The 115,343-nt window shown below is 26.5% G+C and carries 104 protein-coding genes and 1 pseudogene (2 of these 105 only partly in view); 97 read left to right on the forward strand and 8 right to left on the reverse strand.

Going from position 1 to position 115,343, the window contains the following annotated elements:
* The 97 genes and pseudogenes from LW893_RS01765 to LW893_RS02245 form a co-directional block, all read left to right on the forward strand.
* Positions 1-1,360 carry the 3' portion of a phosphoribosylformylglycinamidine synthase gene (locus LW893_RS01765; protein ID WP_233055509.1) on the forward strand. Its footprint begins 2,309 nt before the window's first position, so the window shows 1,360 of its 3,669 coding nt (coding positions 2,310-3,669); its start codon lies beyond the left edge, outside the window; it ends in the stop codon at positions 1,358-1,360.
* 1 nt (position 1,361) lies between these two features.
* Positions 1,362-2,069, forward strand: coding sequence for a phosphoribosylaminoimidazolesuccinocarboxamide synthase (gene purC / locus LW893_RS01770; RefSeq protein WP_269836879.1), 708 nt, complete (start codon positions 1,362-1,364; stop codon positions 2,067-2,069).
* Complete coding sequence (purF, locus tag LW893_RS01775; protein ID WP_233055510.1) at positions 2,056-3,501, forward strand: amidophosphoribosyltransferase; 1,446 nt, start codon at positions 2,056-2,058, stop codon at positions 3,499-3,501. The genes purC and purF overlap by 14 nt, the downstream gene beginning before the upstream one ends.
* A gap of 22 nt (positions 3,502-3,523) precedes the next feature.
* Positions 3,524-4,147, forward strand: a complete 624-nt coding sequence (purN, locus tag LW893_RS01780; protein ID WP_233055511.1) for a phosphoribosylglycinamide formyltransferase — start codon at positions 3,524-3,526, stop codon at positions 4,145-4,147.
* A gap of 1 nt (position 4,148) precedes the next feature.
* Positions 4,149-5,678 (forward strand): bifunctional phosphoribosylaminoimidazolecarboxamide formyltransferase/IMP cyclohydrolase, encoded by a 1,530-nt coding sequence (purH, locus tag LW893_RS01785; RefSeq protein WP_233055512.1) that lies wholly within the window; start codon positions 4,149-4,151, stop codon positions 5,676-5,678.
* A 9-nt stretch (positions 5,679-5,687) separates the two neighbouring features.
* Positions 5,688-6,929, forward strand: coding sequence for a phosphoribosylamine--glycine ligase (purD, locus tag LW893_RS01790; RefSeq protein ID WP_233055513.1), 1,242 nt, complete (start codon positions 5,688-5,690; stop codon positions 6,927-6,929).
* A 122-nt stretch (positions 6,930-7,051) separates the two neighbouring features.
* On the forward strand, positions 7,052-7,336 hold the full coding sequence (rpsF, locus tag LW893_RS01795; RefSeq protein ID WP_233055514.1) for a 30S ribosomal protein S6: 285 nt from the start codon (positions 7,052-7,054) through the stop codon (positions 7,334-7,336).
* 12 nt (positions 7,337-7,348) lie between these two features.
* Entirely contained in the window at positions 7,349-7,801 is a 453-nt protein-coding gene (locus LW893_RS01800; RefSeq protein ID WP_233055515.1) for a single-stranded DNA-binding protein, read from the forward strand.
* Between the two features lie 20 nt (positions 7,802-7,821).
* Positions 7,822-8,046, forward strand: coding sequence for a 30S ribosomal protein S18 (rpsR, locus tag LW893_RS01805; protein WP_004833472.1), 225 nt, complete (start codon positions 7,822-7,824; stop codon positions 8,044-8,046).
* 218 nt (positions 8,047-8,264) lie between these two features.
* The gene (locus tag LW893_RS01810; RefSeq protein ID WP_233055516.1) at positions 8,265-8,492 is read left to right on the forward strand and encodes a helix-turn-helix transcriptional regulator; all 228 of its coding nucleotides are present in this window, start codon (positions 8,265-8,267) and stop codon (positions 8,490-8,492) included.
* 105 nt (positions 8,493-8,597) lie between these two features.
* A complete protein-coding gene (locus LW893_RS01815) occupies positions 8,598-8,930 on the forward strand; it encodes a DUF6442 family protein (protein WP_233055517.1) in 333 nt (110 codons plus the stop codon).
* A gap of 7 nt (positions 8,931-8,937) precedes the next feature.
* On the forward strand, positions 8,938-9,144 hold the full coding sequence (locus LW893_RS01820) for a helix-turn-helix transcriptional regulator (RefSeq protein WP_233055518.1): 207 nt from the start codon (positions 8,938-8,940) through the stop codon (positions 9,142-9,144).
* Positions 9,145-9,233: 89 nt separating this feature from the next.
* The gene (gene hflX, locus LW893_RS01825) at positions 9,234-10,508 is read left to right on the forward strand and encodes a GTPase HflX (protein ID WP_233055519.1); all 1,275 of its coding nucleotides are present in this window, start codon (positions 9,234-9,236) and stop codon (positions 10,506-10,508) included.
* Positions 10,498-11,139 (forward strand): YigZ family protein, encoded by a 642-nt coding sequence (locus LW893_RS01830; protein WP_233055520.1) that lies wholly within the window; start codon positions 10,498-10,500, stop codon positions 11,137-11,139. The genes hflX and LW893_RS01830 overlap by 11 nt, the downstream gene beginning before the upstream one ends.
* Positions 11,140-11,261: 122 nt before the next feature.
* Positions 11,262-12,800 carry an ABC transporter ATP-binding protein gene (locus LW893_RS01835; protein WP_269836880.1) on the forward strand — a complete coding sequence of 513 codons (1,539 nt, stop codon included), beginning with the start codon at positions 11,262-11,264 and terminating at the stop codon, positions 12,798-12,800.
* Positions 12,790-13,866, forward strand: coding sequence for an ABC transporter permease (locus LW893_RS01840; protein ID WP_233055521.1), 1,077 nt, complete (start codon positions 12,790-12,792; stop codon positions 13,864-13,866). Before LW893_RS01835 ends, LW893_RS01840 begins: the two co-directional genes overlap by 11 nt.
* A complete protein-coding gene (locus LW893_RS01845; protein ID WP_233055522.1) occupies positions 13,866-14,801 on the forward strand; it encodes an ABC transporter permease in 936 nt (311 codons plus the stop codon). The genes LW893_RS01840 and LW893_RS01845 overlap by 1 nt, the downstream gene beginning before the upstream one ends.
* Before the next feature lie 83 nt (positions 14,802-14,884).
* Entirely contained in the window at positions 14,885-15,643 is a 759-nt protein-coding gene (gene map, locus LW893_RS01850; protein ID WP_233055523.1) for a type I methionyl aminopeptidase, read from the forward strand.
* A 117-nt stretch (positions 15,644-15,760) separates the two neighbouring features.
* Positions 15,761-16,777, forward strand: coding sequence for a sugar-binding transcriptional regulator (locus LW893_RS01855; RefSeq protein ID WP_233055524.1), 1,017 nt, complete (start codon positions 15,761-15,763; stop codon positions 16,775-16,777).
* A 36-nt stretch (positions 16,778-16,813) separates the two neighbouring features.
* Positions 16,814-17,815 (forward strand): type I glyceraldehyde-3-phosphate dehydrogenase, encoded by a 1,002-nt coding sequence (gene gap / locus LW893_RS01860; RefSeq protein WP_269836881.1) that lies wholly within the window; start codon positions 16,814-16,816, stop codon positions 17,813-17,815.
* A gap of 122 nt (positions 17,816-17,937) precedes the next feature.
* On the forward strand, positions 17,938-19,134 hold the full coding sequence (locus LW893_RS01865; RefSeq protein WP_233055525.1) for a phosphoglycerate kinase: 1,197 nt from the start codon (positions 17,938-17,940) through the stop codon (positions 19,132-19,134).
* An 11-nt stretch (positions 19,135-19,145) separates the two neighbouring features.
* Entirely contained in the window at positions 19,146-19,895 is a 750-nt protein-coding gene (gene tpiA, locus LW893_RS01870) for a triose-phosphate isomerase (protein WP_233055526.1), read from the forward strand.
* 10 nt (positions 19,896-19,905) lie between these two features.
* Positions 19,906-21,195 (forward strand): phosphopyruvate hydratase, encoded by a 1,290-nt coding sequence (gene eno, locus LW893_RS01875; RefSeq protein ID WP_233055527.1) that lies wholly within the window; start codon positions 19,906-19,908, stop codon positions 21,193-21,195.
* A gap of 158 nt (positions 21,196-21,353) precedes the next feature.
* The gene (locus LW893_RS01880; RefSeq protein ID WP_233055528.1) at positions 21,354-22,958 is read left to right on the forward strand and encodes a Na/Pi cotransporter family protein; all 1,605 of its coding nucleotides are present in this window, start codon (positions 21,354-21,356) and stop codon (positions 22,956-22,958) included.
* 160 nt (positions 22,959-23,118) lie between these two features.
* Positions 23,119-24,048, forward strand: coding sequence for an NAD(P)/FAD-dependent oxidoreductase (locus tag LW893_RS01885; RefSeq protein ID WP_233055529.1), 930 nt, complete (start codon positions 23,119-23,121; stop codon positions 24,046-24,048).
* Between the two features lie 52 nt (positions 24,049-24,100).
* Positions 24,101-25,387, forward strand: a complete 1,287-nt coding sequence (locus LW893_RS01890; RefSeq protein WP_233055530.1) for a glycine/sarcosine/betaine reductase component B subunit — start codon at positions 24,101-24,103, stop codon at positions 25,385-25,387.
* Positions 25,388-25,459: 72 nt separating this feature from the next.
* Positions 25,460-25,924: a glycine/sarcosine/betaine reductase complex selenoprotein A gene (gene grdA / locus LW893_RS01895; RefSeq protein WP_233055531.1), complete on the forward strand. Its 465-nt coding sequence runs from the start codon at positions 25,460-25,462 to the stop codon at positions 25,922-25,924.
* Positions 25,925-25,976: 52 nt separating this feature from the next.
* On the forward strand, positions 25,977-27,284 hold the full coding sequence (gene grdB, locus LW893_RS01900) for a glycine reductase complex selenoprotein B (RefSeq protein WP_233055532.1): 1,308 nt from the start codon (positions 25,977-25,979) through the stop codon (positions 27,282-27,284).
* 129 nt (positions 27,285-27,413) lie between these two features.
* Positions 27,414-28,955: a glycine/sarcosine/betaine reductase complex component C subunit beta gene (gene grdC, locus LW893_RS01905; RefSeq protein ID WP_233055533.1), complete on the forward strand. Its 1,542-nt coding sequence runs from the start codon at positions 27,414-27,416 to the stop codon at positions 28,953-28,955.
* A gap of 10 nt (positions 28,956-28,965) precedes the next feature.
* Positions 28,966-30,126 carry a glycine/sarcosine/betaine reductase complex component C subunit alpha gene (gene grdD, locus LW893_RS01910; RefSeq protein WP_233055534.1) on the forward strand — a complete coding sequence of 387 codons (1,161 nt, stop codon included), beginning with the start codon at positions 28,966-28,968 and terminating at the stop codon, positions 30,124-30,126.
* Between the two features lie 104 nt (positions 30,127-30,230).
* Complete coding sequence (gene ahpC / locus LW893_RS01915) at positions 30,231-30,794, forward strand: alkyl hydroperoxide reductase subunit C (RefSeq protein WP_233055535.1); 564 nt, start codon at positions 30,231-30,233, stop codon at positions 30,792-30,794.
* Positions 30,795-31,169: 375 nt separating this feature from the next.
* Positions 31,170-33,797, forward strand: a complete 2,628-nt coding sequence (locus LW893_RS01920) for a valine--tRNA ligase (RefSeq protein ID WP_233055536.1) — start codon at positions 31,170-31,172, stop codon at positions 33,795-33,797.
* A gap of 11 nt (positions 33,798-33,808) precedes the next feature.
* Complete coding sequence (locus tag LW893_RS01925) at positions 33,809-34,000, forward strand: hypothetical protein (RefSeq protein ID WP_233055537.1); 192 nt, start codon at positions 33,809-33,811, stop codon at positions 33,998-34,000.
* Positions 33,978-34,499 carry a hypoxanthine phosphoribosyltransferase gene (gene hpt, locus LW893_RS01930; protein ID WP_233055538.1) on the forward strand — a complete coding sequence of 174 codons (522 nt, stop codon included), beginning with the start codon at positions 33,978-33,980 and terminating at the stop codon, positions 34,497-34,499. The genes LW893_RS01925 and hpt overlap by 23 nt, the downstream gene beginning before the upstream one ends.
* A gap of 2 nt (positions 34,500-34,501) precedes the next feature.
* Positions 34,502-35,233, forward strand: coding sequence for a class I SAM-dependent DNA methyltransferase (locus tag LW893_RS01935; protein ID WP_233055539.1), 732 nt, complete (start codon positions 34,502-34,504; stop codon positions 35,231-35,233).
* Positions 35,234-35,311: 78 nt separating this feature from the next.
* Complete coding sequence (locus tag LW893_RS01940) at positions 35,312-36,577, forward strand: DUF819 domain-containing protein (RefSeq protein ID WP_233055540.1); 1,266 nt, start codon at positions 35,312-35,314, stop codon at positions 36,575-36,577.
* A 38-nt stretch (positions 36,578-36,615) separates the two neighbouring features.
* Positions 36,616-37,005 (forward strand): OsmC family protein, encoded by a 390-nt coding sequence (locus tag LW893_RS01945; RefSeq protein ID WP_233055541.1) that lies wholly within the window; start codon positions 36,616-36,618, stop codon positions 37,003-37,005.
* 108 nt (positions 37,006-37,113) lie between these two features.
* Positions 37,114-38,487, forward strand: a complete 1,374-nt coding sequence (locus LW893_RS01950) for a hypothetical protein (protein WP_233055542.1) — start codon at positions 37,114-37,116, stop codon at positions 38,485-38,487.
* A gap of 96 nt (positions 38,488-38,583) precedes the next feature.
* Positions 38,584-39,084, forward strand: a complete 501-nt coding sequence (locus tag LW893_RS01955) for a DUF1858 domain-containing protein (RefSeq protein WP_233055543.1) — start codon at positions 38,584-38,586, stop codon at positions 39,082-39,084.
* 42 nt (positions 39,085-39,126) lie between these two features.
* Positions 39,127-39,801: pseudogene (locus tag LW893_RS01960) on the forward strand (ABC transporter substrate-binding protein); the annotation flags it as partial.
* 8 nt (positions 39,802-39,809) lie between these two features.
* Positions 39,810-40,511, forward strand: a complete 702-nt coding sequence (locus LW893_RS01965; RefSeq protein ID WP_233055544.1) for a GTP-binding protein — start codon at positions 39,810-39,812, stop codon at positions 40,509-40,511.
* A complete protein-coding gene (locus LW893_RS01970) occupies positions 40,504-41,508 on the forward strand; it encodes an ATP-binding cassette domain-containing protein (RefSeq protein WP_233055545.1) in 1,005 nt (334 codons plus the stop codon). The genes LW893_RS01965 and LW893_RS01970 overlap by 8 nt, the downstream gene beginning before the upstream one ends.
* 121 nt (positions 41,509-41,629) lie before the next feature.
* Positions 41,630-44,038, forward strand: a complete 2,409-nt coding sequence (locus LW893_RS01975; RefSeq protein WP_233055546.1) for a U32 family peptidase — start codon at positions 41,630-41,632, stop codon at positions 44,036-44,038.
* Between the two features lie 193 nt (positions 44,039-44,231).
* Positions 44,232-44,600, forward strand: a complete 369-nt coding sequence (locus LW893_RS01980; RefSeq protein ID WP_233055547.1) for a NusG domain II-containing protein — start codon at positions 44,232-44,234, stop codon at positions 44,598-44,600.
* Positions 44,600-45,100, forward strand: a complete 501-nt coding sequence (locus tag LW893_RS01985; protein ID WP_233055548.1) for a Gx transporter family protein — start codon at positions 44,600-44,602, stop codon at positions 45,098-45,100. The genes LW893_RS01980 and LW893_RS01985 overlap by 1 nt, the downstream gene beginning before the upstream one ends.
* Complete coding sequence (gene radC, locus LW893_RS01990) at positions 45,087-45,941, forward strand: RadC family protein (RefSeq protein ID WP_233055549.1); 855 nt, start codon at positions 45,087-45,089, stop codon at positions 45,939-45,941. The genes LW893_RS01985 and radC overlap by 14 nt, the downstream gene beginning before the upstream one ends.
* A 13-nt stretch (positions 45,942-45,954) precedes the next feature.
* Positions 45,955-46,977 (forward strand): rod shape-determining protein, encoded by a 1,023-nt coding sequence (locus tag LW893_RS01995; protein ID WP_233055550.1) that lies wholly within the window; start codon positions 45,955-45,957, stop codon positions 46,975-46,977.
* On the forward strand, positions 46,970-47,833 hold the full coding sequence (gene mreC / locus LW893_RS02000; protein ID WP_233055551.1) for a rod shape-determining protein MreC: 864 nt from the start codon (positions 46,970-46,972) through the stop codon (positions 47,831-47,833). Before LW893_RS01995 ends, mreC begins: the two co-directional genes overlap by 8 nt.
* Positions 47,826-48,323 carry a rod shape-determining protein MreD gene (mreD, locus tag LW893_RS02005; RefSeq protein WP_233055552.1) on the forward strand — a complete coding sequence of 166 codons (498 nt, stop codon included), beginning with the start codon at positions 47,826-47,828 and terminating at the stop codon, positions 48,321-48,323. Before mreC ends, mreD begins: the two co-directional genes overlap by 8 nt.
* A gap of 15 nt (positions 48,324-48,338) precedes the next feature.
* Entirely contained in the window at positions 48,339-51,698 is a 3,360-nt protein-coding gene (locus LW893_RS02010) for a penicillin-binding transpeptidase domain-containing protein (protein WP_233055553.1), read from the forward strand.
* 72 nt (positions 51,699-51,770) lie between these two features.
* Entirely contained in the window at positions 51,771-52,823 is a 1,053-nt protein-coding gene (locus LW893_RS02015) for a BMP family ABC transporter substrate-binding protein (RefSeq protein ID WP_233055554.1), read from the forward strand.
* A 118-nt stretch (positions 52,824-52,941) separates the two neighbouring features.
* The gene (guaA, locus tag LW893_RS02020) at positions 52,942-54,474 is read left to right on the forward strand and encodes a glutamine-hydrolyzing GMP synthase (protein ID WP_233055555.1); all 1,533 of its coding nucleotides are present in this window, start codon (positions 52,942-52,944) and stop codon (positions 54,472-54,474) included.
* Between the two features lie 27 nt (positions 54,475-54,501).
* The gene (locus LW893_RS02025; RefSeq protein WP_233055556.1) at positions 54,502-55,026 is read left to right on the forward strand and encodes a GNAT family N-acetyltransferase; all 525 of its coding nucleotides are present in this window, start codon (positions 54,502-54,504) and stop codon (positions 55,024-55,026) included.
* Positions 55,027-55,146: 120 nt separating this feature from the next.
* Entirely contained in the window at positions 55,147-55,830 is a 684-nt protein-coding gene (locus LW893_RS02030) for a response regulator transcription factor (protein WP_233055557.1), read from the forward strand.
* Positions 55,823-57,049 carry a sensor histidine kinase gene (locus LW893_RS02035; RefSeq protein WP_233055558.1) on the forward strand — a complete coding sequence of 409 codons (1,227 nt, stop codon included), beginning with the start codon at positions 55,823-55,825 and terminating at the stop codon, positions 57,047-57,049. Before LW893_RS02030 ends, LW893_RS02035 begins: the two co-directional genes overlap by 8 nt.
* A 448-nt stretch (positions 57,050-57,497) precedes the next feature.
* Positions 57,498-58,526: a hypothetical protein gene (locus LW893_RS02040; RefSeq protein ID WP_233055559.1), complete on the forward strand. Its 1,029-nt coding sequence runs from the start codon at positions 57,498-57,500 to the stop codon at positions 58,524-58,526.
* A 575-nt stretch (positions 58,527-59,101) separates the two neighbouring features.
* Entirely contained in the window at positions 59,102-61,633 is a 2,532-nt protein-coding gene (gene mgtA / locus LW893_RS02045) for a magnesium-translocating P-type ATPase (RefSeq protein WP_233055560.1), read from the forward strand.
* Positions 61,634-62,128: 495 nt separating this feature from the next.
* Positions 62,129-62,260 carry a hypothetical protein gene (locus LW893_RS02050; RefSeq protein WP_313962445.1) on the forward strand — a complete coding sequence of 44 codons (132 nt, stop codon included), beginning with the start codon at positions 62,129-62,131 and terminating at the stop codon, positions 62,258-62,260.
* 114 nt (positions 62,261-62,374) lie between these two features.
* Positions 62,375-63,610 (forward strand): aminopeptidase, encoded by a 1,236-nt coding sequence (locus LW893_RS02055; protein ID WP_233055561.1) that lies wholly within the window; start codon positions 62,375-62,377, stop codon positions 63,608-63,610.
* 99 nt (positions 63,611-63,709) lie between these two features.
* A complete protein-coding gene (locus LW893_RS02060) occupies positions 63,710-64,054 on the forward strand; it encodes a prepilin-type N-terminal cleavage/methylation domain-containing protein (RefSeq protein ID WP_233055562.1) in 345 nt (114 codons plus the stop codon).
* Positions 64,047-64,469 carry a type II secretion system protein gene (locus tag LW893_RS02065; RefSeq protein ID WP_233055563.1) on the forward strand — a complete coding sequence of 141 codons (423 nt, stop codon included), beginning with the start codon at positions 64,047-64,049 and terminating at the stop codon, positions 64,467-64,469. The genes LW893_RS02060 and LW893_RS02065 overlap by 8 nt, the downstream gene beginning before the upstream one ends.
* Positions 64,459-64,794, forward strand: a complete 336-nt coding sequence (locus tag LW893_RS02070; RefSeq protein ID WP_233055564.1) for a prepilin-type cleavage/methylation domain-containing protein — start codon at positions 64,459-64,461, stop codon at positions 64,792-64,794. The genes LW893_RS02065 and LW893_RS02070 overlap by 11 nt, the downstream gene beginning before the upstream one ends.
* Entirely contained in the window at positions 64,772-65,314 is a 543-nt protein-coding gene (locus LW893_RS02075) for a PilW family protein (protein ID WP_233055565.1), read from the forward strand. The genes LW893_RS02070 and LW893_RS02075 overlap by 23 nt, the downstream gene beginning before the upstream one ends.
* 1 nt (position 65,315) lies before the next feature.
* Entirely contained in the window at positions 65,316-66,461 is a 1,146-nt protein-coding gene (locus LW893_RS02080) for a hypothetical protein (protein ID WP_233055566.1), read from the forward strand.
* A gap of 66 nt (positions 66,462-66,527) precedes the next feature.
* A complete protein-coding gene (gene dut / locus LW893_RS02085) occupies positions 66,528-66,959 on the forward strand; it encodes a dUTP diphosphatase (protein ID WP_233055567.1) in 432 nt (143 codons plus the stop codon).
* A gap of 11 nt (positions 66,960-66,970) precedes the next feature.
* Positions 66,971-69,325: a DNA translocase FtsK gene (locus tag LW893_RS02090; RefSeq protein ID WP_233055568.1), complete on the forward strand. Its 2,355-nt coding sequence runs from the start codon at positions 66,971-66,973 to the stop codon at positions 69,323-69,325.
* Positions 69,309-69,851, forward strand: a complete 543-nt coding sequence (pgsA, locus tag LW893_RS02095; RefSeq protein ID WP_233055569.1) for a CDP-diacylglycerol--glycerol-3-phosphate 3-phosphatidyltransferase — start codon at positions 69,309-69,311, stop codon at positions 69,849-69,851. Before LW893_RS02090 ends, pgsA begins: the two co-directional genes overlap by 17 nt.
* Before the next feature lie 14 nt (positions 69,852-69,865).
* Positions 69,866-71,008, forward strand: coding sequence for a recombinase RecA (gene recA, locus LW893_RS02100; protein WP_233055570.1), 1,143 nt, complete (start codon positions 69,866-69,868; stop codon positions 71,006-71,008).
* A gap of 135 nt (positions 71,009-71,143) precedes the next feature.
* Positions 71,144-72,187, forward strand: a complete 1,044-nt coding sequence (locus LW893_RS02105) for a DUF1015 family protein (RefSeq protein WP_233055571.1) — start codon at positions 71,144-71,146, stop codon at positions 72,185-72,187.
* Between the two features lie 13 nt (positions 72,188-72,200).
* Complete coding sequence (locus LW893_RS02110) at positions 72,201-74,015, forward strand: aminotransferase class I/II-fold pyridoxal phosphate-dependent enzyme (RefSeq protein WP_233055572.1); 1,815 nt, start codon at positions 72,201-72,203, stop codon at positions 74,013-74,015.
* 160 nt (positions 74,016-74,175) lie between these two features.
* A complete protein-coding gene (gene plsX / locus LW893_RS02115; protein ID WP_233055573.1) occupies positions 74,176-75,168 on the forward strand; it encodes a phosphate acyltransferase PlsX in 993 nt (330 codons plus the stop codon).
* Between the two features lie 2 nt (positions 75,169-75,170).
* The gene (locus LW893_RS02120) at positions 75,171-75,392 is read left to right on the forward strand and encodes an acyl carrier protein (protein WP_233055574.1); all 222 of its coding nucleotides are present in this window, start codon (positions 75,171-75,173) and stop codon (positions 75,390-75,392) included.
* Positions 75,393-75,403: 11 nt separating this feature from the next.
* Positions 75,404-76,120, forward strand: a complete 717-nt coding sequence (gene rnc, locus LW893_RS02125) for a ribonuclease III (RefSeq protein WP_233055575.1) — start codon at positions 75,404-75,406, stop codon at positions 76,118-76,120.
* Positions 76,113-77,192 (forward strand): elongator complex protein 3, encoded by a 1,080-nt coding sequence (locus LW893_RS02130; RefSeq protein ID WP_233055576.1) that lies wholly within the window; start codon positions 76,113-76,115, stop codon positions 77,190-77,192. Before rnc ends, LW893_RS02130 begins: the two co-directional genes overlap by 8 nt.
* Entirely contained in the window at positions 77,182-80,718 is a 3,537-nt protein-coding gene (gene smc, locus LW893_RS02135; protein ID WP_233055577.1) for a chromosome segregation protein SMC, read from the forward strand. Before LW893_RS02130 ends, smc begins: the two co-directional genes overlap by 11 nt.
* Before the next feature lies 1 nt (position 80,719).
* Complete coding sequence (ftsY, locus tag LW893_RS02140) at positions 80,720-81,700, forward strand: signal recognition particle-docking protein FtsY (RefSeq protein ID WP_233055578.1); 981 nt, start codon at positions 80,720-80,722, stop codon at positions 81,698-81,700.
* A 127-nt stretch (positions 81,701-81,827) separates the two neighbouring features.
* Positions 81,828-82,181 (forward strand): YlxM family DNA-binding protein, encoded by a 354-nt coding sequence (gene ylxM / locus LW893_RS02145; protein WP_233055579.1) that lies wholly within the window; start codon positions 81,828-81,830, stop codon positions 82,179-82,181.
* 12 nt (positions 82,182-82,193) lie between these two features.
* Positions 82,194-83,537, forward strand: coding sequence for a signal recognition particle protein (gene ffh, locus LW893_RS02150; RefSeq protein ID WP_233055580.1), 1,344 nt, complete (start codon positions 82,194-82,196; stop codon positions 83,535-83,537).
* Positions 83,538-83,554: 17 nt separating this feature from the next.
* A complete protein-coding gene (rpsP, locus tag LW893_RS02155; RefSeq protein WP_041953914.1) occupies positions 83,555-83,809 on the forward strand; it encodes a 30S ribosomal protein S16 in 255 nt (84 codons plus the stop codon).
* A gap of 11 nt (positions 83,810-83,820) precedes the next feature.
* A complete protein-coding gene (locus tag LW893_RS02160) occupies positions 83,821-84,048 on the forward strand; it encodes a KH domain-containing protein (protein WP_233055581.1) in 228 nt (75 codons plus the stop codon).
* 4 nt (positions 84,049-84,052) lie between these two features.
* Complete coding sequence (gene rimM, locus LW893_RS02165) at positions 84,053-84,553, forward strand: ribosome maturation factor RimM (protein WP_233055582.1); 501 nt, start codon at positions 84,053-84,055, stop codon at positions 84,551-84,553.
* On the forward strand, positions 84,546-85,238 hold the full coding sequence (gene trmD / locus LW893_RS02170; RefSeq protein ID WP_233055583.1) for a tRNA (guanosine(37)-N1)-methyltransferase TrmD: 693 nt from the start codon (positions 84,546-84,548) through the stop codon (positions 85,236-85,238). The genes rimM and trmD overlap by 8 nt, the downstream gene beginning before the upstream one ends.
* 57 nt (positions 85,239-85,295) lie before the next feature.
* On the forward strand, positions 85,296-85,643 hold the full coding sequence (rplS, locus tag LW893_RS02175) for a 50S ribosomal protein L19 (protein WP_233055584.1): 348 nt from the start codon (positions 85,296-85,298) through the stop codon (positions 85,641-85,643).
* Between the two features lie 53 nt (positions 85,644-85,696).
* On the forward strand, positions 85,697-86,983 hold the full coding sequence (locus LW893_RS02180) for a replication-associated recombination protein A (protein ID WP_233055585.1): 1,287 nt from the start codon (positions 85,697-85,699) through the stop codon (positions 86,981-86,983).
* A 1-nt stretch (position 86,984) separates the two neighbouring features.
* Complete coding sequence (asnS, locus tag LW893_RS02185) at positions 86,985-88,370, forward strand: asparagine--tRNA ligase (protein ID WP_233055586.1); 1,386 nt, start codon at positions 86,985-86,987, stop codon at positions 88,368-88,370.
* A gap of 164 nt (positions 88,371-88,534) precedes the next feature.
* Positions 88,535-89,140 carry a helix-hairpin-helix domain-containing protein gene (locus LW893_RS02190; protein ID WP_233055587.1) on the forward strand — a complete coding sequence of 202 codons (606 nt, stop codon included), beginning with the start codon at positions 88,535-88,537 and terminating at the stop codon, positions 89,138-89,140.
* An 8-nt stretch (positions 89,141-89,148) separates the two neighbouring features.
* A complete protein-coding gene (gene selD, locus LW893_RS02195) occupies positions 89,149-90,204 on the forward strand; it encodes a selenide, water dikinase SelD (RefSeq protein ID WP_269836884.1) in 1,056 nt (351 codons plus the stop codon).
* 11 nt (positions 90,205-90,215) lie between these two features.
* A complete protein-coding gene (selA, locus tag LW893_RS02200; protein WP_233055588.1) occupies positions 90,216-91,604 on the forward strand; it encodes an L-seryl-tRNA(Sec) selenium transferase in 1,389 nt (462 codons plus the stop codon).
* 1 nt (position 91,605) lies between these two features.
* Positions 91,606-93,510, forward strand: a complete 1,905-nt coding sequence (selB, locus tag LW893_RS02205; protein ID WP_233055589.1) for a selenocysteine-specific translation elongation factor — start codon at positions 91,606-91,608, stop codon at positions 93,508-93,510.
* Between the two features lie 10 nt (positions 93,511-93,520).
* Complete coding sequence (locus LW893_RS02210) at positions 93,521-94,204, forward strand: response regulator transcription factor (protein WP_233055590.1); 684 nt, start codon at positions 93,521-93,523, stop codon at positions 94,202-94,204.
* A gap of 19 nt (positions 94,205-94,223) precedes the next feature.
* Positions 94,224-95,243, forward strand: a complete 1,020-nt coding sequence (gene pheS, locus LW893_RS02215) for a phenylalanine--tRNA ligase subunit alpha (protein ID WP_233055591.1) — start codon at positions 94,224-94,226, stop codon at positions 95,241-95,243.
* A gap of 10 nt (positions 95,244-95,253) precedes the next feature.
* Entirely contained in the window at positions 95,254-97,617 is a 2,364-nt protein-coding gene (gene pheT / locus LW893_RS02220; protein WP_233055592.1) for a phenylalanine--tRNA ligase subunit beta, read from the forward strand.
* 13 nt (positions 97,618-97,630) lie between these two features.
* Positions 97,631-98,161: a cell division protein ZapA gene (gene zapA / locus LW893_RS02225; protein ID WP_233055593.1), complete on the forward strand. Its 531-nt coding sequence runs from the start codon at positions 97,631-97,633 to the stop codon at positions 98,159-98,161.
* Positions 98,154-100,508, forward strand: a complete 2,355-nt coding sequence (locus LW893_RS02230; protein WP_233055594.1) for an endonuclease MutS2 — start codon at positions 98,154-98,156, stop codon at positions 100,506-100,508. The genes zapA and LW893_RS02230 overlap by 8 nt, the downstream gene beginning before the upstream one ends.
* 9 nt (positions 100,509-100,517) lie before the next feature.
* Positions 100,518-102,254, forward strand: a complete 1,737-nt coding sequence (argS, locus tag LW893_RS02235; protein WP_233055595.1) for an arginine--tRNA ligase — start codon at positions 100,518-100,520, stop codon at positions 102,252-102,254.
* A gap of 6 nt (positions 102,255-102,260) precedes the next feature.
* Positions 102,261-103,376 (forward strand): tetratricopeptide repeat protein, encoded by a 1,116-nt coding sequence (locus LW893_RS02240; protein ID WP_233055596.1) that lies wholly within the window; start codon positions 102,261-102,263, stop codon positions 103,374-103,376.
* Positions 103,377-103,532: 156 nt separating this feature from the next.
* Complete coding sequence (locus LW893_RS02245) at positions 103,533-104,507, forward strand: tyrosine recombinase XerC (RefSeq protein WP_233055597.1); 975 nt, start codon at positions 103,533-103,535, stop codon at positions 104,505-104,507.
* 44 nt (positions 104,508-104,551) lie between these two features.
* Here LW893_RS02245 and efp read toward each other — a convergent pair whose 3' ends face one another.
* From efp to miaB, 8 genes are all read right to left on the reverse strand, one after another.
* Positions 104,552-105,109, reverse strand: a complete 558-nt coding sequence (efp, locus tag LW893_RS02250; protein WP_233055598.1) for an elongation factor P — start codon at positions 105,107-105,109, stop codon at positions 104,552-104,554.
* 70 nt (positions 105,110-105,179) lie between these two features.
* On the reverse strand, positions 105,180-106,628 hold the full coding sequence (locus LW893_RS02255) for a VanW family protein (RefSeq protein WP_233055599.1): 1,449 nt from the start codon (positions 106,626-106,628) through the stop codon (positions 105,180-105,182).
* A gap of 8 nt (positions 106,629-106,636) precedes the next feature.
* The gene (gene nth, locus LW893_RS02260) at positions 106,637-107,239 is read right to left on the reverse strand and encodes an endonuclease III (protein ID WP_233055805.1); all 603 of its coding nucleotides are present in this window, start codon (positions 107,237-107,239) and stop codon (positions 106,637-106,639) included.
* A gap of 203 nt (positions 107,240-107,442) precedes the next feature.
* Positions 107,443-108,723 (reverse strand): aminotransferase class I/II-fold pyridoxal phosphate-dependent enzyme, encoded by a 1,281-nt coding sequence (locus LW893_RS02265; RefSeq protein ID WP_233055600.1) that lies wholly within the window; start codon positions 108,721-108,723, stop codon positions 107,443-107,445.
* A 1-nt stretch (position 108,724) separates the two neighbouring features.
* The gene (gene miaA, locus LW893_RS02270; protein ID WP_233055601.1) at positions 108,725-109,663 is read right to left on the reverse strand and encodes a tRNA (adenosine(37)-N6)-dimethylallyltransferase MiaA; all 939 of its coding nucleotides are present in this window, start codon (positions 109,661-109,663) and stop codon (positions 108,725-108,727) included.
* Between the two features lie 2 nt (positions 109,664-109,665).
* The gene (gene mutL / locus LW893_RS02275; protein ID WP_233055602.1) at positions 109,666-111,516 is read right to left on the reverse strand and encodes a DNA mismatch repair endonuclease MutL; all 1,851 of its coding nucleotides are present in this window, start codon (positions 111,514-111,516) and stop codon (positions 109,666-109,668) included.
* A 13-nt stretch (positions 111,517-111,529) separates the two neighbouring features.
* Positions 111,530-114,115: a DNA mismatch repair protein MutS gene (gene mutS / locus LW893_RS02280; protein ID WP_233055603.1), complete on the reverse strand. Its 2,586-nt coding sequence runs from the start codon at positions 114,113-114,115 to the stop codon at positions 111,530-111,532.
* 11 nt (positions 114,116-114,126) lie between these two features.
* Positions 114,127-115,343, reverse strand: the 3' portion of a protein-coding gene (gene miaB, locus LW893_RS02285; protein ID WP_399533171.1) for a tRNA (N6-isopentenyl adenosine(37)-C2)-methylthiotransferase MiaB. The gene runs 100 nt beyond the window's last position; only the last 1,217 of its 1,317 coding nucleotides appear in the window; its start codon lies beyond the right edge, outside the window; the stop codon is at positions 114,127-114,129.

Consider the following 115,343-nt stretch of genomic DNA (forward strand, 5'->3'; position numbering starts at 1 on the left):
AGATAGCATGTCAGGAACATTTAATGAATTAAATGTTGTTGAAACTTTAATTTCTTTTGCATGTGCACCTATTAAAATTAAGAATGTAATATCTCCAGAATTAAAATCAGTTGGAAATTATTTATATTATATTCCTGTAGAAAAAGATTTAAAAGGATATCCTAACATTAAAGATACATTAGATAATTATGAACTACTTAATAAGTATATAATTGAAGGAAAAGTTGTATCAGCATATGTTCAAGAAGAAGGAAGTATTGTAAGTTCATTAGTAAAAATGGCTGTAGGTAATGGATTAGGATTTACTGTTAATAAAGATAACATATTGAATTTTGATCCAGCTTCTATAGTAGTTGAATCTAGATTTGAGCTACCTTTTGAAAAGATTGGATATGTTAGCGAAAATATTAATATTAATAAAATAGATTTTACTTTTAATGAAATATATGATTCATATACTAAAAAATTAAATACAATTTATCCGTTATATCAAAATTTAGATGGGAAAAACTGTGAAAATATCAAAATTGAAAATTCAAAAAAATTATATTTTAAAGAATATGTAGACGATGTTAAAGTTTTGATACCTGTATTTCCTGGCACAAATTGCGAATATGATGTAGAAAAAGCATTTTTAGATGCTGGTGCTAAAACAAAAACAATTGTTTTTAGAAATAAGAAAGAAAATGATATAGAAAATTCTATAGAAGAATTGGTTGATAGTATTAAAGAATGTCATATTATTATGTTTCCTGGTGGTTTCTCAAGTGGAGATGAGCCAGATGGAAGCGCTAAGTTTATAGTAAATGTTTTAAAAAATGAAAAGGTAAAAAATGCAATTCATAAACATTTAGATGATAAAAAGTTAATACTTGGAATATGTAATGGATTTCAAGCTCTTATAAAGTCAGGATTAATTCCTTATGGAAGAATAAAAGCATTATCTAATGACGATTTGACATTATATAGAAATGATAGTTATCACCATATTTCAACAAGTGCAATAACTCGTGTTGCAAATGTAAATTCACCTTGGACTCAAGATTTTAAAATTGGAGACTTACATGAGATAATGTTTAGTCATGGTGAAGGTAAATTAGTTGGTAAAAATATTGATAAATTCAAACATTTATGTGCATTTCAATATTGTGATTTTGATGGTAATGCTACTTTAAATGGTAAATTTAATCCAAATGGATCCTTATATGCAATTGAAGGAATGATAAGTGAAGATGGTTTAGTTTTAGGAAAAATGGGTCATAGCGAAAGATATGGTTCTGAATTGTATAAAAATAGAATGATAAAAGATATACAAAACATTTTTAAAAATGGTGTAAATTATTTTAAAGGAGATAAATAGAATGAAACTTTTGTACGAAGGAAAAGCAAAGCAATTATATCAATGTGAAAATAATGATGAAGTTTATGTACACTATAAGAATAGTGCAACTGCATTCAATGGAGAAAAAAAAGAAGAATTTGATAAAAAAGGAATATTAAATAACACTATTACTTCGCTCATATTTGAATATTTAGAAAAAAACGGAATAGAAACTCATTTTATAAGAAAAGTGAATGAAACTGATCAAATTTGTAAACATGTAAAAATTATTCCCTTAGAAGTAATAACTAGAAATATTGTAGCTGGTTCTATGGCAAAAAAATATGGTTTGGAGGAAGGATTAAAATTAAAAAGACCGGTTTTTGAATTAAGTTATAAAAATGATGAACTAAACGATCCATTAATAAATGATGACCATACTTTGGCATTAGGCATTGTTACTGAAGAAGAACTATCTTATATAAAGAACGAAACTGCCAAAATTAATAAATTATTAAAAGAATTCTTTTTGAAAGCAGGGTTAATATTAGTTGATTTTAAAATAGAATTTGGAAAAACAAGTGATGGTAAAATTATTTTATCTGATGAAATTTCTCCTGATACATGTAGATTATGGGATATTAATACAATGGATAAACTTGATAAAGACCGTTTCCGTAGAGATATGGGTTCAGTTATGGATGCTTATGAAGAAGTTTTAAGGAGAATAACAAGTGCGTGGAATTAATGAAGAATGTGGAGTTTTTGGTGTATGGAATCACAAAGATGCTTCTAAATTAACTTATTTTGGACTTCATAGTTTACAACATAGAGGACAAGAAGGTGCAGGAATTATAAGCTCTGATGGAGAAAAATTATATAGCTATAGAAATCTAGGATTAGTATCTGAAGTTTTTAAGGATAAAGAGTTACTATATAATTTAGAGGGAACTTCTGCAATAGGTCATGTTAGATACGCAACTGCAGGAGATAATAGTGTTAGAAATGTACAACCTTTTTTGTTTGATTTTTATGATATGAGTATAGCTATATGCCATAATGGGAATTTAGTAAATGCTAAAAGTTTAAGAGTTGAATTGGAAAAACAAGGTGCAATATTTCATTCATCTTCTGATACAGAGGTTTTAATTCACTTAATTAGAAGAAGTGAAAAAAATAGTTTTGAAGATAAATTAAAGGAAAGCTTGAGTAGAATTAAGGGTGGTTTTACTTATTTAGTTCTACTTAAAGATACAATATATGGTGCAGTAGATCCAAATTCTTTAAGACCGTTAGTTATTGGAAAAACGCAAAATGGTACTTATGTTATGGCAAGTGAAACCTGTGCAATAGATAGTATAGGTGCTGAATTTGTGTGTAATGTTAAAGCTGGTCAATTAGCAATAATTGATAAAAATGGATTAAGAATTGAAAGTTATGTAACGCCTGATAGAATATCTATTGCAGCTATGGAATATGTTTATTTTGCAAGACCTGACTCTAATATAGCAGGAGTAAATGTTCATACAGCAAGAAAAAATACAGGTAGAACTTTAGCAAGAGAGTGTCCTGCAAATGCCGATATTGTTGTTGGAGTTCCTAATTCGTCACTATCTGCTGCTAGTGGATTTGCTGAAGAAAGTGGTTTGCCTTATGAAATGGGGTTAATAAAGAATCAGTATATAGCCAGAACTTTTATTCAACCAACTCAAGAATTAAGAGAACAAGGTGTAAGAATGAAATTATCAGCAGTTAAAGGTGTGGTTAATGGAAAAAGAGTTGTTATGGTTGATGATTCAATTGTTAGAGGAACAACTTGTAAAAGAATTGTCAAATTATTAAAAGATGCAGGTGCTACAGAAGTACATGTTAGAATCGCATCACCACCTTTTGCATTTCCTAGTTTTTATGGAATTGATATTTCTACTTCTAGTGAACTTATTGCTGCTAATAAAACTTTAGCAGAAATAAAAGAGATAATTGGAGCAGATTCTTTAGGATATTTAAGTGAACAAGGACTTGTTGATTCGATAGGATTAAAATTTGATGCTCCTTATAATGGTTTATGCATGGACTGCTTTAATGGTGATTATCCTGCTGGATTATTTGATTATGAAGAAGATTTTATGAATTCTTTAACAGATATACAAAAAAATATTTTAGAAAGAAAAAGTAAATAATATTAATGAGAGAAGGTAAAGTATGGTAAATATAGCTGTATTTATTTCTGGTAGTGGAACTAATTTACAAGCCATAATTGATGGTATTAAAGAAAAAAAAATTAACGGAAATATAAAGTTAGTTTTTTCGAATAGAAAAAATGCTTATGGCCTTGTAAGAGCTTTAAATGAAGGAATTGATACATTTTATTTGAATAGAAAGAATTTTAATAATGATGAAGACTATGATGAAAAAATAATAGAAGAGCTTGAAAAAAAGAATATAGATTTAATTGTTCTTGCAGGATATTTAAATATTTTATCTAAAAAAATAGTTTCAAAATACTCAAAACAAATAATTAACATTCATCCTTCATTAATACCTTCTTTTTGTGGAGATGGTTTTTATGGTGAAAATGTTCATAAAGCAGTGATAAATTCAGGGGTTAAATTTACCGGAGCTACAACACATTTTGTTGATGAAAATGTAGACACTGGATCAATAATAATGCAAGATGTTGTTTCAGTAAATATTAATGATGACTATGAAACTATAGCAAAAAAAGTATTAAAAATTGAACATATAATACTTGTAAATACCATAAAAGCATTTTGTGAAAATAGAATTATTTTTAATGAAAATAGAGCATTCATTGTGGAGGAATAAGATGTCAAAAAGAGCATTAATAAGTGTTTTTGAAAAAGATAACATTATAGAGTTTGCAGAGGAACTTGTTAAATTAGGTTGGGAAATAATTTCAACTGGAGGAACATATAAAATATTAAAAGAAAGTGGTTTGAGTGTTTTAGAAGTCGATGAAGTAACTAATTTCAAAGAAATTTTAAATGGTCGTGTAAAAACTCTACATCCTTATATTCATGGAGGTATTTTATATAGACGTAATGACAACGATCATGTTGAAACTGTAAAAAATCTTGGGATTTCTTCAATAGATATGGTTGTAAATAACCTATATCCTTTTGAAAAAGTTTTAAATAGTGAAAATAACACGCATGAAAATTTAATTGAAAATATTGATATTGGTGGACCTTCAATGATTAGAGCTGCTGCTAAAAATTATAATGATGTTTCAATTGTAGTTGATCCTAAAGATTATCCTGAAATTATAGAAAGACTTAAGAAAAACAAATTAGATAAGGACTTTAGATTGTATTTATCATGTAAGGCTTTTAATTATACTGCTTATTATGACGCATTAATTTCTTCATATTTTAATGATTTGTTAAATATTGATTTTCCAGAAAAACTTACAACAACTTATAAAAAAGTTGAAGATTTAAGATATGGAGAAAATCCACATCAAAAAGCATCTTTTTATGAAAAAGTTTATATTAAAGACGAAGAGAAAACAGATTTTAAACAATTACATGGAAAGGAACTATCTTATAACAACTTAACTGATATGTATTCAGCAATAAAAATTGTTAAAGAATTTGATGAACCATGTGTAGTCGCTGTTAAACATAATAATCCTTGTGGCCTAGCAATTGGAGAAAATATTGATGAAGCTTATGATAAGGCTTATGCATGTGATTCCGTTTCTATTTTTGGAGGAATTATTGCATTAAATAGAGAAGTAACAAAATGTATAGCTGAAAAAATAAATAACTTTTTTGTTGAAATTGTAATTGCAAATAAATTTTCTAAAGATGCTATTGAAATATTAACTCAGAAGAAAAATATTAGATTAATTGAAGTTTCTAATATATCTGAATTTAAAATTCCAAATATAATATCAAAAGAAGTTTTAAATGGCATTGTAGTTCAAGACTATGATAATACTTTATTTACTGAAGAATTAAAATTCGTTACTAAGAGAAAACCATTCGAAGAGGAATTAAAGAACTTAATTTTTGGCTTTAAAGCTTGTAAAACAGTTGCTTCAAATGGAATTGTTATTGTAAAAAATAATGCTACAATCGGAATAGGTCAAGGAGAAGTTAGACGTTCTTGGGCTGTAGAAGAAGGACTAGAAAGAGCAAAAGATAATCTAAAAGATGCAGTATTGGCATCAGATGCATTTTTCTTTGAGGATACAGTTGAATTATTAAGAGAGAATGGAATTAAAGCAGTAATTCAACCGGGGGGTTCTATAAAAGATGAGAACGTAATAAAATTATGTGATGAATACGGTATAGCAATGGTATTTACATCTACAAGGCATTTTAGACATTAGGAGGAAGTCATGAAAGTTTTAGTTATTGGTAATGGTGGAAGAGAAGATGCTATTTGTAAAAAAATATCTGAAAGTAATAAATGTACTGAACTCTTTTGTTCAAAAGGTAATGCAGGAACTCTTAGATATGCTAAAAATGTCGAATTAAATGCAAATGAAGAAATTTTTGAATTTTCAAAGAATAATGATATTGATTTAGTAGTTGTAGGACCGGAAGCTCCACTTTGTGAAGGTATTGTTGATTTGTTTAAAGGTAGTAATATAAGAGTTTTTGGAGCGGATAAAAAAAGTGCAAGACTTGAAGGTAGTAAAGATTTCGCAAAAGAATTTATGAAAAAATATGAAGTTCCAACTGCTAAATATGAAACTATTAGAACAATGGATGAAGGTTTAAAGGCCATAGAAAGATTTTCATATCCTATTGTAGTTAAGGCTGATGGTCTGTGTGCCGGTAAAGGAGTTAGAATTTGTAATACAAAAAATGAAGTATTAAATTACTTTAAAGAACTTTTTGAAGAAAAAGTTTTTGGCGATGAAGGTACGACTGTTGTAATTGAAGAATTTTTAAAAGGTAAAGAAGCTTCATTACTTTGCTTTGTATCTAAAGGAAATTTAATACCTATGGAGAGTGCAAGGGACTACAAAAGAATTTTTGATAATGATGAAGGTGAGAACACTGGAGGTGTAGGTTGCTATTCCCCAAGTGAGTTATTTACTGATGAATTGAAATTAAAAGTTGATAAAACTCTTAAAAAAATATCTTATGGTTTAAAAAATGAAAAATTAGAATATTCTGGTATTTTATTTATAGGATTCATGATTGATGATGAAGCAAAAGTTTTAGAATTCAATGTAAGATTTGGAGATCCAGAAACTGAAGTAGTACTACCTAGAATGGAAACTGATTTATTATTAGCAATAGAAAAATCTATTGATGGCACTCTTAACAGAGAAGACTTAAAATGGAAAAAAGAAAAATGTTTAACTGTAATTTTAACTTCAAAAGGCTATCCTAAAGCTTATGAAAAAGGAAAAATAATTACAGGTATAGATTTAGTTGATAAGGATATATATGTTTATCATAATAATACAAGATTAGAAGGAGATAATATTTTAACTGATGGTGGGAGGGTACTATCAGTAACATCTCTTGGAAGTAGTTATGATGATATAAGGAATAAAGTATATAAGAATATCGAATTAATATCTTTTGAAACTAAACAATATAGAAAAGATATTGGAAAAATTTAAAATAATAAAAATATATGTAGATTTTTATTTAAAAACTTTACATATATTTTTTTTTATGATATAATATATCGGTAAATCCTTGCTCGATAACAAGAGCCAGAGACCATAAGGAGGTGAATGTAATGAGAAAATACGAAGGAGTTTTTATTTTCAAACCAAATTTAGAGGAAGAAGTAAGAAATCAAGCATTTGATAGAATCAAAGCAGCTATTGAAGCAAATGGTACTATTACTGAAATTAATGAATGGGGAAATAGAAAACTTGCTTATGAAATTAATTATATTAAAGAAGGATACTATATTATAGTTAATTTTGAAGCTGCTGTTGAAGTAGTTGCAGAAGTAGAAAGAAGATCAAGAATATCTGATGCTATCATTAGATATATGGTTGTTAAGCAAGAAGCTTAGTGGAGGAACTTTATGAATAGTGTAATTTTAATAGGTAGATTAATTAAAGATCCAGAATTAAGATATACTCAAACATCTAGTAGCAGTTATGCTAGATTTACCATTGCAGTAGACAAAGGAATGTCTAAAGATAAGAAACAAGAATTAGAAGCAAAAGGACAACAAACAGCAGATTTTATTAATATTGTTGTTTGGGGTAAACAAGCTGAAAATTGCCAAAGATACTTACAAAAAGGTAGAAATGTTGCAATTCAAGGAAGACTTCAATCAGGAAGTTTCACTGCACAAGATGGAACTAGAAGATTTGTTACAGAAGTATGGGCTGAAAGAGTTCAGTTTATAGACTGGGGAGATAAAGCTCAAAAATCTGCTACGCCACAAGGATTTGGTTCATTTGATACAGGAATGGATGATGGATTCGATTTACCTTTTCAAGATGCATCAGATGAAGAAATTCCATTTTAATTATTAAAGGAGATAAAAATATGCAAAGAAAATTTAGACCTAGAAAAAAAGTTGTTGCATATTTCTCAGATAACAGTAAACCACTTGATTATAAAGATGTAAACACTCTAAAAAAATTTATTAGTGAAAGAGGTAAAATCTTACCTAGAAGAGTGACAGGTGCTACTGCTAAACAACAAAGAGAAATTACAGCAGCAATTAAAAAAGCAAGACAAGTTGCATTATTACCATATAGTGCAGAATAATTTGTTTATTATGGGGAGATGAAAATCTCCCTTTTTTAGTGAAATTATAAGTATTTTTAAGATTTATTTTTTACTATCTTTAATAGGTATTTCATTATTATACTTAACTTAAAAAAACAAAAGATTTAATATAATTGACTTTTAAAATTATTAATGATAAAATTAATATATTAAATAATTTATATATAGATGTTGTTTTTTATTGAAGAGGTGAGCTTATGAATAACAAATTATCTGTTAAAAATAATGTTGAAAAATTTAGAGTTGAAAAAGAATTTTCTCAAAGAGAATTAGCAAATTTAATAGGTGTTTCACCAGAAATAGTAGTTTCGATTGAAAACGGAAGTTTAATTCCTGATATAAGACTTGCTCTTACAATATCGACAGCATTGAATAAAAAATTTGGAGAAGTTTTCTTTTTTAATACAGATTGTAGAATATTTTAATTATAATACACCGATTAAGGTGTATTTTTTTAAAAAATCATTGACAAGTATACTTGTCAATAGTATAATATTGTTGACAATAAAACTTGGTATAAGGAGAATTTTATGAATAGAGAGGAAATACTTGAAAAAAATAAAAAGGATAATTGTATATTTGATGAGATGAATGTATATAATACTCGCGTTGAAAATGAAAATGCATATTTATGTTTAAAAATAATATTAATTATTTTATATATTACTTTTTCAGTACTAGAAAAGTTTTATACTTATTTAAATCCAACTAAATATTTATTTTCATTCCTTCTATTTTCTGGCTTAACTGTCGAAATGCTTACTAGATATAAATTTAATAAAAAAATATTAAATCTTATAATTAGTATATTTTTTATTATAATTATAGTTATATCTGTATGGAGATATTTTATAGAAATATGAGGTTTTTATGAATGAAGAGTTGATTTTAAAAAATAATTTAAAAATAGTTAGAATTGAAAAGGGATTTTCTCAGCAAAAATTAGCTGATTTAGTTGGAGTGTCTAGAAATACAATTAGTTCTATTGAAACTGGACAATTTAATCCAACTGCAAAATTAGCCCTTGTATTATGCATTGCATTGGAGAAAAATTTTGAAGATTTATTTTATTTTTAAAAGATATGTAAAGATTACATATCTTTTTTTATTTGTTTTTATACCTAGTTTTATGATACAATTAAAACAATATAGTTTAAGGAGATTTTATGAATCAAAAAGTTGTTACGGTTACTGTAAATATAGATATGGATGAAAAAACTTTAGATGATAAAGTTTATGAGCTTGAAAAATTAGTAGAAGCTCTAGATGGTGAAGTAGTTTTAAATTTAACTCAAAATAAATCTTATATAGATAAAGCTTATTATGTTGGAAGAGGAAAAGTTGATGAAATAAAAGAATATTGTGAAAAGCTAGAGGCAGAAATTGTTGTATTTAATAATGAACTAACAGGATCACAGGTAAAAAATCTCGAAGAGATTATTGGAGTTAGAGTTATTGATAGAACTAATTTAATATTAGATATATTCAGTGAAAGAGCAAGAACAAAAGAAGCTAAACTTCAAGTAAAACTTGCTAAACTAAAATATACTTTACCTAGATTATCTGCACTTAGAAGTGGATTTTCAAGACAACAAGGTGGAATTGGTGGTAAAGGTATTGGAGAACAACAAATAGAATTAGATAGAAGAACTATTAATAGAGAAATAGCTAATATAACATTACAACTTAAAGAAATTGAAAAAAATAGAAATGAGATTAGAAAAAAAAGAATTAATTCTAAAGATCCAATTATATCATTAGTTGGATATACAAATGCTGGAAAATCAACATTAATAAATAAATTAATATCATTTGGAAAAGATGAAAGTTCAGAAATAAAAGAGGTTTTTGTTAAAGATATGCTATTTGCAACATTGGATACATATGTAAGGGAAGGCAATTTAATTAACGGGTCAAAAGTTATGTATGTTGATACTGTAGGATTTGTATCGGATATACCTCATAATTTGGTAGAAAGTTTTAAAGGAACGTTAGAAGAAATTAAATACTCGGATTTAATTTTACATGTAATAGATATTTCAAATATTAATGTTGATGATCAAATTAGTATAACTAATGACATGATAAAAAAGCTTAATTGTGAAGATAAAAATATTATTTATGTTTTTAATAAAGTTGATAAATTACTTAATGAAGATATTAAACTGCATTATTCAAATATTGAAAATAAAATATTTATAAGTGCTAAAAATGACTTTGATATAAGTTTACTTTTAAAAGAAGTTGAAAAAAATTTATTTTCTTCTTTAATTCAAACAAAACTTTTAATACCATATGATAAGCAAAGTATAATAAGTACCATAATGAATGATTATATTCCTGAATTTGTTGAATATAAAGAAAATGGTACTTTGTTAAAAATATTATTAAAGTCTGATGATTATAATAAGTATAAAGGATATGAAATAAATGAAGAGTAATGAAAGTTTCTTAAGTATTCACTGTAATAGTTCGTATAGTTTTGTTATTAATAAATCTGAATTTATCGGACATGCTTTTTATGTTGAAACTGTTGATGAAGCAGAAAAGCATATTTTAGAAATTAGAGAAAAATATCATGATGCAACACATAATTGTTTTGCCTATATCATTGGAGAGGATAAATTAATACAAAAATATTCAGATGATGGTGAACCATCTGGAACTGCTGGAATTCCAATGTTAGAAGTTTTAAGAAAAAAAGATTTGACTAATTGTTTAGTAATATCCACAAGATATTTCGGAGGAATCTTACTAGGAGCTGGAGGATTGGTAAGAGCTTATACAAAATCTGTAGTAGGTGCTTTAGAAGAAGCAAAAATTGTTAAAAAAGAAGTATTTTATGATATTAATATAGTTATAGATTATATTTATTGGGGAAAAATAGAAAATTTTTTAAAAAAATTTGATTTGGAAATTTTAAATATTGAGTATTTAGATAAGGTAATTATCAATCTATCAGTAAAAAAAGATAAATTTAAGACTTTAGAAAAGATTATAATTAATGAAACTTCAGATAATTGTATTATTAATATAAATGGTTTTTGTAGAGGATCTGTATTTTTCGACTAACAATTTAAAAACAAGAATATAATTACTTATTAATAGGTTATATTTCTTGTATTAAAACTACTTTTATTGTATAATATTGAGTAATGAGAAAAAAATAAATTCTATTTTTAGGAGGGTTTGACTTGTCTGATAACAAAACAAATAACAGTATTGTAGTTATGAAAGGCATTACTAAAATTTTTGGAAAAAATAAAGTTTTAGATGAAGTGAATTTCGAATTAAAAAAAGGAGAAATTCACGCTCTATTAGGAGAAAATGGTGCTGGTAAAACTACTCTAATGAATATTCTTTATGGTTTGTATTCACCAAATTCAGGAGAAATATATATTAATTCTAATAAATATACACACATGACGCCAAAAATAGCGGTAGAAAGTGGAATAGGAATGGTTCATCAACATTTTATGCTTATAGAACCATTTAGTGTTATTCAAAATATAGTTTTGGGAACTGAAGATACTAAGGGACTATTTATTGATCTTGAAAAATCTAGAAAGAAAGTTCTTTCAATTATTGAAAAATATGGTTTTAGTATTGATTTAGATTCTAAAATACAAGATATAACTGTAGGTTCCCAACAAAAAGTTGAGATTTTAAAAGCTTTGTATAAAGGAGCTGAAATTATAATATTTGATGAACCAACAGCTGTTCTTACTCCTCAAGAAATTGATGAATTTATTAATATATGTAATAATTTAAAAAATGAAGGCAAATCTATAATAATTATTACACACAAACTTGATGAAATTAAAAAAATGGCAGACTATTGTACAATTATTCGTCGCGGTAAGTTTATTGATAAAGTAACAGTTGCAGAGTCATCTCAAAAAGAGCTTGCTGAAAAAATGGTAGGTAGAGAAGTAAACTTTAGTGTTAATAAAAAAGAAAATGAAGTAGGAGAAGTAGTTCTAGACGTTAAAGATATTAACGTTCTTAATAATAGAGATTTACCAGTATTGAATGGATTAAGTATTAATGTTAGAAAAGGTGAAATATTAGGTATCGCTGGGGTCGATGGTAACGGACAATCAGAATTGATAGAAGCTATTACAGGTCTAAGAAAAGTAGAATCTGGAAGTATTTCTATTTTAGGTAAAGATATTACAAATAAATCAGTTTATGAAATTATTGAAAGTGGTATAAGCACAATTCCTGAAGATAGACATAAGCATGGTTTAGTTTTAGATTTTTCAGTTTCAGAAAATATGATATTAGAAAAAAGAGGTAAGGCTCCTTTTTCAAAAAAAGGAATTTTAAATTTTAAAGAAATAGAGTCATATACTCAAAAAATGATTGATAAATTTGACATAAGACCAAATGATGTACATGCAACTGCTAGAGGACTATCCGGTGGTAATCAACAAAAAGTTATTTTAGCTAGAGAAATAGATAACAACCCAGATTTACTAATAGCTGCACAACCAACAAGAGGACTTGATGTTGGAGCTATTGAGATTATTCACAAATATATAGTAGAACAAAGGGATAAAGGAAAAGCAGTATTATTGATTTCTTTTGAATTAGATGAAGTTATGGACTTATCTGATAGAATAGCTGTAATTTATAAAGGAAAAATTGTTGGTGAAAAGGCATCAAAGGATGCAAATGATAAAGAATTAGGACTTATGATGGCAGGAGGTGTTATTAATAATGAAGAGTAGAAAAAAGATATTAATGCTTTTACTTTCAGTATTAATAGGTTTTGTTGTAGGTTCTATAGTTATATCAATAGCGGGATTTAATCCTATTAATTATTATAAAATAATGATAGAGACTACTTTTTCTAGACCGAAATTTTTTGCTAGAACTCTAGTAGACGCAGTTCCATTAATCATTGGTAGTATTGGTGTATCACTAGCATTTAAAACCGGTGCGTTTAATATAGGAGCAGAAGGGCAGTTTATTATTGGATCTTTAACTGCTGCGTTCTTCGGATACTTTTTAAAATTACCACCAATTATACATCCTATAGTTTGTATTATTTTAGCTGCACTAGCTGGTATGGCATGGGGTGGATTTGCAGGGTGGATTAAATCAAAATATGGTGTTCATGAAGTAATAACTACAATAATGTTGAACTGGATAGCATTATATTTTTCAAATTTAGTAGTTACTTTTGGAAAATTTTATAATGAAACAGGTCAAACATCAAAAGATATACAATCAACTGCTAGTATTAAAATATTTCAAGGATTAAAAGAGTCTTCTATTCCTTTTGTAAAAGATTTCTTTTCTGCTGATATAAATTTTGGTATTATTTTAGCTATTATTTTAGCGTTTTTAGTTTATTATTTATTAAATAGGACTTCAAAAGGATATGAATTAAAAGCAGTTGGGTTAAATCCGAATGCTGCTGAATTTGGTGGAATTAATGTTGGAAGTAATTTAATATTATCAATGGGTCTTTCAGGAGCGTTGTGTTCTATTGCTGGTGCGGTTAAAGTTTTAGGATTTGCCGGAAATGTTGCAAGACTAACTGTAGCAGAAGGCAATGGGTTTGATGCAATGTCTGTGGCACTTTTAGCAAATAGCCATCCTATTGGTTCTATATTCTCCGGATTTTTCTTTAGTGTAATAAAAAGAGGTGGATTTAGAGTTCAACAATTATTAGGAGTTCCATATGAAATAGTTCAAATTATAATAGGTATTATTGTATTATTTATTTCAATGCCTTTAGTTATAAAAATTATTTCAAGTAAATTTAAAAGAGTTGGAGGTAAAAAATAATGAATTTTTCAACAATAGCTTTATTTATTTCTGATACATTATTATTTGCAACTCCGTTATTATTTACTGCTTTAGGTGGAATGTTTACTGAAAAAGCAGGTGTTACAAATATTGGTTTGGAAGGAATGATGACAATAGGAGCATTTGCTGGAGCCACTGTAGGATATTTTACAAAGAGTGCTTTATTAGGCTTTATAGCAGGTGGTATTGCTGCTGCTTTAGTTGCACTTATTCATGCAATTGTATGTATTACTTTTGGTGCAGATCAAGTAGTTTCAGGAATCGCTATAAATTTTATTGGACCAGGGGTATCATTGTTTATTTGTTCACTTTTATTTGAAGGAGCTAAACAAACAATACCTGTTGCTGATGGTGAAGGTAAAATGATAAAAATATTTGATAACCTTACTGGTATACAATTTATAGACAAAATCTTAGGTCAATATATAACTACTTATATAGCACTAGGATTGGTTGTTTTAATTTCAATTTATTTATATAAAACAAAATTTGGATTAAGATTAATAGCTGTAGGAGAACATCCAAAAGCAGCAGAAACATTAAATGTTAATGTTTATTTATACAGATATTTTGCTGTTGTAATTTCTGGGTTACTAGCTGGTTTTGGTGGTGCTACTATGAGTTTAGCAACTGTTTCTAACTTTTCACAATCCTTAATTTCAGGTCATGGGTTTATTGCATTAGTAGCGGTAATTTTTGGTAAATGGAAACCTTATGGTGTATTAGGAGCGTGCTTATTTTTTGGTGCAGCTCAAGAATTAGCAATTCTATTACCTGGATTAAATATTAATATTCCTGAATCAATTTTACCAATGGTTCCATATATAAGTACGTTGTTAGTACTAATATTCTTTGTAGGAAAGTCTAAAGGACCATCTTCTGCAGGAGTACCATATATAAAATTGGAAGATTAATATATAAAGGCATACTTATTAGTATGTCTTTTTGTTGTGAAAATTTTAAATGTATTTTTAAATATATAAAATGGAGGATAATTATGATTACAATAAAAAGCAAACAAGAGATTGAAGGGATGAAAAAATCTGGTGAAATTATTTCAAAAATCCATATTGGGCTAAGAGATTTTATTAAACCAGGAATTACTACTTTAGATATTGATAAATTTTGTCATGATTTTATGCTTAAAAATGGAGCAAAACCAAAACAAATTGGTTATCATGGATATCCATATGCAACTTGTACTTCAGTTAATGATGTAATTTGTCATGGACTTCCAAGTAAGCAAATATTAAAATCTGGAGATTTAGTAACTGTTGATATGGTTGTAGATTTAAATGGATACTTATCTGATAGTGCATGGAGCTATGCAGTTGGAGAAGTATCTGACGAAGTAAAAAATCTTATGGATGTTACTAAGGAATCTATGTATAAAGGAATAGAAGCTGCAGTTATTGGAAATAGAATAGTAGATATTGGAAAAGCTATACAAAGTTTTGTTGAACCAAAAGGTTATTCTATCGTTAGAGATTTTTGCGGACATGGTATAGGTGTAGAAATGCATGAAGATCCACAAGTTCCTCATTATATTACATCTACTAGAGGAGTTAGACTTGTAGAGGGTATGGTAATAACAGTAGAACCAATGATTAATACTGGAGATTGGAGATGTACTATTGACGATGATGGTTGGACAGCTAGAACTATAGATGGTGGACTTTCTTGTCAATATGAGCATACATTTGTAATTACAAAAGATGGACCATTGATATTAACAGATCAATCACTTTATGAATAATTATTTGAATATTATTTATTGATTTTTTTATAAAATAGGAGTATAATTTAATCGTAGATATTGTAAAAATTAATAAAATATTTTAAGTAGGGACAAGATTGGTGTAATGGGACAAAAATGAACGAAATTGAATATTTAAAAAAATTTGCTCCTGATTTGATTGAAAAATTACTATTTAGATTCAAAATTTTAGAATATATCTCTATAAATGCTCCAGTTGGTAGAAGAAATATTGCATCATATTTAGGAGTAGGGGAAAGAATAGTTAGAAATGAATTAGAATTTTTTATAGTTGAAAAATTTATTGAAGTTATAAAATCAGGAACTTTTATTACTGAACTTGGAGAATCTATGCTCAAAGAACTCAGAAGTTTAGTTAATTATTTAAATGAAAATAATATAATTGCTGAAGAATTACAAAATAAACTCAGAATAAAAAAAGTAATAGTGTGTGACTCGTATAAAGATGAGATTCTTGGTAAAGAACAACTTGCTAAGGTAGCTTCTGAATATTTTTTAAATAATATATCTGAAAAAGATGTTATTGCTATTTCAGGAGGTACAACTGTTAAATCTTTTGTTGATACTATGAGTGTAAAGAAATATTTTAATGAAATATCAGTCATTCCAGCAAGAGGTAGTTTGGGAAATGGATTAGAGTGCCAATCAAATGTTGTTGCAAATAATTTATCGAAAAAATTAAAGGCAAAGTTTTTTGGAACTTTTTTACCTGACTATTTAGATGAATTAACATATGACAGATTAAAGGATTTAGAAGAAGTAAAGATACTAATTGAATATTTAAAAAAGATAAATGTTTTAATTTTTGGTATTGGAAGAGCAGATGCAATGGCAAAAAGACGTTCTTTAAAATCAACTGAAATTAATTTACTTAATGAAAAGGCTGCTGTTAGTGAAGCATTTGGAAACTATTTTGATATTAATGGAAATATTGTTTACAGTTCAAATACAATAGGGTTAGATATGGAACAATATTTAAGAATTAATGAGGTTATTGCAATAGCTGGATACGGAGAAAAGTATAAGGCAATTATTTCTATCTGTAATATTAGAAAAGATATGACTCTTATAACAGATAAAGAAACAGCAAAACAAATTTTAGCTATATTATAAGCGAAAGCTTTTATAAAATTATAAGGAGGAATCGAAATGAAAGTTGCGATTAATGGATTTGGTAGAATTGGTAGATTAGCATTTAGATTAATGCATGATTTAGAAGGAGTAGATGTTGTTGCTATTAATGATTTGACAGACGCAAATATGTTAGCACATTTACTTAAATATGATTCAACTCAAGGACGTTTTGAAAAAGAAGTAATAGTAAAAGAAGGATGTTTTTCTATCGATGGAAAAGAAATCAAAGTCTTTTCTGATGCAGATCCTAAAAATTTACCTTGGAAAGAATTGGATATTGATGTTGTATTAGAATGTACAGGATTCTTTGTTGCAAAAGAAAAAGCTCAATTACACATTGATGCTGGTGCAAAAAGGGTAATAATTTCTGCTCCTGGAAAAGGTGATATGAAAACTGTAGTTTATGGAGTAAATCATGATATACTTGATGGAAGTGAACAAATTTTATCTGGAGCTTCTTGTACAACAAATTGTTTGGCTCCTATGGCAAAAGTCTTACAAGATAAATTTGGTATTGTTCAAGGTATAATGACAACTATACATGCTTATACTGGGGATCAAAACACATTAGATGCTCCACATAGAAAAGGTGATATGAGAAGAGCTAGATCAGCTGCGATAAATATTGTTCCAAATACTACAGGAGCAGCAAAAGCTATTGGCTTAGTTATACCTGAATTAAAAGGAAAATTAGATGGCTCTGCTCAAAGAGTGCCTGTTGCAACAGGTTCATTAACTGAATTAGTAACTGTTTTAGAAAAAACTGTTACTGTTGAAGAAATTAATAATGCAATGAAAGAAGCTTCAAGTGAATCATTTGGATATACTGAAGATCCAATTGTTTCAACTGACGTAATTGGAATAAAATATGGTTCTTTATTTGATGCAACACAAACTAGAATAGTTGAAGTTGATGGTAAACAACTAGTTAAAACAGTTGCTTGGTACGATAATGAAATGTCATATACTGCAAATTTAATTCGTACATTCCAATATTTAGTAAATCTTTCTAAATAATTAATAGATAAGAATTTCAAAAAATAAATTATAAGTAATTTAAGATAAGTATTGAAATCTTATTGTCATATAATAATATGAGGTGAAGATTTTCACCTCATATTGTATAGTAAGGAGAATTTATGAATAAAAATGTTATTACAGATTTAGATGTTACCTCAAAAAGAGTTATTGTAAGAGTTGACTTTAATGTTCCAATGTCAAAGTCTGAAGTTGGTAAAATTACTGATAATGCTAGAATCTTAGCTGCTTTACCAACTATAAATTATTTAATTGAAAACAAAGCTAAAGTTATTTTATTATCTCATCTTGGAAGACCAAAAGGAGAAGCTAAAAAAGAGTTTTCTTTAGAACCAGTTGCTAAGGAATTGTCTAGGCTTTTAAATAAAGAAGTAAAATTTTTACAAAGTGATTTAGTTGTTGATGATAATGTAAAAAATAAAGTATTTAATTTACAAGATGGAGAAGTTGCATTACTAGAAAATACTAGATTTAGACCAGAGGAAACTAAAAATATAGATAATTTTTCAAAAGAATTATCTTCTCTTGGAGATATTTATATAAATGACGCTTTTGGGACTAGTCATAGAGCTCATTGTTCAAATGTTGGACTATGTAAATTTTTACCATCTGCAGTTGGATTTTTGGTTGAAAAAGAGATTTCTATTATGGGAAAAGCTCTTTCTAATCCGGAAAGACCTTTTGTAGCAATTTTAGGTGGTGCAAAAGTATCTGATAAAATTACTGTAATTGAAAACTTAATTGAAAAAGTAGACAGTATTATAATCGGAGGAGGAATGGCATTTACATTCTTAAAATCCTTAGGATACTCAGTTGGTAAAAGCTTATTAGAAGAAGATAAAATTGATTTAGCAAAAGATTTATATGAAAAAGCAAAAAGTAAAAATGTTAATATGTTATTGCCAGTAGATGTAGTTGTAAGTAAAGAATTTTCAAATGATTCTGATTTCAAAACTGTTACTATAGATTCAATTGAAGATGATTATATGGGTCTTGATATAGGATATAAAACTGTTGAGCTATTCTCAGATGAAATTAAAAAAGCAAAAACAGTGGTTTGGAATGGTCCAATGGGAGTATTTGAAATGCCAAATTTTGCAAAAGGTACATTTGAGATTGCAAAGGCAATAGCTGAAACTGATTCTATAAGTATAATTGGCGGAGGAGATAGTGCATCTGCTGCTGAAAAATCAGGTTTTAAAGATAAAATAACACACATTTCAACTGGCGGAGGTGCATCATTAGAATTTCTAGAAGGAAAAATTTTACCAGGAATTGATGCAATAGATAATAAATAATTGGAGGTAGTATGAGAAAACCTGTTATTATCGGAAATTGGAAGATGAATAAAACATTGGATGAAGCGAAAATATTAATTAGTGAGATTTTATCACAAGAACTAGATAATAGTGTTGAAAAAGTTGTTTGTGTACCTTATATATATGTTACTGAAATTAAAAAATTAATAGATGGAACTGGTATAGGGTTAGGTGTACAAAATATGTTTTACGAAAATAGTGGAGCATATACTGGTGAAATTTCTCCTACTATGCTTAAAAGTTGTGGTGTATCTTATGTGATTTTAGGTCATTCAGAAAGAAGAACTATTTTTAATGAAACTGATGATTTAATTAATAAAAAAGTAAAAGCAGCATTACAAAATAATATAATTCCAATATTATGCTGTGGCGAATCTCTTGACGAAAGAAATTCTGGTGCTGAAAAAGATATTGTAAAAAGACAAATAAGTAATTCATTGTTTGGAATTAGTAAAAGTGAAATTGAAAAAGTAATAATTGCTTATGAACCTATTTGGGCAATCGGTACTGGTTTAACAGCGTCTTCTGAAGATGCAGAAGATATGATAAAATTTATAAGAGAAATATTGAAAGATATTTATGGTGAAATATCTTTTAAAGTAAGAATTCAATATGGCGGAAGTGTTAAACCAAATAATATAAAAGACCTAATGCAAAAAGAAAATATTGATGGAGCGTTAGTTGGTGGTGCTTGTTTAGAAAGCATAAGTTTTTGTGAATTAATAAATTATAAAATATAAGGAGAATATTATGAGCTTAATAGTTGAAATTTACGCAAGAGAAGTTTTAGACTCAAGAGGAAATCCTACTGTTGAGGTTGAAGTAACAACTGAAAATGGAATAGTTGGAACTGCTATAGTTCCTTCTGGTGCATCTACAGGTGTCCATGAAGCTGTTGAATTAAGAGATGGTGATAAAGCAAGATATTTAGGAAAAGGAACACTTAATGCAGTTAATAATGTAAATGAAAAAATAGCAGATGAATTGATAGGTTTCGATGTGTTTGACCAAGTTGGAATAGACAGAGCTTTAATTCAAATAGATGGAACAGATAATAAGTCAAATTTAGGTGCAAATGCAATTTTGGGTGTTTCTATGGCTGTTGCTAGAGCCGCATCGATTGAATCTGACACTCCACTTTACGAATATATTGGTGGTGTAAATGCTAAAACTTTACCAGTTCCAATGATGAATATTTTAAATGGTGGAGAACATGCAGATAATAATGTAGATATTCAAGAATTTATGGTTATGCCAGCAGGTGCTGTTTCTTTTAAAGAAGCACTTAGAATGGGTACGGAAGTTTTTCATAATTTAAAAACTGTATTAAAATCTAGAGGATATAATACTGCTGTTGGTGATGAAGGAGGATTTGCTCCAAATTTAAATTCTAATGAAGAAGCTTTACAAACTATCATGGAAGCAATTGAAAAAGCTGGATATGCTCCAGGTAAAGATATATTTTTAGCTTTAGATGTAGCATCAAGTGAAATGTATGAAAATGGAAAATATAATTTTAAGGGAGAAGGAAAAGTATATACTTCAGAAGAATTAGTAAATTATTATTCTAATTTAGTTAACAAATATCCAATAATATCAATTGAAGACGGATTATCAGAAGATGATTGGGATGGTTGGAAACTTTTAACTGAAAAACTAGGTAATAAAGTTCAACTAGTAGGAGATGATTTATTTGTTACTAATTATTCCAGACTAAATTTGGGAATTAATAAAGGAATTGCTAATTCAATCTTAATTAAATTAAATCAAATTGGAACAATTACTGAAACATTAGATGCGATAGAATTAGCTAAAACTAATGGATATACTTGTGTTATATCACATAGATCAGGAGAAACTGAAGATACAACAATTGCCGATTTAGCTGTTGCAGTAAATTCCGGACAAATTAAAACTGGTTCTGCCTCAAGAACAGATAGAATCTGCAAGTATAATCAATTATTAAGAATTGAAGATAGATTAGGAGAAAATTCTAAATTTTTAGGTTTATCAGCTTTCTATAATATTAATAAAAAATAGTATAATTATAATAGCTCATTATTTTCATATAAGAAAATTATAATATAGTGTAAAATAAATAAATTTTTTAATGTATTTTATGATATACTATTAGTTAGATATTTATATAGAATATATGAGCTAATATTTTGATTACGTATAATGATTTTGGAGGAAGTATGTCTATTTTTATTTCTGTTTTAGGTGGATTAGGATTATTTCTTTATGGAATGAACCTAATGGGAGCTGGATTACAAAAATCCTGTGGTGAAAAATTGAAAGGAATAATTGCCGCTGTAACAAAGAATAAAATTTATGCTGTATTAGTTGGTATTTTTGTTACTATGATTATTCAATCTAGTTCAGCGACTACAATAATGACAATAGGTTTTGTAAATGCTGGATTTATGACTTTAGCACAATCTGTTGGAATAATCATTGGAGCTAATGTTGGTACAACAATAACTGCTCAAATTATAGCTTTTGATATTTCAAAATATGCCCCTTTAGTTATTGCTATTGGAGTGTTTATGTGGATGAAGGCCAAAAGTGACAGAAAAAAAGATATTGCAGAGATTCTTATAGGATTTGGTATTTTATTTTTAGGAATGTCTATAATGACTAATGGATTAGCTCCGTTAGCTCAAGAAGAATGGTTTAAAAATATACTAGTCAAATTAAACAATCCATTTATTGGTGTATTAGCTGGTCTATTGTTAACAACTGTTTTACAATCTTCTTCAGCATCAATTGGTTTATTAGAAGCATTAGGAATGCAAGGAGCTATTAATATAAACCAAGCATTTGGAATATTATTTGGAGATAATATTGGTACAACAACTACTGCTATGATTTCGAGTGTTGGAGCTAGTAAAAATGCTAAAAGAGCTGCATTTATTCACTTTCTATTTAATTTGATTGGAACTATCATATTTATGACAATACTTCGAGTTCCAGTTCAATATTTGGTAGAATACATTTCACCTGGAAATGTTCAAAGGCAAATTGCGAATGCACATACACTTTTCAACATAATAAATGTTTTTATTCAATTACCATTTTCTAATTTATTAGTAAAAATATCTCAATGGGTTATTAAAGGCGATGATATAGTTGAAGAACGTTACTCAGAACATTTGGATAAAAGAATTTTTGAAACACCAAGTATAGCCATCATTCAAGCACAAAAAGAAGTAGCTAGAATGGGTGAAATAGTAATTGAATCATTAGAAAAAACTATTGAGTCTTTTAAAACAAAAAGCAGTAAAAACATAGAATTTGTACTTGAAAGGGAAAAAGTAATAAATGGTTTAGAAAAGGAAATTATTGACTATTTAGTACCATTATCTGATAAAAATTTGTCTGATGATGAACAACATAAAGTTTTTGTTATGATGTATGCAATAAATGATTATGAGAGAATTGGAGATCACTGTGAGAATATAATAGAGTTGATACAAGAAATAAAAGAAGAAAACTCAGTATTTAGTAAAACTGCCTTTGATGAATATGAAAAAATATCATCAGATGTTATGAAAATTATTGTAGATACAACAAATGCATATAAGGATAATAATCTTGAATTAGCTAAAAAGTGTATTCCTATAGAAGAAGAAGTAGATATTTTAGAAGAAACTTATAGAAGAAATCATATGGATAGAATTAACAAGGGTATATGTGATACAAATGCAGGCGTTAAATTTTTAGATATATTATCTAATTTTGAGAGAATCGCTGACCATTGTTTAAACATTGCAAATTACACATTAGGAAAAGAATTGTAAAAGATTGTTATTTTTGTATACAAATACTTAAAGTTATAAAAAAGTTTTATTATGATTTTGACAAAAAATGCTTTACAATTGGGTAAACATAATATATAATAATAAACGGATGTGATTTCATTGCAGTTTGTTATTTTTATACTGTAAATGGAGGTAAGCTATGTACGATTGTATTATAATTGGCGCTGGTCCTGCTGGAATTAGTGCAGGTATCTATGCAGCTAGAGCTAGTATGAAGACAATAATAATAGAAAGAGGAACACCAGGTGGTTTAATAGCAAAGACAGATGAGATTGCTAACTATCCAGGTGCTGAAGATGTTCCAACTGGTCCAGAATTAATTGAAAGAATGGTAAAACAGGCTAAATCATTTGGAGCTGAATTTATAACAGATACTGTAGTAAATGTAGATTTTTCTGGAACAACTAAGATTGTTTACGGTGAAAATACTACTTATGAAGCAAAATCAGTTATTATAGCCACTGGATCTAATCCGAGATTATTAGAAGTACCAGGAGAAAAAGAATTTACTGGTAAAGGAATTGCTTATTGTGCTACATGTGATGCACCATTTTTTCAAGATTTAGACATATATGTTGTTGGATCTGGGGAAGCTGCTGTTGAAGAAGCTATGTATCTAACTAAATTTGGTAGAACTGTTACTTTATTAGTTAGAAAAGATAAGTTATCTGTAGCAAAATCAATAGAAGAAAAAGCAATGAAATGTGAAAAATTAAAAATTATGTGGAATGTAGAAGTTGAAAGTTTTGAAGGAGCAGGTTTATTAAGTGCTATGAATATTGTAAATAATAAAACTGGAGAAAAAACTAAAATTGTTCCAAGAGAGGGAGATATGATATTTGGAGTATTTATCTTCGTTGGATATATTCCTGAAAGCACAATATTTAATGGTATAATTGGTACTGATAGAAACTATATAGTATCAGATGAAACAATGAAAACTAGTGTTGAAGGTGTTTTTGTTGCCGGAGATGTTAGAGTTAAAGAGCTAAGACAAGTTGTTACGGCAGTTAATGATGGTGCGATTGCTGCAATAAATGCAAGAAAATATGTTGAAAGCTTAAGTTAATTGAATTTAATTCCGAAAGGATTAAATATATAAATTTTAAGGAGGTGAGTATATGCGTCTAGAATTAGGAAAAATCTTAATTAACGATGTTAAATTTTGTTCAGAAACAAAAGTTGACAAAGGTGTTTTATACATTAATAAAGAAGAGCTAATTGCTCATTTAATGGATGATGAACACTTAAAATCAGTAGACGTAGATCTTGCAAAACCAGGTGAAAGTGTAAGAATTACTCCAATTAAGGATGTTGTAGAACCAAGAGTAAAGGTTAACGGAGCAGGCGGAGTATTCCCTGGAATGATTTCAAAAGTTGATGTAGTTGGTTCAGGAAGAACTCATGTTCTTAAGGGAGCAGCAGTAATGACAGTTGGTAAAATAGTAGGTTTCCAAGAAGGTATTGTTGATATGCAAGGACCTGGAGCTGAATATACACCATTTTCAAAAACTAATAATATAGTTTTAATAGTGGAACCAGCTGAAGGAGTTGCTACTCATGCTTATGAAAAAGCTGTTAGAATGGCAGGATTAAAAGCTGCTACTTATCTTGGATTAGCTGGTAAAGAAGTTGAACCAGATGAAGTAGAAGTATTTGAAACTAAACCATTATTTGAACAAGCTGAAGAATTAAAACATTTACCAAAAGTAGCTTATGTACAAATGTTACAATCTCAAGGATTATTACATGATACATATGTTTATGGTGTAGATGCAAAACAAATAGTTCCTACTTTATTATATCCAACTGAATTGATGGATGGAGCTATCTTAAGTGGTAACTGTGTATCTTCATGTGATAAGAATACAACATATCATCACTTAAATAACCCTGTTGTTAGAGCAATGTATGAACAACACGGAAAAGAAATTAACTTCGTTGGTGTTATTATCACTAATGAAAATGTATATTTAGCAGATAAAGAAAGATCATCAAACTGGACTGCTAAATTATGTGAATTTTTAAATCTTGATGGAGCTATCGTATCACAAGAAGGATTCGGTAACCCAGATACAGACTTAATTATGAACTGTAAGAAAATCGAAGGTAAAGGTGTTAAGACTGTTATAATCACTGACGAATATGCAGGTAGAGATGGTGCCAGCCAATCATTAGCTGACGCTGACGTAGCTGCAAACGCAGTAGTAACTGGTGGTAACGCTAACGAAACTATCGTATTACCTAAGATGGATAAAGTTATTGGAACTTTAGATTATGTTGACATTATTGCTGGTGGATTTGATGGATCATTAAGAGAAGATGGCTCAATCATGGTAGAATTACAAGCAATTACTGGAGCAACTAACGAATTAGGATTTAATAGATTATCAGCTACTGGCTATTAAAATCTATTATAAAAACGGAATATTATATAAAATTAATCGAAAATAAAAATTAAGAAAGGATGTGTAAGCGATATGGCACTTTTTACAGAAAACACAAAAGTAATCATAATCGGCGATAGAGATGGTATACCAGGACCAGCTATAGAAGAATGTGTCGCTACAACTCCTGCAGAAATAGTATTTTCAGCAACTGAATGTTTTGTCTGAACTGCAGCAGGAGCAATGGACTTAGAAAATCAAAGAAGAGTAAAAGAATTAGCAGAAAAATACGGAGTAGAAAACTGTGTAGTTCTTTTAGGAGCATCTGAAGCAGAATCAGCAGCATTAGCAGCTGAAACTGTTACAACAGGTGACCCAACTTTCGCAGGTCCATTAGCAGGAGTTCAGTTAGGACTTAAAGTATATCACGCAGTTGAACCTGAATTTAAAGCAGAAGTTGATGAATCAGTTTATGATGACCAAATTGGTATGATGGAAATGGTTCTTGACTGTGATGCTATAATTGAAGCTGTAAGTGAAATTAGAAATTCATTATAATTTGTAATTAAGATAAAATCATATATAAATATATGATAGAGAGGTGATTAGTGTGGAAAAATTAAGAGTAGTTCACTATATAAACCAATTCTTTGCTGGAATAGGTGGAGAAGAAAAGGCAGATTATAAACCAGAAGTTAGAGAAGAAAAAATCGGACCTGGTTTAGCATTAAATGCTGGTTTTAACGGTGAAGCTGAAATAGTTGCTACTATTATTTGTGGTGATAGCTATTTTGGTGAAAATATGGACCAAGCTAAAGCAGAAGTTTTAGAAATGGTTAAGAAATACAATCCAGATTTATTCATAGCTGGTCCTGCATTCAATGCTGGTCGTTATGGAGTTGCTGCTGGTACAATTACTGAAGCAGTTCAAAATGAACTAGGAATTCCAGCTTTAACTGGTATGTATATTGAAAACCCAGGTGCAGATATGTTTAAGAAGAGCATATATGTAGTTTCAACTAAAAATAGTGCTGCAGGTATGAAAGATGCTGTAAGCAAAATGGTTCCACTTGCAATGAAACTTGTTAGAGGAGAAAAAATTGGTTCTCCAGCTGAAGAAGGATACATTGAAAGAGGAATTAGAAAGAATATTTTCAGAGAAGAATTCGGTGGTAAGAGAGCTGTTAATATGATGATCAAAAAGTTAAAGGGAGAAGAATTCGAAACTGAATTCCCAATGCCAAACTTTGACAGAGTAGATCCAAATCCAGCTGTTAAAGATATTAGAAAAGCTAAAATTGCTTTAGTAACATCTGGTGGTATAGTTCCTCATGGAAATCCTGACCATATTGAATCTTCATCTGCTTCAAAATATGGAAAATATGATATTGAAGGTGTTATGGATCTTAAAGAAGGTGAATGGGAAACTGCACACGGTGGTTATGACCCTGTTTATGCTAACCAAGATTCAGATAGAGTTTTACCAGTTGACGTTTTAAGAGAACTTGAAAAGAATGGTGAAATTGGAAGTCTTCATAGATATTTCTATACAACAGTAGGAAATGGTACAGCAGTAGCTTCTTCTAAAGCATTTGCAGAAGAGTTTAGTAAAGAATTAGTTGCTGATGGAGTAGATGCAGTTATATTAACATCTACTTGAGGTACTTGTACTCGTTGCGGTGCAACGATGGTAAAAGAAGTTGAGAGAGCTGGAATTCCAGTAGTACACGTTTGTACAGTAACTCCAATTTCATTAACAGTAGGAGCTAACAGAATCGTTCCTGCTGTAGCAATTCCTCACCCATTAGGTAATCCTAAATTATCTGCTGAAGAAGAATATGCATTAAGAATGGGTATTGTTAAAAAAGCATTAAATGCTTTATCAACTGAAGTTGAAGGACAAACAATATTTGAATAATTTTTTAATAAAAAAGGTGTCAAGTATTGACACCTTTTTAATTTAATGGTATGCTATTACTAAGGGTAGTTGGCTTATATAGAATACATACTATGCTATCTGTTTTTTATATTAAAGGAGGTAATTAAGATGAATTTTCCTGTATTAAAAGGAACTTCTTACGTATTAGTTCATGCACCAGACATGATAATCCAAAATGGAACAACTCAAACTACTGAAAAGGCTTTAAATCCTGATTCAGACTATTTAAAGGAAATACCAAATCATATTAGAAAATATGAAGAAGTATTAAACTATTTACCAAACCAAGTTTATATTGGTAACAAAAGACCTGAAGATTTAAAGGCAGTACCACAACCATGGTCAGATCCTGAAAAATATTTAGTAGGTGCTCCAAGAGATGGTAAATATGGTGAAATAATGCCAGAACATGAATTTATAGGTCTTATGAAGATTTGTGATGCTTTTGATTTAGTTTTACTTAATAAAGAATTTACTGAATTAGTAAAAGCAGATTTAGAAAAACACCCATTAATTAATGAAGGTTTACTTGCTAGATTAAAGGAAGGTGTTGAACAATCAGTTCTTGAAGGACATATGGATAATCATGCTGAAGGATTATTTTTTGAAGATAAATTAGTAGGTGTTGTTACTAGAGCTCATGATGTAGATGTTAACTTATCTGCTCATGTTATGCTTGAAAACTTAGTAACAAAAGCATCTGGATTATTAGCAGCTTTACATTTAGTAGCAAAGAATAATTTAGATCCTAACGAAGTAGAATATGTAATTGAATGTTCAGAAGAAGCATGTGGTGATATGAACCAAAGAGGTGGTGGTAACTTCGCAAAATCTATAGCTGAATTAGCTGGATTTGATAATGCTTCAGGATCTGACTTAAGAGGATTTTGCGCTGCTCCTACTCATACATTAATTACAGCTTCATCACATGTACATGCTGGAACATTTAAAAATGTTGTTATAGTAGCAGGTGGATGTACTGCTAAATTAGGTATGAATGGTAAAGATCACATTAAAAAAGGTTTACCAATATTAGAAGACTGTATTGGTGGATTTGCTGCATTAATTTCTGAAAATGATGGAGTAAACCCAATTTTAAGAACAGATATAGTTGGAAGACATACTGTGGGAACAGGTTCTTCACCACAAGCTGTAATGTCATCATTAGTTACTGCTCCATTAGAAAAAGCTAATTTAACAGTTAAAGATGTTGATAAATATTCAGCTGAAATGCAAAACCCAGATATTACAAAACCAGCAGGAGCTGGAGATGTTCCAAATGCTAACTTTAAGATGATTGGAGCATTAGGAGTAATGAAAAAACAATTAGAAAAAACTGAAATAAATGATTTTATAGAAAATCATGGTATGGAAGGATGGGCTCCAACTCAAGGACATATACCTTCAGGAGTTCCTTATTTAGGATTCTGCCGTGAAGATTTAACTTCAGGTGATTTAAATAGAGCTATGATTATAGGTAAAGGATCATTATTCTTAGGAAGAATGACTAACTTATTTGATGGTGTTTCAATTGTTTTAGAAAGAAATTCAGGTGAATTAGAAGATAACTCTGGAGTTTCTAAAGAAGAAGTTAAGAAATTAGTTGCTGAAGCAATGAGAAATTTTGCATCTTCTTTAATTGAAGAATAGAGGTGATTTAATGTCTGATATAAAAAAAGTAATTGGTAATGTCTTTGAAGAAATTGCTACTGGTTTAGAAACTGGTGCTTTTACATCAAGACCAAGAATTGCTGTTACAACTTTAGGCAGTGAACACGGATTGGAAAATGTTGTTAAGGGTGCTGAATTAGCTCAATCTAGAGATAAAAGTGTTGAATATTGTATAATAGGACCAGAAGTAGAAACTTCATTAAAACAATATGTTGTTGCTAATGAAGAAGAAGGTTATAAAGTAATGGAATCACTTTTAGATAGTGGAGAAATTGATGGTTGTGTAACTATGCATTATAGTTTCCCAATCGGTGTATCTACTGTTGGTAGAGTTGTAACACCTGCTGCTGCTAAAGAAATGATTATTGCAACAACAACAGGAACATCTTCTGCACATAGAGTAGAAGGAATGGTAAAAAATGGTATCTATGGTATCATTGTTGCGAAAGCTTTAGGTATTGAAAATCCTACAGTTGGCATTTTAAATTTAGATAATGCAGTTTCTGTAGAAAGAGCATTTAAAGAATTAAAAGAAAATGGATATGATATAAACTTTGCTGAATCAAATAGAGCTGACGGTGGAGTATTAATGAGAGGAAATGACTTATTACAAGGCGTTCCAGATGTTATGGTTAACGACACATTAACTGGTAACCTATTAATGAAAGTATTCTCTTCATATACTACTGGTGGAGGCTTTGAAGCTATGGGTTATGGTTACGGTCCTGGAATTGGTGAAGGATATGATAGATTAGTATTAATTATATCTAGAGCATCTGGATTCCCTGTAATTGCTAATGCTATGAGCTATGCAGGCCAATTAGTAAAAGGAAATATCAAAGAAGTTTCTAAAAAAGAATTTGAAAAAGCAAATAAAGCTGGTCTTAAAGCTATTTTAGAAAAAATTACTTCAGCTGGAGCTAAAAAAGCAGAACCAGAAGAAGATGTTAAATGTCCAGCAGAAGAGCAAGCTACTGCTACAATTAGTGGTATTGATATTCTTGAACTTGAAGATGCTAAGGTTGCTTTATGGAAAAATAATATTTTTGCAAAAACTGGAATGGGATGTACTGGACCAGTTGTCATGGTAAATGATGCAAATCTTGAAAAATCTAAAGAAATCTTAACAAAAGAAGGATATATTTCTTAATATTAAATTTAAAGAGAGCTTTTAGCTCTCTTTTTGTTTGAAAACATAGAAAAGTGGTATAATTATATTGTCTTAGTAAAAAGGCAAAAATAGGAGGTATTAATATGAGTTTAATCGGAAAAAAAATTGAAGAATTTGATGTTCCAGCATATTATGATGGAGATCTAATAAGAGTATCAAACAAAGATTTAGAAGGAAAATGGAGTGTATTCTTCTTCTACCCAGGAGATTTTACATTTGTATGTCCAACAGAATTAGAAGACTTAGCTTTAAGTTATGATAAATTTAAAGCAATTGGTTGTGAAATTTATTCAGTATCTACTGATTCTGAATTCGTTCATAAGGCTTGGTGGGATGCTTCTGAAACAATTAGAAAAATTCAGTATCCAATGATTTCAGATAGAGCTTTAGCTCTTTCAGAACAATTTGGTGTTTTAATTGAAGGAGAAGGTCAAGCATTAAGAGGTACATTCGTTGTTAACCCTCAAGGTGAAATTGTTCTTTATGAAGTAAATGCTAATGGAATTGGAAGAAATGCTAAAGAATTATTAAGAAAAGTTCAAGCAGCTCAATTCGTAGCTAAACATGGTGACAAAGTTTGTCCTGCAAGATGGGAACCAGGTGATGAAACTTTAACACCAGGATTAGACTTAGTTGGTAAAATCTAATAAAAATTTATTTAGACCAGAATATTTTCTGGTCTTTTTTGTTGAAATTTAATTGTTTTCATGATATAATATATCTAATATTTTTTATACTAAAACAATTGAATATGAGCAGATAAAAGAGGAGTAGTTTAAAAGAAATTTTTAGAGAGAATTTGTTTGGTGAAAAAATTCAGTTTATTTTTTATGAAGGTAGCTTTTTAGCTTTGAAAGACGGGTAATTACGTTATAAATTAAGAGAGTCATTTTATGAAAATTAGGTGGTACCGCGATAACTTCGTCCTATAATTAGGATGAAGTTTTTTTATTTAGTACACTATTTTTTAAAAATGTATTCATATAAAACAAATATTAATATTATTATTTATAGGAGGTACTATGAAAAATTTAGAAAAAACTTATAATCCAAAAGATTTTGAAAAGAAAATTTATAATAGTTGGCTAGAAGATAAAGATTTTGTAGCTGAAGTTAATCCAAATAAGACGCCATATACTATTGTTATGCCGCCTCCAAATGTAACAGGTAATTTACATTTAGGTCATGCATTAAATAATACTATCCAAGATATTTTAATTCGTTGGAAGAGAATGAGTGGCTATGAAGCACTTTGGGTTCCTGGTACTGATCATGCATCCATTTCAACAGAAGCTAAAGTTGTCGAAAAAATAAAAAATGATGGAAATTCCAAAGAAAAACTAGGTAGAGATGGCTTTTTAAAAGAAGCTTGGGATTGGACTGAAAAATATGGTGGAAACATAAAAAATCAACTTAAAACATTAGGGGTTTCTTGCGATTGGTCTAGAGATGCATTTACATTAGATGAAAATTTATCAAAAGCAGTTGAAGAAGTATTTATAAAAATGTATAATGATGGTTTAATTTATAGAGGAGATAGAATTGTTAATTGGTGTTGTAATTGCGGTACTGCAATTTCAGATGCAGAAGTAGAACATATGGAGGAAGAAGGAAATTTTTATCATATAAAATACTTTTTTAAAGATAGTGATGAATATTTAACAATAGCAACAACAAGACCTGAAACAATGTTAGGAGATTTAGCTGTTGCAGTACACCCAGATGATGATAGATATAAAGATAAAGTTGGCAAGACTTTAATTTTACCAATTTTAAATAAGGAAATACCATTAATTGCAGATGACTATGTGGATATGGAATTTGGTACAGGTTGTGTTAAAATAACTCCTTCACATGACCCAAATGACTTTGAAGTTGGAAAAAGACATAATTTAGGACAAAAATTAATGATGGATTATGATGGAAAAATAGCTGAAGGATTTAGCAAATTTTCTGGTCTGGAGAGAAATGAAGCTAGAAAAGAAATTGTAAAAGAATTAGAATCTCAAGGTTATTTAATAAAAATAGAACCACATAATCATGCAGTCGGACATTGTGAAAGATGCAAAACTACTATAGAACCAATTATTTCAAAACAATGGTTTGTAAAAATGGAAGAATTAGCAAAACCAGCAAAAAAAGCATATTTAGATGGGAAATTAAATATTATTCCTGAAAGATTTGGGAAAGTTTATATTAATTGGTTAGATAATATTAAAGATTGGTGTATTTCTCGTCAATTGTGGTGGGGTCATAGACTTCCTGTATATTATTGCAAGGAAAGTGGAGATGTTGTAGTAAGTAGAACTGAACCAAAAGAAGATGGAAAAACTTTTGTTAGAGATGAAGATACACTAGATACTTGGTTTTCTTCTGCATTATGGCCATTTTCAACTCTTGGATGGCCTAATGAAACATCTGACTTAGAATACTTTTTTCCAACAGAAACATTAGTTACGGGTTATGACATTCTATTTTTCTGGGTAATTAGAATGGTGTTTTCTAGTTTATATAATCTAAAAGAAGTACCTTTTAAAAATGTATATTTTACAGGGCTAATTAGAGATGAACTTGGTAGAAAAATGAGTAAGTCATTGGGTAATGGTATTGATCCGCTAGAAATTATAGATAAATATGGTGCGGATGCTTTAAGATTTACATTAGTTGGAGGAAACACTCCAGGTAATGATATGAGATTCTATGAAAAGAGAGTAGAATCAAATAGAAATTTTGCAAATAAACTTTGGAATGCTTCAAGATTTGTCCTAATGAATTTAAATGAAGATGAAATTTATGATATAGACTTTAATAAAATTGAAGTTGAAGATAAATGGATTTTAACAAGATTAAATAGAACAATTGAAGAATTATCTTTAAATTTATCTAAATTTGAATTTGGCTTAGCTTCAGCAAAAATTTATGATTTTATCTGGAATGAATTTTGTGATTGGTATATTGAATTTTCTAAAACCAGATTATATGGTGATAATTTAGAAAATAAACTTGTTGCAAAGTCAGTATTAGTTTATGTGTTGAATAATATTCTAAAATTATTACATCCTTTCATGCCTTTTATTACTGAAGAAATATATTCTTTCTTACCAAATGTAAAAGAAAAACTAATTAATGCGGAATTTCCTATTTATGATAGAAAATGTATATTTATTGAAGAAGAATTAGAAGTCGAAAATTTAATAGAAACTATAACTGCTATAAGAAATAAAAGAAGCGAAAAAAATATTCCTCCTTCAAAAAAATCAGATTTATTTTTTATTTCAAATAATGAAGTAACAAAAAAATATACTGTAGAATTAGAACATCTATATAGATTTTTAGCTTCTTGTTCTGAAGTAATTGTGATGGATAAAGATGAAGAAATTGATAATTCAATGGTTGTAATAAGTAATAATCAGAAAATTTATATTCCATTAGATGGGTTAGTAGACTATGAAAAAGAACTAGAAAAATTGAATCAAGATTTACAAAAATATGAATCAGAAATTAAGAGGGCATCCTCAAAACTTTCTAATGAAAAATTTGTAAATAATGCTCCTGAAAAAGTTGTTAACGAGGAGAAAGAAAAATTAGAAAAATATAAAAATATTTATAATGAAATTTTATCAAGTATTGAAAAAATTAAAAATAACTAATAGGTGATACTATGAATGTTGATTTTAATGTTATATTTATGACTTTTTTAATTGTAATACTAGTTAGTATTCAATATACTTTAAATAAAATATTGATTATTTTAAAAGAAATTAAAGATTCAGAGAAAAAGAAGTTAGACTTTGAAAAAAACAAAAAAATTGCAAAGGAGGATTATTTTGATGAACAAAAGAGAGGTTATTAGATTTACAAGAGAAGAAATTTCTAATAGGATAAAAGAACTTGGTAAACAAATTTCAAAAGACTATTCTGGTAAAGAATTAGTTGCAATAGGTCTTTTAAGAGGAAGTTTCGTGTTTCTTGCTGATTTAGTTAGAGAAATTGATACTCCTATTGTAGTTGATTTTATAACAACTTCTTCTTATGAAGATGCTGAAATATCTTCTGGAAAAGTTAATATTATTTCTGATTTAAGAGAAAATGTAGAAGGAAAAGATGTTCTTATAGTTGATGATATTATGGACTCTGGAAATACTTTAAAGAATATTAAAGAATATATTCAAAGTAAAAATCCTAGAAGTATAAAGACATGTGTTATGCTAGATAAGCCTAGTAGAAGACAAGTAGATATTACTCCTGATTATTTTGGTTATGAAATTGAAGACTGGTTTATAGTTGGATATGGATTAAATTATGGAAGTAAATATAGAAATATTCCATATATATTTTCATATGAGGATTAATCATGTACAATAGATTTTCTTATATTTATGATGATCTTATGAAAAGGCAAGTAGACTACGAACTACTTGCCTCTAATCTTATAAAAATTTGTCAACAATATCAAATAGATGTAAAAAATGTATTAGAGTGTGGTATGGGAAGTGGAAACTTAACAGAAACTCTATTAAAAAGAGGATTTAATGTTGATGGTTTTGATATTTCTGATGAAATGTTATCTATAGCATATAATAAATTAATAGATTATAAGAATGTAAATATTTTAAAAGGTGATATTAGAACTTTTATGTCTAGTAAAAAATATGATTTAATATGTTGTTTTTTTGATGTTTTAAATTATATAAAAACAATAGATGAAATTGATCTTTTTTTAAAAAATGCAAAAAAACAGATGAATGAAAATTCTATTTTAATGTTTGATATTAATACAGAATATAAACTTAAAGAATACTTAGGGAATAATACTTTTGTATACGAAGAAGAAGATTTTTTTTATGTTTGGAGAAACTATATCAAAAAAAATTACATTGATTTTGAAATTGATTTTTTTATAAAAAATAAAAATAATACTTATGAAAAAATTAAAGAATTTCAGAGACAATATATACACTCAGAAAATGATATAATCCAATTATTTGAAAAAAACGAATTGAAAATTATGGATATTAAGGATTTTGAAACTTTCCAAAATAAAGAAAAAACAACATATAGAACATTATTTATATTAAAAATTTAATTTGACAAAATTATATAGTAAGTATATAATTAAAAAGGATGTGAAAAGCATTCCATATATTTTTAAGGAGGTTTATATATGTTTTTTTTAACAGAAGAAGTGGCAAAACAACAATATTGGTCACTTATTAAAATTGATAATACATTAGTGCTTTTAGCTATACTTTGTGCAATAGCCGCATTTAGTATTTATCTAGAACAAACATACAGCTGGGCTGGTAAAGTAACTGGATGTATTTTAGCATTAGCTTTTACAATGTTTTTATCAAATGTGAAAATTATTCCTGCTGAAGACACTAAAGCCTATGATATTGTCTGGGGTTGGGTAGTACCGCTTGCAATTCCTATGCTTCTATTTAAAGCAGATTTAAAGAAGGTTTGGAAAGAATCAGGTAGAATAATTGGTATCTATTTACTTAGCGGTTTAGGTACTATTTTAGGAGCTTTTGTAGCCTTTTTCTTATTAAGAAGTTTTATTCCAGAGCTTTATAAGTTAAGCGCAATGATGGTAGGAACTTATACAGGTGGTAGTATGAACTTAACTGCTATGTCAGACGCATTTCCTTTAAATGATAAAGGTTTACTTGGATCTGCAGTTGTAGCTGATAACTTATTTATGGGAATATATTTTGTTAGTTTAACAATAATACCTACAATGAAGTTCTTTAGAAAACATTATACTCATCCTTATGAAGATGAAATGGAAAAATTAGGGAATGTTGGTGAAAATAAATCTGCTCAATTTTGGGCAAAAAAAGATATTTCTTTATTAGATGTTGCAAAAGTTATTTCTATATCATTTGCAATAGTTGCAATTTCTACAGAATTAGGTGGATTTATTTCTGGATTTAAACCAGATACTACTTCAATGGGAACTGGCTTAAAATTCTTAGTCGATTTATTATTTGGATTAGTAGGTAGTAAATATCTATTAATGACTACTATTACTGTAATTTTAGCAACTTATACAAAGATTTTATCTAAAATTTCTGGTGCTGATGAAATTGGAACTTATTTGATTCACATATTCTTTGGTGCTATTGGTGCCCCAGCTTCTATAGAAATAATTCTTAAGAAAGCACCATGGTTATTAGTATTTTGTATAATTATTGTAGTTATTAATATGATTGTTTCTTTCATTTTTGGTAAAATTTTCAAATATTCAGTTGAAGAAATTTGTATAGCATCAAATGCTAATATTGGTGGACCTACAACTGCGGCAGCACTAGCTATTGCAAGAGGATGGAATCAATTAGTTGTACCAGGAATGTTAGTTGGTATCCTAGGATATGTTATCGGTAATTATTATGGTGTATTTATTGGTAATATATTAAAATTGTTTTAATTATGATTTGTGCAATTAAATTAGAAAAAAATGGAGAAATGGTATTAACTAGTAATGGTCAAAAAATTATTACTGATAGTGTAAAATGTAAAGAATTAAATTCTGGTTTTATGACTCCAGGAGCAATGTTTATGGGAGCACTAGCTGGTTGTAAGGTTTTAACTTTTATTAAAGCATCAAAGTATTATAATATTAATTTTGAAGATTTAAGTATAGAAATTGAAGCTGATGTAGTAAATACTGATTACATTGATGATACTCCATTTAGAAATCAAGAATATTCAGAAATTAGAACGAAGTACACTTTAAAAACAGATGTTAATATAAGTGAAATTGAAAAAATAATTAATCTTGCAAGTAAATTTTGTACAGTAAATTTAGCTATTGATAAAGATATTAAACAAGAACACTATATTGAAATTATATAAAAATAAAAATCACGGATTTCATATTCGTGATTTTTTTGTTTTATTTATTATCTTTACAATAACTGCTATAAATGGTATAATTACACATATTAGTAGTTGGAGGAGAATATGAAAAAAAGATTTTTAATTGCATTAATGTCCTGCTGTTTATTATTCAATAATATAAATGTAACTAAAGCTGAAGATAATAATTTAAATGATAATTATAGAATTTATGAGCTATTTAATATATCAGATACAAAAAATATAGAATTAACTGGAGAGTCAACAATTGACTTTTCAAATACTGATAAAAATGAAAACAAATTAGAAGGAATATATAAAGCAGATTATACATTAAGAAGTACTAATAACGGAAATTCTACTTTAAAAATGGGAATAACTTTTAATAGTAGTATCGAAAATTTAAGTAAATTTTCACTTAAGATGGATGGTGCTGAAATTCCATACTCATTTAAATTTCTTAATGATAAATTCAAGTCTCCTACTGGTACTGAATTTTATAAAGAAATAATAGGAAATATAGATTCTCAAATTTATGAACCTGTAAATTTCAAAAAAGAAGATGTAGGAGTTCTAAGAAAGTTTAACTTAGAATCAAGTAACACTGAAAATTTAAAATATAAAATTACTATAAAGTATTCTACTGATAAAACAAAGTTATTTTTATCAGGTGGAGAAGATTTAAAGGTAGAGGAAAATAAGAGTAATAAAACTTTAATATTAACTCATGAATTTAGTGGTAAGAGTAAAACACCTATTTTATATACAATTGGAAGTGATGTAAATATAACAACAAAAGTATACTCAGGGGATAAGGAAATTAATTCTGGATATAAAGAAAATATAGATAAAACGTCAGTAAATGTCGAAAATTTCTTAAAAAATTTATTCTTAGGGGAAATTCCTGAGAATGTTAGACAAAGATTTTCTGAAGACAATTTATATGAAATTTTTGTTGAAAATTTTGATAAAATAATAGGTGGTAGTGGCTATGATAGTTTGGGAGTTTTAAAAGCTACAGCAGACAAGCAAATTGTGGTTACTTTTGAAACTACTATAGAACCAAAAGTTGAAAAAAAACTAAGTGTCGAATATCCAATATCATCTACACTAACTACTATAAATAATATAAATGTTATGAAATTAAATATAGAAAGCTCACCATTTTCTACATTTGATAATTTTAAAAGTTTTAAGTATACTTTTAAAGGAAATGAAGATTATAAATATATTATTAATTCTAACACAAAATATACAAATACAAAAAATGGTTCTGAAATAACTTTATCTAAAGCTCCTATTGAGTTAATTACAAATTTAGTATATAAAGAAAGATATGTAAAAGGAATTAGTGAAAAGGAATCAAAATCTTATACTAAGTTAGCGATTATTATCCTTGGAATTTCTGAGGTTGCAGGGGTATTATATTTGAAGAATGTTTATTTTAAGGATAAAAAATCTAATAAAAGAAAAAGATAAAATCGAAAATCATTTTCGATTTTTTTTTTTTATTGCATTTGCAACATAAATTAATTATAAAATATAGTAATATAGATATATTATAAGGAGGTAAATATGAGTAAAATAAATTTTGATGATAAATTATATAATATTTTAAATGGTAATGAAAAACTTTTACAGTTTTTTATTAATAATGGTTTTGACCAATTAAAGAACGAAAAAATGTTACAAACAATGGGAAAAATGGTTTCTTTAAATATGGCTTTAAAAGTTAGAGGAATAAACAAAGAAGCTTTTGAAGAAAAATTAAATATGTTTTTAAATGATGAACATAGTGCTGTTGATAAATCATTAGTCGAAGAGAAAGAACTAAAAGGAGATGTAATAGTTAAAGGAGTATTACCATGTCCATTAAAAATTCCTATTCTAGAGGCATTTGATAAATTTATTGAAGATCAAAAGAATAATGGGTTAGATATTGGTTATGAATTAAAATCAGCAAACTTAGGAATTGATTGGATTGAATCAGATATAAATTCTAAAGATATTGATAAAGTAGCTGATATTATGATTTCAGCTGGTTTTGAACTATTTTTTGATAAAGAAAAATTTTAAGAGTTCTTTAAAAATGATAGTTTTTATGTTGAACCAAGAGAATTTAATAAAGATTTTGATAATGAAAAAATTTGTTTAAAAGATCCAAAGAATATATATGATATTATAGCTGTAGTTCCATGTGTATTTTTAGTAAACGAAAATAATCTTAATGGAAAAAAAATACCAACTTCATGGGAAGAATTATTATTTAGTGGAAACTATAATGATAGTGTAGCTATACCATTATCAGATTTAGATATGTTTAATGCATTAGTTGTAACTATTTTCTCAAAATGGGGAATAGAAGGAATCAAAGCATTAGCAAAAGTATATAAAAAGAGCTTACATCCTGCTGAGATGGTAAAGAAAAAAGGAGATTCGAAAAATAATCCTATAGTTAGTATTACACCGTATTTCTTTACACAAATGGTTTCTAGAAGCTCAGCATTAAAGGTTGTTTGGCCTAAAGATGGAGCTATAGTAAGTCCTGTATTTATAATGACAAAAAAAGATAATGAAAAAGCTAAAACTGTAGTAGAATTCTTTAAAAATAGTAGTGTTGGTAAAATACTTTCATCAAATGGTAAATTTCCAACTACTGTTAAAGGTGTAGATAATTTATTAGAAGATAATAATGGATTTTTATTCTGTGGATGGGATTATATTCATAACAATGATATAGTAAAAATTATGAAAGAATCTGAAAAATTATTTAATGAAGAAATTTTAAAATAGAGGTTAATATGAATTTAGTAGTAGTATCTGGTCCTCCTTCATCAGGAAAGACTAGTGTTATAGTAAAAACAATCGAAAATCTAAAAAATAGAGGAATTAAAGCGGGTGTAGTAAAATTTGACTGTTTGTATACAGATGATGATTTAATCTACGAAAAAAATAACATATTAGTTAGAAAAGGGCTTTCAGGTGCTTTATGTCCAGATCATTTTTTTGTATCCAATATAGAAGAAGTTGTACAATGGGGAATTAGTAATGATTTAGACATTTTAATTACTGAATCTGCTGGACTTTGTAATAGATGTTCCCCTTATATAAAAAATATTAAAGCTGTTTGTGTTATTGATAATCTTTCAGGAATTAATACACCTAAAAAAATTGGTCCAATGCTAAAAAGTGCAGATTATGTAGTTATAACGAAAGGTGATATAGTATCACAAGCTGAAAGAGAAGTATTTTCTTCAAGGGTAGCTTCTGTAAATCCAAGTGCAATTGTTATGAATATTAATGGGCTTACTGGTCAAGGAACATATGAATTAAGTACTTTATTATTTGATGAAGATAATTCAATTAGTACAGTAAATGGAATGGAATTAAAATTTGCAATGCCAACTGCTTTATGTTCTTACTGTTTAGGAGAAAAGAAAATAGGTGCAAAATATCAAATGGGAAATATTAAAAAAATGAAATTGGAGGATAGAAATGCATAATTTAAAAATTAAAGAATTAATAGAAAAATATCCTTTTGTTGAAGTTTTCTTTGAAGAAAATAATTTTGATATTTCAAATAGTAAACATTTGTCATTTGCAGAATATTTACATTCTTATTCAGAAGATGATAAAGAAGAGTTAGCAATTGATGAAAATTTACTTTGTGAATCACTTAATATCTATATAAATCAGATGAAAAGTTTTTTAGGATTAGAAGATAATGAAGTAAACTCCATTACTTTACTTGCTGGAACAGATAAATTTGGTAATAAGGAAAATTACGATGAATTTATAGTAAATAAATCAGAAATAATTTCAATAGTTGGTCCAACAGGAAGTGGAAAGTCAAGACTATTAGGAGATATTGAATGGGTAGCAGATAGAGATACTCCTACTAATAGAAAAATTTTAATAAATGGGAAAGATGCTGATAAAAAATGGAGATTAAGTGCTAATAATAAATTAGTTTCCCAACTTTCTCAAAATATGAATTTTGTTATGGACTTAACAGCATATGAGTTTATAGAACTTCATGCAAAAAGTAGAATGGTTGAAAATGAAGAAGAAATAATTAATAAAATAATTGCTGAAGCAAATAAACTTGCTGGAGAAAAATTCGACTTAAATACACCAATAACTTCATTGAGTGGAGGCCAGTCAAGAGCATTAATGATTGCTGATACAGCAATTTTAAGTTCATCACCGATTGTTTTAATTGATGAAATTGAAAATGCAGGAATTGATAGAAAAAAAGCGTTAGATTTATTAGTAAGTGAAAATAAAATAGTTTTAATGGCAACGCATGATCCAATATTAGCTTTAATCGCTGATAAAAGAATTGTAATAAATAATGGAGCTATAGTTGCAATACATGAAACTACTAATGAGGAAAAGAAATTACTTTTAGATCTTGAGAAAATGGATAATGTTATTCAAGATTTAAGAAAAGAATTAAGATATGGCAATTCACTTTCCAATTTTGAAATAACATTATAAAACTATTGAATTTTTTAAAAGGAGAAATTTTAATTTCTCCTTTTATATTGCAAAAAATGTGGTATAATAAACATGTCTTTACACATTTTATAAAGATATAATTTTTATTGAGAGGAATTTTATGTTTGAACTTTTATCTCCGGCAGGTTCTATGGAATCCTTGAAAGCCGGAATTCAAAATGGAGCAGATGCCATTTATTTAGGTGGTAGCAGTTTTGGAGCAAGAGCCGCTGCAACAAACTTTGACAATGATGAGCTTATAGAAGCTGTAAAATATGCAAAACTTAGGAATGTAAATATATTTGTTACGGTTAATACATCTATTAAAGAAACTGAAATTGAAGAATTGATTTCTTATACGGATTTTTTATATAAAATTGGTGTGGATGCAATTATTTTGTCAGATATTGGAATTGCAGAAGTTTTAAGAAAAAGATATCCAAATATGGAACTTCATGCATCAACTCAAATATCTGCACATTCTTTAAATGATGTTTTAGAATTAAAACAAGTTGGATTTGATAGAGTGGTTATTGCAAGGGAGCTTAGTATAGAAGAAATTAAGGAAATTTGTGATAATGTTGATATAGACATTGAGGTATTTATTCATGGAGCTATTTGTGTAAGTTATTCAGGTCAATGTCTTATGAGTTCAATGCTTGGAGACCGTTCTGGAAATAGAGGTCGTTGTGCTCAACCTTGTAGGCAAAGTTACAAATTAATAAATAAAACAACTGGGAAAATTATTAATGTAAATGGAAATTATTTGCTAAGTCCAAAAGATTTATGTAGTATAGAAAATATTGAAAAAATATTGGATACAGGTATAAAATCCTTAAAAATTGAAGGAAGAATGAAAAGACCTGAATATGTTGCAGTTGTTACATCAAGATATAGAAAAGCTATAGATAATTATATAAATAATAAAATTACAACTGATAAAAAGACATTAAAAGAAGATTTAGAAGCAATTTTTAATAGAAAATTTACTTCAGGATATCTAATGAGCAAAAATGGTTCTGATATTATCAATTTGGATAAGCCAAATAATGTTGGAGTTAAAGTAGGTGAAGTTTTAAGTTTTAATCCCAAAAAGAACAAATTGAAAATAAAATTATCCGGCAAACTTTCAAAAGGAGACGGGATTAATTTAGGTGGAGGAAATATTGGCAGAATCATTAAAGACGGAGAAATTTTCGACTGTGGAGTAGCAGGAGACATTGTTGAAATAGATTTTATCAAGAATATAAAACCTAAAACACCGGTTTACAAAACATCAGATAAACAATTGGTTGATAATGCTAATAAATCATTTAAAGAAGGGATTGAAAATATAAAGATAAATTTAAAATGTGAAATTTTTATTAAAGTAGGTTATAAAGTAAAATTTAATTTGGAAGATATTGAAATTTTTTCTGATGAAATAATAGAAAAAGCAAATAACAAGGAAGCTGAAATAGATAAAATTATTGAAAAATTATCTAAAACCGGTGGAACACCTTATAATTTTGTTTTTAATAATATTTTTGTTGATAAAAATGCATTTATACCAGTTTCGGTATTAAATAATCTTAGAAGAAAAGCAATAGAAAAATATGAAGAGTATAGATTGGATTTATCAGTAAAAAGAATTATTTATCCTTATGAGGATTATAGCTATCTAAAAGGAGAAAAAGTCTTTAATGGAAAAATTACATTAAAAGTACATAATAATTCTCAATTGGATAAAATTTTAGAAAATCCAAATATATCAGAGTTTGTAAAAGAAATTTATACCGAAGATTTTACTTTACTTGAAAAATATTATAGTAAATTTAAAACTCTTGGGATAAATATAATTTACAGTTCTTTGGGTGTTATAAGAAATGAAGAGTATTATGTGTTAGAAAAATATTTATCCAAAATAAATAGCGATATTTTTAATAAAGTTCAAATATCAACCTGGGGTTCAAAAAACTTTTTTAAATCAAAATTTGGCACAAAAAAATTCAATATAGATACATATTTTAATATCTATAATTCATATTCGTTGAAATTCTTTGAAAAATATTTTGACGCAGAAGATATAACAATTTCACAGGAAATAAATAAATTTGAAATAAAAAATCTATTGGATAAATCAAAAGAAAGAAATTCAAATGTTGATATGATAATTTATGGCCACACAAGATCAATGCTTACAGAATACTGTGCAATGGGAGTTTTAACAAAGGATTGTCACAAAGATAGACGTTGTTCAGAATGTGCAAGAAGCGATTATATATTAAAAGATAATGAAAATAGAGAATTTAGATTATTTCAAGATATATTTTGTAGAACAGAAATTAGAAATCATTTAACTCTAGATTTAAGAGAAAATATAAAAGAAATATTTGAATTAGGAATTGATAGAGTAAGACTAGATTTTACCTATGAAAATTCAGATATGGTTTATAGTATTTTGAAAGAGTGTATTAATTTTTTAAAATATCAAAAAATAATAAAAAATAGTAGTGCATTTAAAGGTCATTATGTAAATTCGGTTAATTAGTAAAAAGTAGTATTATTATATACTACTTTTTTATTAAAAATATACTTATAATTTAAAAAATTATTAAAAACATTGAAAAACAGATAGATATTTGATAAAATAAAGGTTAAGATGAAATTATACATTTTAAAATTAATTAATTTATATATGTATTAATAGCTTTAATGTTTTGTTAATAAATAGGGAAGTGTATATGAAAAAAGGAGATATTATTGTTATATTTTGTTTAGTTGTTATTTTTTCTTTTTCGTTAGTTTTAATAAATAAGAGTTTTATAACAACTACAGATAAATATATAAGTGTACAAGTAAATGGTGAAGAAATTAAGCAAATAACATTCAGTAAAGAAAAGAAAGTTTATCCTATAAGAACTACATTTGGTATTAATATTTTAGAGGTTAATGAAGATGGTATAAGAGTAATTGAGGCAAATTGTCCGGATAAACTAGATGTAAAATTTGGAAGAATAGACAAAGTTGGACAAGCTATTATTTGTATTCCAAATAGATTAGTTATACAAATAAAATCAAGACAAAATAATGATTTGGATGTGGTAAATTAATGAATACAAAAAAAATTAATTTAATTTCACTATTCGTTTCAGTTGCTTTAATTGTATCATTACTAGAAACCTATATTCCTATACCAATTCCAAATGTTAGATTAGGATTATCAAATATAATTATAATAAATTCTATACTATTATTTGGTTTTAAAGAAACATTTTTTATTTCATTTTTAAAAGCAGTTTTACTAGTACTAATTCTAGGGAATCCTATAAGTTTTATTTATAATTTTTCTGCAGGATTTTCAAGTATGGTTGTTATGTATTTAGTAAACAAGTTTTTTAATAAATACTTAAGTTTAATAGGAATTAGTGTCTTAGGATCTATTACTTATATTATCATTCAAATTTTAGTTTCTATGGTACTTTTAAATTCTATAACTTTAATAAATTTTATTCCATTACTAGGTATAATCGGAATATGTACAGGTATTTTAGTTGGAATTATTTCTAATTATATGTATAAGATTTTAAGAGGTAATTATGTTAAACTATAATTATGATGAGTTTTTGAAAGATTTAGACAAATTTTTAAATGAAGAAAAACAAAAGAAAATAAATAATGAGATTAGAGAAGAAAGTCATTCTTATAATGAGAAAATTATTGGTGAAGTTAGTAGTGTAAAAAATATAAAATATGATGATATAGACTCTTTTACAATATCTATAAGAGATTTAGAAGAAACTGAAAAGCCGAGAGAAAAACTTTATAAATTTGGCCCTGAAACTTTGACTGAATATGAACTTTTGGCAATATTATTGGGGAGTGGTTCAAAAAAAGAAGATGTTCTGAATCTTTCAAAAAAATTATGGATTTTCATGAAAAAATTTCATAGAATAAGTGAAATAACGATTAATGATTTAATGAAAATAGATGGTATAGGATTATCTAAAGCTTGTACTATAATTTCAGCATTGGAGTTTTTTAAAAGAATAAATTTAAAAGAGTGTGTTGATAATTTTTCCATTGGATCTCCAAAAAGCGTTGCTGATATTTTTATGAATATTTTAAAAGATGAAATGAAAGAACATTTTTATGTTCTTGTACTAGATACAAAAAATAAGATTTTTTCTTGGGATGAGATATCTCGAGGAGATTTAAATTCATCAATTGTACATCCTAGAGAAGTATTTAAGTATGCTTTAAGCAAAGGAGCAAATAGTATAATATGTTTACATAATCACCCAAGTGGTGATCCAACACCTAGTACACAAGATTTAGAAATAACAAAAAGATTAGAAGATGTTGGGGATTTAGTCGGAATAAAATTATTAGATCATATTATAATAGGATATAATAAATATATAAGTTTAAAAGAAAAAGGATTAATGATATAAGAGAGGTAGAAAAATGAGTTTTTCGTGGATTTTAGGGGAAGATTTAACTTTAGATTTAGGAACATCCAATACACTTATATACTCTAAAAGAAAAGACGGTAAAATTATTGAGCCTTCTGTGGTAGCTGTGGATTTAAATAATTATGAAATTGTTGCAGTTGGTGAAAAAGCGAAGAGTATGGAAGGTAAAACTCCAGATAATATAATAACATTAGCACCAATTAAAGGTGGGAAAATTATAAATTTTGAGATTGCTCAAGTAATGTTAACAAATTTACTTAAAAAAGCAAAATCAAGTTTTTCTGTTTTTCATCCTAAAGTATACATTGCTATATCAAGTGGAATTTCAGAAGTAGACAGAAGAGCAATTGAAGATTGTGTTATATATTCTGGAGCTAGAAGCGTAGAATTCATTCCTAGTGCAGTAGCTTCTGCTATTGGAATGGGTCTTCCTGCATTAGAACCATCAGGTAGTATTGTAGCTAATGTTGGTGGAGGTACAGTAGATGTTTCTTTAGTAAGTTTAGGTGGGGTTGTAGCATCAAAATTTGTTGATATTGGTGGAGATTCAATAGATTTTGATATTATTAATATAGTAAAAAATAAGTATGAACTAATGATAGACAAAGAAACTGCAGAATTTATAAAAATTAATCTAGCATCATTCATAACTAGTAATATTACAAATAATCTTTCTATATTTGGAAGAGATATAAATACTGGAATGCCGAGGAATGCTGTTATATATGGTAAAGATATAACTTCATCTTTATTTCCTTTATTTAATGCTGTTGCGGATGCTATTAAGGTTATACTAGAGAGAACGCCACCTTCAATGACAGGAAATGTTTTAAGAAATGGAATCTACTTAACAGGTGGTTGTTCTAAAATAAATGGTTGTGTAGAATATTTACAGAATGAATTAAGAGTAGCAATAAATGTAACAGAAAACCCATTAACTTGTACATGTTCAGGAGCAAGAATACTAGCTAATAGTATTAAAGCTAAAAATAATAGGAGAAAAAATAATGAATAGATTTAGAAATATTAAATCACGTAAAAAGAAGATTTCTTTTTTTACAACTATAATAATTTTAAGTTCTATAATTTTTTTTAGTAGTAATTCTTCTATTATGAATATAGGAGAAAATGCAATAGGAACTGTAACAAGTTCAATTACAAGAATTGTTTATTCTTCAATCGCAAGTTCAAAAGAAGTATTTACAAAAATTTTTGGTTCTAAATCTATAAGAGAAGAGAATGAAAAGTTAAAAATTGAAAACGCAGAGCTTAAAGAAAAAAATGTTAATATGGAAAATATTATTGCTAAAGAAGATTTTTTAAAAAATGAATACAATCTCTACTTAAAAAATAAAGAGAGTCTTTTAAGTGCAAATGTTATAGCATTAGATTCTAATAGTTTATTGATTAGATTTAATATCAATAAAGGAAGTAAAGATGGAGTAAAAGTTGGAGACATTATTGTTCAAGGGACTGTAGGAGAAGATGAAAATACTTATATTAAAGCAGTTGTCGGAAAAGTTATTGAAGTTGGCTATAATTGGAGTAAAGTATCAAGTTTAGTTGACTCTTCAAGTAATGTATCTTTTAATGTTGTTAGAACTCAATCCTATGGTGCAATAAATGGTCAAGAAAATAATCTATTATCTGGATTTATGTATAAATCAGATGCAGATATAATTGTAGGAGATAAATTAGTTACATCTGGAAGAGGAGGAATTTTTCCTTCTGACCTTTATATAGGTGAAGTAACTGAAGTTAAATCTTCCGAAAATAATTTAGAGAAAAAAATAAGTGTAAAGTCACCAGTAGATTTTACAACATTATTTAGAGTCTTTGTAATTAGAGGAAATGGTGATGGCAATGAATAGATTAAAAGTAGTATTAATGTTTTTTGCAAGTATTATGATACAAACTGCTATTTTACCAAACTTTAGTATTTTTAACTCTAAAGCAAATCTCAGTTTAGCTCTTGTTGTTGCAATTGGAATGAATTATGGCTCTTATATTTCAGGTTATTCTGGAATTATTCTAGGTTTTTTTGAAGATATTTTATTTTCGAAATTAATTGGTATAAGAGCATTAATATATTATATGATAGGTTTTATAGTTGGATATAATGAAGATTCTCTTAATAAAGGTGATATTCGTTCAGGTTCAATAATTACAGTTGTAGCAACGTTGTTTTATTGGATAATGAATACTATAATTTACATGTTTTTTGAAAATTATTCTTCAACTGTACTTATAAATTATATTAAAGGCCCTATATTTTTAGAGTTAATTTTTAATGTATTGTTGTATTTAATCTGTAATTATATTTTACGAAAAGTATTTAAAAAGAAAAAATTCAGATTTTAGATAGTAGGTAATAATATGAAAATTTTTGATAAGAATAAATTAGAAGAAATTAATGATAGACAATTAAGATATAGAATTGTTTATTCTATTTTCTTTATATTGATGTCTTTACTTGTTTTAAAGTTATTTCATTTGACTATTATAAATGGAGATGATTATAGAAATAAAGCTGATAATAATAGGCTTAAAGATGTAAAAATAACAGCTCCTAGAGGTAATATTTACGATAAAAATGGAAAATTATTAGCCGGTGTAAAAACTAGCCCAGCAGTACAAATCTTAAAAGATGAATACAGCAGATTAAGTAAAGATGAAAAAATTAGTAAAATTGAAGAATTAATAACAATATTGAATAAAGATGGTGCGAGTTGGGATACTGATGATTATTTTTTAGGTATCAACTATTTCGTATATACTTCGGATACAGATTATTTTACAGAATTAAAATCACCAAAAGAGAAAGTTTTAGATATTATTTTGGAAAATAATCTTGTAGAAGATATTTTGAGACTAAAAATAGAAAAAAATTCATCATCTAAATTTTCATTCTATATAATAAAAAAAGTAATAAGAGATTTACAACTTAAAGGTATCTATGTTCCAACAGATTTTTTTGATGTTGATACTGGTGAAATTTCTTTTTCAAAAGGAACAAACTACGATGAATATGCTAAAGATAAGGATTTATCAAAAGGTATTTATTCACATGTTGCTAGTTTGGTTAAAGATGATAAATCAATTATAAGAAAGATATTAGACCAACCATTAGCTAGAAAATTAGTATTTGATGAATTGAAAAGTAGAAATTTACTATCAAATATAGAATTAAATTCATTGATTGACTTAAATAAGTATAATCTTTTATTAATCAAATCTGAGTTAAATAAACAGAATTCAAAAGTAACCTTAGATACTAGTGCAAAAGATGATTTTTATAATATGGTTAGGAAATTTAGCATAGATAAATTATTGAGTTTTGTTAAAGTTGATAAAAATGGAAAAAAGATTATTCCAGCTCAAATTTTATTAAAAATTTTAGAAGATAAAAATATAGAATCTAATGTAGAATATACTATAGTTAAAGATGAAAAAGATAAAGAAACATTACAATTCAATTATAAGGATAATAGTGATAAAAAGGAAGTTGAACCTTTAACATATTTAATTTCAATTGCAGAAGAAAATGATTTACTTTATGACTTTGTATTATCTGATGATATAAAATTAATTGCTCAAGAAGTTAATACTGAAAATAATATTATTCTAAGAATTTCTATTACAAATAAGTCATTTGATTATGTTTATAATATTAATAGGACTGAGATTAAAAATAGATATAAGATTAAAGATGATTATACTGCAGAAAGTCTATTTGAAACTTTAAAGAAAACATATAATATTGAAAATTTAGATGATTATCTAACTTATAGTTTTCTTGTAATCAATAGAAAAGTTGAATTGCAAGGGGATAAAGCTTATATTCCTATTACATTAACTTATGGTATTTCTGAGCCATGTATTTCAAATATTAAGGAAAAATTTGAAAATAATAATGGATTTACTGTTTCAATGGAGCCTATTCGATATTATCCTAATGGTGAATTAGCAGCACATATTTTGGGATATATTGGAAAAATATCACAACAAGATGAGATAGAAAAATATAGTAAAGAAAAAGGATATTCTTCTGATAGTTTTATTGGTAAAACAGGAGTAGAGGAAAGTCAAGAAGTTTCACTTAAAGGACAAGATGGATTCAAAAAAGTAATGGTAGACAACAGAGGAAATAGAACTGAAACTATTTCTGAAACAGAAGCTATACCTGGTAAAAATGTATACTTATCAATAGATGTAAATCTCCAGAAGATAGCAGAAGAATCTTTAAAGAGAACATTAGAGTCTATAAGAAACGCAAGCGAGTATAAAAGTAAATGGGGTAGTTATACACCACATGAAAGTCATCCAAATGCAACAAGTGGAGCAGTAGTAGTTATAGATGTTAAAACGGGAAAAGTATTAGCTCTTGCTAGTTATCCATCTTATGATCCAAATCTTTTTGTAACAGGAATTTCAAATAGTGATTGGATTAGTTTATTTCCTGAAGATCCAAGAGACTTTTTAGCTCCAAGACCTTTATATAATATTGCAACGCAAAGTATTTCACAACCAGGATCTACGTTTAAACTTGCTACAGCTTTATCTGCACTAGAAAAGGGTCTAGATCCTAATGAGATTATAAACTGTCAAGGAGTAATGGATGTTGGAGACACAAAATTTGGATGTTGGATTTGGAATCAGTATAAAAAGACGCATGGATATGAAAATTTAAGAACAGCACTTAGAGATAGTTGTAACTACTATTTTTATGCATTAGCATTAGGAGAAAATCCAAAATCGAATCAGAAAACAGGAATAAAGTTAACAATTGAAGATCTCTCTAAGACAGTTAAAGAATTAGGACTTGGAGAAAGAACTGGTATTGAAATTAATATTCCAAAAGAAAGTAAAGGTGTTGTTCCCGATTCAACTACTAAAAAGTCTTTAACTAAAGTTATGCTAAAGTTAAGATTGGAAAAAGAAATAGACAAATATATTCAAGATGGTAAATCAAAAGAAGATTATGATTTTACTAAAATAATAGATACTATTGTTAATTGGACTGAAGAAGAAACTGTTTTATCAAGAACAGAAGTTATAAAAAGATTAGAGGATATGCAATTAAAAGCTACTGAAATTATAGGAAATTCTAAATCTACTTTAGCTGATATGATAAAATTTGACTACTTAAATCAAGCTTCTTGGTCAAATGCAGACTCATTAAATACAGTAATTGGTCAAGGACAAAATGCGTATACGCCAATACAAATGGCTAGACTAATGGCTATGATTGCAAATGGTGGACAAAAAATCAAAACTTCGGTTATCGAAAAAATTGTAAGTTATGATAACAAAACAGTTTCTTTTCAAAATAATCCTGAAACTGAGAAAACAACCTTTAATCCGCAAAATTTAAAGTATATTTTAGAAGGTATGAATATGGCTTCTAAAACATCTGAAAATAATAAAATATTTAAAAATTTACCAGTAGAAATAGGGACAAAAACAGGTACTGCTCAAAAAAGTGGAACAAATCCAGTTACAGGGCAAGCATACGATAATTATGCATGGACTGTTTCTTTTGCGCCATATAATAACCCTGAAATTGCTATAGCTACAGTAATTTTTCAAGGTGGTGCTGGTGCATATTGTGGACCTATAGTCAGAGATATTATAGGTCAATATTTGGATAATAAAACAGAATCAGGAGAGAATGTTCAGTCAGACAAACAAAATGACAATAATTCAGAAAATAATGATAATTTAGTTGGAGATTAGTCTAAAAAGTATTGTAATTTTAGTTATTATGATATATAATGTACTAGACTAAATAATTTAGGAGGGTTTTATATGAAACTTAAAAAGACTTTCGCTGCTCTTTTAGTAGGCGCGATGATTTTAACAGGTTGTTCTTCTTCACCTAAGGAAACAAAAGAAACAAAAACAGAAGAAAAAAAAGAAAGTACTAAAAAACCAATCAAGTACGCAATGGTTACTGATACTGGTGGTGTAAATGACCAATCATTTAACCAATCTGCCTTTGAAGGATTAAAAGATTTGGAAAAAGAAGGTATAATCGAAAAAGCAAGTTATGTTGAAAGCAAGCAAGCTTCAGATTACAAAACAAACTTAGAAACATTGTTAGATACTAAGTATGACTTAATTGCTGGTATAGGATTTGCATTAGCAAAAGACATTGAAGCTGCTGCAAAAGCAAATCCAGATCAAAAATATGTAATCATTGACTCTGCTTTTGAAAATACTCCAAAAAACTTAATTGGAACAATTTTTGCAGACAATGAAAATTCATTCTTAGTTGGATATTTAGCTGGAACATTAACTACTTCAAATAAAGTAGGATTTATTGGAGGTATTACATCTCCATTAATTAAAAAATTTGAAGCAGGATTTAGAGCAGGTGTTGAATTAGCAGCTAAAGATAATAATAAAACTGTAGAGGTAGTTGCTCAATATGCTGAAAGTTTTGGAGACGCTACTAAAGGTAAAGCAATAGCTAATAGTATGTACTCATCAGGAGTTGATATGATTTTCCATGCTTCAGGTGGAACAGGAAATGGAGTTATTGAATCTGCAAAGGAAAATAATAAATTTGTTTTTGGGGTAGATAGAGACCAATCATACTTAGCACCTGAAAATGTAGTAGCTTCTACAATTAAAAAAGTAAACGAAGCTATTAAGAGTGTTGGTAAAGATTTATATGAAGGAAAATTCAGAGGTGGAGAAACAATTGAATTTTCACTAAAAACTAATGGTGTTGATATTGCTTATGGAAAAGAAGATCAATTAAAGATTAAAATCCCTAATGAATTAAAGCAAAAAATTGAAGAGTTAAAGAAAAGTATAGCTGATGGTAAAATTACTGTACCAACAGAAGTTAAATAGTTTTTATTAAAAGGAAGCAAAAGCTTCCTTTTTTTATTTAAATTAAATTTTTTATATTTACCTTTTGTTCCTAATATTATATAATATTAATATTAAATAATATTAAGGAGAGTATCATATGAAAAATGAACTAATACTTGTTGTTGATTTTGGAGGACAATATAATCAATTAATTGCTAGAAGAGTTAGAGATCTTAATGTATATTGTGAAGTAATTCCTTATAATAGAGCACTTATTGAAGTAAAAATAAAAAAACCAATTGGAATAATTTTTACTGGTGGGCCAAATAGTGTTTACGATGAAAATGCGCCAAAAATTGAAAAAGAAATTTTTGAGTTAGATATTCCTATTTTAGGTTTATGCTATGGTATGCAATTAATTTCTAAAACATTTGGTGGAGTTGTTGAAAAAGCTGACAAAAAGGAATTTGGAAAAACTTTGTGCATCAAAGATAAAAATTCAAAACTTATTTCAAATATGAAATCTGAAACAACTGTTTGGATGAGTCATCAAGATCAAGTTGTAAAACTTCCCGAAGGATTTGACTGTATTCAACATACTGATACATGTCCTTATGCTGGAATAGAAAATGAAGAAAAGAAAATTTATGCAGTTCAATATCATCCTGAAGTTAATCATTCAGAAGAAGGTAAGGAACTAATAAAGTCATTCCTTTATGATATTTGTAATGCAAGTGGTGATTGGACAATGCATAATTTTATGAATGAACAAATTAAAAAAATTAAAGATACCGTTGGAGATAAAAAAGTACTTTTAGCTCTTTCTGGCGGTGTTGATTCTTCTGTTTGTGCATCATTATTATCTAAATCAATCGGGAATCAATTAACTTGTGTATTTGTTGATACTGGTCTTATGAGGAAAAATGAAGGTGATGAAGTAGAAGAAGCTTTTAAAAATGATGAATTAAATTTTGTAAGAGTAAATGCAAAAGACAGATTTTTAGAAAAGCTAAAAGGAGTAACTGATCCTGAACAAAAAAGAAAAATAATTGGAGAAGAATTTATTAGAGTCTTCGAAGATGAGGCTAAAAAAATTGGTCAAGTAGATTATTTAGCACAAGGAACAATATATCCAGATGTTATTGAATCTGGACTTGGAGATGCAAAAGTTATAAAATCACATCACAATGTAGGTGGACTTCCAGATGTTGTAGATTTTAAAGACTTAATAGAACCTTTAAGAGACTTATTTAAAGATGAAGTAAGAAGATTAGGTTTAGAACTTAAAATGCCTGAATACTTAGTTTTCAGACAACCATTCCCAGGACCAGGTTTAGGAATAAGAGTAATGGGAGAAGTAACAGAAGAAAAATTGGAAATCTTAAGAAATGCCGACGCAATATTTAGAGAAGAAATTGCAAAGGCTGGAGAAGATAAAAATATAAGTCAATATTTTGCAGTTATAACAAATAACAAAACAGTTGGAGTAATGGGAGACTTTAGAACATATGACTACACTCTAGCGTTAAGAGGAGTTACAACAACAGACTTTATGACAGCTGATTGGGCAAGAATTCCATATGAAGTATTGGACAGAGTTTCCGTAAGAATAGTAAATGAAGTAGAAAATATAAATAGAATTGTCTATGACATAACAAGCAAACCACCAGCAACAATCGAGTGGGAATAATATAAAAAAATTTTTTGAGAAAAATTAATGGATATTAGTAAAGATAGAATTCGTATTAGAAATTCTGTTATAACAGATTGTGGGCAACTTGCTGAATGGTGGAATGATGGTAAAGTTATGGCTCATGCTGGATTTCCAAATGGATTAGGTATAACTTTAGATAAAATCAAGAGACAAATTTTACAAGAAAGTGATGAGAATGGACGCACACTTATAATTGAATATGATAATATGCCAATAGGAGAAATGAATTACCGAAATATACAAGATTACAAAGTAGAAATTGGCATTAAAATATGTAATCCTAACTATCATGAAAAAGGACTAGGGAGAGTGATTTTAAGTCTTTTTATAAAAGAGCTGTTTACTATGGGTTTTAAAGTGATTATTTTAGATACTAATGTTAAGAATAAAAGGGCTCAGCATATTTACGAACTATTAGGATTTAAAAAAATAAGAATTAATTCTGATTCCTGGAAAGATCAATTAGGAAATTTACAGTCATCTATTGATTATAAATTAATAGAAGATAATTTTAATGATTATTCTTAAAGTATAAAAATTAAATTGTATTAATAGAAATAATATAGAGAAAATTAATAAAATTTTCTCTTTTATTCATTTTTCGCTTGACTAATTAATATTTTGAAGAAACAAAAAGGCGGTGATAGAATGAGAATACTTTTAGCTGAGGATGAAAAAAGGATGGCAAGGGCACTTGTAGAATTGTTGAAGCAAGAGAAATATGATGTAGATCATATGGAGGATGGAGATTCTGCACTTATGGCTCTAGAAAGTGGAATCTATGATGTTGCCGTACTTGATGTTATGATGCCGGAAATAAATGGATTTGAAGTTGCAAGAAGAGCGAGAAAAAATGGGATTAAGACTCCAATTCTTATGTTAACAGCAAAGAGTCAATTAGATGATAAAGTTGAAGGGCTTGATAGTGGTGCTGATGATTATTTAACAAAACCATTTCAAACTAAAGAACTATTAGCTAGGATTCGTGCATTGGGAAGACGTTCTTCTTCATTTCAAAAAGATATTTTGAATTATGGAGATCTTACTATAGATAAAGCAACAGCAATGTTAAATTGTGCTACTACAGGTCAAAATGTTAGATTAAGCGAAAAAGAGTTGAGAATTTTAGAGTTTATGTTTAATAATAATGGACAAATTATGACTAGAGAACAACTAGCAGTAAAGATATGGGGATTTGAAAGTGAGGCTGAATATAATAATGTGGAAGTATACATGTCATTTACAAGAAAGAAACTTGCATTTGTTGGCTCAAAAGTTGAAATTAAAGCAGTTCGTGGACTTGGATATGAATTGAGGGAAAAAGATGTTTAGTAAATCAAGGAAAAAGATAATATTATCAATTATGAGTTCAATTATTATCTTATTTTCTTTAACTTTGTCTGTTATTTTGTTTGCTAGTTTTAGAGAGATTAGACAAAAAAACTTAGATATGTTAGAACGATATGTTGAGGATTATTCCGTAGATAATAAAGAACAAAATAGAAATAATAAAGATTTTGAATTAAAAAAAAATCCAAATAAAAATTCAGATTATCAATTGTCAACTTTTTATTTGGTTGCTATTTCAAACAATGGTTCAATACTTGCTGTAGATAATGGAAATAAAGAGTTGTATAACAATGATGAACTTACACAGATTGCAAAGAGAGTTTTGGAAGAGAAAAAACATTCAGGAAGAAATAGTAATTTATCTTATGTTGTAAAAGATAAGGATGGATATACTCTTGTTGCATTTATGGATAATACTGTTTCTGAAGCTGGATTAAGAACTATGCTTCGATATGTTTTGATTGTAGGATTTACTTCAATTATAGGAATATTTTTAATATCATTACCATTATCAAAACGTATTATAAAACCACTAGAAGAAAATAATCGAAAACATAAACAATTTATATCAGATGCTGGTCATGAATTAAAAACTCCAGTTGCAATTATAGGAACAAACACAGAATTACTTTGTCGAGAAATCGGTAATAATGAATGGCTTGAAAATATAAAATATGAAAATGGGCGAATGGGTATTCTTATAAAACAACTTTTAGATTTATCACACGCAGAAGATGTGATTGTTTCTATGGAAAATATAAATTTTTCTAGGATTATTATAGGAGAAATACTAGCTTTTGAAAGCTATTCTTTTGAGAAGGGAAAAGAATTTATAATAGATATTGATGAAGAAGTGCATTTAATAGGAAATCAAACACAACTTAAACAACTTATATCTATCTTGTTAGATAATGCTATAAACTATTCTTCAGGAAAAGATATTAATATCAATTTTAAAAGAAAGAATAACACTATTGAATTAAATGTAATAAATGATAGTTATGAAATTCCACAAGAAAAACTTAATCATATTTTTGATCGATTCTATAGAGTTGATGAAGTTAGAAATAGTGAAGATTTACATTATGGGATAGGTCTATCTATCGCAAAAGCTATTATCGAAAAACATGGTGGAAATATAGAGGTTTTAACAAAAAATGGGAAATTTAAACTTATTATTAAATTTTTTATAAAAAATTAAAAATTTCAATCTTATTTCAATAAAACTGATTTATAATAAGCTCATAAAAGATAAGGAGGTAAATATTATGAAAAAGTTTAGAAATAAGAAATTAATAAGTTTGGTTGCGATTTTATTAGCAACAGCTTGTAGCTTTGGGTTATATACCTATAATATATAAACATCAACAAACAACACTGAAGAGAAAGTAAAAAATAAAAATGGTACTCCACCTGATGGTGGTGGAGGTCCAGGAGGTGGTCCTCCAGGACAAAGTAGTTCAGATATTACTTATACTGGAGCAGTAGAGATTTCTTCTAGTGAAACTCAAACAGATAAAACTTACTCAAGTACAAGTAGTGATGAGAATGCTCTGCTTATAAAAACATCAGAAGAAGTTACAATCAATAATCCAACAGTTACAAAATCTGGAGATTCTGATGGTGGAGATAATAGTAATTTCTATGGATTGAATGCAGGTATTTTAGTTAAAGATGGGTCTAAGACAACTATAACAGGTGGTACTATTAATACTAGTGCAAATGGTGCTAACGGAGTTTTCAGTTATGGAGGAAATGGTGGAAATAATGATGCTGAAGGTGATGGAACTACAGTAACTATTCGTAATACCAAGATAGTAACAACAGGTGGAGGATCAGGTGGTATTATGACTACGGGTGGTGGTACAACTTATGCTTATGACTTAGATATTACTACTAGTGGTCAATCATCAGCTGCAATAAGAACTGACAGAGGTGGTGGAACAGTAGTTGTTGATGGAGGAACATATACTTCTAATGGTTTAGGTTCTCCTGCAATTTATTCTACTGCTGATATTACAGTATCAAATTCAACATTAACTTCAAATCTTTCAGAAGGAGTTTGTATTGAAGGGTTAAATTCAATTACTTTGAATAATTCTAATTTAACTGCAAATAACACAAAAAGAAATGGAAATGCAAAGTTTTTAGATAGTATAATGATTTACCAATCAATGTCTGGTGATGCTGCAAGTGGTACAAGCAAATTTACTATGAATGGTGGAAGTCTAACTAGTAAAAGTGGACATGTATTTCATGTAACTAATACTAATTCAATTATTACATTAAAAGATGTAAAAATTGATAATCAAGATTCAGAAAATATTTTGTTAACTGTATGTGCTGATGGATGGAGTGGAGGAAGTAATATTGCAACATTAAAAGCCTCCTCACAAAAACTTACAGGAGCAATTAAGGTTGGTAGCGATTCAAGTCTTACACTAGAAATATCTGATAATTCTACTTTTGATGGTTATATAGATGGAAAAATAACAAATGCAGAAGGTAGTTCTGTATCAACAGATGTAGGAAAAGTATTTGTAACACTTGATAGTTCTAGTACATGGACATTAACTGGAGATAGTTATGTTTCAGAATTTAATGGAAATCCTGAAAATGTAATAAGTAATGGATATACTTTATATGTTAATGGAGTTGCATTAACTGGTGTTAAATAAAATACTAGTTTAGTACTAAGGTTAGGGAGTAAAGTTTAATAGTACTCCTTAACTTTTTTATTGCATTTTTTATTTTTTACTTTCTAATCTTAGTTACTAAACTCAAAAAAGTAAGAGAATCATCGTTAAGATTAAAGATAGACAAACCATTTTTTTCGTGTTTTTGACATAAATTCTCAATTTTTTTAGTGATACAACTACAATAAAAATGGTCTTAATATTTTAAAAATTTTAGTAAAATAAGTTGAAATTTAAAGGTAGATATGATAACATATAAATCAGGATGGATTAAAAATATCTGTCCTAAAAAATATTTATAAGTAATATATTTTATATAGATTAAGAGAATCCATACACAAAATTATTCACTCATTTTAGGAGAATGAGCAGTATGATGCTTTATTGATTTTGTTAAAATTATAGTTTAATTTTTTACATTTTTTAATGTTATTTATTAGCTTAATTTTAACATTATATAGTAATTCTTTAATTTTAAAAGATAACAAGAGTTACTTCAAAAGTCTACTGTATCACTCTTTTTAGCAATATGTTTTAAATACAACTAGGAGGATATTATGAAAGAATTCTGGTCTTATGATTTGGATGATATATTAAAACGATTAAAAACTAATAAATTCGGATTATCAAGTAAAGAAGCAGAAGAAAGAATTGATAAATATGGACAAAATATTTTTGAAGAAAAGAACTCATCTTCAAATTTAAGCATATTCATAAATCAATTCAAAAATCCTATAATTATGATATTAATTTTTGCAGCAATATTATCTATTTTTTTAAAAGATTATTCTGATGGTATTATCATACTAATCATTATTATAATTTCTGCATTTTTGAGTTATAGTCATGAAAGTAAAGCTAATAATGCAGTAAAAAAACTCCTTTCTTCTGTAAGCGTAAAATCTTCTGTTTTGAGAGATGGAAAATTTGAAGAAATAGACAATGCGATGTTGGCAATAGGGGATATAATAAATATAAAAACTGGTGATATGATTCCAGCTGACTGTCTACTTATAGAAGAAAATTCACTTTCAATGGATGAATCAAGTTTAACTGGCGAAACTTTTCCCGTTGAAAAAATTATACAAAAGTTACCTTGCAATACGGGACTTTCTGATAGGAAAAATTCACTTTGGATGGGGACTCATGTCATAAGTGGATCAGGTATGGCAGTAATAGTAAATCTAGCTAAAGATTCAGAGTTTGGAAAAATTACTTTATCTTTGAATAAAAAAGATTCTGATACAGACTTTGAAAAAGGCATAAGAGATTTTGGTAACTTGATACTTCATGTTACAACTTTATTAATTGGTATTATATTCTTATTTAATATAATTCTGAATAAATCTTTTTTAGAATCTTTTATGTTTGCATTAGCTCTTTCAGTAGGATTAACTCCTCAAATGCTACCTGCTATTATAAGCGTAAACTTATCACATGGTGCCAAGAGAATGTCAGAACAAGGTGTTATAGTAAAGAAATTAAATGCCATTGAAAACTTCGGTTCAATGACTGTAATGTGTTCTGATAAAACAGGAACTATCACTCAAGGAAGAGTAAAGCTTGATTCTGCTTTAGATTGTAATGGTGAAAAATCAGATAATGTAAGCAAATTAGCATCCATAAATTCATATTTTCAAGAAGGATATACGAATCCTATTGACCAATCTATTTTAGAAGCAAATAAAAATGATTTTTCTAAATATGAAAAAATATTTGAAATACCTTACTCTTTTGAAAGTAAGCTTTTAAGTATAGCTGTAAAAACTGAGCTAGATTTTGATGGTAGAAATATAATGGTTACAAAAGGAGCATTAACAAGCATACTGAATATATGCAAAACTTATGAAAAATCAGATAAGAGTAGTGGAGATATTGAAGAAGTTAGGACACATATATTAGATTTATTTGATAAATATTCAAGTCAAGGTTATAGAATTTTAGGACTTGCCTATAAATTTATAGAAGATGATATAGAAACTAAAAATCAAAGAGCTGAAGATATGGTATTTGTAGGTCTATTACTATTTATGGATCCATTAAAAGACGATATAAAAGATGTTGTTGCCGAAATGAATAGATTGGGAGTTTCTCTAAAAATGATTACAGGAGATAACAGTCTTATAGCTAAAAATATAGGTAGTCAAATTGGACTTAATCCTGAAAAGATTTTATTAGGAGAAGAACTGGATTCATATTCTATAAGTCAGCTTAACAAGAAAGTTTTAGATATAGATATTTTTGCTGAAATAAGTCCTAATCAAAAAGAAAAAATAATTATGGCATATAAACAGGCAGGAGAAATAGTAGGATATATGGGAGATGGTATTAATGATTCTCCTGCCATAAAGCAAGCAGACGTTGGAGTATCTGTAAATACCGCTGCTGATACAGCTAAAGATGCAGCTTCTATAGTACTATTACAAAATAGTTTAAAGGTGTTGGTATCAGGCATAAGTGAAGGTAGAAGGACATTTATTAATACTTTAAAATATATATTTGTAGCCACAAGTGCAAATTTTGGTAATATGTTTTCAATGGCAGGAGCAAGTTTGTTTTTGAGTTTTTTACCTTTATTGCCTAAGCAAATTCTTTTAACAAATCTACTAACAGATTTTCCTTCACTACAAATTGCTTCAGATTCTGTTGATGAAGATTGGTTAAAGAGTCCTGTTAAATGGGATACAAAGTTTATAAAGAAGTTTATGATTCTTTTTGGAATTATTTCTTCAGTGTTTGACTATATAACTTTTGCACTATTACTCTTTACTTTTAAGGCCGATGAAAGATTATTTCATACTGGATGGTTATTAGAGTCTATTATTTCTGCTATGGTGGTAATGCTTATTGTTAGAACAGCAAGGCCGGTTTTTGCTAGTAAACCAAGCAATAAATTGTTGATTGCTATAAGTGGAGTAGCTGTGGTTTTGTTTGTGATTGTATATAGCCCAATAAGTTCATATTTAGGATTAATAGCTCTACCTATTAAGGTATTGATATCTTTGCTTGGCGTTTCATTACTATACGCATTAACAGCTGAGATATTAAAAAAATTTTTCTATAAATATAATTCATTTTCTAGAAAATAATGTAGTAAAAATAGTGGAGAGTTTTTCTCCATTATTTTTTTGATTAAGTAATATTAATTTTGTGATATAATAGTATTAAACTATTTTAGATATAAAGTCAGTAGTTAAAAATTGTACAGAGAGTGAAGTGATGGAAACTAAATGTATAAAAGATAATTTTGTTCCTATTTTTATAGAGCTTTTATTTGTAGTGTCGTGTTTTATTGTAGAAAAACAATTTTATATTTATACAAGTAATTTTAACAGTAGTATTTATTTCTATTGCATTTTACTTTACTATTATTTTAGAAAATATATTTCCTAATCTTAGTAAGTAATGATTTTATTGAAAGCTTATAATTTGCTAAAACTTATTTTATTTCTATTTTCAGGAATTATTTTTTCACCTATTGTTGAGAAAACCTTTTTAGACAGAATTTTATTTCTTATAAAAATAATAAGATTCTAATATTTACCCCGTTCTTATCAAAGATTTTAATTGCTTTAGAACATTCGTTGAAATTGTGGGGTATTTTTTTATGTATGATTTGGGCTTTGCCTTTTAGTGTTTCTTATATAAAAATAAGAAATATTTATGTGCCTATGACCGCTCATTTAATATGTAATATAATAATAAATGGATTCTAATTATAGATTTAATAAAATATATTTTTAATTAAAAATATAGATTGTTTTGTTAAGGTTTGCATTTTTAATAAAATAGTGTATAATTAAATTATAGTATAAGTCAAGGAGAAGGTTATGGAATTTAAAGAAAAATTAAAGAAATATGCTGAAACTATAATAAAAGTTGGAGCAAATGTTCAAAAGGATCAATTAGTAGTTATAAGAGCTAATATTGAAGCAAAAGATTTAGTTAGAGAATTATCTGAAGAAGCTTATAAAGTTGGAGCTGGAAATGTTAATGTTGTTTGGAGAGATGATATAATAACAAGACAAAAATTTGAATATGCTAGTATAGAAACTCTTTCTGATGTTAAACAATGGACAGTTGATCAATTTACTGATTATATTGATAGTAATGCAGTATTTATTTCAGTTATTGGAGATGATCCAAATAATTTAGATGGTTTAGATATAAATAAAATTAAAGCTAGTAGTATTGCTAATTCAAAAGCTATGAAATATTTTTCATCCTCACTAATGGCAGATAAAAATTCATGGTGTGTTGTTGGTGCACCTACAGTAGCATGGGCAAAAGTAGTATTTCCACTTTTATCAGAAACAGAAGCCGTTAATAAGTTATGGGAATTAATTTTTTATACTTCTAGAATAGGTGAAGGTGACTCTGTTAAAGGTTGGGAAGAACATATTAATGAACTTAGTTGCAGGGCAAAATATTTAAATGAAAAACAATTTAAATATCTAAAATATACAAGTGACAAGGGAACTAACTTAAGAATTGAATTACCACAAAATCATGTATGGAATGCTGCTGGAAGTGGTTTTAATTCAAAAGGTGTTAGTTTTACAGCCAATATGCCAACAGAAGAAGTTTTTACCCTTCCACATAAAGATGGTATTAATGGTATTGTATATAGTACAAAGGCTTTAAATTACAATGGAAATATTATAGATGAATTTAAGTTAGAATTTAAAAACGGAAAAGTTGTTAGTTATAATGCAGAAAAAGGTTATGATGTATTGAAATCTCTATTAGAAACTGATGAAGGTGCTTTGTCTTTAGGTGAAGTTGCTTTAGTACCATTTGATTCTCCGATTTCAAATACAAACACAATGTTTTTTGAAACTCTTTACGATGAAAATGCATCATGCCATTTAGCTTTAGGTAAAGCATATCCAACTTGTTTAAAGGATGGTGAAAAAATGACAGAAGAAGAGCTTAAAGATAAAGGTGCTAATGATAGTTTAGTTCATGTTGACTTTATGGTTGGAGATGAAACTTTAAATATTGTTGGAATAACTGACTCTGGAAATGAGATTCCTGTATTTACTAACGGTAATTGGTCAAATTAAAATTAATGCAGGAATTTTCCTGCATTTTTTTATTAATTAGAATAAATAAGTTTATATTAAATATAAACTATTTTAAAAATTTTTAGGAGGATTTTGATTATGAGTAAAGCAAAGAAAAAAGCATTTACATTAATTGAACTATTGGTTGTTATTGCTATACTTGCTATATTAATATTAATAGCAGTTCCTAGGTATAACAATTCTAGGGTAAAAGCAGATAAAACTGCGCATGCAGCTAATGTAAAAGTATTGGAAGTAGCAGGACTTAGATACTTAACAGAAGAAAAAGTTGAATCTGATAAGGATATAACTGATGATTTAGTTGCTAAAAAATATGTTAAAGAAATTCCAAAATTACCTAAGTCAATTAAAGGAACAGCTTATAAAGTAGAGATCAAAAATGGTGATATTATAGTAACACCATCAGTTGAAAAAGATGATTAAGAGAAAATCATTTACTCTTATTGAATTAATCGTCTGTTTAGCAATTATTTCTGTTATGATTTTAGTTATTAGAGTAAACTTTATTAATAATAAAAAAACAATGGCTTTAGAGGAACTAAAAATTATAGCAGAAAGTATAGAAAATGCAAAAGTCTTTTCCATAGAAAATAAGAAGATAGTAGTTATTAAAACAAATTCGCATGATAATACTTTTGATATAAAATCTGAAGGTTATTTTTTTAAAAAAATTTATTGTAAAAATTTAAATATTTTAAATAGTATTCAATTAGATTTTAATAACAGAGGTATTCCAAGTGAGGGAAAGACTTTTAAATTTTATTATGATAAAGAATTTTATGAAATAAGAGTAAGACCAGTAACCGGATTTATAAATGTGATAATAAATGAAAAATAGAAATTATAAAATGAAGTCATTTACAATGATAGAATGTATTTTTGCGATTTTTATACTGTCAATAATTAGTATTTATATAATTTCTGGTATTAATAATTTTTTACATATACAAAAGGAAAATGCAAAAAATATTAACAAATTAACAGATTTAGAAAATACAGTAGTTATTATAAAAAATAATATAAAAAGAAATTTCGAAATATTAAATGATGTAGATTTAAATAAATTTGAAATTAAAATTTTTGATTTAGGCGAATTATATAATATAAAAATTAATTACATAGAAGACATGGAGAAAATATATGAAATATATATATCAAAATAAAACTAAGTCTTTTACATTATTAGAGCTTTTAATAACAATTGCAGTTTCTAGTATTATTATATTGTGTTGTATATATATTTTTTTTGGAATATATTTTGCTAATTTAAATCAACGAAAAAATTTTTCAAAATTAGAGCAGATTCACTACTCAATGGAATATATGGAAAATGAGATTACTGATTCAGTTTTAACAAAAATTTCTTCAGATGGTATTAAAATAAAAAAATATAGATATAGTTCTTATTTAAGCGAAAAATCATCAAATACTATTACAAAAGTAAATGATATTGAATATAAAAAAATAAAAGTTGGAAATAAATATGAAATAAGAAGAATATCTAAAGATACTTTAAATTCTACTAATTATGGTAATAATTTATTGATTAATGATTTAGATTTTTTTGACGTGGAATATTTTGAGGATTACTTGGTTTTAAGATATTCGTTTAATAACAAAGAATATTTTAAGTATATTTTACTAAAAAATATAAAATATGATTATATAAATGGAGAAGATTAATATGAAATTTAAATCTTATATTATGCCTATAGTGTTATTGGTTTTTTCATTGGTAATGATATTCTTTTTATCGATATATCATAGAACAATTAGTTCATATAACAAAAATAATTCAAAAGAAAAATTAGTTATTAATAAGTTTAAAAATTTAAGTATGGAAGATATTTTAAGTACTAAAGCAACTTTAAATTTTATAAATAATAAAATTAACAATAGAGAAAATTTTAGTATTAATATTAAGCTAGATGAACTCTTAAAAGTAAACAATATAAATGATATAGATAATTTTTTTGAGAATTATCATATAACTTTAAATAGTAATAAGATAAAGAAAAAGTTAAACTTTTATGATAATCAAAAAACATCACATCCATATTATCTTCGTCAATATGAAATTTTTTTTGAAGTAAGATTTGATAATCAATTAGTAGAATATAGAATAGTAGATTTAAATAGAATTGAAAATTATTTATTTGATATACAAATTAAAAACTATATTGAAGGACGAAAGAAAAATCTTAATGATAACTATTATATTGCATTAAATAGTAATACATCTAAGTTATACGAACGAATTTTTTCTAACGAAATTCAATATAACTTTATTAAAGATTTACGTATTTACAATTATAATGATAAAATTTATATAATATATGAGGAACAATATAAAAAATTGTTGAATAGTTATTTTAGTAGTAAAGGATTTGAAATGATAAATTTGGATATTAATTTATCCGATATTGAAGATTTTATTAAAAATAATAACTTAAAGAATTGCTCAAAAAATAATTTTATTGAATCATATCTTTTAGAAAATTCAGAATATATTAAAAATTCTATTAATATTGATATTAAAAATAAATTATATTTAGATTTTGACAAAAATATTGAAATATATTGTAATATAAAATTAGATCAAAATGATGAAATAGTTGTAACTAATAAAGTTCCAAAAGTATATGGTATATTAGTAAATAATACTAAAATAAACGATATTAAAATAGATTTTGAAGGTGTTTTATTCTCTAAAAATAAGTTAAATAGTAAATACAAATTTTCTCCAGAAATTTTGGATATTACAGCTAGATTTATTAAAATTAGTAATAATTTTTATTTAGAAAAAATAGATAACAATGATGTAAAGTAGTTTGATTAAAATTAATAAATTTGATATACTATATCTGTTAAAATGAATTTTTTGGAGGGAATTTAATTGGAAATTAAAATAATAAATAGAAGTAAAAATGAAAACCCATCTTATGCAACAGAAGGAGCTTCTGGGTTTGATTTAAGAGCAAATTTAGTTGAAGATTTAATAGTTAAACCTTTAGAAAGAGTAGCCGTTCCAACGGGATTGTTCCTTGAAATACCAGTTGGTTATGAAGGACAAATTAGGGCTAGAAGTGGAATGAGTTTAAAACATGGTATAACTATGGCTAATGGTGTTGGTACTATAGATAGTGACTATAGAGGAGAAATCAAGGTTTTAATTGTAAATATTTCAGATAAAGAATATACTATTAAAAATAATGATAGAATTGCTCAAATGATTATTGCAAAATATGAGAGAGCTGACTTTAAACTTGTAGAAGAATTATCTGATACATCTAGAGATAAAGGTGGATTTGGACATACAGGATACTAAAAGGGGAGTAAATGAATAATAAAAGAAAAACAAGATCAAAAACAAAAAAAACAAATCTAAATAAAGATAAAGTATTATATAGAAATACGATTTTAGGATTGCTTTTATTAAATACTTTTTTTATTATATTTTCTATTTTTTCTAATACCGGTTTCTTAGGTAACATTATTAAAAATGTATTTCAAAAACTTTTTGGAGGTACATATATCATATTTCTAATAATTATGGAAATAATTTATACAGTTGTTATTCTTGGTAAATTAAATAAAAAAAATAAGAACCGTAGTATAATGGGATTACTTGTCTTTTTTAATTATATGGGTATAGTTGACTTATCTAATAACACTTCAAATAATTTATCGATTAAATTTTCTATTGCTCAAAGTACTGCTCCAAAAGGTAGTGGTTATTTAGGGGCTATTTTAGGATATTTTTATAATATAATGATTGGAACAATAGGATTATACGTATTTACATTTATAATAGCATTATTCTTAATATTATCATTTTTAGATATAACTTTTATAGATTTTTTGAAAATTTTAAAAATTAATATTATAAAATTATATAATACAATACATGAAAGATATTTAAGTTATAAAGAAAGAAAAGCTCAAAATAATAATTTAAATGAATTAAAAAATGAGGGAAATGTGGTAATCGTCGATAGTGTAAATGATATGGAACAAAGTAATGATGTCATTTATGATGAAGAAATAATTGTGTCAGATCATAATAATGGACTATCGAACGAAAATGACGTTGAAATTGAAGAACTTGAAAAAGATAATTTACTAGATAGTTTTAATTTATTTCCTGATGATAATGAATTAAATAAAGAAAGAAAAGACAAAGAAAATAAAATAAATACAGAAACAATAGATATAAAAATGGATACTTCTGAAGGTAAAAAAATAGAATATAAAATTCCATCTTTAAATTTACTAAAAGGCAGTAAAAATAAAGAAACAGAATCTGAATCAACTTTAAAGGATAGAGCTAGAAAGATAGAAACAACATTAAAAAGTTTTGGTGTTGGAGCCAAAGTTGTAAGAATTAATAAGGGGCCAACTGTAACATGTTTTGAATTACAACCAGATATGGGAGTTAAGGTTAATAAAATTGTTAATTTGGCAGATGATTTATCATTAGCCTTAGCATCTTCAGATATAAGAATAGAAGCTCCGATTCCAGGTAAATCTGCTATAGGAATAGAAGTAGCAAATACATTAAAAGAAAATGTATCTTTAAAGGAAATTTTATCATCTAAAGAGTATCAAAATTCTACTTCTAAGATGCCAATGGCTTTAGGTAAGACAATTTCCGGTGATATTATAGTTTCATCTATTGATAAAATGCCACATATGTTAATTGCTGGAGCAACAGGTTCAGGAAAATCAGTTTGTATAAATACATTGATAATGAGCATATTATATAAATCATCTCCTGAAGATGTAAAAATGATACTAATCGATCCTAAAGTTGTTGAACTAAAAATATATAATAACATTCCACATCTTGCTATACCAGTTGTTACTGATTCTAAAAAAGCGAGTGCAGCATTAAATTGGGCTGTTAGAGAAATGGAAAGACGATATTCACTATTCTCTGATAATCAAGTTAGAGACATCAAAGGATATAATGAAAAACAAAAAATAGATGAATTGGAAAAATTACCATACTTAGTTATAATTATAGATGAATTATCAGATTTAATGATGGTAAGTGCTAATGAAGTTGAATCATATATATGCAGGCTAGCTCAAATGGCAAGAGCTTGTGGTATCCATTTAATCGTAGCAACTCAAAGACCATCTGTAGATGTTATAACAGGAACAATTAAAGCTAATATACCATCAAGAATTTCTTTCCAAGTTTCTTCTCAAATTGACTCAAGAACAATATTAGATGCATCTGGTGCTGAAACATTACTTGGTAGAGGAGATATGCTATTTAATCCATCAGGAGTTTCAAAACCTATTAGAATTCAAGGATGTTTTGTTTCTGATAGTGAGGTTGAAGCAGTAGTAAATAATATTAAAGAACAAAGTAATGATGTCATTTATGATGAGGAAATAATTAGAAATATTGAATCTGAAGTATCTAATTTAGATAATTCTGAAGATGATGATGTAGATGATTTATTTTATGATGCGGTAAAAATTGTTTTAGAGGAAAATTCAGCTTCAATATCCCTACTTCAACGTAAGATGAAAATTGGATATGCTAGAGCGGGTAGAATAATTGATGAGATGGAAAGTAGAATGATAGTAGGTAAGCAGGAAGGTAGTAAACCTAGAAAAATATTAGTTGGGTATGATTACTTAGAAATGAAGAAAGGGGATACTAATGAATATAGCAAATAAATTAACTTTGTTTAGAATTTTTTTAGTACCAATTTTTATTATGAGTTTACTGATTTTAGGAATTGATAATATATTAGGTTTTTTAATTTTTATTATAGCATCAATAACAGATATGTTGGATGGATATTTAGCTAGAAGTAGAAATTTGGTTACAACATTTGGAAAATTTATGGATCCGCTTGCAGACAAAATTCTTGCTTGCTCAGCATTAGTAATGCTTGTTCAGTTCGGGAAAGTTGAAGCTTGGATGGTTTGTATTGTTTTAGCTAGAGAATTTATAATATCAGGTTTTAGATTAATTGCAGCAACTAATGGAATTGTAATATCGGCTAGTATTTATGGAAAAATAAAAACTATAACTCAACTTTTTGCAATTAGTTTTATACTTCTAAACTCAACGAATTTTATTAAGATTCCAATGAATATTGATAGGATATTGTGGTATATATCAGTTGTATTCACAGTTATGTCAGCGATAGATTACATTTGGAAAAATTTGAAAGTTTTAGATTTAAAAAATATATAATTTAGGAGGAAATAATGGCTATAAAGAAAACAGATAAATTCGAAAGAATAGAAGATAAAGATGAAAGAAAAAAAGCTTTATCAATAGCACTTGAAAAAATTGAAAAAGATTTTGGTAAAGGAATAATTATGAGAATGGGTGATGCGCCAAAATTAAATGTTGAATCAATTAGTACAGGTGCTATGAATTTAGATATTGCATTAGGGATTGGAGGAATTCCTAAAGGAAGAATTGTAGAAATATATGGACCAGAATCATCTGGTAAGACAACTTTAACATTACATATAATTGCTGAAGCACAAAAATCAGGTGGAGTTGCAGCATTTATTGATGCTGAACACGCTCTAGATCCAGAATATGCAAGAAAATTGGGTGTAGATGTTGATAATTTACTTATTTCTCAACCTGATACAGGAGAACAAGCCTTAGCTATAGTAGAAGCATTAGTTAGAAGTTCTGGAATTGATTTAGTAATCGTTGACTCTGTAGCTGCACTTGTTCCTAGAGCAGAAATAGAAGGTAATATGGGAGATTCTCATATGGGTTTACATGCCAGACTAATGAGTCAAGCATTAAGAAAATTAGCTGGTATTATTTCAAAATCAAATACTACAGTTGTATTTATAAACCAATTAAGATCAAATATATCTACTAATCCTTATGCTGGTGGTGGTCCTGCTGAAACTACAACTGGTGGTAGAGCTTTAAAATTCTATGCAAGTGTTAGAATTGATATAAGACGTGCTGAACAATTAAAACAAGGTGATGGAGAACCTTATGGTGCAAAAACAAAAGTAAAAGTAGTTAAAAATAAAATGGCACCACCATTTAAAACATGTGAATTTGATATAATATTTGGAGAAGGTATCTCTAAATTAGGAATTATAGTAGATATGGCATCAGATAAAAATATAATTAAAAAATCTGGTGCATGGTATAGTTGTGGAGATCTTAAATTAGGTCAAGGAAAAGAAAAAGCTAAAGTTTATTTAGAAGAACATCCAGCTTTTCTTGAAGAAATCAAAGAAAAAATTTATGCTGCATATGCTATAGATTATGAAAAGAAAGATGTTCCTGATGAAGTAGAAGTTTCTTCATTTGAAGAAGATATAGAAAATTCAGAAGAATTACTATTAGATGATTTAATAATAGAATAATATTATTTAAAAGATGAGTAACAAACTCATCTTTTTCATTGTATATTAAGATGATTTTTATTTCTTATTATGATATAATAAATATAGTTTTGTACTTAGTAAATAATTATTAAATAGAATTACTGAGGAGGTTTTATGAAGATTAAATTATTAAAGGATAGTTTTATCAATATTTCTAATAATATATATGACTCAGATTTTATTAGTATGACAAAAATTAAGGAAGATAAAATAAGCTTTGATGAGAGTACTTTGTTTTTATCAAAAAGAAGTAAAGATAAACTGAATTCTCAACCAATAGAAAGAAATAATGAGTGTATATATATTTTTAAATATTTTAATTCATATGGAATTTTGGCTGATTTACCAATTGAAGAATACACTTCTGAAAAAATCAAATGTCATGAACTAGTATTACCTGATATTATTCAAGGAATGATTGCAAATTATCATGAATATAATTCAGAAACAGCTCCTGTTTTTATTGTTCATAAAGAAGAAATTGACTATAAAAAAATACTAAATAATAAAAAATATAAAAGAGAGTATCATTTTGAAAATATTGATTTATACGCTTATTATAATGATGAAGCTAGAGAGATATTAGATAAATTTTCAAAAATAGATCAGATGTACGTTGCAGATGGACATCATAGATTATATGCCTCATCTATGCTAAAAGATAAGGCCAGTGTTTTATCATGTTTTTTAGGGTTTTCACAAGTTAAAATTTCTCCTATCCATAGAATGATCAAAAATATGGACGCTACTTCTTTTGAAAAAGCAAAACAATTTATGGGTACATTTTTAGAAGTTCATGATGATGAAGAATTAAAAAAAGGATTCGTTAAGATATCCTATCAAAGAGATTCTTTTTTAGTAAAGTTAAAAGATACAGAAAATGATTTATTCTGGAATAATGATGTCTATAGAATGAATACACAAATAATATCAACAGCATTTAGAATTCTTAATTTTTCAAACGTTGAATATATAGGTGATGATGATTTAAAATTTGTTAAAAAAAACTTAACTAATAGTGAAGTGCTTATAGAGTTATGTCCTATGGATGCTGATGAGTTTATGAAGCTTGCCGATGAAGTATGCATACTACCGCCAAAATCTACATTTTTTATTCCAAAATTTCCTTCATTTTTAGTTTTTAAGAAATATAAATAAGCGAGGTGTATAAATGCAAGCAGTTATTTTAGCAGCAGGTCTAGGAAGCAGACTGAAAAAATTAACGGAAAACCACACAAAATCCATGGTTGAAGTAAATGGTGTTTCACTAATTGAAAGAATGCTTAGAATTTTGGATAAAAAAAATCTTACAAAAATTGTAATTGTTACAGGATACAAAAGTGATTTTTTTGTAAATTATATAAAATCTTTGAAGTTAAATACAAAGTTAACTTTTATAAATAATGAAATATACAATAAAACAAATAATATTTATTCAATGTACCTAGCAAAAGAAGAAATGGTTAATGATGATAGTATTTTACTTGAATCAGATTTAATATTTGAAGAGCAGATTATCAATGATATACTAAATGATCCTCGTGAAAATTTAGCACTAGTGGATAAGTACGAAAGATGGATGGATGGTACATGTATAAAAATTAATGAGAAAGAAGAAATTACTGATTTTGTTCCTGGAAAATTATTTGATTTTAATGATGCAGATAATTATTATAAAACAATTAATATTTATAAGTTTTCTAAAACTTTTTCAAAAGATATTTATTTTCCATTTCTAGAAGCTTTCATGAGTGCAAATGGAAGAAATGATTATTATGAAACTGTATTAAAAATAATAATAGATTTAGGAAAAAATCATATACTTGCAAAAGTAATTTCAGATGGTGTTAAATGGTATGAGATAGATGATGAACAAGATTTAGATATAGCATCTTCTATATTTTCTGGTAGTTATGAAAAACTAGAAAAATATCAAAAGAGATTTGGGGGCTACTGGAGATATCCAAAATTACTAGATTTTTGTTATTTAGTTAATCCTTACTTTCCACCAAAAAAATTAGTTGATGAACTAAAATATAATTTTAAAGTTTTACTTGAACAGTACCCATCAGGTCTAAATGTAAATTCATCGTTAGTTTCTAAAATTTTTGATATAAAAAAAGATAATATTATAGTTGGTAATGGTGCTGCTGAGCTAATTAAATCAATTATTGAAAAAATTGAGGGAAATATAGGTATTATTAGACCTACTTTTGAAGAATATCCAAATCGTCATGATTCCAACAAAATAATAGTATTTAATCCAAAAAACAATTATTTATCTTATACTGCTAGTGATTTAATAAATTATTTTTCAGACAAAGATATTGATGCGTTAATTTTGATTAATCCAGATAATCCAACAGGAAATTATATATGTAAAAAAGATATTTTTACGTTAATTGAATGGGCAAAGTCTAAAAAAATAAAATTTATTTTAGATGAAAGTTTTGTTGATTTTGCTGAAGAAAAAGATTCAACGTTTTTATATGATGATATTTTGAATATTTATAATGACTTTATTGTTGTAAAAAGTATTTCTAAATCATATGGGGTTCCAGGACTTCGTTTAGGAATTTTAGCAACGTCAAATACATCAACAATAAAAATGATAAAGAAAGATGTGTCTATTTGGAATATTAATTCTTTTGGAGAATATTACCTACAAATATATGATAAGTATAAGAAAGAGTATCAAAAAGCTTTATTAGAAATAAAAAATTCTAGACAAGTATTTTTTAATGATTTAAATTGTATTAAAGAATTAAAGGTTATTCCTTCTGAAGCAAATTATTTTACAGTAGAATTAACAAAAGGAACATCATTAGATTTATGCTCAAAAATGCTTGAAGATTATAATATTTTAATTAAAGATTTGACTCCTAAGTTATCTAATGGTAAAGAATATATAAGAGTAGCTGTGAGAAATATTGAAGATAATAAAAGATTAGTTTTAGCTTTTAAGAAATATTTTAGCAGTATATAATTTAATATTACTAATGAAACAGTATTATATTAATAATTAATTGAAAATACTGTTTTTTCATTTTATATATATAAAAAAATAAAAAATTAAAATATTTCTAGATAATTGTATAATACTTATAAATATGATATACTAAAGTGTATTAGTATTGGAGGTAATTATGAAAATTATAGTAGATTTATTAGGATCTGATAAAGGACCTGAAACAATTTTCAAAGGAGTAATAGAAACTAGTAAATTACACAAAGACTTGTCTTTTGTAGTTATTGGGCCACAGGAAATATTAAAAAAAATAGAAATTGATAATGATTTAAGAGATAGATTAGAGATAATTGACACACATGAATATATTTTGAATAACGAAGAACCAACTTTTGCTGTAAGAAAAAAGAAAGATTCTTCTATTGTATTAGGAATGAAATATTTAGATAAGGGAAATGCAGATGGTTTAATATCTTTTGGAAGTACGGGAGCTGTATTAGTTTCGGGACTTCTTATAGCAAAGAGAATGGAAAATGTAGAAAGACCTGCTTTAACTATTACTTTGCCTACTAATAAGGATAGAATGATTTTGTTAGATTTAGGCGCTAATATTGATTGTACTGTTGAGATTTTAAAACAATTTGCGATAATGGGAAATATTTATGCTAGAGAAACTTTAAATAAATTAAGCCCTAAAGTAGCTTTATTAAATATTGGAAGTGAGAATGGAAAAGGAACAAAAGTTTTAAAAGAAACATACGCCGCTTTAGAAAAAGAAAACATGAATTTTGTAGGAAATATTGAATCTAGAGATATTTTTAACGGAGATGTTGATGTAGTTGTTTGTGATGGATTTCATGGAAATATACTACTTAAAACAATTGAGGGTTCAGCAAAATTCATTTTAGAAAATATGAAAAAAACTTTAATGTCATCATTTATTGGTAAAATTGGAGGACTATTAATAAAATCCCCAATGAAAAAATTAAAAAAAACATTAGACTATAAAGAATATGGAGCATGTCCAATGTTAGGATTAAAAAAAGTAGTTTTTAAAGGACATGGAAGTAGTGATGAAAAAGCTGTTGTTTCAGGTATAGGTTCAATGGTTGATTTTATAAAAAAAGATATTAATTCAAAAATTGCAAAAGAAATTGAGAGAGGAGAATAATAATGATTTTTGAAAAAGTTAAGGAGTTTCTGCAAAATTCATTTAAAGGAAAAGAAATTAATTTAGATACTAAATTTAGAGAAGATTTACAAGCTGATTCTATAAAAGTATTAAGTGTTATTATGGATATTGAAGATGAATATAACTTAGAATTAGATGAAGAAACTATTCGTTCAATTGTAACTGTTAGAGACTTGGTAGATTATATAGAAAAAAATATCTAAGAGGGATTTCAATGATTACTAAAGAAAGAATAAAATTACTAGAAGAGTTAATGGGAGTGCTCGGATATCAATTTAAGGATTTAGAATTATTGAATTTGGCATTTGTTCATAGATCTTATTTAAATGAATATAAGGACGTTAAAATCTCAAATGAGAGGCTTGAATTTTTAGGAGACGTAGTTTTGGGATTTGTTGTTAGTGTAGAATTATACAGTCAATTTCCTGATTCGGATGAGGGGTATTTAACAAAAATAAGAAGTAAAATTGTATGTGAAGAATCTTTTTCATATGCCGCTAGGATTTTCAATTTAGGAAAATATCTTCTGCTAGGTAAAGGTGAAGATAGTTTTGGTGGAAGAGATAGAAATAGTATATTAGCAGATACATTTGAAGCACTTTTTGGTGCATTATATCTTGACGGAGGTATGGAAATTGTAACTGAAATTGCAAATAAATTTTTCTTTGACACTGTAGTTTATAGAATCAACAAAAATATTTTTATAAAAGATTATAAAAGTTATTTACAAGAATATTTTCACAAAGGGTCTTCAACTAAAATATTATATACATTAATCGCTGAAAGAGGACCAGATCATGATAAAGAATTTGATATGTGTGTAAGTATTGATGATATTATATCCGGATATGGAACTGGAAAAAATAAAAAGCAGGCAGAACAACAGGCTGCTAGAGATGCTTTATTAAAAGCAGGAGCCATAAGTGAATAAATGTAACATTATACCAATTTTTGTTCCACATATGGGATGTCCTCATGACTGTATTTTTTGTAATCAAAGAAAAATAACGGATTTTGTTGATGTTCTTGATGAAAAAGAAATGAGAAAAAATATAGAAAAATATATCCAATATTTTAAAAATAAGTCAATTCCAATAGAAATTGCTTTTTATGGAGGAAGTTTTACTGGAATACATAAAAACTTGATGATTCGATATTTAGAAATAGCTAAATATTATATAGATAGAGGAATAATTAATTCAATCAGAATATCTACTAGACCTGATTATATAAATAAAGAAATTCTAGAAGTTTTAAAACAATACAATGTTAACACGATTGAATTAGGTGTTCAATCTATGACTAAGTGTACTTTAGATTTAAATAATAGAGGTCATAATGTAGACTGTGTATATGAATCATCTTCATTAATAAAGAAATATGATATTAAATTAGGTTTACAAATGATGGTAGGTCTTTATGGAGATACATTTGAAACAGTGCTTAATACCGCATTTAAGTTGTGTAAAATTAAACCTAATTTTGTAAGAATTTATCCTACACTTACCATTAAAGATACAGAATTGGAAAGACTTTATTATTTAAAAAAATATAAACCAATGAGTCTTGAAGATTCTATTTATTTGTGTAAATATGTTTATATTGTATTTGAATATTATAAAATACCAATTATAAGACTTGGATTACAAAGTAGTGATAATATTTCAGAAGATGGTGATATAGTTGCGGGACCATACCATCCAGCGTTTCGTGAATTAGTTGAATCATCAATTTATAAAGATATAATAGAAAAATTTATTTGTTTATATAACATAAAAAATACATGTAAAATTGAGTGTTATAATAGTGAAATTTCTAAAATTACTGGAAATAAAAAATCAAATGTAAAATATTTTAAAGAAAAGTATAATATTAATATAGATATAAAAACACATAATTTAGATAAGAAGATTTTAAAAATGAATGATAACATAGTAAATATTAATGATTATATAGATTATTTTTTTAATAATATTATTTTAAGGAGAATTAATGAGACTTAAAAGTATTGAAATAAATGGTTTTAAATCATTTGCTGATAAGATTAAACTTGATTTTGAGACAAATATTACTGCTATTATTGGACCAAATGGAAGCGGAAAAAGTAATGTTGCTGATGCTGTTAGATGGGTTTTAGGTGAACAAAGCGCTAAGACTTTAAGGGGAAGTAAAATGGAAGATGTTATTTTTTCCGGAACAGATCATAAAATCAAAAAAAATTACTCCACTGTTAGTATAACTTTTGATAACTCTGATAATATTATTCCAATAGATTTTAAAGAGGTAACAATAGCTAGAAAATTATATAGATCTGGAGAAAGTGATTATTTTATAAACAAATCTAATGTTAGATTAAAAGAAGTTCGAGAATTATTCTTAGATACTGGAATTGGTAGAGAAGGCTATTCTATTATAGGTCAAGGGCGTATAGAAGAAATTATCAATGGGAAATCAGAAGATAGACGTGAAATTTTTGAAGAAGCTTCTGGTATATCTAAGATTAAATATCAGAAAAATGAGTCTCAAAAAAAATTATTCAAAGCTAAGGATAATTTAACAAGACTTAGAGATATAATAATTCAAAATGAAAATAGATACACTTTTTTAAAGGGGCAATCAATAAAAGCAAAAACTGGTATATCTTTATTACAAAATATTGAAAAGGCTGAATTTTCTATATCATATAAAGAATATAATTATTTAAATAGTAATTTTAATAAATTCACAGAAACTTTAAAAATTAGTAAAGAGGAATTTTCTGATATTAGTAAAGAATTAGATGATGTAAAAATAAAAATAGCTCCTCTTAAAGAAGAACTTAATAATATAACTAGTTTAGTAGAAAAAGATATAAAAGAGTTAAATAAAATTACTAGTCTAAAGAATGATATTGTAAATAAAAAAAATGTTTTAAACGAAAGAAATAAGTTTATAAAGTTAAATAATGAACAATCTTTAGACATAAAAGAAGAGTATAAATCTAATTTAGAAAAAATTAATTCAGAAATTGCTGAAATAGATACTCAAATTTATGAAAAATCAAAAAAATTAAATATTCTTTCTAAAGATAAGAATAATTTAAAAGATATGTTATCTAATAAAATAGAAGAACTAGAGTTTAAGACAAATATTTTTGAAAATTTACTCATAGAAAAAGAAAATATTGAAAATAGTATAAACGACTTGGAAACTGAAAAAAAAGCCAGTGAGTTAATATCTTATTCAATAAAAAAGAAAATAGAAGAAAATATTGAGGAAACAAAAAAATTAAATATTGAAAAGCTAGAACTTGAAAACTTAGTATATAAAAATAAGGTACTTTTAGATTCATATTTGAAAGAACAAGATAATAAAAATTTAAAGATAAACAAATATACTATAAGTATAAATGAATTAGAAGAAGAAATTAAGAAACTTAAAAGTAAAAATTCTATTATTAGCAATGAAATTACATTAAAAAATAAAGAAATTTTAATGTTAAAACATTACATCAGAAATTATGATGGGTATAGTAAATCAATACAAGATTTATTTAAACTTTGTGAAAAAGAGAAAGACATAAAAAAAATGATATGTGGAACCCTTGGTGACTTAATATCTGTAGAAGATAAATATAAAAAGGCAATAGACACTGTTCTTTCTTCAAATTTACAAGGAGTTGTGGTTCATAATGATTTAGAAGCTAAAAAAATTATTGAAAAAATAAAAGAAAATAAAATAGGAAGAATTAATCTTTTTCCAATCTCAAAAATTTTATTTAAAAAAGAGCTTAATAATCTTAAAGATAATGATATACTATCATTTGCAAATACTGTAATTACTAGTAATGACGATATTAGAAATATAATTAATTATTTTTTAGCAAATACTATAATATGTGAAAATTTAGATATTGCCATTAAGTTGTCAACAAAATATAAGAATAAATATAGAATTGTAACGTTAGATGGTGATGTTATTAATAGTTGGGGTTCTATTTCTGGTGGATATAAATCAAATAAAAATTCTTTTTCATTAATAGGGAGAAAACAACAATTAGATGATGCTCAATATGAAATAAATAGTTTAGAAATTTCATTAAAAGAAAATACTAAAATAATAGATACTTTGGTTAATAACTTAGAAAAAACTAGAGAAAAATTATTATTAATAAATTCCGATAAAGAAAGTAATAATTTGAAAATAGATGATGTTCAAAAAGTAATATATAAAAACGAAATTTATATTTCAAATATTTTAAAAAGAATTGAAGAGATCAATGGTTATAATGAAAATCATCAAGTTTTTAACTCTGAAAAAGAAAATAAATTACAATTATTGACTAATAATTCTATAATTATAAATGATAATATAAATTTAGTAAATTTAGAAATTAGTGATATAAAAAATAAAATTTCTGAGTTAGAAAAGAATGAAATTTTTATTTTAAATAATCTTGATACTGTGGAAAGAGATTTAAATATATTAAATAATTCAAAAAGTATTTTATTAGAAAATAAAGTTTCAATAGAGAGAAAATTAAATTTAAAAGAAAATGAATTAGAATCTTCTAAAAGCCAATTAATTACTAATTTATCTGAAATTGAACTAATAGAAAGTTTGATAATTGAATTTGATAGTAAAATAAATGAACTAACAAATTCTATTAATTATAATACTAATTTAAAGAAAAAATTAGTACTTAAAAACGAGGATATTTCAAATAAATACACAGAGTTAAATGAGAAATATATAATTTTAGAAAAAGATATAGAGAAATATGAACTAAGACTTTCAAATTTAAAAGATCAATTTACCAATTTAATAAATAGGCTCTGTGAGGAGTACTCATTAAATTATGAAAGTTGCGAAAAAAAAATGGAGTTATATAAAAATGAAAGCTTCTCTAAGGATGAACTAAAACAATTAAAGGAAGATTTAAGAGAATTAGGATCTTTCAGTTATGATTCTATTGAGGAATTTGAAAAAGTTAAAAATGAATTAGAATTTCAAAAAAATCAAGAAATAGATTTACAAAATTCTATTGAAGATATAAATAAAATTATCTTAAAACTTGAAAATACAATGAAGAAAACTTTTATTACTGAATTTAAGAATATTAATGAGAATTTCTCAAGTATTTTTAAAATTTTATTTAATGGTGGAGAAGCAAGACTTGAACTTGATAGTGATGATATATTAAATTGCGGAATAGATATAGTTGCAAAACCTGTTGGCAAAAAAATGCAGACTTTATCATTAATGTCTGGTGGAGAGAAAGCATTAACTGCCGTAGCATTACTTTTTGCAATATTTGAAACACGACCATCTCCATTTTGTATTCTTGATGAGGTTGATGCAGCCTTGGATGATTCTAATATTCTTAGATATGTAGAATATTTAAAAAATTATCTTACACAAACTCAATTTATTATGATAACTCATAGAAAGCCAACAATGGAAATGGCTGATATGATTTATGGTGTAACTATGGAACAAAAAGGAGTTAGTAAAATAGTTTCTATGACTTTTAATAAGGAGAAAAAATAATATGTTTAATTTTTTTGGAAAGAAAAATGAAGAAACACAAACTGAAGAAACAATAGAAAAAAAACAGAGCTTTTTTGAAAGATTAAAGTCTGGATTAGCAAATACTAGAAATAATTTATCAAGTAAGATTGATAATTTACTTTCTATGTCTTCAAAAATTGATGAGGAGTTATTTGAGGAATTAGAATATATTTTAGTTTCAGCTGATATAGGAGCCACAGTTACAATGGAACTAATTGATGATTTAAAAGATATTGTAAAAAAAGAAAAAATTAAAGAACCTTCATTAATAAAAGACAAATTAATAGAGCTAATGAATTTTAAATTGAAAGAAAAAGAATTAAATCATAATTTTAATATTACTGATGGTATCCCAACTATTATACTAGTTGTTGGAGTAAATGGAGTTGGAAAAACAACTTCTATCGGTAAATTAGCAAATAAATTTAAGTCACAAGGTAAAAATGTAATGTTAGTTGCTGCTGATACATTTAGAGCCGCTGCAACAGAACAACTTATGGAATGGGCTAATAGATCTAATGTTCCAATTATTACAAATGAAGAAGGTGCAGATCCCGCATCTGTAGTTTATGATGGAATTCAAAGCGCTAAGAGTAAAAATATTGACGTTTTAATATGTGATACTGCTGGTAGACTTCATAACAAAAAGAATTTAATGAATGAATTAAATAAAATTACTAGAATAATTGATAGAGAATTTCCTGAAGCAAATAAAGAAATAACCTTAGTTTTAGATGCTACTACAGGTCAAAATGCAATTGTACAAGCAAAAGAATTTAGAGATACTGCAAATATAGATAGTGTAATTTTAACAAAGTTGGATGGTACTGCAAAGGGTGGAGTAGTATTTACAATACAATTGGAAATGGGAATACCTGTTAAACAAATTGGTATAGGAGAAAGAATAGATGACTTACAAGATTATAATGATCAAGATTTTGTAAATGCGATTTTTAGATAATTTAAAAATTAACGTTTCTTTAAACGTTAATTTTTTTTGAAAAAATAAAAAAAACTATTGACAAATCTTTATTTAATGGTATAATATTATGGTCAAGAAAAAAACTTGACCCATTTAAGAGGTGATTATGGAAAAAATAGTTGAAATTGCCGTTCTATTTGATTATTATGGTAAACTACTTAGCGACAAACAGTATAATGTTGTCGATCAGCACTGTAATGAAGATTTATCACTTAGAGAAATTGCTGAAATAAATGGAATTTCTAAACAAGGTATATCAGATATTTTAAGTAGAGCAGAAAAAAAATTGAGATTCTATGAAGAAGAATTAAAATTGATTTCTAAATTTGAAAAAATTAATAAAAATTTAAAAGAAATTAATCAATTAATTGAAAATTCAAATAAAGATAATTCTACTTTAATTAATATTCTAGATATTATTCAAAATAAAAATAAAGAAATAATTGAAAATGACTTATAGGAAGTGGTAGGAATGATATTTGAGAATTTATCTGAAAAGCTTCAAGGAGCATTAAGTAAACTAAGAGGTAAGGGTAAACTTTCTGAAAAAGATGTTGATCTTGCTATGAGAGAGGTTAAACTTGCACTTTTAGAATCTGATGTAAATTTCAAAGTAGTTAAACAATTTATAAGTAATGTAAAAGAACGTTCAATTGGTAAAGAAGTTATGGAGAGTTTAACTCCAGCGCAACAAGTTATAAAAATTGTTAATGAAGAACTTACGGCACTTATGGGAAAAAAGGAAGAGAAGATTCAAATAGATTCTAATCCTCCAACTGTTATTATGCTTTGTGGTTTACAGGGGGCCGGAAAAACGACTCATGCAGGAAAACTTGCAAGACATTTTTTAAAACAAAATAAAAAGCCTCTTCTTGTTGCATGTGATGTATACAGACCTGCAGCAATAAAACAATTACAAGTTGTAGGAAAATCAGTAGATGTTCCTGTTTTTACAATAGAAGATTGTAAAGATGTTACAAAAATAGCAAATGAATCAATAAAATTTGCAAATTCAAATTCTAAAGATATAGTTATATTAGATACTGCTGGTAGATTACACATTGATGATGTATTAATGGATGAATTAAAATCCATTAAATCATCTGTTAAACCAATTGAAATTCTATTAGTAGTAGATTCTATGACAGGTCAGGATGCTGTTAATGTAGCAGAAAGTTTTAATAATGAACTAGACATTACTGGCGTTATAATGACAAAATTAGATGGTGATGCGAGAGGTGGAGCTGCATTATCCATTAAAGCAATAACCGGTAAGCCAATTAAATTTATAGGTGTAGGTGAAAAGCTTGATGATTTAGAGCAATTTTATCCAGATAGAATGGCATCAAGAATTTTAGGAATGGGAGATATTTTATCTGTCATTGATAAAGTTCAAAAACAATTTGATTTAAAACAAACTAAAGAACTTGAAGAAAAAATAAGAAAACAAAGTTTTACTTTAGATGATTTTTTGAATCAGATGCAACAAGTTAGAAATATGGGTCCATTACAAGACTTGTTATCTATGATGCCAGGTGTTAATTCAAAAATGCTAAAAGATATTAATATCGACGAGAAAGAACTTGATAAAATAGAAGCTATGATTTTATCAATGACTAAAAAAGAAAGAGAAAATCCAGATATAATTGATAACTCTAGAAAACAAAGAATTATAAAAGGTTCTGGAACGAGTATTACAAATCTTAATAAGTTGTTAAAACAATTTAAAGATAGTAAAAAAATGATGAAAAAAATGCAAGAAATGACTAAAGGAGCTAAGAAAAAAGGAAAATTCGGTTTACCTTTTTTTAAATAAATTTTAAGGAGGACAATATGGCAGTTAAAATCAGATTAAAAAGAATGGGTTCAAAGAAAAAACCATTTTATAGAATAGTTGTTGCTGATTCAAGAGCACCTAGAGATGGTAAATTTATCGAGGAAATTGGATACTATAATCCATTAACAGAATCTAAAGAAATTAAAGTTGACGCTGAAAAAGTTAATACTTGGATTAAGAATGGTGCTAAACCTACTGATACTGTAAATAGATTATTTAAAAATAATAATATATATTCTGAAAATAAATAAGGAAAGTATATATGAAAGAATTAGTTGAATTTATGGTAAAGTCTTTAGTAGATAATCCAGATAATTTAGTTATAACAACTGAAGAATATGGAGATTTAGTAAAGATTTTTATTAAGGCAGATGAAAATGATATTGGAAAGATTATAGGCAAACAAGGAAAAATTGCTAAAGCTATAAGAACCATTGTTAGATCTTCTGCAATGAAGTTAGGTAAAAAGGTAATAGTAGAAATTAATTAGTATTATGGAATTTATTGAAGTTGCAAAAATCATAAATGTTCATGGAATAAAAGGAACTGTAAAAATTTATTCATTAACATCTGATATTAATAGATTTAATGCTAACTGTAAGTTTTATATAGATAAAAATATTGAAGTTACTATTAAGTCAGTTCGGAAATTAACTTCTGAATTAGCTTTGTTAACATTTAACGAATATGATAATATAAACCAAGTACTAGAATTTAAAAATAAAGGACTTTTTATTGAGGAATCCGATTTGTTAGAGCTTCCAGATGATGAGTTTTATATTTATAAATTAATTGGAATAAATGTTTTTGATCAAAATGGAAAGTTTATAGGTCAAATTAAAGATGTATTAACAACTTTAGCAAATGATGTTTATGATATTGAGTACAAAGGTAAAAGCATATATATTCCAGCAGTTAAAGAGTTTGTAAAAGAAGTTGATTTAGATAAATCTATAATGAAGGTAAATATAATAGATGGTATATTAAATGACTAAAATTACAATTTTAACATTATTCCCAGATTTTATTAATTCAATAAAAAATTATGGAGTTTTAGGAAAAGCTATAGAAAAAGGTATTTTTGAACTAGAAGTTTTAAATATTAGAGATTTTTCTAAAGACAAACATAATAAAGTTGATGATGAAATCTATGGTGGTGGAGCTGGTATGTTGATGGCTGTTCAACCTGTTTTTGATGCTATAAATTTTAGTAAAACTGATACTTCAAAAGTTATATTTCTTTCTCCACAAGGAGAAGTTTTAACTCAAAAAAAATGTAAAGAATTATCCAATATTGAACACTTAATACTTTTATGTGGACATTATGAAGGTATTGATTCAAGAGTTATAAATAATTATGTTGATGAAGAAATTTCTGTCGGCGATTATGTTGTTACAGGAGGAGAAATTCCTGCATTACTACTAATGGATGCCGTTTGTAGAATGATAGATGGTGTATTAGGAAATTCAGAGAGTGCAATAACAGATTCACATTATAATAATTTATTACAGTATGATGTTTTTACAAGGCCTAGAAATTTTAACGGTTTAGAAGTTCCAGATGTTTTACTTAGTGGTAATCATAAAGAAATTGAAAAGTGGAGAATAGAGTCTTCAATTAAGAATACAAAAGAAAAAAGACCTGACTTATATGAAAAGTATATTTTAAAAAATAAATAGGATGTTCCTCTGGTTTATAGAAATAAATTAAGAACATTGATACTAGGAGGAATTGTTGTGGATATAATAAAACAAATTGAAAATGAACAATTAAGACAAGAAAAATTTGATTTTAATGTTGGAGATACTGTTGTTATCGGATATAAAATCAAAGAAGGAAATAGAGAAAGAGTTCAAGCTTTTGAAGGAACTGTAATTAAAATTCAAGGAAAAGGATCAAGAGCTACTTTTACAGTAAGAAGAGTATTACAAGGAGTTGGAGTTGAAAGAACATTCCCAATTCACTCTCCAAGAATTGAAAGCTTAAAAGTAATTAGACGTGGTAAAGTTAGACGTGCTAAATTATTCTACTTAAGAGATAGAGTTGGTAAAGCTTCAAAAGTAAAAGAATTAAAGAAATATTAAAAAATTTAGTACCTCGTTTTTCGAGGTACTAATTTTATAGAAAAGAGGAAAATATGGATTTATTCAAAGTAAATTACAATTTATTTTCTAAGTTGTCAAAACCATTAGCTGAGAGAATGAGACCTAAAGACTTAAATTTTTTTGTAGGTCAAGATAATATAATTAAAAATAATTCTGTTCTAAAAAACATGATAAAAAATAATAAATACTCATCTATGATATTATATGGACCACCAGGTTCTGGTAAAACTTCTCTTGCCAATATAATATCAAGTAATAGTGATAATTTTTTTGTTAAAAATTCTGCTGTAACATCAGGTACAAAAGAAATTAAAGAAATTGTAGAACTTGCAAAAGATAACTTATCAATGTATAATAAAAGAACTATATTATTTATAGATGAAATTCATAGATTTAATAAACTACAACAGGATTTTTTACTTGAATATGTTGAAAATGGCGATATAATATTTATTGGTGCTACAACTGAAAATCCTGCATACGAAGTAAATAGTGCTTTGTTATCAAGAATAGTTGTTTTTGAACTTCAATCTTTAAGTTTTGAAAATTTAAAAAATATAATTGATAATGCTATTTTAAATGATGAAATAATTAAAACTAAAAAAATAAGTTATACTGAAGATGGTATACAATACTTGATAAAATTATCAAATGGAGACGCAAGATCAGCTTTAAATTATCTAGAACTAATAGTAGATAATATAGAATCAGATGAAAAAATTATTTCAGAAAATCTAATAAAAACAATTTTTGATAAAGTAAAAATATACTATGATAAAAATTCAGATAAACATTATAACTTTATTTCTGCTTTTATAAAGTCTATGAGAATTGGAGATCCAGATGCTGTAATATATTATTTAGCATCAATGTTAATATCTGGTGAAGATATTAACTTTATAGCAAGACGAATGATTATTTTTGCGTCTGAGGATATTGGAAATGCAAATCCAAATGCATTAGTTTTAGCAAATTCATGTGCTGAGTCTGTTAGAAAAATAGGTATGCCTGAAGCTAGAATTATTTTATCACAATGTGCTATCTATTTAGCTTGTAGTGATAAAAGTAATACTTCATATTTAGCTATAAATAGAGCAATGAAATTTGTTAAAGAAAACGGATTGGAAGAAGTCCCTGATTTTTTAAAAAGCTCAATAACTATTTCAAAACTGAAAGAGGAATACAAATACCCTCACGATTTTGAAGATATGATTACAGGTCAAGAGTACTTGCCAGAAAAAATTAAGAATTTAAAATTTTATAATCCTAAAAATATTGGATATGAAAAGAATTTTTATGATAAATTGGAGGATAAATAATATGTTTCTATTAAAAGATATTTTTATAAACGAAGAAAATTTTATTGATACAGAAGTAGAAGTTGCAGGTTGGATAAAAAATAGTCGTTTTAACAATAATATAGGTTTTATTGAACTAAATGATGGTACTACATTTAAAAGTATACAAATTGTAGTAGAGTCAAAATTAGATAATTTTCAAGCTGTTTCAAAGTTATTATTACCATCTGCTATAATTGTTAAAGGTAAAGTAGTTAAAAGTTTAGGTGGTAAGCAAAATATTGAAATTAATGCCTCAGAAATTATTATTGAAGGGGAGTCTACAGATAAATATCCACTTCAAAAGAAAAGGCATACATTTGAATTTTTAAGAACAATTCAACATTTAAGACCTAGAACAAATACATTTAATGCAGTTTATAGAGTAAGATCAATTTTAAGTTATGCTATTCATAAATTCTTCTTTGAAAAAGGTTTTGTATATACTCACACACCAATTATTACTTCAAGTGATGCTGAAGGAGCTGGAGAAATGTTTAGGGTAACAAGTTTAGATATTAATAATTTACCTAGAACTAAAAGTGGAGAAGTAGATTTTACACAAGATTTTTTCTCAAAATCAACTAATTTAACTGTAAGTGGACAATTAGAGGGTGAAGCTTTTGCTATGGCATTTAGAAATATATATACTTTTGGTCCAACATTTAGAGCAGAAAATTCTAATACAACAAGACATGCAGCCGAGTTTTGGATGATTGAACCAGAAATAGCATTTGCAGATTTAACAGATGTAATTAATTTATCGGAAGAAATGGTAAAATATATAATAAAATTTGTTTTAGAAAATGCTGCTGATGAAATGAAATTCTTTAATGATTTTATAGATAATGAATTGATTGAAAGATTAAATTCAGTCGTAAACTCAAAATTTAAAGTTATGACTTATACTGAAGCGATTAACATATTACAATCTTCAAAAGAAAATTTCAAATATCCTGTTGAATGGGGAGTAGATTTGAAAACAGAACATGAAAGATATATTTGTGAAAAAGTTGTAAAAGGGCCTGTTTTTTTAACTGATTATCCTAAAGAAATTAAAGCTTTTTATATGAGACTTAATGATGATAATAAGACTGTTGCAGCAACAGACATGTTAGTTCCAGGTATAGGCGAACTAATTGGTGGAAGCCAAAGAGAAGAAAGATTGGAAGTATTAGAACAAAAAATGATAGATTCAAATATGAGTATTGAAGATTATTCTTGGTATTTAGATTTAAGAAGATTCGGCGGTACTAAGCATGGTGGTTATGGATTAGGATTTGAAAGAATGCTTATGTATTTAACAGGAATGCAAAATATTAGAGATGTATTACCTTTCCCAAGAACTGTTGGGTTATGTGAGTTTTAAATTACCAAATTATTTAATGAGATGTATTTTACATCTCATTTTTTATATATTAAATTATTTTAATATATTTAGTTTATTCCTATAATATTAGATTTTTTTGTAATAATATGATATAATTAAACTGTATCTTTATTTCGTAAATGCAATAATTGAGGTGTATTATTATGAAGAATAAAAAAGACATAATTTTGATTGTTAGTTTGTTTTTGGGATTATCAGTACTTGGATTTGGTTATAAATTTTTTGCTTCAAAAAATTATAATAAAGAAGATATACAATCAACTAAATTTGAGAATAAAACTAAAAATGATGATGAGCCTAGTGATAAAAGTAATACGAGTTCAGAAATTTTTATACATATTGATGGAGAAGTGAATAATCCAGGATTATATAAAATGTTTAACGGGGATAGAATTGATGATGCAATTCGTGCAGCTGGTGGATTAACTGTCGATGCAGATAAATCAAAAATTAATTTAGCTATTAAATTAACAGATGAAATGAAAATACATATCTATAAAAAAGGTGAATCACATTCTGAATCTATTAATAGTTTAAATAATTCTAATTCTAATAATAAGTTAGTAAATATTAATACAGCAAGTAAAGAAGAACTTTGCAAATTACCAGGAATAGGCGAAAATAAGGCAAAACTTATAATTGAATATAGGGAAAAACATAAATTTACAAAAATTGAAGATATTACAAAAGTTTCTGGAATAGGAAAAAAAACTTTTGAAAAAATAAAAAATGACATTACAGTAGAATAGGAGATTATATGAAAAATATTGATTTAAAAGATATAAAATTAACATCATATGCAAAAACGTCTGGATGAGCTGCTAAAGTAGGTCCAGATATTCTGGACGAGGTTTTATCTGGTTTAGATAATAGAACTTCTAGAAGTGAAGATTTACTAGTTGGAATTGAAACTTCTGATGATGCTGCAGTATATAGAATCAATGATGAACTAGCTTTAATTGAAACGTTAGACTTTTTTACTCCAATAGTAGATGATCCTTTTACCTTTGGAAAAATAGCTGCTACTAATTCTCTATCAGATGTTTATGCTATGGGAGGAGAACCAACTATGGCTATGAATATAGTATGTTTTCCAAATTGTTTACCGCCAAAAGTATTAACTGAAATACTTAGAGGTGGACTAGAAAAAATGAAAGAAGCAGAATGTTTACTTATAGGTGGACATACTGTGCAAGATGATGAACCAAAATATGGATTAAGTGTTTCCGGTTTTGTTCATCCTAAAAAGGTTTGGAAAAATTCATCTGCTAGAGTAGGTGATGTTCTAATTATAACTAAACCTATTGGACTTGGTGTTATAAATACAGCTATAAAGGGTGGAATAGCAACAAGCGAAGAAATAGCAGATGCAACTCATACAATGGAAACACTAAATAAATATGCAAAAAGAGCAGTAGAAAATAATACAATAAATTCATGTACAGATATAACAGGATTTGGTTTAATGGGACACTGTTACGAAATGGCAAAGGGATCAAATACTACATTTGAACTAGATAGTTCTAATATGCCTATTTTAAATGGCGCCTTAGATTATGCAAATATGGGATTAATTCCTAAAGGATGCTATGATAATAAAAAATTTGTTGGAAATAACTATATTTTAGAAAATGAAATCGATGAATCTTTACTAAATGTAATGTTTAATCCAGAAACTTCAGGTGGATTACTTATAACTGTTCCTGAAAATGAAGTAGAAGATATATTAGAAAAATTGAAGGAAATACCTACTAGATTTGCTGTAATAGGAAGAGTAGTAGAAAAATCTGAAAAATATTTGACTATTAAATAATGGAGATATTTATGAATTTGTACAAAATGATACCTAAAGTTGATCAACTTTTAGAAAATGATGTAATTAATAAACTATTAAAAAGTAATTCTAAAAATTTAGTTATGGAGTCGATCCATGAAGAGCTAGATAATATTAGAAATAAAATTTCAAGTGGTTATGACGAAAATTCAATAACTAATTATATTAAAAATTTAGTAAGTAGTATTGAGAAAAATGTATATAATAAAAATATATTAAATTTAAGAAAAGTAATTAATGCTTCTGGTGTAGTTATTCATACGAATCTAGGAAGATCTGTATTAAATGAGGAAATATTCGAAAATATTAAGAATGTATCAATCGGATACTCCAATCTTGAATATGATTTAGAAAAAGGTGAAAGAGGCTCTAGATATTCTCATTTAACAAATATTATTAAGAAAATTACTGGAGCAGAAGACTGCATTGTTGTAAATAATAATGCTGCGGCTGTAATGTTAATTTTATCTACAATGGCAAAAGGAAAGAATGTAATTACTAGTAGAAGTGAATTAGTTGAAATAGGTGGATCATTTAGAATACCTGATGTATGTAGAGAAAGTGGAGCTGAACTTAAAGAGATTGGAACTACAAATAAAACACATCTTAGTGATTATGAAAATGCAATAGATGAAAATACATCAGCATTCTTTAAAGTTCATCAAAGCAATTTTAAAATCTTAGGCTTTACTGAATCGGTATCTTCTTTTGAGTTAAATGAATTGAAAGAAAAATATAATATTCCAATAATAGAAGATTTAGGTTCAGGAGTTTTAATAGATTTATCTAAATATGGGTTATGTCATGAACCTACAGTTCAAGAATGCATCAAAAATGGGGTAGATATTGTAAGTTTTAGTGGTGATAAACTTCTAGGTGGAGTACAGGCTGGTATTATTGTTGGAAAAAAAGAATATATTCAAAAAATGAAAAAGAACCAGTTAACAAGAGCATTAAGAGTAGATAAATTTACTCTTTCTGCACTAGAATCTGTGTTTTCTTACTATATTGATGAAGAAGTTGCGGTATCAAAGATACCCACTTTAAATATGCTAACTATAAGTATAGAAAAACTTAATGAAAAAGCAGAAAAACTAATTGAATATATTAGTAAAAGTTCAGAATTTGAATTTGAAATTATTAATATTAATTCAGAAGTTGGTGCAGGTTCACTACCAACTCAAAAATTACCTTCAAAAGCAATAAAAATAATATCTAAATCTTATACAGAAAATGAATTGGAACAAAAACTAAGAGGTTATAGAATTCCAATTATTGCTAGAATTTATAAAGGTAACTTAATTTTAGATGTTAGAACAATTTTTGAGAATGAATTTTATATAATTAAAGAAGCAATTGAATCTTTAATAGGAGAATAGTATGGATAATAAAAAAAATATTATCGTTGGAACTGCCGGTCATATTGATCATGGAAAAACAACATTAATTAAAGCAATAACTGGCAGAAATACTGATAGACTAAAAGAAGAACAAAGTAGGGGAATATCAATCGAGCTAGGTTTTACTCATTTTGACTTAAATGATGATTTGAGGGTTGGTATTATTGATGTTCCTGGACATGAAAAATTTATAAAAAATATGCTTTCTGGTGTTTGTGGTATGGATATTATCATATTAGTAGTAGCTGCTGATGAAGGAATCATGGCACAAACAAAAGAACATTTAGATATTTTAAATTTAATCGGAATAAAAAATGGTATAATCGCGTTAACAAAGTGTGATTTAGTAGATAAAGATTGGATTGAACTTGTTAAATTGGATATTTCTGACGAAGTTAAAGGAACTTTCTTAGAAGATGCAAGAATAATTGAAATATCCTCAATTGAAAAAACAGGTATTGATATTTTAAAAAACGAAATAATTAGAATTGTTGATACTTTACCCGAAAAAGATTTAAATTCAAATCCAAGACTATATGTAGATAGATCTTTTTCAATTACTGGATTTGGTACTGTAGTTACAGGAACCTTAATTTCAGGAACTTTAAAAATAGATGATGAACTTTTAATTTATCCTGAAAACAAATTAACAAAAGTTAGAAATTTACAAGTTCATGATAGTAATGTTAATGCAGCTTTTGCAGGACAACGTGTTGCTATAAATTTAGCAAATGTAAAAAAAGAAGACGTCCCAAAAGGCTCTGTATTGGTTCCAAATAATACTTTTACTGAAAGTAGTATTATAGATATTAAATTGAAAACTGTAAATTTGCCTTTTGCAATAACTAATAGAACTAGATTTCATCTATATATAGGATCAAATGAGGTTTTATGTAGAGCAATTTTATTAGAAGACGAGGAATTAGAATCTAATAAAGAATATATAATTCAATTAAGATTAGAAGAGCCAATAATCAGTAAAAGAAATGATAAGTTCATCCTTAGACTTTTTTCTCCTCTATATACTATAGGTGGAGGGTATATTATTGACTCTAACGCTACTAAGAAAAAAAGATATAATTCTAATGATATTGATAAAATTAAACAACTTGATAATTGTACCTTTAAGGAGTATATTTATAATTATATAGATAGATTTAGTAATAATTTTTACTCCGAAAAAAATTATTATAGTTTATTTTCTGATTCTTCTGAAAATATCACAAATCTTATTAATGATTTAATTTCAGAAAAAGAAATTATTTCTTTTGGAAATGGTCCGGATAGATTAATTATTTCTAAAAATTTTATGAATAATTTAATTAATAAAATTACTTTATTTATTGGAGAATTTCACAAGAAATTTCCAAAGAGAATAGGTGTATCTAAAGAAACTTTGAAATCTAAGTTTTTTGATACACTAAATGGTAAAATAAAAAATGAATTTATAAACTATTTAATATCTGATAAATTTAATGTATCCGATGAATATGTTTCTTTATTAGATTTTAAAATTTCACTTGATGACTTAGATTATAAAAGAATTGAATCTATAAAGAATACATTCAATTCTGATAAGTTTTCTATAATCAATTTTGAAGATTTTAAAATTGATATATCTATAGAACACTTTAAAGAACTAATTTTATATTTAATAAGTAATAAAGAGGTAATAAAATTAGACTCTGGTTATATGCTAAAAACAAACTATGATTTAGCTGTAAATAAGATAAAAGAATTTATTGTAAATAATGGATCGATTTCCGTTTCAGATGCTAGAGATTTACTTAATTCAAACAGAAAATCAACAATGGAATTACTTGAATTCTTAGATAAAGAAAAAATAACTTTAAGAAAAGATAACGAGAGAATATTAGTAAAATAGGAGTTGTTTTATGAAATTAAAAATATTAATGGCTTTACCTATTGATTCACAAATTAATGACTTGATGTACTCAATGTTAGAAGATGAAAATTATGAAATTACAACAGCCAATAATATTGAAGATACTATAATTTTGGCTGATCAGAAAAATTTTGACATTATAATCATGGATATGAATTTTAAAGATGGTACTGGGTTAGATTTGAAAAGAAAATTAAATGAATTTTGTGATGTACCAACAATCATAACAACAACATTAAAAGATGATATGCAAAAAATTTTAATTTTTGAGTATGGTGCTGATGATTACTTAATTTATCCATTTAATATTCTTGAATTAAAAGCAAGGATTCGTGCAATAATGAGAAGATTTGGTCAAAGGAGAACAGATATAGATAATTTAATATTTGCTGATGATTTAGAGTTTAATATTGTTGGAAGGACAGTAAAGCTAAAAGGTGAAGAAGTAGATTTAACTGGAAAAGAGTTCGATATTTTGTATATAATGGCTATTAACCCAGAAAAAATATTTAGTAGAGAAGATATAGCAAAAATAGTATGGAAAGAAGAACATGTTAGCGACTATAGAAAAATAGATGTACATATCCGAAGATTACGTGAAAAAATTAATAAAGGTGATGTAACATATATTCAAACTAAGTGGGGAGAAGGCTACTATTATAAAAAAATATAATCTTAAATAGGAGAAAGACATGAGAGAATTAATTAGTAATTTAAAAGAAAAAATTTTAAGTGAAATAAAAGATTCTGATAAAAATACATTAGAAGAAATTAGAATAAAATATTTGGGTAAAAAAGGTGAATTTACAAGTATTTTAAGAAATATGGCAAATGTTTCAAAAGAAGAAAGACCAAAAATTGGGGAACTTATTAATCAAACTAAAACAGAAATTGAAAATAAGATTAATGATAAAATAGAATTTTTCAATAAAAAAGAACTTGAAAAAAGAATTAAACAAGAAACTATAGATGTGACAATCAACAAAAAATTTATAGATATGGGTCATAGACATCCTCTTAACCAAACAATGGAAGAGCTTGAAAACTTTTTTATTTCTATGGGTTTTTCTATTATTGATGGACCAGAAATCGAAACGGTAGAAAATAATTTTGACAAATTAAACTCTCCAATGGATCATCCTTCAAGAGAGATGTCAGATACATTTTATATTGATAAAGATTTATTATTAAGAACTCACACTTCCCCTGTTCAAATTAGAACTATGTTATCAACAAAACCACCTATTAAAATGGTTTCTGCCGGAAGAACATTTAGATTTGATGAGGTAGATGATACTCATTCTCCGATGTTTCATCAAATTGAAGGACTTGTAGTAGATGAAAATATAAATATGAGTAATTTAATTGAAACACTTAATACTTTTATTAAAGAATTTTTTGGGGAAGATATGCAAACTAGATATAGACCGCATTATTTTCCATTTACTGAACCTAGCGCAGAAGTAGATGTATCATGCTTTAATTGTAAAGGTAAAGGATGTAAAGTATGTAATGGAACTGGTTGGAGTATGGAATTACTAGGATGTGGAATGGTTCACCCTAATGTATTAGAAGCATGTGGAATTGATTCTAAAAAATATTCTGGATTTGCTTTTGGCATGGGAATTGATAGAATTACAATGGTTAAACATAAAATTAATAATATTAGACTTTTATATGATAATGATAAAAGATTTTTAGAACAATTTTAAGGGGGCTTATATGTTATTACCAATTAACTGGGCAAAAGAATATATTGATATAGATAATGATATTATGGATATATGTGATAAAGTTACTTTAACAGGATCTCATGTTGAATCTATTGCAAAACTAGGTACAAATATAAGTAATATTGTTGTAGGTAGAATTATAGATATTTATAGACATGAAAACTCTAATAAACTATGGATTACGAAAGTTGATATTGGAGATGAAATTGTACAAATTGTAACTGCTGCTCAAAATTTAAAACAATTTGATTATGTTCCTGTTGCAAAGGTAAACTCAACACTAGCAGATAATACAAAAATTAAAGAAGCAAAATTAGTAGGAGAACTTTCTCAAGGAATGTTCTGTAGCTATAAAGAATTAGGTTATCCTGACTCAGTAATCCCTAAAGAATATAAAGATGGAGTATTAAGAATTTTTGATGATAATTTAATTTTAGGCTCTGATATTAGAGAAGTTTTAGACTTAAATGATACTGTTGTTGAATTTGAAATTACGCCTAATAGACCCGATTGCTTATCTATTGTTGGTATGGCAAGAGAAATAGCTGCTAGTTTTAATAAGAAATTAAATAAAATCAACTTTAAAAATTTAACAGATCTTATTAATAATAAACTTAGTATTAATATAAATAGCGAAAATTGTCAAAGATATTCAGCTAGTATAATAAGAAATGTAATAATTGAAGAATCAAATAGAAAGATTCAAAATTATTTATTAAACTCAGGTATTAGACCAATTAATAATATAGTAGATTTAACAAATTTTGTAATGCTTGAATTAGGTCAACCGCTTCATGCATTTGATTTAGATAAATTAGAAGGAAATATTACAATAAGAAATGCTTTTGAAGGAGAAAAAGTTGTTACTTTAGATGACGTTGAAAGAGTACTATCCTGTGATGATATGCTCATTTGTGATGATGTTAAACCTATTGCAATAGCTGGTGTAATGGGGCTAAAAAATTCTGAAATAGATTCTAATACAAAAAACATACTAATTGAGTCTGCTTATTTTACAAAAAAATCAATCAAATCTACTTCAAAAAAATTAGGTTTAAAATCTGAAGCTTCAATTAGATATGAAAAAGGTTTAACATCTGAACATACTTTGAATGTACTATCTAGATTTTTATATTTACTTGAAAAATATGTTAAATGCGAAATTCAATCTGTATCTGATGTAAAAAACGGATTAAACAATGAAACAATTATTGAATTTGATCCGATTTTAGTAAAGAGATTATTAGGAGTCGAAATAGATAATTCAGAGATTATTAATTACTTAAATTTATTAGAAATTAAAACTGAAGAAAAGAATAATATCATTATTTGTTATATACCTTATTTTAGAATAGATTTGTCAATTAAAGAAGATATTGTTGAAGAAATAGGTAGACTATATGGCTATTCTAATCTTAATCCTACGCCTATTTTAGGGCCAAATACAATAGGTAGAAAAAGCAAGAAGAGAGTTTTTGAAGATAAAGTAAAAAGTATTTTATTAAATTTAGGATTATATGAAATTACTACTTATTCATTTATTGGTGGAAATATAATTTCTAAGTCAAAAATGGATACTAATAATACAGTTAAAATTTTAAACCCATTAGGTGAAGAATTTAGCATAATGAGAAAGTCTTTACTACCAAATATTTTTGACGTTTTATCAAAAAATTTAAATTATAAAAATGAAGATTTGCTAATTTATGAATTAGGTAATACTTTCCACGCTATTAACGGTGAAAAAGTTCCATTAGAAATGAAAAAAATTGTTATAGGTTCTTACGGAAAATATGATTTTTACTATATTAAAGATATTATATTTAATTTATTCAATAGTTTAAATATAAAAAACTTTGAATTTGTAAAGAATAGTGCAATAGAATATTTTCACCCTGGAGTTTGTGCAGATATATTAGTAGATGGTGAAAAACTTGGAGAAATAGGTCAAGTATCATATGAAGTTTGTAAAAATTTTTCAATTAAAAAAAATATTTTTGCTTGCGAAATTGATATAGAAAAGCTAAGAGAAAAATCAAGTTTAATAAAAATTTATGAACCTTTAATCAAATATCCTGCAGTTAAAAGAGATTTGGCTATAATAGTTGATAAAACAACTGATAGTGGTACTGTTGAGAAAATAATAAGAAATAATTCAAATGATTTATTAAAAAATGTTGAACTATTTGATATCTATACTGGAAATCAAATTGATGAAGGAAAAAAATCAATGGCATATAAATTAACTTTCCAATCTAAGGATAAAACTTTAGTTGATGAAGATATAAATAGTATAATTGACTGTATACTTAAAGATTTAAAAGACAAATTAGGTGCTTATTTAAGATTTTAATTAGGAGAATATTATGGATACTAACAAGATTAAAGTTAATATCGCGGGGACTGTTTATACAATTATTGGTGAAAAAACTAGAGCTGAAGTAGAAGAGATTGCAAATTTTGTTGATGAGGAAATAAAAAAAATTACATCTCACAACTACTTATTAAATTCTACTATGGCTGCTACTTTAGTTGCTTTAAACATCTCAAGTGATTATTTTGATTTAAAGAAAGAGATTAACTTATTAAGTGAAGATAGTGAATTTCCTATAAAAAAACAAGAAGAATTCTTAAAGAATAATCAAAAAATAGAAAAAGAAAATGAAGAATTAAAAGAAACAATTAATGAATTAAATGATAAAAATAATATATTAACGAAAACAATAAGTTCCGTTGAAAAAAGATATGAAAATTTAGAAAAATTATCTTACGAACATTTTTATCAATTAAAACAAAAAAATGAAATAATAATAGAATTACAAAATGAAATTCTAAAATTAAAGAATGAATATATTAACAAAATAAAAAAAATGGAGATAATGAATAATAATGAATAATAAAGTACTTAAAACTTTAGAATTTTATAAAATTATAAATATGTTATTAGATCGTTCTCAAAGTATAATAGGAAAAAATGTTATAAAAAATTCGCATATTTCTAAAGAATTATCAGAAGTTCAAAAATTATTAGATGAAACTGATGAAGCTTATAGATTTATTATAAAACATAGGTTACCAGGTATTTCTAATATAGATAACTTAGATGAAGACTTTAAACTTATTGAGCTAGGTCACTTTTTATTACCAAAAAAACTTCTAGAAGTTTGGAAACTTCTTAATACATCAAAGTCTTTAAAGAATATAATTACAGAAGAAGAATCAATAGAGTATAATAATATTTATTCCTTGTTAAATTCATTAAATATTTATGCTCAATTAGAAAGAGATTTAGAAGTTTCTATAATTTCAGCTGAAGAAATTTCAGATGAAGCAAGTCATGAATTAAAAAGAATTAGAAGGATGATTAAGTCCAAAAATGACTTAATTAGAGATAGATTAAATCAACTAATTTCAACATCAGATAAATTAATGGATAATATATATACATTAAGAGATGGTAGATATGTAGTACCAGTTAGAAGTGAATTTAAAAATTCTTTTAAAGGTATTGTTCATGATCAATCTTCATCAGGTCAAACAGTCTTCATAGAACCAATGTTTGTAATTGACTTAAATAATGATTTAAAAAAATTAGAAATAGAAGAAGAAAAAGAAATCGAAAGAATTTTAAGAGAATTTTCAAAGAGAATTTATGAAATTCTACCACAATTAATTACTAATTTATCAATTATTTCAAGCATTGATTTTATTTTTGCTAGAGGTAAATTAGCATATGATATGGAAGCTATAAAGCCGATTATTAATGATAATGGTATTATTTCTTTAAAGTCAGCAAAACATCCTCTTATCGATAAAGATAAGGTTGTTCCTATTGATATATCTCTTGGAAATAGTTTCAACACTTTAGTAATTACTGGACCTAATACCGGTGGAAAAACTGTTACTTTAAAAACTGTTGGTATTTTAACATTAATGACACAATTTGGCTTAATGATTCCTTGTTTTGATAATTCTGAAGTAGCTATTTTTGATGAGATATTTGCAGATATAGGAGATGAACAAAGTATTGAACAATCTTTAAGTACTTTCTCTTCCCATATGAAAAATATAATAGATATAATAAATAACGCTAAGACTAATTCTCTAATTCTTTTTGATGAACTAGGATCAGGAACAGATCCAGAGGAAGGATCAGGTCTATCTATTTCTATATTAAATTATTTCTTAGAAAAAAATATCAGGACAATAGCAACAACACATTATAGTCAATTAAAAATGTATGCTATGTCAACTGAAAATGTTCAAAATGGAGCAATGGAATTTAATGTAGAAAAATTAGAGCCTACTTATAAATTAATAATTGGAATTTCTGGAAAATCAAATGCATTTGAAATTTCAAAAAAATTAGGGCTTGATGATAGCTTTATAATTAATGCAAAAAAATTTATTTCTAATAATGATTTATCTTTTGATAAATTAGTTAGTAATGTTGATAATAGACGTAAAGAATATGAAGAGCTTATTATAGAACAAAGAGAATTATTAAATTTTAATAAAAAAATTAAGCAAGAATACGAAAACAAACTTGAAAAATTTAATAGTCAAAAAGAAAAAAGAATAAAAAAATTAGAAGAATATATTGAAAATTCTATTAATGAAACTGATAAATTCTGTAGAGAAACTATTAATCATATAAATAAAGCTAGATCAAAAGAACAATCTCACAAATTAAAGAAAATTTCAGAAGAAATATTGGAGAAAATTGAAAAAATAAATCATAATAAATCTATTAAAAATGATATTAATTCTAATATATCTAATGAACCTTTAATGTTAGGAGAAGAAGTTAAAGTTCTAAGTTTAAATGAAAATGGTTTTATTCAAACTTTACCTGATAAAAACGGAAATGTTCAGGTTAAAATAGGAATTTTAAAAGTAAACGCTAGTATAAATGATATTATAAGAATAGAAAATATTATTGATAAATCTAAAGAGAAAACTTCTTATTCAAAATCTACATTTATAAAAAGTGATAAATTGTATAGTAACAAGATTGATGTTAGAGGTTATAATACAGAAGATGCAATCTATGAAATTGATAAATTTTTAGATGATTCTTTCATTGCAAATTTAAATGAGGTAACAATAGTTCATGGAAAAGGAACTGGTATTTTAAGAAATAACATAACAGATTTCTTAAAAAAACATAAATTAGTTAAATCATTTAGCTTTGGAAAGTTAAATGAAGGTGGCGATGGTGCTACAGTTGTAAAATTAAAATAGGAGTAAATTATGATAAAATTTAAAGATATAGTAGTAGATACTATTTTTAACTTAGATATAAATTTAAGTAAAGATGAAATTAAAGAATTAATAGAAACTCCCCCAAATCCAGAAATGGGAGACTATTCTTTTCCTTGTTTTAAATTATCAAAAGAGCTAAGAAAGGCACCAAATATTATAGCACAAGAATTAGTTAATAGAATCAATATTGAAGATAGTGTTTTCTTTAAAATAAGCAATGTTGGACCATATATTAATTTTTTTATAAAACCAACAGAATACTTTAGTAACGTTATTTCTGAAATGATTTTAAGGAAATATGATTATGGTTCTTCAAAAAATAATTTAGACAAAACTATTGTCATTGACTATTCATCAACTAATATAGCTAAGCCATTTCATATTGGTCATATTAGAAGTACCCTAATAGGAAATGTTATAAAGAATATTTATAAATTTTTAGGCTATAATACAATTGGAGTAAACCATCTTGGAGATTATGGAACTCAATTTGGTAAAATAATTGCAGCATATAAGTTATGGGGAAATGATGATCAAATTAATGCAGATCCTATTAATCAATTACTAAAATTATACGTTGACTTCAATAATCTATGCAAGACAGATGAAAATATGTTAGAAACTGCTAGAAATTATTTTAATAGACTAGAAAATGGTGATGAAGAATCTGTCAAGCTTTGGAATTGGTTTAAAGATATAAGTTTATTGGAATTTCAAAAAGTATATGATAAATTAAAAGTTGAATTTGATTCCTATAGAGGTGAGGCATATCACTCTCAATTTATTAATGATGTTGTTAAAGAACTTGAAGAGAAAAACTTATTAACTGAAAGTGATGGATGTAAAATAGTAAATCTAGATAAATATAACCTACCACCAGCTTTAATTTTAAAGAGTAATTCTTCAAGTACATATATCACAAGAGATATAGCAACCGCTTTAACAAGAAAAAAAGATTATAATTTTAGTAAAAATATTTATGTTGTTGCAACTCAACAAAAATTACATTTTGAACAATTAATCGCTGTTCTTAAAGAAATGGGATATGAATGGGCTAATGATTGTATACATGTATCCTTTGGAATGGTAAGTGTAAAAGATGATTTTTTAGGAACTTCTGCAAAACTTAGTACAAGGGAAGGTAATGTAATATTCTTAAATGACGTACTAGAAAAGAGTGTAGAAAAAACATTAGAAATTATAAACGAAAGAAATAATACATTAGAAAATAAAGAAATTGTTGCTAAAGAAGTTGGTATTGGAGCTGTAATATTCCAAGAATTATTTAATACAAGAATTAAAGATTATTCTTTTGACTGGAATAATGTTCTTAATTTTGAAGGAGAAACTGGCCCGTATGTTCAATATTCAGCTGCAAGAGCCTATAGTATTTTAGAAAAAAATGATTTTTACTCAAAAATTAATAATATTGATATTTCGAAATTTTCTAATTACGAAATGAATGTGGATGAATTAGCTTTGGTAAAGTCTATATATAAATTTGAAGATATATTATTAGATTCTGCAAAAAAATATGAGCCTTCTATACTTGCTAGGTATATAACTGAAGTAGCAAAGTTGTTTAATAAGTTTTATAATTCTTGTCCTATAAATAATCAAGAAGAGAATATTAAAGAGTTTCGTTTAGTACTTACTTATTGTTCAAGGATATTAATAGAAATAGGTTTAGGTCTTCTAGGTATGGATACACCCAAAAAAATGTAGGTGACTATGGATAATTTATACAATTATTTTATTAAATTTTCTGAGAGAATATATTTTCTAACAGTAAAAAAAATAGATATTAACGGTAAAATATATGAAAATATTGATATTCCAATTAACTCTAATGTTTTAATAGACAATATTAAGAATAATAATTTTAATGAAAATATTAATTTAGAATATTTTTTTGAAGGGATTTTATTATTAAATGGTATTGATTCTAAATTTAGTAATATAACAGTACTTAATAATTTTATCAAATCAAAAAACATTAACTTATTAGAATTTGTTAAATCTAAAATTGGATTTAATAGCAATAATTTGGATAGTATTATATACAACTTATTAATTATAAGAGGACTGCTAAATTTAGAGATATATGATGATTTTATAAGAAAAATTTATGTTAGATTCTTATTATCAATAATAGATTATGATAATACTTATCAAAATATGTTTTTAAACGAAATAAAAATATTATTATCAGATTTAAGTAGAAATATTGAAAATGATTCATTAATTAATATGTTATATGGTGATTTATACGTTAAGGAAAAATTTTATATAAAAGCAAGTTTATATTATAAGAAATCTATTACTAACACTAATTTCAAAATTGATAATATTATCAATAACAAAATTGAAGAAATTAGTAATAAAATCAAAATTGAAGAATTATTACAACTAGTTGATAGATTTAAGTATAATGATTGTTATAAAATTTTAGATTCCATAGATAAATTAAATCTTGATAAGGAAGATCTCTATTGGATTGGATATATTTATAATAAATTAAATGAAATTGATAAATCTATTTACTATTATGAAAAAGCATTGGATTTAAATGCCGATTTTTTAAATATTTTTTTAGAATTAGGGTTATTATATTACAAGTCGAATAAAATTGAAAAATCGCTTAAAATTTTCGAAAAAGGACTATCTGTATATATTGATGATGAAAAATTGCTCTTTAATAAGATAGTAATAGAGTTAAAATTAAAAAAATTTAAAAATGCAAAGGATGACATAGATAAGTTACTGTTGTATGAAGATATAGATAACTCTATAATGAATGATGTATTTTATTTGAAAGAACTGTATAAGGAAGAGTTAGATTTTTAGTTAAAAAATCTTGACTAATAATTAAAAATATAATATAATCTATATATAAATAGAGTAGAGGTTAAATAACAATCTCTTCTTTATTTTAGCTTTTTTTATTTTCGCAAAATTATAGTTTTGCGAAAAAAATATTGTAAAAATATTTAGGAGGATTTAATGATTCATTTTGATGATTGCCCAGTAATTTTAGATGATTATTTAAATTATTTACTAACAATTAAAGGTCGTTCTAATTTAACTGTTAAAGAATATTATTATGACTTAAAAAGGTTTTTAAAATTCATAATTATGCGAAAAAAATTATTTGGTTATAATTTAAATTCTGATATAAATGAAGTTTCAATATTATCAATTAATAAACGAGATATTTTAGATATAGATATTACAGATTTACACGCATACATATCCTATTGTGATTCTTATTATAACGATTCGACAAAAACAAAAGCAAGAAAAATTTCTGCAATTAAGTCTTGGTTTAAATATCTTCATAATACTGTTGAATTAATTGATAAAAACCCTTCCGAAAAGTTAGAATTACCTAAATTACAAAAAAGAAATCCTGTTTATTTAACCTTATCAGAATCAGAAAAAGTAATAAATGCAATAAAGTTAGAAGAAAACGAATTTAATAGAGCTAGAGATTTATGTATTATATTAATTTTTTTAACATGTGGTTTAAGAATATCTGAACTAACAGGTATTAATATTGAGTCTATTAAAGATGATAAATTAAATGTTATAGGAAAAGGAAATAAAGAACGTACTGTTTTTTTAAACGAAAACTGTCTTTATGCTATTAAATGCTATTTAAAATTAAGACCTATAACTCCAGATACAACTGCACTATTTATTAGTTCACATAAGAAAAGAATTTCAAATAGATCAATTCAAATAAGGTTAAAAAAATATATACAATTAGCAGGGTTAGATCCTAACATCTATACACCGCACAAACTTAGGCATACTGCTGCTACCTTAATGTATAAATACGGAGACGTAGATATAAGAACAATTCAAAGTATTTTAGGTCATACAAGTGTTGCTACCACGCAAATATACACTCATTTAGATGATGATGACATTAAGAAAGGAATTTCTAAAAATCCTATTTCAAAACTAAAAATATAAATTTTAATAAAAAAAGACAAGTTTTATAACTTGTCTTTTTTCTATTAAACTCTTGATAAATATTCATTAGTTCTAGTATCAATTTTAATTTTATCTCCATTATTAATGAATAACGGAACAGTAACAACAGCACCAGTTTCTACCTTAGCCGGTTTGTTAGCTCCAGTTGCTGAATCACCTTTAACACCAGGTTCAGTTTCAACAACTTCTAATTCTACGAAGTTTGGAGCATTAACTTGAAATGCCTTTCCATCATGAAATCTTATAGTCGCATTATCATTCTCTCTTAAATATAAAAGCGCGTCTTCAACAACATCAAAATTTAATGGTAACTGTTCATAAGTTTCTGTATCCATAAAGTAATATAGTTCACCATCAGAATATAAATATTGCATTTCTTTAGTTTCAATCTTAGCAATTTCATATTTATCATTTGGATTAAAAGTCATTTCTCTTGAACCGCCATTTTTTACTGACTTAATTTTTGTCCTAACAAACGCAGCACCTTTTCCAGGTTTTACATGTTGAAAATCTATAATTTGGTAAACATCTCCATCCATTTCAAATGTTGTGCCTTTTCTAAAATCTCCAGCTGATATCATTAATTTTCCTCCTAAATTTATAAATAATTCAAAAGATATTATAACATATTATATTAAAAATATCTATATATTAATCATTTTTATTACCTTTATCTTTATCTTTTTCCTTATCCTTATCTTTTTCATTTTTTGCTGGTTCTTCAGTAGTTGCCTTTTTTGTACCAACTTTTACTATTTGTTTTTTTGGCTGATAATAGTCACTATTTAATAAGACAGGACTTTCACCATCTTTTTGCTTGTATGAGGAACCTCTATATCCTGGGAATCCTTTTTCAACTACAACTTTTTTCCCTTCAGGTAAAGTTGGATCTGGTATTTCTTCTACTGGCATTCTAATTGTAGAAACGTCAGTTGTAAATAATTTAATGTTATAATTTTTCTTATCTGTATCTCCTAAAATTTTAAAAGTTAATTCCCCATTTGATACATAACTTGTTATAACTACAGGAAAATCAAAAGTATTTTGAAATTTTAAATCACTTTGACCTTCATAAAACATAGCGTCTAATCCTATAGTACAGTATGGAACTCTCATAGAATGTTGATTTCTTTCAACAATTTTCAAATCCGCTTTTACTAAAGCTTGATATAATGTAGATGTAACTTGACAAATTCCACCACCAATTGAATCAACAATTTTATTATTAAGAAATGTTCCAGCTGGTTTGTAACCTGCACTTTTAGTTACTTCTCCAATAACTTTTGAAAAAGAAAAAGTTTCACCAGGATTTACAACATATTCATTTACTTTATCAGCAGAAATTTTTATATTTGTATTTCTATTAGGCTGATTATCGAATTTAGTAGTTGACTCTCCTATAACTCCTTTTATTGATGATAACAAATTTTTATCTATTCTTTTATAATCTGATGAAATTATTGGAATTTCAATGTTAGAACTTGATGGTACATTTTTAAAAATATCTAGTATTTTATCTTCATCAACCTTAATTCCAGTTTTTCCATCAATAACAGATATTTTTTCTGATGCAAAGCCAAATTTCTCGTCTACAGGATCGGAGTTTAATTTTTCTGAGATTTCTTTTATTATTTCATTTAATTTAGTAGCATCAAAAGTAGTTTTGAGTTCAAATTTTCTAGGATTTTTCAATAATTCTTTTAATGTATTTATCCTTTCATCATCTGTCCCTTGTCTTCCAATATTAAATGCTTCATTAATGACATCTTCATAATTATATGAAAAATTTATATCTTTAAGTGCTATTTTTTTTGTATAATCATTAAAGCTTAGTATAATATCGTCACCTATATTTATACTATCCTTTACTTTTTTTATAGCTTCTTCTTTTGTTAAATCTTTTAAGTCAATTCCATTAATATATATTCCTTCAAAAAATTTATCATATGCCAAAAGTTCTTCTTTATTCAAATTTTTAGTCTCACCAGATGCACTACTTAATGGTTTTCTGAAAAATAGAAAATAACCACTAATACAACAAATAATTACTACTGCTAGTACTGCTGTAACAATACCAGATACTTTTAGATATTTTCTCATTAATCCTCCTATAAATTTTTATAATATAAACATTCAGTGTTAATAATACACTTTTCACAACATGGTTTTCTTGATTTACATAATCTTCTACCATGAAAAATAAATAAATGATGCGCTTTATTCCACGAACTTTTTTTTAACTTTTTCATTAATGAAAATTCTGAGTCTAACACATTATCCTCTTGAATTATTCCAATTCTATTAGTAACTCTAAATACATGAGTATCTACAGCTAAAGATGGAATATTAAAAGCACAAGACCTCACAACATTTGCAGTTTTTCTTCCAACTCCTGGTAATTTTGTTAAAGAATCCATATCATATGGAACTTTAGACTCATATTTATCAACTAAAATTTTACATGTTTCTAATATATTCTTACTTTTTGAGTTATAAAAACCACAACTATGTATATATTTAGATAAATCATCAATTGTTAGACTCAAAAAGTCCTCAGGAGTTTTAAAATCTTTAAATAACTCTTTAGTAACTTTATTAACTCTAACATCCGTGCATTGTGCAGACAAAATAGTCGCTATTAATAGTTCAAAACTATTAGAAAAATTTAACTCTGGTTTTGCATCAGGATATAAATTTTCTAATTTTTCCATTACAATGTTTATTTTTTCTTTGGATAAACATTTCAAATTCTTCACTCCAATCAATTACAAGACTGTTTATTTAGTTAAAAATTATAAATTAAGTAAAATACTATATAATACTAAATTTATTTCTTATTCCGTAAAGCATAAAACTATAAATATTATACCACATTTTTTAATAATATAACTAAATATATCTAATTATTTATATATTAAATAGATATATATTTTTTTCTATTAAAAGTATTTAAAACATTAATTAATGCAATTTTTGCCTGATAATAATTAAGTCCACCTTGATAGTATACATTAAATGGTTCTCTTAAAGGACCATCAGCACTTAGTTCAATACTTGACCCATCTATAAAACTACCAGATGCCATTATTATTTTATCTGAATATCCCGGCATATCCCACGGATATGGCGTTACATGGCTATCTACACAACAATATTCTTGGATTGATCTGCAAAAATCTATAACTTTATTTTCATCTTTTAAAGTTATTACTTGTATAATATCACTTCTATTATCGTTATATTTAGGAATTGTTTCATATCCTAATTTTTCAAATGCATAAGAAAATAGTTTTGCACTTTTAATCGCTTCATTTACAACATGTGGTGCAAAATATAAACCTTGAACAATAGCTCTCGTTGTGCCAAAACTAACTCCTACATGTTTACCAAGACCAGGAGAAGTTAACCTATTCGATATTGACTCAATTAATTTTGTAGATTTAGAAACTATGTATCCCCCATTTAAAGTTATACCTGCACCTAAATTTTTTAACAGTGATCCTACTACAATATCAGCACCAACTTCTATTGGTTCCTTAGTTTCTACGAACTCGCAGTAACAATTATCAACCATAATAATTAAATTTGGATACTTTTCTTTAATTCGTTTAATAGCTGTTTCTAATTCAGATGTGGAAAGACATTGTCTACTACTATACCCAGGAGATCTCTGAATTGCTAAAAGTTTAGTTTTTGAATTTATTTTTTCTAACACTTTTTCAATATTTATTTTATTATTTATTAAATCAACTTTACCATACTTTATTCCGTAGTCAGATAAAGTTCCTTTTTCATTGCCACTTAGACCTATAACTTTTAAAAGAGTATCATATGGTGTTCCTGTTATATATATAAATTCATCTCCAGGATATAGTGTTCCTTGTAAAGCTAATGAAATTGCATGAGTCCCACAAGTTATTTCTTGTCTGACAATTGCATCATTAGCTTTAAAAATATCACAGTATATTCTTTCTAATTTTTCTCTTCCAAAATCTCCATACCCATATCCTGTAGTCCACGAAAAATCTGTTGCTGATAATTTTTGTTTTTTAAATGCATTTAAAACTTTTAATTGATTATATTCTTCAACTATTTTTAAGTTTTCAAAATCTTTTTCTATTTCTTCACTGCATTTATTTACAAATTCTATTATTTTAGATTCAAATCTAAAATCAGTATCCAAGTAATTATCCAATTTATATATCTCCTTTATTTAAAAACTCTTTTATTAATTGTATTGATTTAATTAAAACATTATCATATCCAATTTCTACATCAATCCATTCAATATTCTTATTTTTATTGAACCATGTAAATTGTCTTTTAGCATATTTTCTTGAATTTTGTTTTATATTTTTAATACACTCTTCAATAGTTATTTCGTTGTAAAAATATGGAATAAATTCTTTATATCCTATAGCAGTAAATGGTTGCGAAAATTCACCATATTTATAATATAATCTAGTTACTTCTTCAACTAATCCATTATTTATCATCATATCAACTCTAGTATTAATTCTATCATACAATTTTTTTCTATCTAAAGTTAATCCTACTATTAAATAATCATACTTTGCATTATTAAAATAGTCATTACATTGTTTAGAAAATTCTTTTTTTGTACTTAAGCATACTTCGATTGCTCTAATTACTCTTTTTACATTATTTTTATGAATTTTTTCTTTACTTGAGTAATCTAAGTACAATAACAAATCATAAAGTATGTCTAAACCATTTTCTTCGTAAAATTTTATTATTTTATTCCTTAAATCTTCTGATTGTGTTGCTTCTGTAAATTTAAAATCATAAACTAATGAATTTACATAGAGTCCTGTCCCTCCAACAAAAATAGGTATTTTATTATTACTAGAAATATAATCTATGTATTTTTCTGCCATATTTTTATAATCTGATACATTAAAAGTTTCATCACCATCTAGAATATCAATCATATAATGATTAATTCCACAGGATTCTTCAGAAGTAACCTTAGCTGTACCTATATTAAATTCTTTGTAAATCTGCATAGAATCACATGAAATAATTTCTCCAGAAAATTCTTTCGAAATATCTATACCTAATTTTGTTTTACCAACTGATGTCGGTCCAACAATAAAAATTATTTTTTTCTTCATATTTAATCCTTAAAAAATATTTTTTCAAAGTCTAACTTAGAAACTTTTCTTAAGATTTTTTTATCATAAAAATTTATATCTATGTTTATTTTAGATAAATTCATCAATAATTCTTTAACTTCAAAATCTGTTAGATTAGTATTAATTTTTTTCTTACAAACAATTTTATATAATGACTCATCAAACACTCTATTATCTTTCAATAATAATTCATCAAACATAGCTCTTATATCTTCTTTATCTATATTATCATTTAATTCCGTTGGCATTGTTCTTATAGCTATTGAATATTCATCAAACATATCAGCTTCGATACCTAAATTATCTAGTTTATCTTTAATATTTTCAAATATAGTCATTTTATACTCATTTAATTCTAAAATAATTGGAAATAAAAGAAGTTGTTTAGTTATAGTTTTCTTATAATAATTATTTAATAAATTTTCATATAACAATCTATATTTTGCATTTAAAATGTCTATAATTATAAATTCATCATAATCTGATAACAATATATATTTTTCAAATATTTTTCCCAATATTTTATAATCTATTATATTCTTAATATCATTTTCATTATTATTTGTTAATTTTATTTGTTCTTTAATAGGAGTTTGTTCAATTGTATTATTATCAATGATGTAACTCTCTGTATCATCTTGTTCATTTATTATTTTTATATCATCATTTTGCACTTTGAATAAATCTTCATAAGAAAATTTATTTATTATGTTTTGATCATTATAGTCTTCATCATAAACAATAGTTTCAACTATATCATTTTCTTCAGGTTGTTTTTTGATATTATCATTGATATATAAAATTTTATCATTTTGTTCCGTTTTTAATGATATAAAATCACTAGTTGTATTTTTTAATACAATATCAGTAATATTGTTATTCAAAAGATTTAATAATTTATCTTCAAAAATAAATTTAATTTTTCTTTTATTAGGGTGTACATTAATATCTATTAAACTCGGATTTACTTCAATAAATATTACAAAAGAAGGAAATTTTCCTTTTGGTATTAAAGTAGATATTGATTTTTCAATTATATTTCGAATCTTTTCATCAAAAATATATCTTCCATTAACAAATAAATACTGACAATTCCTACTCCCTTTATAAAAATGATTATTTGAAATGTAACCATATATTTTATAGTCAGAATCGTTTATATCAACTGCCATTAAATTTTTATAAAAATCATCTTTAAATATATATTTTATATTATCTTTAAGTTGATTTTTTCCTGTAGTTTCAAATACTACTTTAGAATCTTTAATATATTTAAAAGATATATTAGGATTCGATAGAGCAAACGAATTCATTAAAGTAGTAATAATTGAACTTTCATAAGCATCTGATTTTAAAAATTTTTTTCTAATAGGTACATTATAAAATAAATCTCTTATATATATAGTTGTTCCAAAATTCATACCTATCTTATTTTTTCTTTTAATTTTAGTATTTTCTATAAAACAATGAATACCAAACTCACTATTTTTTGTTCTAGTATTTATGTCTACCTTTGAGATTGATGAAATACTAGCTAATGCCTCTCCTCTAAAACCAAAAGATAGAATTGAATAAATATCTTCAAAATTATTTAATTTTGATGTTGCATGTTTTGTAAAAGCTAGTTCAATTTCATTTTCTTCAATTCCGCAACCATTATCTGAAATCATTATTTCTTTTTTTCCAGCATTTTTAATTTCAACTTTAATTGTAGTCGCTCCTGAATCAATTGAATTTTCAACTAGTTCTTTTATTACAGAGTATGGATTTTCTATAACCTCTCCAGCAGCAATTTTTTGAATTGTATCCTCTGATAGTAGTTTAATAGACATAAATTTCTCCTAATTAATTATTTTCATTTTTTGAAATATTTATTAAATCATTTAATATTGCAAAAGCTTCCATCGGACTAATTTTTTCTATATTAATATTATTTAAATTAGTTATTATTTTATTACTATTTATTGAATTATCTATATTTGTATTTTTGGAAATATCTTTTTCAATCTCTATCTCTTTTCTTTCAATACTATCTAAGATAATTTTTGATCGGTTAATTACTTCAATTGGAATACCTGCTAATTTTGCAACAGCAATTCCATAACTTTTATTCGCACCACCATCCATTATTTTTCTCAGAAATACAATTTCATCATTTTCATTATCCTCTATAACTTGGATGTGTTTGTTTTTTACACAATTAAACACATGCTCTAAATCTATGAGTTCATGATAATGAGTAGCAAATAATGTTTTTGAATGAATTTTATTTATAATATATTCTAAAATTGCCCATGCAAGACTAAGCCCATCAAATGTTGAAGTTCCTCTACCTACTTCATCTAATATTATCAAACTGTCTTTTGTTGCATGTCTTAATATATTATTAACCTCTTTCATCTCAACCATAAATGTACTTTCACCTTTATATAGATTATCAGAAGCTCCTATTCGTGTAAAGATTTTATCAACAATAGAAATATTGGCACTTTCTGCTGGAACAAATGAACCAATTTGAGCTAAAATAATAATTAAGGCTAATTGCCTAATATAAGTTGACTTACCACTCATATTTGGTCCAGTAATAATTTGTACTAAATTATTTTTTTGTCCTATAATTAAATCATTTGGAATAAATTCGTTTGATGAATTTAAAAAATTTTCAATAACTGGATGTCTACCATTTGTTATCTCAATTATTCCATCTTTATTAATATTTGGTTTACAGTAATTATACTTAAATGCAACAACTGAAAGTGAAAATATTGAATCAATAAAAGAAATAATATCTGATAATTCTTGTAATATTTTTATATTCATCTTTATTGTATTTCTTATTGATATAAATATTTCATATTCTTTTTCAATAATAACACTCTCAGACCCAAAAATCATATTTTCAATATTAGTTAACTCATCTGTTTTGTATCTATTTGCATTTGTAAGAGTTTGCTTTAATTCAAAATACTCAGGAACTAAGCTTTGATATGACTTTGTTACTTCAAAAAAATAGCCTGTTTTTTTATTATATATTAATCTTAAATTTTTTATTCCAGTATTTATTTTTTGTTCAACCTCATATTTAATTAATTTTTCTTTTCCTTGTATTTTACTATTTCTAATTTTATCTAATTCTTCATCGTATCCTATTTTTATTAGATTACCTTCTTTTAGTAGTATACCAACATCTTCTTGTATTGATGAATCAATTAAATTATATATATAAGTAGTGTCAGGTATTTTTAAAGCTAAACTTGAAAATAAAGAGTTACCATTTAAAAATAGAGTTTTAATCTTTGGAGCTGCAGATAAAGAATTTTTTAAATGAATTAAATCCCTAGCATTACAATTTCCAAAAGATATTTTAGAATTTATTCTTTCGATATCAGAAATATTGCTTAATTCTTCTTCTAAATCATTTCTTAATTGTGGATTAAAAATTAAAGTCTCAACTAAATCTTGCCTAATTTTTATCTTTTCAATTTCAACAAGTGGTTGATCTAACCATTTACTTAGTAATCTAAATCCCATTGGAGTTTTAGTAAAATTTATTACTGATAGTAATGATCCATTAATATCGTTACTAAAATTATTTTTTTTAAGTTCTAAATTAATTCTTGAATTTGCATCAATTCTAAGATAGTCTGTTAATTTATATATATTAATATTCTTAAAGTCATTTAATTTAACATTAAATCTACATACATAACTATAAAAATTATCCACTGAGAAAAGTAAAATTTTATTATTAAGATTATCTTTATAAAATTCCTTATTATTATCAATTAAAGATTTAAAATTTAAATCAATATCAACTTTAGTATTCATAATTCTGAGATTTTTAAATAATTTATTTATACTCTTTTCAAGAGATTTTAATATATTTGAGTTAATAATAACTTCCGATGGGTTTATTCGAATTACTTCTTCTTCAAGAACTGTTATTAAATTATCTCTATTCATTTCAAATATACTTGTACAAAATATTTCACTAGTAGAAATGTCAGAATAAGTAATACTTAAATTAGTTGAATCCATATAAATACTCATTATATAGTTATTCTTATTACCAGATATTTCATCAAATTCATCAATTGTACCTGGTGTAACAAGTTTAATAACTTCTCTCTTAACAATACCTTTTGCAATTTTTGGATCTTGAACTTGTTCGCATATAGCTACCTTAAATCCTTCAGATACTAACTTATATAAGTAAGGTTTAACAACATGATGAGGAATTCCACACATTGGCGCAGTTTTTCCGCCGCCGCAATCTCTTTTTGTTAAAGCTAAATCTAATATTTTTGAAACTACTTTTGCATCTTCAAAAAACATTTCATAAAAGTCACCAAGCCTATAAAAAATAATACAATCATTATAATTAGACTTAACTTCTAGATATTGTTTCATCATTGGTGTAAAATCACTCATAATTACTCCTTCTAAACTAATTCTCCTTCAAGTGCAAATGAATTATGTCCAGTTATTTTTACATTGACTAACTGTCCAATATTTCTCTTTCCACCTTTAAAATGTACTAATTTATATCCTCTTGTTCTTCCAGTAAGAATTTCTGAATTATTCTTACTTATACCTTCAACTAACACTTCATATGTTTTACCAACACACTCTTTATTTTTTTTGTAAAATATATCGTACATGGTATCAATAAGTCGTTGAAATCTTTCTTGCTTAATATCATGAGGTATTTGTTCATTCATTTCAGCAGCTTTTGTACCTTTTCTTATAGAATATAAAAAGGTAAACCCTTGGTCATATTCAACATTTTCAACTAAACTTAAAGTATCATTAAAGTCTTCTTCAGTTTCACCAGGAAAACCTACTATTATATCTGTTGAAAGTGTAATATTAGGTACCTTTTTCTTTAATTTTCTAATTAAATCTAAATAATGTTCTCTAGTATAAACTCTATGCATATCTTTTAATATTCTATTACTTCCTGATTGAAAAGGTAAGTGTATATTTTCACAAACTTTATCTAGATTAGCAATTGCTTCTATTAACTCATCTGAACAATCTTTTGGATGACTTGTTAAAAATCTTATTCTTTCAATACCTTCAACTTCATTTACCATTTTTAACAATTCAGGAAATGAAACTTTTGGTCTTAATGTTTTTCCATATGAATTAACATTTTGTCCTAATAATGTTATTTCTTTATATCCTTTATTAGCTAATTCTTTTATTTCAGTAATAATACTTTCAGGGGTTCTACTAATTTCTTTTCCTCTTGCATATGGAACTATACAAAAAGTACAATAATTATTACATCCTGTCATTATATTAACATATGCAATAAATGGGTGTTCTCTATTTATTGGAGTATCATCATCCAATATATCTTCTTCTTCAATATCTACAATTACCTCTCCCGTACTTCTATGTCTAGATATTAGAGAAGGCAATCTTGAAATATTTTTTGTTCCAAAAATTATATCAACATGTTTATATTTAGAAATTATTGTTGCTCTAGCATCTCCCGTTTGCATCATACAACCACAAACAGCAATTATCATCTCAGGCTTTTTTCTTTTTAAATTTTTTAGTGCACCTAATTGTCCATAAACTTTTAATTCTGCATTTTCCCTTACTAAACATGTATTATAAATAATAAAATCAGATTTTTCTATATCATTTT

Origin of the sequence: Parvimonas micra (assembly GCF_021300775.1) — a bacterium.
GTDB lineage: Bacteria > Bacillota > Clostridia > Tissierellales > Peptoniphilaceae > Parvimonas.

Excerpts from the sequence above, each read along its gene's own strand:
- purC (WP_269836879.1), top strand. The coding sequence starts at position 1,362 with ATGAAACTTTTGTACGAAGGAAAAGCAAAGCAATTATATCAATGTGAA.
- purN (WP_233055511.1), top strand. The coding sequence starts at position 3,524 with ATGGTAAATATAGCTGTATTTATTTCTGGTAGTGGAACTAATTTACAA.
- purH (WP_233055512.1), top strand. The coding sequence starts at position 4,149 with ATGTCAAAAAGAGCATTAATAAGTGTTTTTGAAAAAGATAACATTATA.
- purD (WP_233055513.1), top strand. The coding sequence starts at position 5,688 with ATGAAAGTTTTAGTTATTGGTAATGGTGGAAGAGAAGATGCTATTTGT.
- rpsF (WP_233055514.1), top strand. The coding sequence starts at position 7,052 with ATGAGAAAATACGAAGGAGTTTTTATTTTCAAACCAAATTTAGAGGAA.
- LW893_RS01800 (WP_233055515.1), top strand. The coding sequence starts at position 7,349 with ATGAATAGTGTAATTTTAATAGGTAGATTAATTAAAGATCCAGAATTA.
- rpsR (WP_004833472.1), top strand. The coding sequence starts at position 7,822 with ATGCAAAGAAAATTTAGACCTAGAAAAAAAGTTGTTGCATATTTCTCA.
- LW893_RS01810 (WP_233055516.1), top strand. The coding sequence starts at position 8,265 with ATGAATAACAAATTATCTGTTAAAAATAATGTTGAAAAATTTAGAGTT.
- LW893_RS01815 (WP_233055517.1), top strand. The coding sequence starts at position 8,598 with ATGAATAGAGAGGAAATACTTGAAAAAAATAAAAAGGATAATTGTATA.
- LW893_RS01820 (WP_233055518.1), top strand. The coding sequence starts at position 8,938 with ATGAATGAAGAGTTGATTTTAAAAAATAATTTAAAAATAGTTAGAATT.
- hflX (WP_233055519.1), top strand. The coding sequence starts at position 9,234 with ATGAATCAAAAAGTTGTTACGGTTACTGTAAATATAGATATGGATGAA.
- LW893_RS01830 (WP_233055520.1), top strand. The coding sequence starts at position 10,498 with ATGAAGAGTAATGAAAGTTTCTTAAGTATTCACTGTAATAGTTCGTAT.
- LW893_RS01840 (WP_233055521.1), top strand. The coding sequence starts at position 12,790 with ATGAAGAGTAGAAAAAAGATATTAATGCTTTTACTTTCAGTATTAATA.
- LW893_RS01845 (WP_233055522.1), top strand. The coding sequence starts at position 13,866 with ATGAATTTTTCAACAATAGCTTTATTTATTTCTGATACATTATTATTT.
- map (WP_233055523.1), top strand. The coding sequence starts at position 14,885 with ATGATTACAATAAAAAGCAAACAAGAGATTGAAGGGATGAAAAAATCT.
- LW893_RS01855 (WP_233055524.1), top strand. The coding sequence starts at position 15,761 with ATGAACGAAATTGAATATTTAAAAAAATTTGCTCCTGATTTGATTGAA.
- gap (WP_269836881.1), top strand. The coding sequence starts at position 16,814 with ATGAAAGTTGCGATTAATGGATTTGGTAGAATTGGTAGATTAGCATTT.
- LW893_RS01865 (WP_233055525.1), top strand. The coding sequence starts at position 17,938 with ATGAATAAAAATGTTATTACAGATTTAGATGTTACCTCAAAAAGAGTT.
- tpiA (WP_233055526.1), top strand. The coding sequence starts at position 19,146 with ATGAGAAAACCTGTTATTATCGGAAATTGGAAGATGAATAAAACATTG.
- eno (WP_233055527.1), top strand. The coding sequence starts at position 19,906 with ATGAGCTTAATAGTTGAAATTTACGCAAGAGAAGTTTTAGACTCAAGA.
- LW893_RS01880 (WP_233055528.1), top strand. The coding sequence starts at position 21,354 with ATGTCTATTTTTATTTCTGTTTTAGGTGGATTAGGATTATTTCTTTAT.
- LW893_RS01885 (WP_233055529.1), top strand. The coding sequence starts at position 23,119 with ATGTACGATTGTATTATAATTGGCGCTGGTCCTGCTGGAATTAGTGCA.
- LW893_RS01890 (WP_233055530.1), top strand. The coding sequence starts at position 24,101 with ATGCGTCTAGAATTAGGAAAAATCTTAATTAACGATGTTAAATTTTGT.
- grdC (WP_233055533.1), top strand. The coding sequence starts at position 27,414 with ATGAATTTTCCTGTATTAAAAGGAACTTCTTACGTATTAGTTCATGCA.
- grdD (WP_233055534.1), top strand. The coding sequence starts at position 28,966 with ATGTCTGATATAAAAAAAGTAATTGGTAATGTCTTTGAAGAAATTGCT.
- ahpC (WP_233055535.1), top strand. The coding sequence starts at position 30,231 with ATGAGTTTAATCGGAAAAAAAATTGAAGAATTTGATGTTCCAGCATAT.
- LW893_RS01920 (WP_233055536.1), top strand. The coding sequence starts at position 31,170 with ATGAAAAATTTAGAAAAAACTTATAATCCAAAAGATTTTGAAAAGAAA.
- LW893_RS01925 (WP_233055537.1), top strand. The coding sequence starts at position 33,809 with ATGAATGTTGATTTTAATGTTATATTTATGACTTTTTTAATTGTAATA.
- hpt (WP_233055538.1), top strand. The coding sequence starts at position 33,978 with ATGAACAAAAGAGAGGTTATTAGATTTACAAGAGAAGAAATTTCTAAT.
- LW893_RS01935 (WP_233055539.1), top strand. The coding sequence starts at position 34,502 with ATGTACAATAGATTTTCTTATATTTATGATGATCTTATGAAAAGGCAA.
- LW893_RS01940 (WP_233055540.1), top strand. The coding sequence starts at position 35,312 with ATGTTTTTTTTAACAGAAGAAGTGGCAAAACAACAATATTGGTCACTT.
- LW893_RS01945 (WP_233055541.1), top strand. The coding sequence starts at position 36,616 with ATGGTATTAACTAGTAATGGTCAAAAAATTATTACTGATAGTGTAAAA.
- LW893_RS01950 (WP_233055542.1), top strand. The coding sequence starts at position 37,114 with ATGAAAAAAAGATTTTTAATTGCATTAATGTCCTGCTGTTTATTATTC.
- LW893_RS01955 (WP_233055543.1), top strand. The coding sequence starts at position 38,584 with ATGAGTAAAATAAATTTTGATGATAAATTATATAATATTTTAAATGGT.
- LW893_RS01965 (WP_233055544.1), top strand. The coding sequence starts at position 39,810 with ATGAATTTAGTAGTAGTATCTGGTCCTCCTTCATCAGGAAAGACTAGT.
- LW893_RS01970 (WP_233055545.1), top strand. The coding sequence starts at position 40,504 with ATGCATAATTTAAAAATTAAAGAATTAATAGAAAAATATCCTTTTGTT.
- LW893_RS01975 (WP_233055546.1), top strand. The coding sequence starts at position 41,630 with ATGTTTGAACTTTTATCTCCGGCAGGTTCTATGGAATCCTTGAAAGCC.
- LW893_RS01980 (WP_233055547.1), top strand. The coding sequence starts at position 44,232 with ATGAAAAAAGGAGATATTATTGTTATATTTTGTTTAGTTGTTATTTTT.
- LW893_RS01985 (WP_233055548.1), top strand. The coding sequence starts at position 44,600 with ATGAATACAAAAAAAATTAATTTAATTTCACTATTCGTTTCAGTTGCT.
- radC (WP_233055549.1), top strand. The coding sequence starts at position 45,087 with ATGTTAAACTATAATTATGATGAGTTTTTGAAAGATTTAGACAAATTT.
- LW893_RS01995 (WP_233055550.1), top strand. The coding sequence starts at position 45,955 with ATGAGTTTTTCGTGGATTTTAGGGGAAGATTTAACTTTAGATTTAGGA.
- mreC (WP_233055551.1), top strand. The coding sequence starts at position 46,970 with ATGAATAGATTTAGAAATATTAAATCACGTAAAAAGAAGATTTCTTTT.
- mreD (WP_233055552.1), top strand. The coding sequence starts at position 47,826 with ATGAATAGATTAAAAGTAGTATTAATGTTTTTTGCAAGTATTATGATA.
- LW893_RS02010 (WP_233055553.1), top strand. The coding sequence starts at position 48,339 with ATGAAAATTTTTGATAAGAATAAATTAGAAGAAATTAATGATAGACAA.
- LW893_RS02015 (WP_233055554.1), top strand. The coding sequence starts at position 51,771 with ATGAAACTTAAAAAGACTTTCGCTGCTCTTTTAGTAGGCGCGATGATT.
- guaA (WP_233055555.1), top strand. The coding sequence starts at position 52,942 with ATGAAAAATGAACTAATACTTGTTGTTGATTTTGGAGGACAATATAAT.
- LW893_RS02025 (WP_233055556.1), top strand. The coding sequence starts at position 54,502 with ATGGATATTAGTAAAGATAGAATTCGTATTAGAAATTCTGTTATAACA.
- LW893_RS02030 (WP_233055557.1), top strand. The coding sequence starts at position 55,147 with ATGAGAATACTTTTAGCTGAGGATGAAAAAAGGATGGCAAGGGCACTT.
- LW893_RS02035 (WP_233055558.1), top strand. The coding sequence starts at position 55,823 with ATGTTTAGTAAATCAAGGAAAAAGATAATATTATCAATTATGAGTTCA.
- mgtA (WP_233055560.1), top strand. The coding sequence starts at position 59,102 with ATGAAAGAATTCTGGTCTTATGATTTGGATGATATATTAAAACGATTA.
- LW893_RS02055 (WP_233055561.1), top strand. The coding sequence starts at position 62,375 with ATGGAATTTAAAGAAAAATTAAAGAAATATGCTGAAACTATAATAAAA.
- LW893_RS02060 (WP_233055562.1), top strand. The coding sequence starts at position 63,710 with ATGAGTAAAGCAAAGAAAAAAGCATTTACATTAATTGAACTATTGGTT.
- LW893_RS02065 (WP_233055563.1), top strand. The coding sequence starts at position 64,047 with ATGATTAAGAGAAAATCATTTACTCTTATTGAATTAATCGTCTGTTTA.
- LW893_RS02070 (WP_233055564.1), top strand. The coding sequence starts at position 64,459 with ATGAAAAATAGAAATTATAAAATGAAGTCATTTACAATGATAGAATGT.
- LW893_RS02075 (WP_233055565.1), top strand. The coding sequence starts at position 64,772 with ATGAAATATATATATCAAAATAAAACTAAGTCTTTTACATTATTAGAG.
- LW893_RS02080 (WP_233055566.1), top strand. The coding sequence starts at position 65,316 with ATGAAATTTAAATCTTATATTATGCCTATAGTGTTATTGGTTTTTTCA.
- LW893_RS02090 (WP_233055568.1), top strand. The coding sequence starts at position 66,971 with ATGAATAATAAAAGAAAAACAAGATCAAAAACAAAAAAAACAAATCTA.
- pgsA (WP_233055569.1), top strand. The coding sequence starts at position 69,309 with ATGAATATAGCAAATAAATTAACTTTGTTTAGAATTTTTTTAGTACCA.
- recA (WP_233055570.1), top strand. The coding sequence starts at position 69,866 with ATGGCTATAAAGAAAACAGATAAATTCGAAAGAATAGAAGATAAAGAT.
- LW893_RS02105 (WP_233055571.1), top strand. The coding sequence starts at position 71,144 with ATGAAGATTAAATTATTAAAGGATAGTTTTATCAATATTTCTAATAAT.
- LW893_RS02110 (WP_233055572.1), top strand. The coding sequence starts at position 72,201 with ATGCAAGCAGTTATTTTAGCAGCAGGTCTAGGAAGCAGACTGAAAAAA.
- plsX (WP_233055573.1), top strand. The coding sequence starts at position 74,176 with ATGAAAATTATAGTAGATTTATTAGGATCTGATAAAGGACCTGAAACA.
- LW893_RS02120 (WP_233055574.1), top strand. The coding sequence starts at position 75,171 with ATGATTTTTGAAAAAGTTAAGGAGTTTCTGCAAAATTCATTTAAAGGA.
- rnc (WP_233055575.1), top strand. The coding sequence starts at position 75,404 with ATGATTACTAAAGAAAGAATAAAATTACTAGAAGAGTTAATGGGAGTG.
- smc (WP_233055577.1), top strand. The coding sequence starts at position 77,182 with ATGAGACTTAAAAGTATTGAAATAAATGGTTTTAAATCATTTGCTGAT.
- ftsY (WP_233055578.1), top strand. The coding sequence starts at position 80,720 with ATGTTTAATTTTTTTGGAAAGAAAAATGAAGAAACACAAACTGAAGAA.
- ylxM (WP_233055579.1), top strand. The coding sequence starts at position 81,828 with ATGGAAAAAATAGTTGAAATTGCCGTTCTATTTGATTATTATGGTAAA.
- ffh (WP_233055580.1), top strand. The coding sequence starts at position 82,194 with ATGATATTTGAGAATTTATCTGAAAAGCTTCAAGGAGCATTAAGTAAA.
- rpsP (WP_041953914.1), top strand. The coding sequence starts at position 83,555 with ATGGCAGTTAAAATCAGATTAAAAAGAATGGGTTCAAAGAAAAAACCA.
- LW893_RS02160 (WP_233055581.1), top strand. The coding sequence starts at position 83,821 with ATGAAAGAATTAGTTGAATTTATGGTAAAGTCTTTAGTAGATAATCCA.
- rimM (WP_233055582.1), top strand. The coding sequence starts at position 84,053 with ATGGAATTTATTGAAGTTGCAAAAATCATAAATGTTCATGGAATAAAA.
- trmD (WP_233055583.1), top strand. The coding sequence starts at position 84,546 with ATGACTAAAATTACAATTTTAACATTATTCCCAGATTTTATTAATTCA.
- LW893_RS02180 (WP_233055585.1), top strand. The coding sequence starts at position 85,697 with ATGGATTTATTCAAAGTAAATTACAATTTATTTTCTAAGTTGTCAAAA.
- asnS (WP_233055586.1), top strand. The coding sequence starts at position 86,985 with ATGTTTCTATTAAAAGATATTTTTATAAACGAAGAAAATTTTATTGAT.
- LW893_RS02190 (WP_233055587.1), top strand. The coding sequence starts at position 88,535 with ATGAAGAATAAAAAAGACATAATTTTGATTGTTAGTTTGTTTTTGGGA.
- selA (WP_233055588.1), top strand. The coding sequence starts at position 90,216 with ATGAATTTGTACAAAATGATACCTAAAGTTGATCAACTTTTAGAAAAT.
- selB (WP_233055589.1), top strand. The coding sequence starts at position 91,606 with ATGGATAATAAAAAAAATATTATCGTTGGAACTGCCGGTCATATTGAT.
- LW893_RS02210 (WP_233055590.1), top strand. The coding sequence starts at position 93,521 with ATGAAATTAAAAATATTAATGGCTTTACCTATTGATTCACAAATTAAT.
- pheS (WP_233055591.1), top strand. The coding sequence starts at position 94,224 with ATGAGAGAATTAATTAGTAATTTAAAAGAAAAAATTTTAAGTGAAATA.
- pheT (WP_233055592.1), top strand. The coding sequence starts at position 95,254 with ATGTTATTACCAATTAACTGGGCAAAAGAATATATTGATATAGATAAT.
- zapA (WP_233055593.1), top strand. The coding sequence starts at position 97,631 with ATGGATACTAACAAGATTAAAGTTAATATCGCGGGGACTGTTTATACA.
- LW893_RS02230 (WP_233055594.1), top strand. The coding sequence starts at position 98,154 with ATGAATAATAAAGTACTTAAAACTTTAGAATTTTATAAAATTATAAAT.
- argS (WP_233055595.1), top strand. The coding sequence starts at position 100,518 with ATGATAAAATTTAAAGATATAGTAGTAGATACTATTTTTAACTTAGAT.
- LW893_RS02240 (WP_233055596.1), top strand. The coding sequence starts at position 102,261 with ATGGATAATTTATACAATTATTTTATTAAATTTTCTGAGAGAATATAT.
- LW893_RS02245 (WP_233055597.1), top strand. The coding sequence starts at position 103,533 with ATGATTCATTTTGATGATTGCCCAGTAATTTTAGATGATTATTTAAAT.
- efp (WP_233055598.1), bottom strand. The coding sequence starts at position 105,109 with ATGATATCAGCTGGAGATTTTAGAAAAGGCACAACATTTGAAATGGAT.
- LW893_RS02255 (WP_233055599.1), bottom strand. The coding sequence starts at position 106,628 with ATGAGAAAATATCTAAAAGTATCTGGTATTGTTACAGCAGTACTAGCA.
- nth (WP_233055805.1), bottom strand. The coding sequence starts at position 107,239 with ATGGAAAAATTAGAAAATTTATATCCTGATGCAAAACCAGAGTTAAAT.
- miaA (WP_233055601.1), bottom strand. The coding sequence starts at position 109,663 with ATGAAGAAAAAAATAATTTTTATTGTTGGACCGACATCAGTTGGTAAA.
- mutL (WP_233055602.1), bottom strand. The coding sequence starts at position 111,516 with ATGTCTATTAAACTACTATCAGAGGATACAATTCAAAAAATTGCTGCT.
- mutS (WP_233055603.1), bottom strand. The coding sequence starts at position 114,115 with ATGAGTGATTTTACACCAATGATGAAACAATATCTAGAAGTTAAGTCT.